Origin of the sequence: Pseudomonas sp. NFPP12 (assembly GCF_900103205.1) — a bacterium.
Classification (GTDB): Bacteria; Pseudomonadota; Gammaproteobacteria; order Pseudomonadales; family Pseudomonadaceae; genus Aquipseudomonas; species Aquipseudomonas protegens.
On sequence record NZ_FMWW01000004.1, the window covers coordinates 735,063 to 849,849 of the forward strand.

A 114,787-nucleotide genomic window follows, 5' to 3' on the forward strand; every position below is an offset into this window, starting at 1 on the left:
ACCAGCAATCAACCCCTGCCCCAGGGCACCAGCCTGGCGGTCACCCAGCCCTCGGCGGGCAACCTGGCGATCACCGTGCAACAGGCCATCGCCTCCAGTGTCGCCGCCCTGACCCGCCTGGACACCAGCCAACTGCCCCCCGGCACCCTGATCCAGGCCAAGGTGCTGACCAGCCAGATGTTGCCCCAGGGCACCAGCCAGCCGGCGATCTATCGCTCCCTGGTGAGCCTGCTCAACACCGCACAGAGCGGCGCCACCCTGAGCATCGAAAGCCCGCAGCCGCTGCGCATCGGCAGCCTGCTCAGCGCCCTGGTCTCGGATGCCCAGACCCTGAGTTTCGTCCCCCTGAGCAGCCGTCAGGAGCAATTGGCCATCGCCGCCCAACTGGCCAGCCAGCAAAGCCGCCAGGGCTCCCTCAGCGGCTTGATCAACGCCCTGCAGAACCTGCCCGCCGACAGTGCCCCCTCGACCACCTCCACCGACCTGCGCGCCGCCGTCGAGCGCCTGCTGGCCGGCCTGCCCGACGTGCAGCAACTGAGCAACCCGCGCGGCGTGGCCCAGGCCTTGCTGGGCAGCGGCCTGTTCCTGGAAGCCCGGCTGCTGGCCGGAGCCAACCCAGGGCAGGTGCCGGACATGAAGGCCGACCTGTTGCGCCTGATCGCCCAGCTGACCCCAGGCCTGCCCGCCTCCACCAGCTTCAACGCCATCCTGGCCGCCAACACCCTGGCCCAGTCGCTTCCCAGCTTCGTGCGCAGCGCCCTGGGTACCCTCGGCCAGGTCAGCGCCAAGGCTTCGCCCACCGGCTTTCCATTGCCGGAACGGTTGCTGCAGAGCCTGGAAGGCGAAGGTGACCTGGAACAACTGCTGCGCCTGGCCGCCGCGGCCGTATCGCGCTTGCAGAGCCATCAACTGTCGAGCCTGGAGCAAAGCGGCCTGACCGACGATGGCCGGCTGTTGAGCACCTGGCAGTTGGAAATCCCCATGCGCAACCTGCAGGACATCGTGCCCTTGCAGGTCAAGCTGCAGCGCGAAGAGGCGCCGGAACCGGAGCCGGAACACAAACGCGAGGAACGTGAGCCCAAGCAGGCCCTGTGGCGGGTCGACCTGGCCTTCGACCTGGAGCCTCTGGGCCCGCTGCAAGTCCAGGCACAGCTGATCCAGGGCCGGCTGTCCAGCCAGCTCTGGGCCGAGCGCCCCTACACGGCGAGCCTGATTGAAAGCCACCTGGGCAACCTGCGCGAACGCCTGCTGGCCTCGGGACTGAATGTCGGCGACCTGGATTGCCACCTCGGCACTCCGCCCCAGGGCCCGCAAACCCGATTGGAACAACGCTGGGTGGACGAAACCGCATGAAGCACTCTCCGCCACCACGCCAGGCCATCGCCCTCAAATACGATGGCCAGCAAGCTCCGACCCTCACCGCCAAGGGCGATGACGAACTGGCCGAAGCCATCCTGAAGATTGCCCGGGACTATGAAGTCCCGATCTACGAGAACGCCGAGCTGGTGAAGCTGCTGGCGCGACTGGAACTGGGCGAGAGCATTCCGCCGGAGCTGTACCGGACCATCGCCGAGATCATCGCCTTCGCCTGGAACCTCAAGGGCAAGTTCCCGGCGGGGCATGATCCGCAACGGGCGGAACTGGAGAAGGACGTCACCGAACGCGGCGACGATTACTGATACAACCCGTCCGCATAAAGGCCCCAGGGGCCTTTTGCGGCGGGCGTTCGCGGCTACATCAGCCTTTGTGCAGCTTACTGACCAGCTCCGCTTCGGCCTGGGTGAGGCCGCAGGACTGGGTCAGCTCGTCGACGCTGGCGCCCATACCCACCAGGCGCGCGGCCTGGGCGAACGACAGGCTGGAAGGGTCACGCTGCTCCAGCTGGGCCAGCTTGTCCGGCAAAGGCGCTACCACAGCGCGCAACTCGTGCAGGTCCTCGCCCATGCGCACCGTACCGCTCTGGTAATGGTCGACGCGCTTGGCCAGCTCCTTGATCCGCTGGTCGCGCACGGCGTCACCCTCAGCCTGCTGGGCAGCAATCTGCCGCTGGTTGCGGGTGTAGGACAGGAACAGAGCCAGAGTGGCGACCCAGAGGATCGCCAGGACAATTACCGCTACCTCGAGGATCAATCAGATACTCTCCAGTTCCGACCATTCCTCTTCGCTCATCATCTTATCCAGCTCAACCAGAATCAGCAGTTCGCCGTTCTTGTTGCACACGCCCTGGATGAACTTGGCCGACTCTTCGTTGCCGACGTTCGGCGCGGTCTCGACTTCCGACTGGCGCAGGTAAACCACTTCGGCGACGCTGTCCACCATGATCCCGACCACTTGCTTGTCGGCCTCGATGATGACGATCCGGGTGTTGTCGTTGACTTCGGTCGGCACCAGGCCGAAGCGCTGGCGGGTATCGATCACGGTCACCACGTTGCCGCGCAGGTTGATGATCCCCAGCACGTAGCTGGGTGCGCCCGGCACCGGAGCGATCTCGGTGTAGCGCAGCACTTCCTGGACCCGCATCACGTTGATGCCGTAGGACTCGTTATCCAGCTTGAAGGTGACCCATTGCAGGATCGGATCTTCGGAACCCTGTGCAGACGACGACTTATTCATACCCTGACCCCTCAAATAACCGTTGAAAACGGCGTGTGTTCTGTGTGGCCACGCCCGACGGACGCGGCCTGTTGTTGGTTTACTTCGGCTTGTGGGCCGCTTGACTGATCGCCATCTGCTTGGCGCCACCGGTGGCGATCAATTCCGCCAGTTCGGCAACATCGAGCAAGGCGCACATATGTTCAATCACCGTGCCGGCCAGCCACGGACGTTGGCCACGGTGACTGCGCCACTTGATTTCATTGGGGTCCAGGCGCAGCGAGCGGCTGACCTGGTGCACCGCCAGCCCCCACTCATAGCCTTGGACCGAGATCACGTACTGCAGGCCCTGGCGGAAATCGTCGCGGTAGCGATCCGGCATGACCCAGCGTGCGGTATCCAGCACCTTCAGGTTGCCAGCCTGGCTCGGCAGGATACCGAGGAACCATTCCGGCTGGCCGAACAGCGGCGTCAGCTCCTGCCCGGCCAGGGAATAGATCGAGCCCAGGCATACCAGGGGCACCGCCAGGGTCAGGCCCGCGACATCGAACAACAGGCACTCGAACGGCTCTGCCGCCCAGGCGGGACGATCGCTGCCGGTGACCGGAGGCGGCGTATTGCTCGGCGGCAAGTGCACTTCCACCACGGGCGGCACCAGGGCCTGGAGCATCGGCACCACGGGCGAGAGGGTGCTTGGCATGGGCTCCGGCGCTTCCAGCACCGGGGTGGCAACGGGCTCTGGCGCGGCAACCGCAGGCGCCGAGTGCTGCTGGAGCTCGGCGTCACGGGCCTGCTCCTCCAGTACCGCGGCCTGGAATTCATCCAGCACTTCACTGGAGGCTTCGACCACTACCGGGGCGGGCACCGGGATCGGCGGCTCTGGCAGCAACTCCTCGTCGGTGGCGTCCTGCAGCAAAGCGTCCAGGTACGACTGCAGCGCCAACTGCGGCCGGCTCTTTATATCCAGAGGACGGTTCATGAGGATGCCCACGCTAAAACCCCGATACAGTGACCTGTAGGGGTTATCGGCCGGGCGGCGTGGCGACTTGAATAACGCTTCACGTCAAGCCACCTGCGCCACGAGCTGCTGGGCCAGCAAGTGCTTGAGCAAGGCCTTGTAGGCCAGTACGCCGCGGCTCTTGCCATCGAATTGCGAAGGGGTGACCCCGGCCCGGCTGGCGTCGCGCAGGCGGGTATCCACCGGAATGTAGCCTTGCCAGATCTCCTCGGGGAACTTGTCCCGCAGTACCCGCAGGGTGCCCAGGGAGGCCTGGGTACGGCGGTCGAACAGGGTCGGCACGATAGTGAACGGCAAGGGTTGCTTGCGCGAGCGATTGACCATGGCCAGGGTATTGACCATGCGCTCCAGGCCCTTGACCGCCAGGTGCTCGGTCTGCACCGGGATCACCAACTGCTGGCTGGCCGCCAGTGCGTTGACCATCAGCACCCCGAGCAACGGGGGGCTGTCGATCACCGCATAGTCGAAATCCTGCCACAGCTGCGCCAGGCTCTTGGCGATCACCAGGCCCAGGCCGCTCTGCCCCGGCGACTGGCGCTCCAGGGTGGCCAGCGCGGTGCTGGACGGCAACAGCGAAATACGCTCGTGGCTGGTGCCCAGCAACAACTGGCCCGGCAGGTCCTGGGGCACATTGCCCTTGTGCAGGAACAGGTCGTAGCTGCTGTGCTCCAGGCTGTCCGGGTCATAGCCGAAGTAGCTGGTCATGGAGCCGTGGGGGTCGAGATCGACCACGACCACACGCTTGCCCGCCTCGGCCAGCAAGCCGGCTAAAGCGATGGAACTGGTGGTTTTACCGACACCACCCTTTTGATTGGCAACTGCCCAGACTCTCATTCGGTTGGTTCCTCCCGCCCGGCCACAGCGGGGCGAGACATAGCGCTAAGTTATAAAGCAGGTGACGGAGAATTGACGGCGCTTCCCTGTACCGGCGTTTTGACCGGGGTTGGTGCAGTTTGTGTGCCAGCACGCTTGAGTGCCGCATCCGGTGTTGCATGGGCGGTGCCGGTACCGGTCAGGCTGCGGCGCACATCCAGGTTGCGCGACACCACCAGCACCACCCGGCGATTGCGCGCCCGGCCTTCGGCGGTGGCGTTGTTGGCCACTGGCTGGAACTCACCGTAGCCCACCGAGGCCATGCGCGCCGGGTTCACCCCCTGCATCGCCAGCATGCGCACGATGCTCGCAGAACGGGCCGAGGACAGTTCCCAGTTGGTCGGGTACTGCGCGGTCTGGATCGGCAGGTTGTCGGTGAAGCCCTCGACATGGATCGGGTTGTCGAAGGGTTTGAGGATCTTCGCCACCTTGTCGATGATGGTGAACGCCTGGTCGCTGGGCATGGCATCGCCACTGCCGAACAGCAGGCTGGAGTTGAGTTCGATCTCCACCCACAGTTCATTGCCGCGCACGGTCATCTGGTTGGAGCTGATCAGGTCGCCAAAGGCTGCGCTGATGTCATCGGCGATGCTTTTCAGCGGGTCGCTGGCCCCGGCGATGCCAGCGTCAGTCTGGTCGCTGTCCTTGACCAGGGGCTTGGCCGGGGTCACGGTCTTGGGACGCTCGTCGCCGATGGGAATCGGCTTGAGGCTACGATCGGAGTCGGTGAAGACCCCGATCAAGGCTTCGGAAATGACCTTGTACTTGCCCTCGTTGATCGAGGAAATCGAGTACATGACCACAAAAAACGCGAACAGCAAGGTAATGAAGTCGGCGTAGGAAACCAACCAGCGCTCATGGTTGACGTGTTCTTCATGCTGGCGACGACGGGCCATAATCAGTCCATGAAGCCTTGCAGCTTCAGCTCGATGGAGCGGGGGTTTTCGCCTTCGGCGATCGACAGGATGCCTTCGAGGAGCATTTCCCGGTAACGCGACTGGCGCAAGGCGACGGATTTCAGCTTGGCGGCGATCGGCAGCAGCACCAGGTTGGCACTGGCCACCCCATAGATAGTGGCGACGAAGGCCACGGCGATGCCGCTACCCAGCTGGGATGGATCGGCCAGGTTGCCCATCACGTGGATCAGGCCCATTACCGCGCCGATGATGCCGATGGTCGGCGCATAGCCGCCCATGCTCTCGAACACCTTGGCGGCCTCGATATCACGACTTTCCTGGGTATAGAAATCCACTTCGAGAATGCTGCGGATGGCTTCGGGTTCGGCACCGTCCACCAGCAACTGCAAGCCCTTGCGCGCATAACTGTCAGGCTCGGCATCCGCCACGCCTTCCAGGCCCAGCAGGCCCTCCTTGCGCGCGGTGAGGCTCCAGTTGACCACCCGGTCGATGCCGCCCGGCAGATCGACCCGGGGCGGGAACAGGATCCAGGCAAGGATCTGCATGGCCCGTTTGAAGGCGCTCAGCGGCGACTGCAGCAGTGCCGCACCGATGGTCCCGCCGAGCACGATCAGTGCCGCCGGACCATTGGCCAGGGCCGACAGGTGCCCCCCCTCCAGGTAGTTGCCACCGATAATGGCGACAAACGCCATGATGATCCCGATAAGGCTGAGCACATCCATCAGAGACAGGCCTCGACCAGGTGCCGGCCGATGTCGTCCAGGCTGTACACCGCATCCGCCAGGTTGGCCTTGACGATGGCCATGGGCATGCCATAGATCACACAGCTGGCCTCGTCCTGGGCCCATACCGCACTGCCGCCCTGCTTGAGCAGACGCGCGCCTTCGCGACCGTCGGCGCCCATGCCGGTGAGCACCACCGCCAGAACTTTGTCGCTGTAGGACTTGGCCGCAGAGCCGAAGGTGATATCCACGCACGGCTTGTAGTTCAAGCGCTCGTCGCCCGGGAGAATCTTCACCGCACCGCGACCGTCGACCATCATCTGCTTGCCGCCAGGCGCCAGCAGCGCCAGGCCCGGACGCAGGATGTCGCCATCCTCGGCTTCCTTGACACTGATGCGGCAGAGCTTGTCCAGACGCTCGGCAAAGGCTTTGGTGAAGGCCGCCGGCATATGCTGGATCAAGACGATGGGGGCCGGGAAGTTGGCCGGCAGCTGGGTCAGGACCCGCTGCAGCGCCACCGGGCCGCCTGTGGACGTACCAATGGCCACCAGCTTGTAGGCCTTGCGCTTGGGTGCCGGCGAATTCGCACTGGCCGCCGGCGCCGCTGCGCGGGCCGGAGCCGGTGCGGGAGCTGGCGAGCGCGAACTGGCGAAGCTCGAAGGAGCAGGTGCCGGAGCACTCGCCGGCTGCGGCGCCGGAGCACTGTAGCTGCTGAAGCGCCGATTGCTGCGCGAGATACTGTGGACCTTCTCGCACAGCAACTGCTTGACCTTCTCGGGATTGCGCGAGATGTCCTCGAAGTTCTTCGGCAGAAAGTCCACCGCCCCGGCATCCAGCGCATCGAGGGTCACTCGGGCGCCTTCGTGGGTCAGGGAGGAGAACATCAGGACCGGCGTCGGGCAGCGCTGCATGATGTGCCGCACTGCGGTGATGCCATCCATCATCGGCATCTCGTAGTCCATGGTGATCACGTCCGGCTTGAGCGCCAGGGCCTGATCGATCGCCTCTTTACCATTGGTCGCCGTGCCGACGACCTGGATATTCGAATCCGCTGAAAGAATTTCCGAGACGCGGCGGCGGAAAAAACCCGAATCGTCCACCACCAGGACTTTGACTGCCATAAACACTCCGTTAGGTGGGGCGAGGCCAACCGCCCCTCCCCGCCGAATCAAATACGCCGTGCGGCGTAACGCTTGAGCATGCTCGGAACATCGAGGATCAGAGCAATGCGGCCGTCACCGGTAATGGTGGCGCCGGACATGCCCGGGGTTCCCTGAAGCATTTTGCCCAAGGGCTTGATGACCACTTCTTCCTGGCCTACCAGTTGGTCGACGACAAAGCCGATCCGCTGGGTACCCACCGAAAGGATCACTACGTGGCCCTCGCGCTGCTCTTCATGAGCGGCGGAACTGACCAGCCAGCGTTTGAGGTAGAACAGGGGCAACGCCTTGTCGCGCACGATCACCACTTCCTGGCCGTCCACCACGTTGGTGCGCGACAGGTCGAGGTGGAAGATCTCGTTGACGTTGACCAGCGGGAAAGCGAATGCCTGGTTGCCGAGCATGACCATCAGGGTCGGCATGATCGCCAGGGTCAATGGCACCTTGATGACGATCTTCGAGCCCTGGCCCTTGGTCGAATAGATGTTGATCGAACCATTGAGCTGGGAAATCTTGGTCTTCACCACGTCCATGCCCACACCGCGACCGGACACATCGGAAATCTCGGTCTTGGTGGAGAAGCCCGGGGCAAAGATCAGGTTGTAGCACTCGGTATCGCTCAGGCGGTCGGCGGCATCCTTGTCCATCACGCCGCGCTTGACGGCGATGGCGCGCAACACGTTCGGGTCCATGCCCTTGCCGTCATCGGAGATCGACAGCAGGATGTGGTCGCCTTCCTGTTCCGCCGCCAGTACCACCTTGCCGCCACGGGACTTGCCCGAGGCTTCGCGCTCTTCCGGCGATTCGATGCCGTGGTCCACCGCGTTGCGCACCAAGTGCACCAGCGGGTCGGCCAGGGCCTCTACCAGGTTCTTGTCGAGGTCGGTTTCTTCCCCCACCAGTTCCAGGTTGATCTCTTTCTTGAGCTGTCGGGCCAGGTCGCGAACCAGGCGCGGGAAGCGCCCGAAGACCTTCTTGATCGGCTGCATGCGGGTCTTCATCACCGCGGTCTGCAGGTCGGCAGTCACCACGTCGAGGTTCGACACGGCCTTGGACATGGCTTCGTCGCCGCTGTTGAGGCCCAGGCGCACCAGGCGGTTACGCACCAGCACCAGCTCGCCCACCATGTTCATGATTTCGTCCAGGCGCGCGGTATCGACACGCACCGTGGTTTCCGCTTCGCTGGCAGGCTTTTCCGCCGGCGGGGCCGCAGCGGCGGCGCGAGCCGGGGCCGGGGCCGCAGCAGGAGCAGCGGCAGCTTTCGGCGCCTCGGCCTTGGGCTCGGGCTTCTTCGCCGCCGGCTTGACGACGGCAGCGGTGGCCGCCGCAGCCGGAGCCGCAGTAGCCGCGGCTGGCTTGGCCGCACCCGGGGTTTCGGAGAATTTGCCCTTGCCGTGCAACTCATCCAGCAGGGATTCGAATTCGTGATCGGTGATCAGGTCGCTGCCGGCTGCGGCTGCGCTTGGTGCGGCTGCGGCAGGAGCGGCAGGCGCCGCCGCCACGGCCGAATCCAGGGCCTCCACGGCGAAGTTGCCCTTGCCATGCAACTGGTCCAGCAATGCTTCGAATTCATCGTCGGTGATCTCATCACCTGCGCCAGCCGCACCACTGGTGGCACTGGCCGCGGCCGGTGCCACGGCATCCGGGGCGAACTGGCCCTTGCCGTGCAACTGATCGAGCAGGGATTCGAACTCGGCGTCGGTGATTTCATCGCTGGCCGGCTCGCCCTGGGCCGCAGGTGCGGCGGCAGGCGCTGCTTCGGCTTCGGCCTTGGCGGCATTCAGCGAGTCGAGCAACAGCTCGAATTCGTTATCGGTGATATCCCCTGCCGGGCTTTCTTCAGCCACAGGCTCGGCAACCGGCTCAACCACCTCTTCCACAGCAGGTGCTGCAGGCTCGGCACCGGCAGGTTCGGCCAGGCGCGCCAGGGCCGCCAGCAACTCCGGTGTGGCAGCGGTGATTTCGGTGCGCTCACGGACCTGGCTGAACATGCCGTTCACCGCGTCCAGAGCTTCAAGCACCACGTCCATCAGTTCCGAGTCGACTCGCCGCTCACCCTTGCGCAGGATGTCGAAGACGTTCTCGGCGATGTGGCAGCACTCCACCAGCTCATTGAGCTGGAGGAAGCCGGCGCCCCCTTTAACAGTGTGAAAACCGCGAAAAATTGCATTGAGCAAATCCGCATCATCCGGCCGGCTTTCCAGCTCGACCAGTTGTTCGGACAGTTGCTCTAGAATCTCGCCGGCCTCAACCAGGAAATCCTGAAGGATCTCTTCATCGGCGCCGAAGCTCATTAATGGGTGCTCCTAGAATCCAAGGCTGGAAAGCAAATCGTCTACATCGTCCTGACCGGACATAACGTCTTCCCGTTTATCGGCATGAATCTGCGGACCTTCACCCTTGGCGAGATGTTTTTGCGGATCTTTTTCAGCGAGGATCGATTCACGGTCATGTTCGATACCGGCGAAACGATCGACCTGGCTGGCCATCAAGACGAGTTTGAGCAGATTGCTTTCGACTTCCGTGACCAACTGGGTCACACGCTTGATCACCTGACCGGTCAGGTCCTGGTAATCCTGCGCCAGCAGAATGTCGTTGAGGTGGCCGGAAACGGTACGGGTTTCCTGTTCGCTGCGCGTCAGGAAACTGTCGACCCGGCGCGCCAGCTCGCGAAACTCTTCAGCGCCGACCTCGCGCCGCATGAAGCGCCCCCAGTCTGCGCTCAAGGCCTGGGCTTCAGTGCTCAGGCCGTTGACCAACGGGGTGCTGCTCTCCACCAGGTCCATGGTGCGGTTGGCTGCGGCTTCCGTCAGCCGGACCACATAGGACAGGCGCTCAGTGGCATCCGTGATCTGTGAAACTTCCTCGGCTTGCGGCATGTGCGGGTCAATCTGGAAATTGACGATCGCGCTATGCAGCTCGCGGGTGAGCTTGCCCACTTCCTGGTACAGGCCGCGGTCACGGGTCTGATTGAGCTCATGGATCAATTGCACCGCTTCGCCGAACCGGCCCTTTTCAAGGCTCTCGACCAGTTCCAGCGCATGTTTTTTCAGGGTCGACTCAAAGTCGCCCAGTGAAGATTCGTTATGCTCCATAGCTCCCCCGTGGCGGAATGGCTACGCGTCTCAACCGATGCGTTCGAAGATTTTTTCGATCTTCTCTTTCAACGCCTGAGCCGTGAATGGTTTGACGACATAGCCGTTTACGCCGGCCTGGGCAGCTTCGATGATCTGCTCGCGCTTGGCTTCAGCAGTCACCATCAATACCGGCAGGTGCTTGAGTTTTTCATCGGCGCGCACGTGGCGCAGCAGGTCGATACCGGTCATGCCCGGCATGTTCCAGTCCGTTACCAGAAAGTCGATGCTCCCGCTGTTGAGTACCGGAATGGCGGTAGTGCCATCGTCGGCCTCGACCGTGTTGGTGAATCCCAGATCACGCAACAGGTTCTTAATGATCCGCCGCATCGTTGAAAAGTCATCAACGATGAGGATTTTCATGTTCTTGTCCAATTCGACCTCCAAGCAGTCTTAAACGCATCCAGCACCTGAACGCGCCATTCAATCAATCCGGCATAACACACAACGACTGCATGGAGCACATACTGCAAGACCGGTGCAGCGCTTGCTTCACCGGTCCTGAACGCAGTGTCCCCACACTGCCTGTCAGCGCGCTCGCCACTCCCCCAAACGCCCCCGCAAACGGGCTGCGCACTGGCTGTGTAACTGGCTGACCCGCGATTCGCTGACCCCCAGGACCTCACCGATTTCCTTGAGGTTCAGCTCTTCGTCGTAGTACAGCGCCAACACCAGTCGCTCGCGCTCCGGCAAATTGGCAATCGCATCCGCCAACGCGGCCTGGAAGCGTTCATCCTCCAGGTCCCGTGACGGCTCGAGATGAGCACTGGCGCCATCCTCATGCAGCCCTTCATGCTCGCCGTCCTGCAACAGGTCGTCGAAACTGAACAGGCGGCTGCCCAAGGTGTCGTTCAAAATCCCGTAATAATCGTCGAGACTCAATTGAAGTTCGGCCGCAACTTCATGATCTTTAGCGTCACGACCGGTTTTAGCTTCAATTGCGCGAATCGCATCACTGACCATGCGCGTATTACGGTGCACCGAACGCGGTGCCCAGTCGCCTTTACGAACCTCGTCGAGCATCGCCCCACGGATACGGATACCCGCGTAGGTTTCGAAACTCGCCCCCTTGCTCGCGTCGTATTTGGTCGACACTTCGAGCAAACCGATCATCCCGGCCTGAATCAGGTCTTCTACCTGAACACTGGCCGGCAACCGCGCCAGCAGGTGATAGGCAATACGCTTGACCAGAGGCGCGTAGCGCTCGATCAATTCGTACTGGCTGTCACGCGCCGACTTCTTGTAGAGGTTGTAGCCACTGGCAGTCATAGCACCGGTCCCGCTGTTTGATGCACTAGCCGCTCGACAAAAAACTCCAGATGCCCGCGTGGGTTCGCCGGCAACGGCCAGGTATCGACTTTTTGCGCGATGGCCTTGAACGCCAATGCACACTTCGAACGAGGAAAGGCTTCATAGACCGCACGCTGCTTTTGCACGGCCTTGCGTACGCTTTCGTCGTAGGGAACTGCGCCGACGTATTGTAAGGCCACGTCCAAGAAGCGATCCGTGACCTTGGTCAATTTTGCAAACAGGTTGCGACCCTCCTGAGGGCTCTGAGCCATGTTGGCCAGGACCCGGAAACGGTTCATGCCGTAGTCGCGGTTGAGCAGCTTGATCAGCGCGTAGGCGTCCGTGATCGAGGTCGGCTCGTCGCATACCACCAGCAGTACTTCCTGGGCCGCGCGGACAAAGCTGACTACCGAGTCACCAATACCCGCAGCGGTGTCGATCACCAGCACATCGAGATTGTCGCCGATATCGCTGAAGGCCTGGATCAGGCCAGCGTGCTGCGCGGGGCTCAGGTGCACCATGCTCTGGGTACCCGAGGCGGCCGGTACGATGCGGATGCCTCCAGGGCCCTGGAGCAGCACATCGCGCAGCTCGCAACGGCCCTCGATGACGTCGGCCAGGGTATGTTTGGGAGTCAGGCCCAGCAGGACATCGACATTGGCCAGTCCCAGGTCGGCATCCAGCAGCAAGACCCGCCGGCCGAGCTCAGCCAGAGCCAGGGACAAGTTCACTGACACATTAGTCTTGCCGACGCCACCTTTGCCGCCGGTCACCGCAATCACCTGTACGGGATGCATGCTGCCCATGTTCTTTCTTTACCTTGTCTTACTTAGACGGGGCCACATAACTGGCTGCGCGTTCACCATTGGAACAATGCATGGCAGACCATCGATGTAGATACACTGCAATCTATTCATGATTACCTCAGCCAACCCGTTTGGACGGGCTGTGGTAAAGGTCAGCGAACATGTCGGCCATGGCTTCCTCGCTGGGTTCTTCCTGCATCTGTACGCTTACCGCGCGACTCACCAGCTGATGCCGGCGAGGCAGGTGCAGATCGTCAGGAATCCGCGGACCATCTGTGAGATAGGCAACCGGCAGTTCATGACTGATGGCCAGGCTCAGCACTTCGCCAAGACTGGCTGTTTCATCAAGTTTAGTCAGGATGCAACCAGCCAGGCCGCAGCGTTTGTAGCTGTGGTAGGCGGCGGTCAGCACCTGTTTCTGGCTGGTGGTAGCCAGTACCAGATAGTTCTTCGCACGAATGCCACGACCGGCCAGGCTCTCCAGTTGCATGCGCAACGCCGGATCGCTGGCCTGCAGGCCGGCGGTATCGATCAGCACCACGCGCTTGCGCAGCAGCGGATCCAGTGCCTGGGCCAGGGACTGGCCCGGGTCCACATGGGTCACCGACACATTGAGGATGCGCCCCAGGGTCTTGAGCTGCTCCTGGGCGCCGATGCGGTAGCTGTCCATGCTCACCAGGGCAATGTTCTGCGCCCCGTACTTGAGCACGTAGCGCGCCGCCAGCTTGGCCAGGGTGGTGGTCTTGCCCATGCCGGCCGGGCCGACCATGGCGATCACGCCGCCCTCTTCCAGAGGCTCGACTTCCGGGGTCTGGATCATTCGCGCCAGGTGCGCCAGCAACATGCGCCAGGCCTGACGGGGTTCGTTGATTTCGGTAATCAGTGCCAGCAGGTCGCGGGCGAGCGGGCCCGACAGGCCGATGCGCTGCAGGCGACGCCAGAGGTTGGCCTGCTCCGGACGGCTGCCCTGCAACTGGCTCCAGGCCAGGGAGCCGAGCTGCACTTCCAGCAGTTCGCGCAGACCGTTGAGCTCGAAACGCATCGAGTCCAGTGCCCGCGTATCGGCAGGTGGCGCTGCAGGAGCCGGCGCCGGGCGCGGACGCTCGGTCAGGGTCGGCTCGATCAGGGGCTCGGCCGCGGTCAACGGCAGGCCGGCGAACAGCTGGCGATTGGTGATCGAGGCACTGTCGCCCTCGCCCCGCAGGCTCAGTTCGGCCTGGGCGGTGACAATCCGCGACTGGGTCTTGCGCAGCTCGTCCTCGAGTTCCATGTTCGGAACCCGTGGCGACAAGGCCGACAACTTGTAATCCAGCGCAGCCGTCAGCTCGACACCGCCGGCGATCCGCCGGTTGCCGATGATGGCGGCTTCAGCGCCCAACTCATCACGAACCAGTTTCATGGCCTGACGCATATCGGCGGCGAAAAAACGCTTAACTTGCATAACCCACTACCTCAGCCGTTGGGCCCTACTGTCGCAACGATGGTCACTTGCTTGTTGTCCGGAATTTCCTGGTACGCCAGCACATGCAAACCCGGGACGGCGAGACGGCCGAACCGCGAGAGCATGGCGCGGACCGGCCCCGCTACCAACAGAATCACCGGTTGACCTTGCATCTCTTGACGCTGCGCCGCGTCGATCAGCGAACGCTGCAGCTTCTCTGCCATGCTTGGCTCCAGCAGAACGCCTTCTTCCTGGCCTTGTCCTGCCTTCTGCAGACTGCTGAGCAAAATTTGTTCCAACCTTGGCTCCAAGGTGATCACAGGCAGCTCAGACTCAGTGCCTACAATGCTTTGGACGATGGCACGAGACAATCCGACGCGTACCGCGGCAACCAAAGCGGCAGTATCTTGACTCTTGGCGGCATTGTTGGCGATGGCTTCGGCAATGCTGCGGATGTCGCGTACCGGCACCTGCTCGGCCAGCAGCGCTTGCAGGACCTTGAGCAACTGCGACAGCGACAGCACGCCCGGCACCAACTCCTCGGCCAGCTTCGGCGAACTCTTGGACAACACTTGCAGCAACTGCTGGACCTCTTCGTGGCCGATCAGTTCGCTGGAGTGCTTGTACAGAATCTGGTTCAAGTGGGTGGCGACCACGGTACTGGCGTCCACCACGGTGTAGCCCAGGGACTGCGCCTGCGGCCGCTGGCTGATTTCGATCCACACCGCTTCCAGACCAAAGGCCGGGTCCCGAGCGGAGATGCCGTTGAGCGTGCCATAGACCTGCCCCGGGTTGATCGCCAGCTCGCGATCCGGATAGATCTCCGCTTCGGCCAGGATCACCCCCATCAGGGTCAGGCGGTAGGCGCTCGGCGCCAGGTCCAGGTTGTCGCGGATATGCACCGTGGGCATGAGAAAGCCCAGGTCCTGGGAGAGCTTCTTGCGCACCCCCTTGATCCGCGCCAGCAATTGCCCGCCCTGGTTGCGATCCACCAGGGGAATCAGGCGGTAACCGACTTCCAGGCCGATCATGTCGATCGGCGTCACGTCGTCCCAACCCAACTCCTTGGTTTCCAGGGCACGAGCCGGGGAAGGCAGCAGGTCCTGTTGACGCTGGACCTCTTCCAGAGCCTTGACCTTGACCTGGTTCTGCTTTTTCCAGACCAGGTAAGCGGCGCCACCGGCCACGGCCGCCAGGCTGAGAAAGGAGAAGTGCGGCATGCCCGGCACCAGCCCCATCACGGCCATCAGGCCGGCTGCCACCGCCAGCGCCTTGGGCGAAGCGAACATCTGCCGGTTGATCTGCTTGCCCATGTCTTCGGATCCCGAAGCCCGGGTCACCATGATCGCCGCCGCAGTGGACAGCAACAGTGATGGCAATTGCGCCACCAAACCGTCACCGATGGTCAGCAAGGCGTATACCCGGCCCGCATCGCCAAAGCTCATGTTGTGCTGGAAGATACCGACGGCCATGCCGCCGATCAGGTTGATGAACAGGATCAGCAAACCGGCGATGGCGTCACCGCGCACGAATTTGCTGGCACCGTCCATGGAACCGTAGAACTCGGCCTCCTGGGCCACTTCGAGACGGCGCAGCTTGGCCTGGTTCTGGTCGATCAGGCCGGCGTTCAAGTCAGCATCGATGGCCATCTGCTTGCCGGGCATGGCGTCCAGGGTGAAGCGCGCGCTCACCTCGGAAATACGGCCGGCACCCTTGGTCACCACCACGAAGTTGATGATCATGAGGATCGCAAAGACCACGATACCGACCACGTAGTTGCCGCCGATCACCACCTCACCGAAGGCCTGGATCACCTTACCGGCAGCGGCGTGGCCCTCCTGGCCATGGAGCATCACCACCCGGGTCGAAGCCACGTTGAGCGCCAGGCGCAGCAGCGTGGCCACCAGCAGAATGGTGGGGAACACGGCAAAGTCCAGCGGCCGCAGGGCGTACACGCACACCAGCAGAACCACGATCGACAAAGCGATGTTGAACGTGAAGAACACGTCCAGCAGGAACGCCGGGACCGGCAACATCATCATGGCCAGCATGACCAACAGCAGCACCGGCACACCCAGATTGCCTCGACCGAGGTCAGCCAGGTTGCTGCGAGCCGTGTTGATTAACTGAGAGCGATCCACCGATTTACCCCGTTCCGTAAAGCAAACTTTTGACGCCTGAAGCGGCACGGGGCTGCTACTGCAAGAAACCTTCCAACTTTTACCGAAAGGAAATATGGCGCCGGCATTGAGCTGAAAATGCCGGAAACCTCAGAGTGGCCGTGATTAATCCGGCAGCCAGGCAGCACGCCACGCCATCAATGCGCTAGCGTCCAGCATCCAGTCGCGCCGGACGACTTCACGCAGGGCATCCCCGGCCCGGGCATTGGCCTGTGGATCATCCAGATGCATGCGGATGGCCGCCCTCCAGTCCTGGAAGTGATTGGCAACCCGAGTTACCGGCAAATCACCGCGGAAACACGTCAGATCACTGCAGATGACCGGATAACCACAGGCGCCATACTCCAGGAGACGCAGGTTGCTCTTGCACTCGTTGAGCAGACTCTGCTGCATGGGCGCTACTGCCAGATCCAGATTCAGCCTGGCCAGCGCCGCCGGATACAGGCTGATCTCCACACCACGATGCACTTCCTTGACATAGGGCAGCAGTTCCTCGGGACAAGCCCCCATGAACACCCAGTCGACTTCCGTCGCCAGGGCTTTCACCACCTCGCCGATCACTTGAAGATTGGCCAGCTGCCAGTCCGCGCCCGCCCACCCTACCCGGGGCTTGTCGCCGGCACACCGCTGGCTGCCTGGCAACGCCCCCCAGCCCTGCTGGTCCAGGCGACTGTGGATGACCCGGGTATCCGGATGCAGGCCATGCAGAGCGTCGGCCAGGGCTTCGGTGGACACCACCAGGCGATCGACGCAGGCCACGGCTTCGCGCAAATAGTAGGAAATATCCCCAGGCGTCATGCCCTGGGCAGCCTCCCCGACAGCCAGGCTTGGCAGGTGATCGTTCAGCTCAAAGACCTTGAAACTGCGCGAGAAGGCTTGCGCACGACGCATGGCGCTGAGCGACTCCTCGCCGATGTGGCGCTGGAAAACCATCGAATCCGGGGCCACTCGCGCCAGTTCGGCCGGCGATAACAGCGCCATCGACAGCACCCCGTCGATCAGGCCCGCCGAACTCTGCTCCTCCATCGGTCGAATGGCCCGATAGTGACCACTGCCATAACGATCCGAAGGGTGCACCAGCACCACTGGCAACGGGCGCCAGATCAGCGGACGCCAACTTAACGACGGCTCGGCCAGTTGGAAGCCCTTTGGCTGCCCCAGGGAAAAATTCAGGTTGTAGGCCGGGTCCCGCGCCAGCACCGAAAGCCAGCGCTGGGACAAGGCATCTTCATCCCGCGGCGCAAACGCGGCCGGCGGCATACCGTGCATGACCCGCGCACGCGGCGTCCACACGGTCAGATAACCATGGCCCGCCAGGCGCAGGCACAGGTCAATATCCGCTCCCGCCTCAGGGAACAGCTCGGCATCCCAGCCACCCACCCCATCAAACAGGGCTTTACGTACCATCAGGCAGATGTCGGCGACCGCACTGCAATTGCGATCCACCTGCAAGCCATTCATGTACCCGGCAGCGTCGGCCTGCTGCCCGGCAAATGCTGCCGCCCCGCCGGCCGCCAGCCCCAGGATCAATCCGCCATGGCTCACTTCGCCATCACTGGAGAGCGCTTTGGCCCCCACTACCGCCACCTCCTGGCGCAGCGCGTGATTCAACAGCGCATCAATCCAGCCACCGTCGAAGATCGCCGTCAGCGCACGCAGGAATACCAGATATTCACCAGAAGCCTGCTGCGCCCCCAGGTTGTTGGCGGTGGAACGATCCACGGCATAAGGCAGGCTGACTACCCGGATACGCTCAGCCGACAGCTCCGCGACAGCCTGCAACCACTGCCTTGCCTCTGCGGCCTGACAGGCGTTATCGACGATCAGCAACTCGTAGAAAGGGTAACGGGTGTGCTCCAGGACACTGAAAATACAGCGCTGCGCCGCCGCCAGGTCGTCACTCACCACCACCACGATCGATACCAGGGGGCGGGCCTGGTGCCCGTAGTCGATCAGATAGTGTCCCGCAAGCGAGCTGTCGACCTGCGCGCTGGCATAGCCACGCTGCGACAGGTGCTCGACCAGCGCGCGGCGCTCATCTTCATTTTCATCCAGGGCCACGGGCGGACAACTCAGCAGCAATTCCGGGATATGCCCGAAACCGTCAATGCCACCTTGATTGATCAGGCGCAGGATCAGCTCGAACTCCAGGGCCCGCGCGTAGGCACCATCAAAACCACCCGCCTCGATCAGCACCCGACGCCTGAAGATCCAGTGACGCGCCAGCACCCCCGGGAAACTCAGCAGGTAATCCAGGTTGAAGTCCGGGCGCAGCATGACCCCCGTGTCGCCATTGGCTTCTCGCAGCACGCCATCACAGAACACTGCACGGCAGTCGGGATCCGGCAGCAACTCCAGGCTGGCGACCAACAGGCCGCTTGGCGTGAACTCATCACCGGCGCGGACCAGCACACACCATTCGCATGCATCTTCTTGCAGCAAACGATTGACCTGCTCTGCGTAGTTCGCCTGAACCGGTGCGAAGTGCAACTCGGCGCCGCCGGCAACCAAGCCCGGCGCCTCATGCCCCAGTACCGTCACTTTCAGTTGCACAAGCCCCTGCGGCTGCGCCGCCAGGCTATGCAGGGTGCGCGCCAGCGCCTGGGCATCCGCGGCCAGATCAAGGACGATGATGCCGATTGAAGGAGCACCGCCGCCGGCCTGCAGATAGCCCTCCATCAAATGCAACTGGATCGGGCTTGGCACCCGTTGCTCGATCCAACTGTTGATCTGCCGGTCGGCCACGCCCTTGGCGTAACTCTGTCGCAGAGCGGCCAGGATATCCACCGGCTCGAACCTGTCGCCGCCATACAGGGAACGCACCGAAACCAGATGGTTATCCAGCCCCCCTCGATGCCAGCCCAGTTCGCGCAATGTCCGTTTGAAATCAGCGTGCCCCTGGTTACCGATACCCGGCTTGTCGCGCCCCTGCTGGCTGCCCTGCTGCAGGGACACTCGGAAATCGGTCAGCGGCTGCTTCAGCAACGCCAGGTTGCCCTTTTGCAGCAGCTTCACATACATCGCCAGGTCGCCCACCCAATAGATCAGGCAACCATTGAGCGACATCAGGCCATCCCCCAGCGCCAGCAGATCCTCTCGGCGACAAAGCACGCAACTCGGCTCGCCGATGAAGTTGAGGCTATGGTCGGCCAGCAGGCTGGTCAGCTCCTTGCCATCGATAACCACATCGGTAGCGAAAGGCAGGGATGTGGCCAGGGCATCCGGTTGCGGGACCCCATCGGAATCGATCAGGCGGCGACGCGAAGACGCCATGGCCACAGAGGGATCTGACTCCATAGCAGCCACCAGTTGCGCGACACATTCAGGGTGCAATACATCGTCGTCATGGAGGAACTTGATGTACTTTCCACTGGCGACTTTTATGCACTCAATGGCATTGAAGAGCTCGCCGCGCAGAGACTCATTGAACTCATAGCGAACCGGAAAAGAGCAGGACTCCTGGTAACGAGCCGTGCACTCACGGATGGTCCCGGTACGCGAGTCATCGCATACCACCACCTCCAGATGCTCGTAGCTCTGCGCACAGACACTGGCCAGCGCCGCTTCAAAGTAAGTTGCCTTGTAAGCAGGAATGACCACACTGACCAGTGGCTTTGCGCTCATATAAACCTTCTTGCTAGTTAATACCGATAGCCCGCCACCTTCGCTTGAGTGGCACAGGCCCAATCAAATGGCGCGCCAATGCAGCGCGCCAGAACGCAGATCAATAGAAGTACAGGCAGGTATCCCAGCGCTCTTCGGTGTGGTGGCGCAGGCCAATCTTGTAGTCGCCACGCACACTTTCGACAAAACGGGTGATATCCAGCAAATCGCCAGACCGGTGATAAGCCGAAATGGCCATTTTCGGGCGCCCACGACTGATGTGCTCACGGGCCCCCTGCAAGGCCTGCAATTCCGCCCCTTCGATGTCCATCTTGATTAGCGTCGGGCTGTCATCAAGCAATGAATCCAGACGGCGCACATCGACATCCCGGCAGATGGCCTGGGCAGTAGCGGCAGATAACAGGTGACCGCCGTGCCCGCCCTCATGCAAGAACGGCATCTGCCCGTCTTCGTTGCTCAACGCACAACCCAGCAACTCGATGGCACCTGACTGGGCAGGCGCGAGAGTACCGTTGTAACCGCTGATGAAGGATTGAATGGTGGCCCGATTGACTTCATCCGGCTCGATCATCCAGATCTTCTGGAAGCGGCCGTCGGTCGCATCGAGAAAGGCCTTGGCGGACTCGGCAATCGAGGCGCCACAGTCAGCGAAGCGCTCATTCTGATCAGGCAACCACAAGCCGGAACGGAAATACAGGGTCAAGTAGGGCTTGGCAGCGTTGAGTATCCACTCGGGGTCGCACGTCAAATGGCCGAGCAAAACGCTGAACAGGGTGAAGCGTGAATAGTCATCGTCCAGACGCCGCCCGAGGGCGATCAACTCCTGGGCGTGAGCAACAATGTAGCTGCCCCAGTCATCAATCCGATGGTCGCTCGCCGGGTTGATGGAAAGCAGCCGCAAGCCCTGCTCAAAGTTGAGCATGGGGATGTTGTTGCGCAGCGCCAGGCTTTTGAAATAACGCCGGGAGTGATCATACCGACAGCCATTGACACTGATCAGCGCAGTATCCCGGGCCAACTTCAGGAAGGCATCCGAACTGATCACCGGAACGCCATGAAAGCTTTCCATCTTGCCGGCCTTGAAGTCGTCGACCACGGCAACAATCCGCACTCTGCCGGCAGCTTCATTGATAAAGAGTTGAGAGAACTGGGTCGTTCCCAACAGCACGACTTTTGTTTCACGCCCATTTGCGTCGTAGACATGACAGGCCTCAGGCGCAATACAGAAGCGCGGATCATGTTGATACGCAGAGACCGCCCGCTGAAAGATGGTGACCAGGTTTTCGTAGTTACCAGCCACTTCCAGCCCTTTAACACCAGCATAATTACTCGGCATACCCACTCCAGAAACGGCCCGCCCAATTGCCTGAGCGAATCGGCAAGATAATTAACATTCAGTTTTTCAGGATTCTGGCGCCATCTGGCATCAGGGCATCATAAAAGGACTTGTCAGCAAGGACTTCCGGCAACTTCCCGCCCAACAACCACTCGCAATGGCGACCGACTTTCGTGCCCGCCAGCGCAAAGCTGCCAGCGGAGAGCGTGGTGCCCCTGCCGATTTCCACGCCGCGCCCCAGGGTCACACCCGCCTGCAAGGTCACACAGGCCCCTAACTGCACGGAGCAGTCCAGAGTTACCTGGCGATCAAGCCAGGAGCCCAGCCCCACTACCGCACCGGAGGCCAGGTTGCAGCCCGCCCCCACATAGGCATTGCCTTGCAGAACGGCGCTTTCTTCAACAATGGATCGAGGCGAAACCAGATTGAACAGGCGATACCCCGCCAACCGAACCTGGGCAATCAACTTGTATCGCGAATAGTTGACCGCACGCTCATCCAGCGCCACAAACACTTCGAAGTCTTGCGCCGGATACCGATCGATGAATTCATCCAGCTGAAAGTTGTAACGATCAGCCGAAAGCAAGCGGTGCTGCACATGGGGCAAGCCCAGTTCAGTAGCCATCTGGCAGGCATGCTCGAAGGCCCAGCCCTCTCCCAGGACTATATGGGAAGTCATGGGCGCTCTCCCAAAACATGAGTTCTATACCAGAGATGCTGTTGAACGATATGCGCCTCGTACTCGCCGTGCATGAAGCGCCGAGAGTGCTCACCGAACCCATCCTGCAAACGCTCGAGCACAACCGTGTCCTCGGCTATGACCTTGCGCTCGCCACGAATCAAAGTTGCCAGCAACGCAGTAAAGTCGGTGCGGACATCCTTGCGTGTGGCGGTCATCATCCACAGGTGATAATCGGTAACCCCAGGGGATACGGGATCGTACTGCTGAAGTAGAAAGTGATCACCCTTGACACTACAGAAGTTGACATTGGGATAAATGAACCAGTTGTAGTAGGCATGTTCACTGCCATATTTTTCGCACAACGGCGCAAACCAGTTCTCGTAGGGCTTGATCAGAGCCTTAGTGCTGTAACTCAGCGAGTCAAGTTCAGGAGATTCGGCAGTAGAAATCAGCCTGATGACTTCCGATCCTCCGTCATCGCCAACTACAGGGATCTCCTTGACCATTTGATTCATGGCCGGCATGAAGGTTTGCGGATGAATAAAAGGAACGTGGTTATAGTCTTTCACGTTCTCCATATTCAACTTCCAGTTATACCGGACCTGATGGCAACTGTAGATAATCTGCGAATCCAGATGAGAGGACACATCCTGCAACTGCCCGATGAACTCATCCGTAAATTGCTCATTCAGTGCAATGGGACTCTGCGCAAAATTCACAAACAACAACTGGCCGACTTCCTCCAGATGAAGTTTCTTCAGGCAGATCTTTTCTCGCTCCGCGGCACTGAACTGGTAAAGCCCATGATTGGGTATGCCACGCAACTCGCCCTCGGCACCAAATGACCAGGCATGGTAAGGGCAGACCATAGGGCGCTTGCCGGCACTCTCGGTCTGAATAGGCGACAGCCGATGGGGGCACTCATTGATAAAGGCCCGGATACCGGCTTCGGTTCTCTGAACCAGGATCGGCACACCCGCCACCTTGCGAGTGAAGAACTGATTTCGCTCGCGCACCATCGACGTGAACCCGACGAAGGTCCACAACGCGCCAAACAAGTGGGCACGCTCGCGAGAAAGAGTTTCCTGGGAGGTGTAATGGCTTGCATCCAACGCATGACGCGACATAAAACGTATCCACAAAAAAGACCGAGCAGCGAGATGAATACCCAGCCTTCAATCCTGCTTGGTGAAAATGACTCGAGCAGGGTTGCCCACCACCGTCGCACCGGCAGGAACATCCTTGAAGACCACGGCTCCCATGCCGATCACCGCTCCATCACCCACAGTGACCCCGCGGGATAGCATGGCCCCGGAGTTGATCACCACACCGTTGCCCACCTTGACGTAGCCGGCCAACAAACAACGGGGCGCGATATGTACATAGTCGCCAATCACCACGTCGTGACCGATCATGCTGTCTTGATCGATAAAGCAGTAATTACCGATCTGACTATCAACGCCGCAACTTACGTCATAGCCGAAAAACGTTGGCCCCCAAGCGGTTCTAACACCAAGGAAACCAGGTCTTCCATAGTCAATGAACTTCGCGCCTTTGCCGAGCAGCAGTTTCACCTGTTTTTCTCTACTCGCAGGATCTCCGATCGCAACGATAAACAAGTCGTCGGACTGTGGTTGAAAATGCTCCGGATACCCTAACCAGGGACAATTAAGAATCTCCGCTACAACCTCAGGCCCACGCTCATCCAGAAAACCGGCGATGATCCAATCAACTCCACAGGCTACATCAGCCTCCATTCGAGCCAATACCTGACGCCCAAGTCCGCCAGCCCCCAATATGATCACTCGCCGCATATTGCCCCCATGGCTCGTTAAATGGTTAACCCACCGTCCATGATAAGCGTCGAGCCAGTTATCCATCGGCTTGCATCGGAGAGCATGAAAATGCATGCATTGGCTACATCATCCGGCATACCAAAGCCCAGAAGTTGCCCTTGGCCCAGCGTATCCATGGAGACCATCTTTTCAGCATCGTCCACCAAGGGTGTATGTACCAATGCTGGCGAGAGACAATTAACCCGGATTCTATGTTTAGCCACTTCCGTTGCAAGGCATCGCGCCATGGCAATCAATGCTGCCTTGGTACCGGAATAGCCGCCAACCCCTGCCACTCCTTTATGTGCAGCAATGGATGCAATAAATAAAATAGCCCCATCAGCCGCAACAAGATTGCGTCTCAAAACACCTTGAGTCAGCAGAAAAGGGGCTTCGACATTGGTTCGGTGAAGCACTTGAAGATGGGACTCAGTCATCATCCGAGTTGGAGACAGCCTGGAGATCCCTGCTGAATGTACCAAACCGTGTATCTTCGAATCGAGTGCAGCGATTACAGCATCTCGCTCAGCCGCAACGGTAAGATCCGCTACAACCATTTTATGATCCAGACTCGAAATGCTCTGCAACTCTTCAAACGTCTTGGTCAGGCGCTCCTTATCACGCCCAGTGGCAATAATCTCGGCGCCCATGCGAGCACAATTCAAAGCCGTTGTGAGTCCAATCCCCGAACTGGCCCCGGTCACCAAGACCCGCTTGCCCTTGAGACTGAATGGATTAAAGCTGTTATCAGCCACTATGCTGCCCTCCGAAGAAATTTGCGGTCAGTGGGAGGAGTGACCTCCCGGCCCTATCAGGACTCAATCAAATCAGGAAACTTCGCCCCTTGGATATCCACCAAGCAGGTTCCCCATGACAAGCCAATACCAAACCCTGACAGCACTAAACGCTTAGTTCCTTCTTCAAGCTGTTTATTGATTCGTGCAGTCATGGTGACTGGCAGCGAAGCACCGCTGGTGTTGCCAAAATCCCGCAAGGTCGAAGGAACTTTCTCGACTGGAAGTTCCAACTTTCTACGAATGGTCTCGTTGATCATTCGATTGGCCTGGTGAAAGATGAAGTAATCGACTTCGTCTTTTGAAACATTGGCATATTCAAGCAATTTTTCTACCGCCGGTGGAACCCGCTGAGTGGAAAAGCTCAGCACCGCAGTACCGTCGAGTTGCAAGTCGACAGCTCGATGCCAGTGATCATTTTCATTCTCACGGAATGGCACCAGATGCTGTATGCCTACCGGCTCACGATGCCCACCAACCGGAAGGATGATCGCTTTGTGGCCGCTACCATCGCTATTCAGGTCGAAGTACATGGGCGGGGCATCCGCACAGAACTCCATCGCCGTAGCGGTGCCGGCATCCGAAAAGATCGGGTCATTGAGCTGGGCACCGCTGTCCCCAACCAGCACCAAGCCTTTCTTGATACCTCCGGCACTGATCAGCGATCCGAGCAGATGCAGGCCGAACGGATAGCCGGAACACCCGAGGTTGACGTCGAACGCCAGGGTGGTATGGGGCAACCCCAGACGATCCTGAAGAATGATCGCAGTGGCAGGCGCCAGGTAGTCCGGGGACTGGGTAACCACGATCAGCGCGTCGATTTCCTCGAGCTTCCACTCCAGGCTTTCAATGAGCTTGGAGGCTGCATCGAAGGCCAGGTCGGAAAAACACTGCCACTCTTGCGTCAGCCTTCGCAGCTCGATACCGATATTGCGCACCAGCCTTTCGCGTTCTGGGCGAATCTGCGGCTTGCAATCAGTCAGATTGGAAACAACTCGTTTAGGAACGCAAGTTGCCATACCGGCAAAGCGCACGGAATTCAACGTAACGAGTGGCATGAGGCTTATCCTACCAAGTTGTAAAGATCACCAACGGTAACAGCCTTTTCAAGGTCGTCGCCCGAGATCACTTTCTTGTACTCAATATCAAACATGACAATCACACCCAATGCCGCGAGCGAATCCCACTCTGGCAAATTGCGCAACTCCGTCTCCATGGTGACTTCAACTGGCTCCTGAAAATCGGTGGCAGACAGAAAGTTTTCGATAAATGCTTCTTTGCTCATAACAGCCTCTTAATAATCAGAATCTGCGGTTTAAAATTCCGCAAAACACTCGCCTTCTTGGCGAAAGCCCCTCTCCAGTACGTTATATATTCGCCGAGTTTCCTGAGCGAATGACAGCAACGATCCGTTGCAGGTCCTCTGGCTCCAACCCTGGATAAATGGGCAGACAGATAACCTTTTCAGCCAACGCTTCGGCCACTGGCAAAGCATGGCGATGGAGTCCTTCCATACCTTCATACACCGACATCTGGGTAATCAGGGGATAGAAATAACGGCGCGCGAATATATTGTGCTCCTGCAACAACCCATAGAGTTGATCGCGGCTCAGCGCATATTCGGGCTCAATGGCAATCGGAAAGTAGGCATAGTTCGAGACAAGAGCGGCCGGTACCGGGTCCAGGTTAATACCTTTGATGGTTCGCAATTCAGAGCGATAGAAACAATCGATAGCTCTACGCTGTTCCAGGGCCGCGTCGATATGCTGCAGCTGCAAGAGCCCGAACGCAGCATTTACTTCACTCATCTTGCCGTTGATGCCACAGGTCACCACCGTGACCTCATCCACAAAACCAAAATTCCTCAATTGATCGATATGCAACTTTGTCTGTTCATCCGGGCTGATGATCGCACCGCCCTCGAAGGTATTGAAAACCTTGGTTGCATGCAGACTCAGGACACTGAGGTCGCCATGGCGCAGTACACTGCCACCGGCATCTTCCACGCCAAACGCGTGGGCGCCGTCAAAAATTACTTTCAATCCATGTTTATCGGCGATGGCCTGAATCGCCTCTACATCACAGGGATTGCCATAGCAGTGCACCGGCATGATGGCGGTCGTCTGTGGCGTAATGGCCTGTTCTATCTTTTTAGGGTCGATGTTGAAGGTCTGTGGATCGATATCGACAAACACCGGGGTCAAGCGATTCCACACCAAGGCATGGGCCGTAGCGACAAAAGAATAAGGCGTGGTAATCACTTCACCCTTCACATGCAGCGCTTGTAAAGCGGTAATCAGGGCCAATGTTCCATTGGCAAACAACGACAAATGCCCGACCCCCAAGTAACGAGCCAGTGCTTGCTCAAGTTCTTGATGGAAGGGACCGCAATTGGTCAGGCGCTTGTTTTTCCAGATCTGCTCCAGATAAGGAACAAATTCCTCTAACGGCGGCAGTAGCGGACTGGTAACTGTAATTATTTTTTCCATGACTTATCAGTTCTGAGCAGTTCGAACATCCCAAAGAACAAAGTCAATCCACCCGCTTTTTTCAGATTGATTCTGCCTAGTCAAAAAAGTAACCATTTCCATACACTGGCTACCCACAAGCAATAATCCAGCCAACAATCTGGCGGCGCTCGCCTCAGGAGTCGCGCCGCAGATCCGGCGGAATCGGCAGGTCCTTGAGCGGATCCGGGCGCTTGCCCTTGCCCGCGCGGTGCTGGCGGATCTGATAGACGTAGGCCAGTACCTGGGCCACCGCCAGGTAAAGCCCGGCAGGAATCTCTTCCTCAAGCTCGGTGGAATAGAAGATCGAACGCGCCAGGGCCGGCGACTCCAGCAGCATGACTTCGTGGGCCACGGCGATCTCGCGAATCTGCAAGGCCAGGAAGTCGCTGCCCTTGGCCAGCAGCACCGGCGCCCCGCCCTTCTCGGCATCGTATTTGAGCGCCACGGCGTAGTGGGTCGGGTTGGTGATGACCACATCGGCCTCCGGGATCGCCGCCATCATCCGCCGCTGGGACATCTCGCGCTGCAACTGGCGAATCCGCTGCTTGACCTCGGGCCGCCCCTCCTGGTCCTTGTGCTCGTCGCGCACTTCCTGCTTGGTCATCAACAACTTCTTGTGGGCCTGGTACAGCTGCACCGGCACATCCACTGCGGCAATCAGGATCAGCCCGCAGGCCATCCACAAGGTGCTCCAGCCCACCACCTGGATGCTGTGGATGATCGCCTTCTCCAGGGGCTCATGGGCGATACGCAAGAGGTCGTCGATATCTGCCGAGAGCACCGAGAGCGCCACGAACAGCACCAAGGCAAACTTGGCCAGGGCCTTGAGCAGCTCGATCAACGCCGTGGGGGAAAACATCCGTTTGAGGCCATTGGCCGGGTTCATCCGGCTGAACTTGGGCGCCAGGCTCTTTCCGGCGAACAACCAGCCGCCCAGGGAAATGGGGCCGATGACCGCCGCCAGCAGCAGGGTCAGCAATACCGGCTGCACCGCCAGGATGGCGATCTTGCCCGAATGCAGCAGGTACAGGCCCATGGCCCCGGGGCTGAGCAGCACTTCACGGGGCAGGGAGAAGTTCAGGCGCATGATTTCCAGCAGGTCCAGGGCCAGGCCACCACCATAGACCAGCAGACCGCCCGCCCCCGCCAGCATGATGGCCAGGGTATTGAGCTCCTTGGAGCGGGCAATCTCGCCCTTTTCCCGGGAGTCCTTTTTGCGTTTCTCCGTGGGCTCTTCTGTCTTGTCCTGACCGCTCTCGCTCTCTGCCATGGCTCAGCGCGCCTTTGCCAGTTCGCGTAAGAACTGCAAGGCCTCGGAGGCCAGCGGTTGATACTGATTGAGAATGTCAGCCAGGCTGACCCAGACGATGCCCATGCCCAGCACCAGGGTCAGGGGAAAGCCGATGGAGAAGATGTTCAATTGCGGCGCCGCGCGAGTCATGACGCCAAAGGCGATGTTCACCACCAGCAGCGCGGTGATCGCCGGCAATACCAGCAGCAGCGCCGCCCCCAGCACCCAACCGAGCTTGCCTGCCAGCTCCCAGTAATGGTTGACCATCAGGCCGCCACCCACCGGCAGGGTGGTAAAGCTCTCGGTAAGCACCTCGAACACCACCAGGTGGCCGTTCATGGCCAGGAACAACAGGGTCACCAGCATGGTGAAGAACTGCCCGATCACCGCCACCGACACACCGTTGGTGGGGTCGACCATGGAAGCGAACCCCATGCCCATCTGGATCGCCACGATCTGTCCGGCAACCACGAAAGCCTGGAAGAACAGCTGCAGGGAAAACCCCAGTACCGCACCGATCAGGATCTGTTCGGCGACCAGCAACAGGCCACTGAGATCCAGGGCGTGTACTTCGGGCATGGGCGGCAGCCCCGGCGCTATCACCACGGTGATCGCCAGGGCAAAGTACAAGCGTACCCGCCGCGGCACCAGGGTGGTCCCGAAGACCGGCATCACCATCAGCAGCGAGGTGACCCGGAACAGCGGCAACATGAAGCTCGCCACCCAGGTACTGATCTGGGTGTCGGTCAACGCCAGCAGGGACATGGGCTCAGCCGATCAACTGCGGAATACTGCCGTACAACTGACGGATGTATTCCATGAAGGTTTGCACCAGCCAGGGCCCGGCGACAATCAGGGTCACCAGCATCACCAGCAGGCGCGGCAGGAAGCTCAGGGTCTGTTCGTTGATCTGGGTGGCAGCCTGGAACATGGCCACCATCAGGCCCACCAACAAGCTGGGCACCACCAGCACCGCCACCATCATGGTGGTCAGCCAGAGCGCTTCGCGAAACAGGTCTACCGCGACTTCCGGAGTCATTGTCGATCACCCGCAAACAAGGTTTTAAACACCACCGAAACTGCCCGCCAGGGTGCCGATGATCAACGCCCAACCGTCCACGAGGACGAACAGCATGATCTTGAACGGCAGGGAAATGATCAGGGGCGAGAGCATCATCATGCCCATGGCCATCAGCACACTGGCCACCACCAGGTCGATGATCAGGAACGGAATGAAGATCATGAAGCCGATCTGGAACGCAGTCTTGAGCTCGGAGGTGACGAAGGCCGGGACCAGGATGGTCAGCGGCGCCTGGTCGGGGCTGGCGATGTCGGTGCGCTTGGACAGGCGCATGAACAGCTCCAGGTCGCTGCTGCGGGTCTGCGCCAGCATGAAGTCCTTGATCGGCACCTGAGCCTTGGCCACGGCGTCCTGGGCGGTGAGTTTTTCCGCCAGGTAAGGCTGCAAGGCGTCCTGGTTCACCCGGTCGAACACCGGCGCCATGATGAACAGGGTGAGAAACAGCGCCATGCCGGTGAGGATCTGGTTCGACGGGGTCTGTTGCAGGCCCAGGGCCTGACGCAGGATCGAGAAGACGATGATGATCCGGGTAAAGCTGGTCATCAGCATGACGAACGCTGGAATGAAGCTCAGCGCCGTCATGATCAGCAGGATCTGCAGGCTGACCGAATACTCCTGCTGGCCGCTGGCATTGGTGCCAAGGGTGATCGCCGGGATCGACAACGGGTCCGCCGCCAACGCCAGCGGCGCCGCCAGCATCAGTGCCAACGTCAAGATGATGCGCAACGGCATTACTTCTTATCCTTCTGATCCTTGCCCAACAGCTCCATCAGGCGCTGGGCGAACTCGGGCGTCGCCTGCTCGGCATTGGGCACCTGCACCGGCTCCTTGAGCACATGCAACGGGGTGATGGTGCCCGGGGTCAGGCCCAGCAGGATCTGTTCGTTGCCAACCTGCACCAGCACCAGGCGATCGCGCGGGCCCAGAGCCCGGGAGCCGATCAGTTCGATCACCTGCCCCTTGCCGGCAGGACCGGCCTGCTGCACCCGGCGCAACAGCCAGGCCAGGAAGAAGATCACGCCGATCACCAGCAGCAGGCCCAGTACCAGCTGGGTCAACTGGCCGCTGACACTGCCGGTCACGGGCGCAGCCGCAGCCACCGCGGCGGTGGCCGCCGGTTCCGCGGCCAGGGCGCTCAGGGGCAGCGCGAATGCAATGCCAAGCAGCTTGTTCACTTAGCGCAGCTTCTTGATGCGTTCGCTGGGGCTGATCACGTCAGTCAGGCGAATGCCGAACTTTTCGTTGACCACGACCACCTCGCCATGGGCGATCAGGGTGCCGTTGACCAGCACGTCCAGCGGCTCGCCGGCCAGGCGATCGAGCTCGATCACCGAGCCCTGGTTGAGCTGCAGCAGGTTGCGAATGTTGATATCGGTGCTGCCCACTTCCATGGAGATCGATACCGGGATATCCAGAATCACGTCCAGGTTAGGACCGTCCAATGTGACCGGCTCATGGTTCTTCGGCACGCTGCCGAACTCTTCCATCTGCAAGCGCCCGGAACTTGACGCGGCGCCGGCGTCCGCCGCCAGCAGGGCATCGATATCCGCCTGACCGGCATCACCGGTTTCTTCCAGCGCAGCAGCCCACTCGTCGGCCAGCGCCTGGTCGTCCTGGGAGTTAATTTCGTCAGCCATCATGGGTCCTCGACGGGCAAAAATTCATTGAACAGCAAACAGGTTGGAGCGCCGCTCAACGGCGCTCGATCGGCTCGATCACTTGCAGCGCCAGGTTGCCCTTGTGGGAACCCAGCTTGACCTTGAACGACGGCACGCCATTGGCGCGCATGATCATGTCTTCGGGCAGCTCCACCGGGATCACATCGCCAGGCTGCATGTGCAGGATGTCCCGCAGGCGCAACTGACGACGGGCGACAGTGGCACTCAGCGGCACGGCCACATCCAGCACGTCCTCGCGCAGAGCCTTGCTCCAGCGTTCGTCCTGGTCGTCCAGGTCGGACTGGAAGCCGGCGTCGAGCATTTCGCGGATCGGCTCGATCATCGAATACGGCATGGTCACGTGCAGGTCGCCGCCACCGCCATCGAGCTCGATGTGGAAGGTCGATACCACGATGGCTTCGCTGGGACCGACGATGTTGGCCATGGCCGGGTTCACTTCCGAGTTTATGTACTCGAAGTTGACCGGCATGATCGCCTGCCACGCCTCCTTGAGATCGACGAAGGCCTGCTCCAACACCATGCGCACCACCCGCAGTTCGGTCGGGGTGAATTCACGCCCTTCGATCTTCGCGTGGCGGCCATCGCCGCCGAAGAAGTTGTCCACCAGCTTGAATACCAGCTTGGCGTCAAGAATGAACAGCGCGGTGCCGCGCAGCGGCTTGATCTTCACCAGGTTCAGACTGGTAGGCACGTACAGCGAGTGCACATACTCGCCGAACTTCATTACCTGCACGCCACCCACTGCCACGTCAGCCGAACGGCGCAGCATGTTGAACATGCTGATACGGGTATAGCGAGCGAAACGCTCGTTGATCATTTCCAGGGTCGGCATGCGTCCACGGACGATGCGATCCTGGCTGGTCAGGTCATAGCTTTTGACACTGCCGGGCTCGGCAGCGTGTTCGGTCTGTACCAGACCGTCGTCGACGCCATGCAACAGCGCATCGATCTCATCCTGGGACAGCAGGTCCTGCACGGCCATGTCGTGTTCCTACTGCAGTACGAAGTTAGTAAAGAGCAACTGCTCGACCACCACTTTGCCCACCTCTTTCTGCGCCACTTCCTGAACGCTGGCGGTGGCCTTCTGGCGGAGCATTTCCTGGCCGACCGGAGTGGCCAGGGTGTCGAAACTCTGCCCGGAGAAGAGCATGACCAGGTTGTTGCGGATCACCGGCATGTGCACTTTCAGCGCATCCAGGTCGGCCTGATTGCGCGCCAGCAGGGTAATGCTCACCTGCATGTAGCGCTGCCGGCCGTTCTGCGTGAAGTTGGCAACAAAGGCTGGGGCCATGGGCTCGTAGATCGCCGCAGGCTTGACGTTGCTGGCGGTCTCCGCAGCCGGGGCCGGCTTGCTCTGAGCACTGTGCATGAAGTACCAGGTGGCGCCGACCGACAGGCCGATGGCCAGCAACAATGCCAGGACAATCAAGAGGATAAGCTTGAGTTTGCTTTTCCCTGCGGTGGGTTTTTCTGCTGCTTCGCTCTTCGCCATGCCAATAATCCGTCACTAATCGGGGGTTCACAGTCGCACGGCAAGGCAAGAGCAAGTGTTATGCCAGATTTGTCAGAAAGGCGGGGATCAACAGCGAAGGGCAATGCTGCGAAGGGAAACCTGGGGTGCAAGCTGTTGCAGTTACACCACGAGGATCAGTGCAGGGGCCGGTAGCGGCCCCCGCCACAGGTCAGGCGTAGTAGTCGACGGTGCTGCTGCCGATCACGGTCTGTACCGGAGCCTGCACTTCCGCCACGGCCGGGGACGACTCATCATCGCCACTGTCCAGGCGCCCGCCGCTGGTGCTGGAACCGCTGCGGCGATTCTGCTCCTGCTGGGCCTGCTCCTGGCCCTGCCAGCCACGGGACTGATCGGAGACGTTGACGTCCACCTGCCCCAGGCCCTGCTGGTTGAACATGTCGCGCATGCGGTGCATCTGCCCTTCCAGGGCTTCGCGAACGCCAGCATGGGCACTCATGAAGGTGACCTGGGTCTGCTGGTCCGGAATCATGTGCACGCGAATGTCCAGGCGCCCCAGCTCGGCCGGCTGCAACTGGATGTCTGCCGACTTGAGGCTGGTGCTGGACAGGTACATCACCCGGTTGACCACCTCTTCGGTCCAGCCATTCTGGTGCATGGCCAGCGGCTGGTTGACCGGCACCGCGTTGGCCGTCTTGGGCGTCGCGGCCTGGGTCAAGGCCGCCAGGCGATTGGCGAAATCATCCACCCGGGTATCACTGGAAGCCCCCTTGAGGTCCTTCAAGCCATCGGCGATCAACCCGCTAAAGGCCTTTTCGCCGCCCTGCTCGGTGCCGCTCTTGCCCGCCTGCTGCTCGAGCATGCCGGCCATGCCATTGGCGAAGTTCTGCACCGAGGCCAGCTGCCCTTCATTGCCGGCATTGCCTGGCGCGGCCTTCGGCTGGCTCTGGCTGGACGCCGACACATGGCCGCCCTGCTCCATGGCCAGGCGCACCGCAGGCAAGGCATCCAGAGGATCAGCCTCGGGGTCGAATTCAGGCTTGGCCGGCTCGACGGGTGGCGCCACCACTGCGGCAACGATGGCCGGCGCAGGGGCGACGGGAGCCGCCTCGACCGGAGGCGGCGCAGGTGTCGCCGGGGCCGGTTCAGCCGGCACCACAGGCTGTGGCGGCGCGACCTGTACCAGGCTTGGATCCAGCATCGGATCGCTGGGGGGCGGAGCGTCGGTTTGTGCGGTATCAGCCGGCTTGGCAGCATCTGTGGGCGCTGTTTTGCTGTCGCTGCCGGCCGGCTTGTCGGCAGGCAAGGATTTGCCGCTATCGGCAACGGCTGGCTGCGGCGCGGCAGAAGAGTCCTTGCTGACATCCTTCTTCGGGCTACTGTCAGCCCCCTTGTCGCGCACCGGTTTGGGCGAGTTGTCGGCAAAGCTTGGAGGCTTGGCCTGCGGCTGGTTCTGGGATTCCTTGGCGTAGAGCTGCGCGAAGCTGGAAGCCTTGTCCCCAGGCTCGGCAATGCTCGCCAGGGGGCTGACAGGCGCCGCTTGAGTCTTGGACTTAGCGCTGGCCTGGGCAGTGGCCTGAAGAAGCGAATTAGGGGTAACAGCCATGGGACAGTCTCCGCTGCACGGGGATCATAGGTACAGTTGGAAGACTTGACTGCAAAGGCCGGGCCAGCTTTATCAATCCGCAGATAAAAAGCTGTTTCTCAACAATGAAAGCGCTGCAGCTCCTGCTCGCACAAGCGTCGAACGATAGCGAACTCGCCGTCGATCTCCCCCACCAATTGTCGAATGCCATCCGCGGCCGACTGCCCGGCCCGCAGTTCCAGCTGATGACAGAGTTCGGCCAGGCGGGTGGCGCCCATGTTGCTGCTGCTGCCCTTGAGGCTGTGGGCGGTGGCTACCAGCAAAATCGTATCCTCGGACTTATGCAGCAGCCGCACACGCTCCTCGGAATCACAGACGAAGGTATCCAGCAGGACGGGATATTCATCCTCCATCACCTCTTGCAAAGCATTGAGCACCGTGTGGTCCAGATGAATCTCAGCCACTTGTTCACTCCTTGATCAAGAACCCGGGAATTATGCCAGAGCCTCCCAAGAAAACTCCACGCAGACACTGCGCCCATCATCCGCCCACACGGCCTGCCGGCTCATCTGCCGGATCAGACTGACGCCACGCCCCGACAGACGCTCCATATCATTGGGCCGCGCCAGGACCGCAGCCACATCGAAACCCTCGCCACTGTCCTCGACACGCACCACCAGGCGCCCTCCCGCTTCCAGGGGCTGCACTTGCAGATGCACCCGGACAAAACCCTCCTGCAACTGCGCAAGCCGGGTCGAGCGTTCGCGGTAATAGCGGGTAAACCCCTCGGCATCGCGCTTGAGCCGCGAGTCGAGCTTGAGCACGCCATGCTCCAGGGCATTGGAGTAGAGCTCCGCCAAAACGCTGTACAGCGCCCCGCTCTGGGAACGCAGGCCATGCACCTCAAGCAACAGTTGCAGCAGATAGGGCAAGGGATTGAAACGCTTGAGGGTGGCAGCCCGAAACTCGAAACTCACCGACCAGTCCAGCGGGCAGGACTGGCCACTGTCGGAGTACACCAGAGCCGGCGGCGCCAATCGGGGAAACTCCGGCAACCCCACCTCGACCATGCTCACATCATCCCGGGCACTACCGCCAAAGCGCTCCAGGGCCTGCCGAATCTCTTCGAACAGCTGATCTTCCTGGCGATTGGCGGCAAACACCTGGTGCAATCGCTCGACGCCAAACAGTTGCTCCTCGGTGTTACAGGTATCGATCACCCCATCCGACAACAGGAAGACGCGGTCTCCCGGCGCCATGGAAAACACCTCGGTGCTGTCCTCGAAGGCCTCGGCGCTCAACACACCCAGGGGCAAGTGGCGAGCCACCAGCGGCGTGCGTGCGCCGCTGGCGTGCCGATACAGATACCCTTCGGGCATGCCGCCGTTCCACACCTCCACCGCCCGCCGCTGGGAACTCAGGCACAGCAGGGTGGCACAGCAGAACATGTCCACGGGCAGGATGCGCTTGAGCTTGGCATTCATCTCCCGCAGGGTTTCCGGCAGGCCGTAGCCCTTGGCGGTCATGCCGTAGAACACCTCCGCCAGCGGCATGGCGCCTACCGCCGCAGGCAGCCCATGGCCGGTGAAATCCCCCAGCAGTACGTGCATGTCTCCGGCCGGGGTGTAGGCCGCCAACAACAGGTCGCCATTGAACAGGGCATAGGGCGATTGCAGGAAACGGATATTCGGCGCATCCAGGCAGCCGGCATGGGCGACCTTGTCGAACACCGCCTTGGCCACCCGCTGCTCGTTGAGCAGGTAGTCGTGGTGGCGAGTGATCTGGTCACGCTGGTGCAGCACGGTCTCTTGCAGACGGCGCAGGCGGTCCATGGCGTTGATCTTGGCACCCAGCACCACCGGGTTGTAAGGCTTGGCCAGAAAGTCGTCGCCACCCGCTTCCAGGCAGCGGGCCAGGGCCTCGCCGCCGCTCAAGGAGGTAAGAAAGATGATCGGCACCAGGGTCTCGCCAGCCAGGGCCTTGATCTGCCGGGCAGCCTCGAAACCGTCCATCACCGGCATCAATGCATCCATCAGCACGATATGCGGGCGCTGTTGCTGAAACAGCTGCACCGCCTCGGCACCGTTGCTTGCCACCAGCACCTGATGCCCCTGGCGCCGGATGATGCTGGACAGCAGCATGCGGTCCGCTGCGCCATCTTCGGCGATCAGCACACACAGGGGCTCGAGCATCGACCGCATACCGGTCAACTGATGTCGAAAAGCTTGTCGAAGTTGGAGATGGCGAGGATCTTGCGCACATCCGAGTTGCTGTTGATTACCCGGACATCGGCGTTGTCGCCGCCGGCGTGGTCACGCAGCAACAGCAGCATGCCCAGGGCCGAACTGTCGAGATAGGTGGCTTCCTTGAGGTCCACCACGATGGACTCCGGTGTCCGGTTGAGTCGCTCGTAGGATTCGCGAAACTCCTGGTGGCGTCCGAAATCGAAACGGCCTCTGATGGAGATCGTGAGTTTTTGCCCGTCCGGGGATATTTCTGTAACGACCGACATGTGACTGCTTCCTTGTCATTGACGACGTCTAAAAGGTTTAGCACCCACTCGCCGGGGGGACAACCTGCGTGAGGCAAATGAGCACTATCAGTATGGGCTCTGACGAGGCAAGCGCTGGGAAAGTTCATCCAGCAACTTCTGCTCACGCTTGTCCTCAAGCGCCCGCGCCTCGTCGATATAGCGCTGCACCAGCTTGCGCAGCCCCTCGACCCGGGCATAGGCCTGCTGCCAGGCTTCCCGGGCGCGATCGAGGTTGTTCTGGTGCCAGGCCAGGCTCTGTCGCTGCTGACCGACGGCGGTATCCAGCTGGCTGAGAAAGTACTGGTAGTTCATCAGCCAGTGGCCACTGACCCCCAATTTGCCGCGCTCGACCCACTGTTCCTGGTAGTCGCCACGAAAACGCTCCAGGTCCCCCAGCTTGCTCTCGGCCACACGCACCTGGCCGTGAAAGTACTCCAGGCGCTGGGCGGCCGTGCGCTCGGCACTCTCTGCCATGTCCACCACCGGCGCCAGGCGCGCGGCACGGCTATCAGCCATGGCCGGTTACCCGCCCGCTGCCGGAGCGAATAGCATTTCCAGGTGGGTCTGGCTATGGCCCAGGCTGATGTTGTCATTGAGCCCCTGGCGCAGGTACGCAACCATGGCCGGATGCAGGGAAATGGCCGTATCGGTATCCCGGTCGCCGCCGGCCACATAGGCACCGACGCTGATCAGGTCCCGGGCCTGCTGGTAACGCGACCACAGCTGTTTGAAGTACTGCGCCCGCGCCATGTTGTCAGGGCTGATCACCGCCGGCATGACCCGACTGATGGAGGCCTCGATGTCGATGGCCGGGTAGTGCCCCTCTTCCGCCAGGCGCCTGGACAGCACGATATGCCCGTCGAGCACGCCCCGCGCCGAGTCGGCGATCGGGTCCTGCTGGTCATCGCCTTCGGACAATACCGTGTAGAAGGCGGTGATCGAACCGCCGCCGGCCTCGGCATTGCCGGCACGCTCCACCAGTTTGGGCAGCTTGGCGAACACCGAAGGCGGATAACCCTTGGTGGCCGGCGGCTCGCCGATGGCCAGGGCAATTTCCCGCTGGGCCTGGGCGAAACGTGTCAGGGAATCCATCAGCAACAGGACGTTCTTGCCCTTGTCGCGAAAATATTCGGCGATCCGCGTGCAGTACATCGCAGCCCGCAGACGCATCAGCGGAGCGTCATCCGCTGGCGAGGCCACCACCACCGAACGCTTGAGGCCTTCCTCACCCAGGATGTGCTCGATGAACTCCTTGACCTCACGTCCCCGCTCGCCGATCAGCCCGACCACAATGATGTCGGCCTCGGTAAAGCGGGTCATCATGCCCAGCAGCACGCTCTTGCCCACGCCGGTACCGGCGAACAGGCCGAGACGCTGACCACGACCTACCGTCAATAAACCGTTGATGCTGCGAATACCCACATCCAGCGGCTGGCTGATGGGGTCGCGCTTGAGCGGGTTGATGGTGGGACCGTCCATCGGCACCCAGTCTTCGGCACGCATCGCGCCCTTGCCATCCAGCGCCCTGCCGGCGCCGTCCAGCACACGCCCGAGCATGCTCATGCCCATGGGCAAACGGCCGGTGTCGGCCAGGGGCACCACGCGCGCGCCCGGAGCGATCCCGGCCACGCTGCCCACCGGCATCAGGAATACCTTGCTGCCGGAGAAACCCATGACCTCGGCTTCGACCTTGACCGGGTGGTAGCTGTCATCGTTGATCACCATGCACCGGGTGCCCATGGCCGCGCGCAAGCCTTCGGCTTCCAGTGTCAGGCCGACCATGCGCAACAAGCGGCCCTCAAGGATCGGCTGGCCCGGCAGGCTGATGGCCTGGGCGTAGCCCCCCAGGCGCTTGCCGAAGCTGGTGCGTTCAAGGCGCATTGCTAGGGTCCGCTGGCTCGTGCGCGGCGTCAGGGTCAATAGCGGGGTCGGCGATGTCGCTCTGCGGCGCCGAGGGCGTCAACGGCCCCAGGTCCAGGCCAAGGTCCGCCTCCGCCGGATGCAGCGATTGTTCGTGCAACTGGTCGGACAGCTGGTCCATCGCCTGGGCGATCCGGGTTTCCATGCTGGCGTCGATACGGCTGTGCTCGGTCTCGACCCGGCAACCGCCGGGCAGCAGCGCTTCGTCCTCGACGATGCGCCAGCTTTCCTCATGGCGCTCGCGCAGGCTTTTGACCTGCTCGAAATCCTGCGGATTGACGTACAGGCGTACATTACCGACGCCCAGGGGCAGCAGCTTGAGCGCCTCGCGCATGACATGTTCGATCTGCGTGGAGTCCATCGCCAGCTCGCGCTGGATCACCTGGCGGGTGATATGCCGCACCAGCTCCACCAGGGTCTTTTCAATCTGGGTGTCCTGCTCGGCAATGGGCTCGAACAGGTTGGCCATCAGCTGCTCGAGCGCCTGCAACTTGGCGCTCAGTGCCACTTCGGCTTCCTGACGCACTTTGAGGGTGGTGCTGTGAAAGCCCTCTTTCTCGCCGGTGGCGAACCCTTCGTTATAGGCTTCCTGGCGGATGCTCTCGAGCTCTTCAAGGGTCAGCGGCTGGACTTCCTCCAGCGGCACTTCCTCGATCTCCTCCTGCACCTCTTCCGGCTCGGGCTCAGGCTCGGGCGGCTCGGGATCGAAACTGGGCAGCGCCCAGACGTCAAAACCCTCGACGTCCCGGGCGCGAATCAGCTCGCTTTGGGACTCATCACTGCTGGACGACATAAAGCGACCTTAGATCATTTCTTCGCCGCCCTTCCCGCCGAGAACGATTTCTCCGGCTTCGGCCATACGGCGGGCAATGGTGAGGATTTCCTTCTGCGCGGTTTCCACATCGCTGACGCGAACCGGGCCCTTGGCTTCCAGGTCGTCGCGCAGCAGTTCCGCCGCACGCTTGGACATGTTCTTGAAGATCTTTTCCTTGACCCCTTCGTCCGAGCCCTTGAGGGCCAGCACCAGCACGTCGGAAGAGACTTCGCGCAGCAGCGCCTGGATACCGCGATCGTCGACATCGGCGAGGTTGTTGAAGACGAACATCAGGTCTTCGATCTGGCCCGACAGGTCTTCGTCCACTTCGCGGATCGAATCCATCAGTTGGCCTTCGATCGAGCTGTCGAGGAAGTTCATGATGTCGGCTGCACGCTTGATACCACCCAGGGTGGTCCGCGATGCGTTGGAGTTGCCGGAGAACTGCTTCTCGAGAATCTGGTTGAGTTCCTTGAGCGCCGCGGGTTGCACGGTGTTGAGCGAGGAAACCCGCAGGATGATGTCCAGGCGCGCCTTGTGGTCGAAGTTGCCGAGCACTTCGCCGGCCTGGTCAGGATCGAGGTAGGCCACCACGATGGCCTGGATCTGCGGGTGCTCGTAGCGGATCACGTCGGCAACGGCCCGCGGCTCCATCCACTTCAGGCTGTCCAGGCCGCTGGTGTTGCCACCCAGCAGAATGCGGTCGATCAGGCCGTTGGCCTTGTCTTCGCCCAGGGCCTGGGTGAGCATCTTGCGCACGTAGTCATCGGAACCGACGCCGAGGCTGGTCTGGTCGCCGACAATGTCGACGAACTCGCTCATCACCTGTTCGACCTGCTCACGGTGCACGTTACCCATCTGCGCCATGGCCACGCCCACCCGCTGAACCTCTTTGGGGCCCATGTGGCGCAACACTTGCGCAGCATCGGTAGAACCCAGGGACAGCAGCAGGATCGCGGCTTTGTCGACCCGGGTCAGTTTGGCGGTAGCGGCTCGGTTATCACTCATCTGCGTTAATCCACTCTTTCACGACCTGAGCCACTCGACCCGGGTCTTCAGCCACCAGACTCTTGATTGCGTTCAACTGAGCGTCATAACCCTCGCTCGGGCTCGGCAGCAGAATGCTCTGCGGACCGCCAAGGCTCACGCGGTCGTTGCCCAACTCACCGTCCAGGCCGCCCATGCCGCCCAGTTCGACGTCACTGCCCAGGCCTGCCAGTTCTTTGTTCTTGCCGCCGCCAGTGATGTTGTTGAGCACCGGACGCAACACGCCGAACACCAGCACCAGGATGAACAGCACGCCGAGCACTTGCTTGACGATGTCCCAGAACCAGGGCTGCGAGTAGAACGGAATATCGGCGATCACTTCCCCGCGTTCGGCGGAGAACGGCACGTTGATCACGCTGACGCTGTCGCCACGGCTGGCATCGAAGCCCACGGCGTCCTGCACCAGACGGGTGAAACGCGCCAATTCGTCGGCACTCCACGGCGCTCGGCTGGTTTCGCCATTGGCCGGGTTGACCTTGACCTGGTCGTCCACCACTACCGCTACCGACAGACGATTCAGGCGACCCTGCTGCTGCTTGGTATGGCTGATGGAGCGATCGAGCTCGAAGTTCTTGGTGGATTGTTGACGCTTGTCCGACGGGTACGGCGCCAGCATCGGCTGGCCGGTGGCCGGGTCCATGATCTGTTGGCCGTTGGCGTCCAGCAGTGGCTGGCCCGGTTGCACCATGCCGGCGGCGGCAGTGGCGCCACCGGTGGTTTGTGGCGCAGAGGCCGGCGCTGGCGGCTGGTTGCTCAGAGCACCCGGCACGCCTTGCGGGCCGTTGCTGCTGGAGCGCTGCTCATTCACCGACTGCTCGCTGCGCAGGGCCGGCTGGTCGGGGTTGAACTGTTCGGAGGTGGATTCCACGGCACTGAAGTCGACGTCCGCCGAGACTTCAGCCTTGTAGCGATCGTTGCCCAGCACCGGTTGCAGGATGTTGTGCACCCGCTGGGTCAGCATGCCTTCCAGGCGGCGGCTGTAGTCGAACTGCTTGCCAGCCATGGTCAGTGCGGAGTTTTCCGCCTGATCGGACAACAGGTTGCCCTTCTGATCGACCACGGTGACCTGGGACTTGTTCAGCTCGGGAACACTGGTCGCCACCAGGTTGACGATGGCCATGACCTGGCCGGGCTCCAGGGAACGGCCGGAGTAGAGCTCTACCAGGACCGAGGCGCTGGGCTTGCGTTCATCACGCACGAACACCGAGCTTTTGGGAATCGCCAGGTGTACCCGGGCGCCCTTGACGTTGTTCAGGCTGGAGATGGTGCGAGCCAGCTCACCCTCCAGGCCGCGACGGTAACGGGTCGCCTCCATGAACTGACTGGTACCCAGGCCCTGCTCTTTATCGAGGATCTCGAAACCGACGTTGCCGTCACCCGGCGCTACGCCAGCAGCGGCCAGCTTCAGGCGAGCTCGGGACAGGTCATCGGCCTTGACCAGCAAGGCGCCGGAATTGGGCTCTACGGTGTAAGGAATGTCGGCAGAGGCCAGGGTATCCATGACCTGCTTGGCGTCCATGCCCGCCAGGCTGCCGTACAGCGGCCGGTAATCGGGTTGCTGGGACCACAGCACCACGGCAAAACCAATCGCCACGCTGGCGGCCAGGCCCACCAACAGGCCGACCTGACGCAGCATGGTCATCTGGGACAGGTTTTCCAGGAAGGACAAACCGAACAGCGGCGGTTTACCGTCGATCGGGGCGGCCTTGGCCGGTACGTTATCGGCGACTGCTTCTGCCATGACTCAATCTCGTCCTTAAACCGGCATCTGCATGATGTCTTGATACGCTTGAACCAGCTTGTTGCGAACCTGGGTCAAGGCTTGAAAAGACACGCTGGCCTTTTGCGAGGAAATCATCACGTCCGTCAGGTCGACACCGCTCTTGCCAATTTCAAAGGCACTGGACAGCTGATTGGACGCCTGCTGAGTGTCATTGACCTTGTTCACGGCCTGGCCAAGCATGTCAGCAAAGCTGCTGCCGCTGACTTCTGCCACCGCGGCGGATTTAGGCTGCGACATTGCGTCCATCTGCATGGCACGCATATCCAGCATCAACCGATTAAATTCAACACCTTGGCTCATGGTCTACTCTCTCTGACGACCCGCAATTTTTTGACGCTCACTCAGCGGTTAGTGAGGTGTTAGCAACAAGGGTGCCAGCTCCATGGCCCTTATCGACAAAAGCCCATCCCGGGCTTGCCTCTCACAGATCAGGTCGCGAACAGATAGGCCTCGACGTCCATTCCAGCATCGCGCATCTGCGCCAACTTGTAGCGCAAGGTCCGCGGGCTGATACCCAGGCGTTCCGCGGCCTCCTTGCGTCGCCCGCGCTCGGAGCGCAGGGTATCGATGATCATCTGAAACTCCCGGCGCCGCAGGTCATCGCCCAGGCCGCCGGATTCTTGAGCCGGCACCTCCACCTCGGCAGCCGTGCCCCGCGCCGCCATCTGCACCACGGGCGCCAGCGCCGGCAGCGGAGCACAAGCCACAGGGCCGGCAAGACAGAAATCTTCCGGCTGGATCAAGCCCCCCTGCTGCAGGATCAATGCGCGCTGCAATGCGTTGTCCAGCTCTCTAACGTTGCCTGGCCATGGATAGGCCAGCAGGCAGTCCTGGGCCTTGGCCGACAGCCTGGCCGCCGCGTGCTTCATTTTATTGACGTGCTTGGCCAGCAGGCGCTCGGCCAGAGGCAGGATATCGGCGGTACGCTCGCGCAACGGCTTCCAGGCCAGAGGAAATACCGACAAACGGTAATACAAGTCCTCACGGAAACGGCCGGCCGCTACCTCCCCCGCCAGATCGCGGTTGGTGGTGGCGACCACGCGGATATCCAGGGTGATCGGCTTGCGCGCACCAACCCGCTCCACTTCGCGCTCCTGCAAGACCCGCAGCAGCTTGGCCTGCAAGCCCAGAGGCATTTCGGAAATCTCGTCCAGCAGGATGGTGCCGCCATCGGCCTGCTCGAACTTGCCGGGCTGGGCAGCGATGGCCCCAGTGAAAGAACCCTTTTCGTGCCCGAACAAAGTGGCTTCGAGCATGTTGTCCGGGATGGCCGCGCAGTTGATGGCGATAAACGGCTGATTGACCCGATGGGAATGCTGATGGATATAGCGCGCCAGCACCTCCTTGCCAGTGCCGGATTCACCGGAAATCAGCACCGTGGAATCGCTGCGGGCCACCCGCGCCGCCAGCTCCAGCAACTGAGCGCTGGCTGGTTCGAAGGCCACAGGCCCCTCATCCTCGCCAACACCCAGGCTGCCCAAGGCATGGCGCGCCACCAGGTCCAGCAGGGCCCACGGCTCGAAAGGCTTGACCAGATAATCGGCCGCCCCCTGGCGCATGGCTTCCACGGCACGCTCGACGGCGCCATGGGCAGTCATCAGCAACACCGGCAGTTGTGGCTGGCGGGCTCGCAGCAGGCCAAGCAATTGATGACCATCCATGCCCGGCATGTTGACGTCGCTGACCACCAGGCTGAAGGGCTCGGAGGCCACAGCTCCCAATGCTTCCTCAGCACTGCCGACAGCCTTGTAGTCATGACCGGCCAGCAGCAGGGTATCCGCCAGGGCCTCGCGCAATGCGCGGTCGTCTTCAACCAGTAGAACCTTGATTGCCATTACCTTCACTCCACTCCATGCACGCTGGAGAACAGAGGTAGTGTCACCAGCGCACAAGTACCGCGCCCAGGACGCGAGCGCAGCGACAATTCTCCCTGATGAGCACGGGCTACCGCCTTGACCACCGTCAGGCCCAGCCCGGTTCCATTGGCCTTGGTGGTGAAGAACGGCTCTCCCAAGCGCTCCAGGACCGCGGCGTCGATACCACTGCCACTGTCACTGATGCACAGCCGCAAGGTGTCGCCGCGGCTGTACAGGTGCACCTTGAGTCGCGCCGCGCCGGCACTGGCCTGCACCGCGTTCTCGATCAGATTGAGCAGGGCGCCCACCAGAGTGTCGCGATTGCACAGCAACTCACCGTGGTGGCTATCGCACTGCCAGCGCACGGCAACGTCCTGCACATGGGTCAAGGCCGCGGCCTGCAACGACTGCAACAGCGACTTGGGCGTGAGGCGATCGGTCAGGGGCAATTCGCCACGGGCGAACACCAGCATGTCGCGCACTTGATGTTCCAGCTCGTGCAAACGCTCCTTGAGCCGCCCGGCAAAGCGCTGATGGGTAGCTACCGGCAGTTCCTGCTCAGTGAGATGGCTGGCGTACAGCAGGGCCGCCGACAACGGCGTGCGGATCTGGTGAGCCAGGGAGGCAACCATCTTGCCCAGGGAGGACAGACGCTCATGACGGGCCAACTGGTCTTGCAGATGACGGGTTTCAGTCAAGTCATTGAGCAGCACCAACTGCCCGGGCTCGGCATCCAGCGAGCGCGTGGCAATCGACAGGCGTCGACCGTCGCGCAGGGAAATTTCATGGCCATCGTCTTCGCGAGGGGCAAAGCTGCGGGCGATGATGTTGCGCCACAACTGCCTTTCCAGCGGCAGCCCCAGCAGCTCGCAGGCTGCCGGGTTGGCCTCGGTGACGATGCCATGACCATCAATCACGATGACCCCGCCCGGCAACAGGTCCAGCAGGTTCTGCAGACGATTGGCCAGACGCTCCTTTTCCGCCAGCTCCTGCATGCGCTGGGCGCTGACCACCGCCAACTCGCCCTTGAGCTCGGTCACCCGAGCCTCAAGCATGCTGTAGGAGTCAGTAAGTTGGCTCGACATCTGGTTGAACAAGGCGAAGGCCTGCTCAAGACCTAGCCGGCTTGCCTGCTCTACGGACGACGATTGCCCCTGTGCATCAGGGGCAGGAGACATCTGGGCGGCTTGGGGCATCGTGCACTCTCGCGTGGCTGACCGTCAGTTAAACGGAACGTTGCAAGAGACTTAGCAATACCCGTGCCTAAAAAAAACCACCCAGTTTTCAAAGACTTGAAAAACCGGCGTCAATCATCCGCCTGTTCATCACCTTCACGACGGCTCATACCGTACTTGCGCATCTTCTCCACCAGGGTGGTGCGACGGATACGCAAACGCTCTGCGGCCCGCGCCACGATGCCATTGGCGTCGTCCAGCGCCTGCTGGATCAGCCCTTGCTCCAGGCTGCCGAGGTAGTCCTTCAGGTCCAGGCCTTCCGGCGGCAGCATGGCCGTGGCGGCAAAGTCTGGCGCGTGACCGTTGATCGCTACGCGCTCTTCCAGATCGCTGCGCAGGCTGTCCACCAACTGCTCGTCTTCGTCATCCACATAGCGGAACTTCTTCGGCAACTCGACGACGCCAATCACGCCATAGGGATGCATGATCGCCATGCGCTCCACCAGGTTGGCCAGCTCACGAACGTTACCCGGCCAGCCATGCCGGCACAGCGACATGATGGCGGCAGAGTTGAAGCGGATCGAGCCGCGCTTCTCGTGCTCCATTCGCGAAATCAGCTCATTCATCAGCAGCGGAATGTCTTCCACTCGCTCACGCAGCGGCGCCATTTCAATGGGGAACACGTTGAGGCGGTAGTACAGATCCTCACGGAAGCTGCCTACCTCGATCATGCTTTCCAGATTCTTATGGGTGGCAGCGATGATTCGCACATCAACACCCTGGGTCTTGTTGCTGCCCACGCGCTCGAACGTGCGCTCCTGCAGCACCCGCAACAACTTGACCTGCATCGGCAGTGGCATATCGCCAATTTCGTCGAGGAACAGGGTGCCGCCATTAGCCAGCTCGAAACGTCCGGCACGACTGGTGATAGCACCGGTGAACGCGCCCTTTTCATGGCCAAACAGCTCACTTTCCAGCAGCTCTGCCGGAATGGCGCCGCAATTGACCGGCACGAAAGGCGCGTCGCGCCGCTTGGAGTGATAGTGCAGATTGCGCGCTACCACTTCCTTGCCTGTTCCCGACTCGCCAAGGATCAACACGCTGGCGTCGGTATCCGCCACCTGCTGCATCATCTGCCGCACATGCTGGATGGCGCGACTGGTGCCTACCAGGCTGCGGAAAAGATTGGGTTCACGGTGACGACCACGCTCACGGGCCTGATCGTACATTTCACGATAGACCTGGGCCCGGTGCAGGGAGTCCAGCAATTTGCTGTAGCTGGGAGGCATTTCCAGGGTGGAAAGCACACGACGACGCTGGTCTTCAGGCAGATCAATGGAAGAATTTTCGCCCATCAACAGCACTGGAAGGAACTCATCCCAGGTTGAGAGTGTCTTTAACAGGCCCAGAAGTGCACCAGGAGCATTTACAGTCCCGATGAGGACGCAAATTACTTCGCGACTTGACGACAAAGAGCCGACAGCCTGCTGCCAGTCATGGCTACCGCAGGGTAAATTTTCTTCGCCAAGAAAATTTAAAATCACCGCCAGGTCGCGGCGGCGCACGCTATCGTCATCGATCAGCAGAATTTTGGTTTCACGCCACATGCAATAGCAACTTCCCTAGTCAACTCAATGCCCAGATAAGGGGCAAGCTAGACGCGCTTGTAGGCATTTTCTGCCTTATAGACGCCTGAAATCTGAAAACAGCCACTAGTTAAGTCAAAAAAGCGTGCACAGTCAAATTTATGGCGCGCAGTGTTCGGGATTAACTCAACATCAACCGAACAAATGGTAAACCTTTGCCGCGTTCTGTGCTTGCTGGATCTGCGACATCTCGTCGACTATCGCCTGGCGCTCCCCTGTTGCCACCTCAAGCAGCTGCCGGTACACCCCCAACAACTCCTCCAGATTGTCGCGCAGTGCCGCCTCGTCGACCTCAGCCTCGCTGAGCACGTCCTCCATGCATGAACGGCACGCCAAGTCCAGCTCGCCAATGGCTTGCCAGTTGCGCTCGGCCAGGGCGCCGACCAGCGCCTCACGGGTTTCTTCAATGCGTTGCAGGACAGCACTCATGGTGTTCCTCCTTAAAACTGCGGACCCGGTGCGGCAATGGCATCCCAGCCATCCTTGACCGTACGCAGCAGATCGGCGACCTCATCGAGAATCTTCGGATCGGTCTTGATATTGGCTTCAGCCAGGCGCTTCATCATGTAGGTATACAGACTGTCCAGATCCCCCAGGGTATCCAGGGAGTTTTCCAGGTCCAGACCTTCGCGCAGACCACCAATAATGCCAATGGCCTTGCTGATGAATATGCCTTTGTTGGCGATATCCTTGCGCTCGATCGCCCCCTTGGCCTGAGCGATACGATCCAGGCCGCCTTCCATCAGCATCTGCACCAGACGGTGGGGACTGGCTTCGGAGGTCTGCGCCTGCGCACCGATCTTCTGGTACTGCCGAAGGGCTAACATCGGATTCATGTAATACCTCTTCAAAACTCAAGGGTTCGTATAAGCAATATATCGACGCAACGTCAAAAAACTTTAGGCCAAATACAAAAGCCCGGAGCGCTGAAAAACGCTGCCGGGCTTTTGGCGCTGAGTGAATATCAGCCTTTTTGCTGTGCGGTCAAGGCTTCAAACATCGACGTGATGTTGCTGGCGGTGGCCTTCAGCTTGCCCACCAGGGTGTCCATGTCGTTGTACTTCTTGGTCAATACCGCGGTCAGGGTAGCCACCCGCCGATCCAGGGCATCCTGTTGATCACTGAGCTTTTTCTTGGTGATATCCAGGGTCTTGGTACGAGTGGTCAGGATCCCCTCGGTCATGCTACCTACACCCTGGGTAAACGGCTTGATCGCGTTAGTCATGCGCTCCAGCAGACCCGGGTTGGTACCATCACCGGTAAACAGCTTCTGCACTTCACCACCGAGCTTCTTGTCGGTCATAGCAGCCGTGAATTTCTTGTCGTCGAAATCCAGTGCACCGGTCTTCTGGTTGGTGGTGATCCCCAACTGCGCCAGCACTGTCAACTTGTCGCCGGCACCCGTTTCGGACAGCGGTGCACGAATAGCCGCCAGAATCGAACGAGGCAGCGAGTCACCAGTGAGCTGTGCCGGGATGGTCGGGTTGCCACTATCATCCAGGGAAGGCTTGGTCAGCGTAGTAATGCCATTGGCCACGGCGTTATAGGCGTCGACAAACTTCTGGATCGAGGTCTTAAGACCCTCAGTGTTTGTGGCAACTGTCACGGTGATCGGCGTGGTGGTTGGCGCAACCAGATTGAGTTTAAGACCGGAAATGGCCTGCGTGACTGTATTGGTCTTGCTGGTCAGTTGCATGCCGTCGACACTGAAAACCGCGTCTTTGGCCAGCCCACCGATATTACCGGATGAGGCAGCGGAAGCCGGATTGGTATCACTCGACATCGGCTGAGTGCCATCGATCTCCAAACCGGCAATACCGCTGACAGAAATGTCGGTGCCCGCACCGGTCTTTTCGGAGCCGATCACTAGTCGCGAACCGAACGAGTCGGTCACGATGTTCGCGCTGAGCCCGGCCATGTTCATCTTCGAATCGGCGTTGATCGAGTCACGCACCGATTGCAGCGTCGCATTGGCGCCGACGGTCAACGGGTAGTTAATGCCATTTTGAGTGATGTTTAACGTACCACTCGGAATGGCACTGGTATTTCCTCCGCTAAAAGCCGCACTAGCCACTTTTGACGAAGTTGCAAGATTTTTGACGGTAACCGAGTATTTGCCGGCAACCGCATAGTTGTCTGCGGTGGCGTCTACGGTCTTGCTGTCGCTGGAGGTCGCAGCGAAACCGGCAAAGGCGGGATTCACAGAGCTTCCCAGCCCAGCAACCGACAGCGTGCTCTGGAAGGTCGACAACAACGACTGCAATGTCCCGATACCAGAAATACTGGCGCTATTGGTGGTGGTCGCGCGATCGATCTGACCTTGCTTGGCCGCCTTGTCAGCAGCTACCAACGCCTTGACGATAGCACCGGTGTCGAGGCCGGAACCCAAGCCGGTACCCGGTAGAATTGGACTTGCCATGTGTCTCTCCCTTCAGTGTGCCGCCAGTCTTTTGACCACAACAGCGCTCAAACGTAACCAGCAACAATTTTCATGCCAGCTGTCAGGCCTTGGCACTGAACAACAGACTACTCGCATCATTCAAGCTATTGGCCAGTTTCAACACTTCTTCATTGGGGATCTGGCGAACCACTTCACCCGAATCACTGGCAATGACTTTGACCACGACCTTTCCGGAAGGCTCGTCGATCGAGAATTCTAGATTGCGCTTGACCGACTGGACGAACTTTTCAATTTCCTGAACGGCCATTTTCAACTTTTCCTGCTCGGTCCGAGCTTCTTTCTTACTGTCCTGAGCCGCGGTTTTGGCAACTGCAGGAACGACCTCTCGAGGCTTCTCCACGGGCTTGTCAGCGACAGGTGTCACCGGCTTGGCCGCTGGATAAGACAAGTTCAGCTTCACGCTCATATCCATGTCCATCACCTCTTAAAGTAAAAAAGCGAGAGAGCACGACCAGCGCACTCCCCCGCCAAAGCTTAGCCAGCTATTACTGAAGCAGTTTCAGTACAGCGGATGGCAGTTGGTTGGCCTGGGCCAGAACTGCGGTCGAAGCTTGTTGCAGAGTCTGCTGCTTGGTCAGTTGGGCAGTTTCAGCAGCGAAGTCGGTATCTTGTACGCGACCCAGTGCAGCACTGGCGTTTTCGTTGATGTTCTGCAGGTTGGAGATGGTGCTGGTCAGACGGTTCTGGGCAGCACCGAGGTCCGCACGGCTGGAGTTGATGGTAGCCAGAGCCTTGTCGATGGCGTCCATCGCGGCCTTGGTGTTGGTCTCGGCAGTGGTGCTGTCGTTACCGGTGATGTTGATGGTGCCGGAGTCAACGCCCAGGGTGGCAGCGTCGAAGCCGCTGTCCAGGGTGATGGTGATCTGGTTGGTGGAACCGGTGTTGGAACCAACCTGGAAGGTCATGGTGCCAGCGGAACCGTCGATCAGGTTCTTGCCGTTCAGGTTGGTCGACTTGGCGATACGAGTCAGCTCGTCCGACATCTGAGCAAATTCTTTGTTCAGAGCAACGCGGTCTTGAGTACCGTTGGAGTCGTTTCGCGACTGAACAGCCAGTTCACGCATACGCTGCAGGATGTTGGTGGATTCTTGCATCGCGCCTTCAGCGGTCTGGGCGATGGAGATACCGTCGTTGGCGTTTTTGATCGCCATGGTCTGACCACGGATCTGCGAAGTCATGCGGGTAGCGATCTGCAGGCCGGCGGCGTCGTCTTTTGCACTGTTGATCTTCAGGCCGGAAGACAGGCGAGTCATCGAAGTCGACAGAGCGTCGGAAGCGCGGTTCAGGTTTTTCTGAACGTTCAACGACGTGACGTTAGTGTTTACTGTTAAAGCCATGACGAATTCCTCGTTGGTTGGGTACTGCGGCTTCCGGCCCTGGCAACCGCCGGGTAATGGCCTAGAGAACCTTCGTAATAGTTATCGTCGGTAATGCAAGTTGCTTTAGGGCTTTTTCAAAAATATTTGCCATCACCCGGCCATCCCTCGGAAAACAAGGGGTTAAGCCAACACCGAACGAAAAACTGACGCCAGAAAATCCCCACCAAAAACACTCGCCCAGCCTGCCCCCCCCCCTCATCCACCAAACTCGGCCTGCAACCAGTCCAGCAGCTCGTACTCCAGATAGTCGGCCAATCCCAACCAGTCCTGCCCTTCCTGGCATGCCAGCATCAGGGTCAGCAATTGCGCCCAATCCTGCTGGACAGGCAGCACAGCTCCATCCACCAACGACTGGATGGGATCGAACAGCTCAACCATGACACCCACCGCCTCGACATCACGTCCCAGACGAAACAGATCGGCGACTTCTCTGGCTCGGGAAAACACAGGCTCTAGCTGATTCATTGAGCAAAATCCGGGTGAAAGGTGGTACCGAGGATCATCGCGCCATCACGGCTGGTATTGAAAAACGCCACCTCAGGCTGACTGCTGATATAGCGCTCCAGTTCACACAGGTAGCTGCGGAAATTAAGCTGGGTCTTGACTCGCTGCCCATGCCCATCCAGCACCCAGTGTCGGGCCGCGCCGAGTTGCGGCCCAAGATCGCCGTCATGCCAACCGGCATGGGTACGGTTCATGGGGAACGCGAAGTCCGCACCAAACAGGGTGATCCGTCGCCCTCCCATCTTCACCGCCAGATCCACGGCCGGATGAATCACGCTGCCACCGGCATGCAGCTGTGCCCGGGGTATGCGCTGGCGCAATGCCTGGAACACCGGGCTGGCGGAATACGCCACATACCGCGGCCCGAGCCAGCCCTCGAGTACCTGCGGGTCCGCCAGCGGCATATACACCAGAGCGGTGCCGTCACTGCCTTGAGCAGGCAGGTGCCGGGTGGAAATTCGCTGGTCGACACTCACCACCAGGTCCACCCGGATGCCCTCTTTGAGCAGCGGCTGGTATGCCGTGTCGACACAGATCAGCAGCGGCCGCTGCGCCTGGCCGGACACCGCGCGCAATGCCGCGTAGTGATGCTCCAGGCTCGGCCCCGTAGCGATAACAAAGACTTCACTCCCGGGATTGCGATCAAACAGCTCGGCAATATCGCGATCCATCCCAACCCAAGGCTCAATGGCAGCCAGGCGCTCGGCGATATCCGCTGTATCTGCGGCAAACAAACGATTATTGAAGGACAGATGAGTCTCGCTGATCAACCGATCGCGGATCTTCGCGTTGTAGTCATCGGCCAGCACCAGCTCGGCCGGCAGGGCGAAAAACGGCAATGCAATCTCCGGCAGGTCGCCGGCATACAACAACTCGACCCGCGGATCAGCCAGCCAGGCCTGCTGCTCCAGCAGTTGCAGCACCAGCTTGAACAGTGCGCCATTGAGAATGTGCACATACAGACGCTCCAGCCCCGGCCGCTGCAGCAACGCCATTTGCAGGTCACCCAAGCCACAGCCGTAAAGATGCAATACCGCCGCCTCAGGCAGGCTGGCGGCCTGGACCTGAGCCTCGCGACTGCGATCATGGCGACTGGTCAGCTGGACCCCGCCAATGCTCAGGGTCGAGCCAAGGCCTTCCACCAGATCCGCCTGCAGCACAGCAGCATCCTCAGCCTGCACCCGTGCCAGCAGCGCCGGCCAGCGCTCGCCAATCACCCGGGCGTTGTGTTCAAAGCTGTCGCTCATGCCGCCTCGCTTATCACTCGTGCAAAAAAATAGCGCTCAAGATTACACCTTGAGCGCTATCTGTGCCGCTGCGAGCTGAAACTCAGGAGCGGTAGATGATGGCCGATCCCCAGGACAGACCAACGCCGAAGCCACTGAGGGCAACGCGCTTCCAACTGGAATCGAACATGTGCTTTTCCAGCAGTAGCGGAATGCTGGAGGACACGGTATTGCCGGTCTCCACCATGTCCTTGATGAACTTGTCGGGGTTGCCTTCGAAACGCCGGGCCACCGCATCGACGATCGCCGCGCTGCCCTGGTGAATGCAGAAGGCATCGATATCGTCAGACTTCAGCCCCGACTCATCCAGCAACTCGTGCAGGTGCGCGGGCACTTTCAACAGAGCGAAGTTGAACACCTGGCGGCCGTTCATGAAGAACACACCATCGGTGACCTTCAGGTGCGGAGCCCCCGAGCCGTCGGTACCGAACTTGGCCTTGCCCAGCTGCCAGGTGGCGTCTTCGCCCAGCCAAGTGGCCGTGGCGGCGTCACCGAACAGCATGGTGGTATTGCGATCTTCGGGATCGACAATCTTCGAGTAAGGGTCAGCGGTGACCAGCAGGCCATTCTTCAGGCCAGCAGCTTCCATGAACCCCTTGATGGCATAGATGCCGTAGACGTATCCGGAGCAACCCAGGGAAATATCAAAGGCCGCGACGGTGGTGGGCAGGCCCAGCTTGTCCTGTACGATCGCTGCGGTGTGAGGCAAACCTTCTTCGTCACCGTTCTGGGTAACCACGATCAACACATCGATGGCTTCGCGCTTGAGTTCCGGGTTAGCGGCAAACAATGCATTGACTGCTTCGACACACAGATCGGAGGTTTCTTGCCCGGCGTCTTTGCGCGGCAGGAAGGCCGAACCGATCTTGCCCAGGATGAACTCTTCATCCTTGGCGAATTTTGCACCTTGTGCGTAATTGTCCACGCCGGCTACAGGCACGTAGCTCGCAATGCTTTTTATGCCAATCATTACGGCTTCCCAATAATAAACAGCTCAATACCCCCGCGCGATGACCGAGCAGGGGCTGCCGAAAAAACACAGATACTTGCGCCGAAACACGGCGGTATCGGGAAGAACCAAGGGCTATCACTGGACCTGTCACACAGGGCTGGCGCCATCTTCCCGGGCGATACAATACAGTGAAGATGCACGTTATGACTCACAGGTCACGCTATTTTGCCGAAACTGCCATACAAAGGACTACTCGACGAATGCCCAGTCCAGCGCGGTGCCGCGCTTGAGGGCCTGGCGCGCGCGACGGCCAAGCAGGGCGTCATAGTGCTTGGGAGCGAGCCCCAGCCCGGGACGGATGGCCCGCACGTTTTCGGCGCTGAACAGCTCTCCGGCCTGCATGTCTTGGGTGACATACAGCGACCGGCGGTAAACCAGCGATTTGCTCTCGGCCTGGGTGGCGCCATAGCTGACCTGCCCCATGGCCTGCCAGGCCCGCTCGGTTTCCAGCACCAGGCTGGCCATCTCTGCAGGCTCCAGGGAGAAGCTGGCGTCGACCCCACCGGCAGCTCGATCCAGGGTGAAATGTTTCTCGATCACTGTGGCACCTAACGCCACCGCCGCCACGGACACACCGACACCCATGCTGTGATCGGACAAGCCCACCTCACAGCCGAACAGCTCCCGCAGATGAGGAATGGTCAGCAGATTGCTGTTGGTCGGTGATGCAGGATAGGTGCTGGTGCACTTGAGCAGCACCAGATCGCGGCAACCCGCCTGTCGTGCAGCCCGGACACTTTCGTCCAGCTCGGCAATGCTGGCCATGCCAGTGGAGATGATCAGGGGCTTGCCGGTAGCGGCCACCCGACGAATCAACGGCAGGTCGGTGTTTTCAAAACTGGCGATCTTGTAGGCCGGAACGTCGAGGCTTTCCAGGAAATCCACGGCGCTCTCATCGAATGGCGTGGAGAAGGCCAGCATGCCCAGGGCCTTGGCCCGGGCAAAGATCGGCTGATGCCATTCCCAGGGTGTGTGGGCCTGTTGGTACAGCTGGTAGAGCGATGATCCGGCCCAGAGGCTGTCCGGGTCCTTGATGAAGAACTCGCCCTGAGCGAGGTCCAGCGTCATGGTGTCGGCGGTATAGGTCTGCAACTTCAGTGCATGGGCACCGGCCTTGGCCGCTGCCTCGACAATCTGCAAGGCCACATCCAGCGACTGGTTATGGTTGCCGCTCATCTCCGCAATGATCAACGGCCCATGGCCGGCGCCCACGAAGCGCGAGCCAATCTTGAAACTAGTCATCCAGATGTTCCTTCAACATACGGGTGAATTCGCAGGCGCCTTGGCGATAGCCAGCCCGGCGAAACAAACTCAGCGACACTTGGTTATCCGACAGGACCTGTGCCCGCAGGCGCTGCACATCGGGCCAATGGCGCAGCAGGCAGGCCTCCCCCCGCTCCAGTAGAACCTGCCCCCAGCCTAGCCCGAAGCGTCCGGCGAACAGGTAGATCGACACCTCGGCCTGCCCTCCCTCCCGGTCATAACGCAGCATTCCCAGAGGGCCATCTGGCAACTCGGCGATCAGCAGCAAACACTGTGGGTCGCTCAGACAGGCCTCCAGCCACTGCACATGGCTCGACCAGTCGATGGCCTCGGGCTGCTGCGACCAGCGCCTGACCAGATCACTATTGCGCCCGTCAAATAGCAGCTGGGCATCGTCAAGGGTCGCCGGTCGCAGACGCACTGCCGCCGCGAACAGCGCCGCGGCCACCCGCTGCGAGCCCAGGCCATCGACCAGCTTCCGGGCACGAGCAGCCAGGCTGTGGCGCAATCCAGGGTTGCCCAGCATGAGCTTCACGGCATCGCGCAGTTGTTCGACTTCCACCTGCTCACAAGGCCCCAGGTACAAGTGGGCACCCGCTTCAGCCAACAGCCGGGCATTGGCCTGCTGATTGCCGGCCACGGTGATGCACAACGTAGGCACGCCCAGCACTGCACGCTCCCAACTGGTACCGCCCCCGGCCCCCAGGCACAGGTCTGCTTCGGCCAGCAACCCGGCGAAGTCGTTCACATAACTGTGCAAGTGCCAGTTCGGCCGGTCTGCTGCCAGCACCTGCATGGCCTGCCAATCCGGGTTGCCACTGCCAGCAACAAAATCCACCTGCAGCTCATGCAGGTCCGCCAGCGCCAGCATGGCCTTGAGGGTCTGGCCGGCAGCATCGAAACCTCCAAAGTTCACCAGCAGCCGCTGGGCCTGCGGCCGAATCAGGATCGGAGGACGCCGGAACTCCTCACGCAGCAAGGCAAAGTGCGGCCCGAACAAGGTCCGGCACTGTGTGCCGTACAACCCGGCATACGCTTCGGCCGAGCCACTGAAGTTCTGGTCCAGCAACAGATCTGCGGCATGCCGGCGGTTGGCCAGATCATCGATCGCGGCGATCCGCGGCGCCCACTGGCGAGCGGCGCTTTGCCACTGATGATCAAGGCCGTAGTGATCCACCAGCACCCAGTCGAAGGCCGGCTGATCTACCAGGGCTTCCTGCAGTGCCACGATATCGGCCTGCCAGGGCAAGGGCGCTTCGATACCCAACCGAGGATTCTCATCGGTATAGAACTCAGGCAGTGCAAAGGTCGGAAAGCCTTCAGCTTGCAAGGCCGCCAGGCGATTGCCGGGCAGGCGACGGCAGGCGAATGCAACTTCGGCACCCTGCTGGCGCAGCACCTGAGCCAGGGTCAAGCAGCGGGCCACGTGGCCGCTGCCGATCGCCGGCGAGGCGTCAGCCCGGATCAGCACCCTCACTCCAGCTCTCCTGCGGCCTTGAGCGCCGCGTACAGGTATTGCGCCCGCCGCCAATCCTCTTCGGTGTCTATATCCTGCACCAGGTGACGCGGCAGGATCACCGGCAAGCTGCGAGAAGAGAACAACGCCTCCCCCTCCAGCCAGGCCTGGCTTCTACCCCAGTAGAACTGCGCCGCATCCTGATAAGCCACGGGCAAATCCTGGGAGCGGGCCTGACTGAACTCCGGATACAGCGCGCCCAGAGCGCCCTGCTCGTCGAGCGTCAGCGCCCGTTGCACCGGAAAACCAAAACTACACACCGAAAAGGCAAACGACCTGTCCTGATGCTGCTCCAGCAACGCCAGCCCCTGGCGCAAAAAACGCAGTTGCAACAGGGGGGCGGTGGCATAGATGCAACAGGCATATTCGAATTGCTGCCCCAGCTCCCGCAAGGTTTGCAAGGCATGCACGATCACCGCCGCAGTGCCGGTGAAGTCATCCGCCAGAGCCTGCGGTCGGACAAAAGGCACCTCTGCGCCACAGGCAATGGCCAGCTCGGCGATCTCGGGATCGTCAGTGCTGACCACCACGCACTGGAACAACCCCGAACCCAGCGCCTTATCGATGGAACGGGCGAGCATCGGCACGCCATCGAAGGGCTTGAGGTTCTTCCTCGCAATTCGCTTGCTGCCACCTCGGGCAGGGATCAAGGCCACACAACTCACACATCGCGCTCCACGCAATAGGCCCCCGCCTCGTTCAAACAACCAGGACCTGACGATGCAGCCTGAGGGAAGCAAGATCCAGCCATGGCAAAAACCGTCAAAGCAGAATCCGCCGCATATGTGCCACCACTTCATCTTGCAGCGCGTCGGTCAGCTCCGGGAAAAGAGGCAGACTGAGAGCCTCAAGGAAGTAGCGCTCGGCTTGGGGGAAGTCTCCCTCGGCGAACCCCTGCTCCTGATAGTAAGGCTGTAGATGCACGGGAATGTAGTGCAGGTTTACCCCAAGGCCCGCGGCGCGCAGCGCATCAAAGACCTGCTTCTGACTCAGGCTGATACGGCTCAGATCCAGCCGCACCACATACAGATGCCACGCCGAATCGGCGCCCTCCTGCAGAGTCGGCAGGGTCAAAGGCAGATCCGCCAGCAGCTCCTGGTAACGCGTAGCGAGCTCGCGGCGTCGGGCCACAAACTCATCGAGCCGTGCCATCTGCGACAAGCCCAGTGCAGCATGCAGATCGGTCATTCGATAATTGAAACCCAGCTCCAATTGCTGGTAGTACCAGAGCCCGTTATCCGGAACCTGCATCAACCCCGGATCACTGGTAATGCCATGGCTGCGCAAACGCCGCATCCGCTCGGCGTACTCCGGATTATTGGTGAGCACCATTCCGCCTTCGGCGCTGGTAATGATCTTCACCGGATGAAAACTGAAGATGGTCATCGCCGCATGGGCCCCACACCCCACCGGACGTCCCAGATAGGAAGCCCCCACCGCATGGGCTGCATCTTCGATCAGGACAAAACCGTAGCGCCGGGAAAGCTCGGCGATAGCCTGCATATCGGCACTCTGGCCGGCAAAAGCCACCACCACCACAACCTTCGGCAAGGTGCCGCTGCGCTCTGCCACTTCAAGCTTCTGCGCCAGCAGGTTCGCATCCATGTTCCAGGTATGCGGATCGATGTCGACGAAGTCTACCCGGGCGCCACAGTAACGCGCGCAATTGGCCGAGGCGACGAAGGTATTGGGGCTGGTCCACAGCAGGTCCCCCTGCCCCAGGCCGGCAGCCAGGCAGGCAATATGCAATGCCGCCGTGGCATTACACACAGCCACTGCATGTTCGGCCTGGCAATACTCGGCCAACCCACGCTCAAAGCGCTCAATGGTCGGCCCCTGGGTCAGCCAGGGAGACTCAAGCACTTGCACCACAGCATCAATGTCGGCCTGACTGATGCTTTGACGCCCATAGGGAATCCGATAGGGAGTCATGATGGCAGTCCATTGCAGGACGGCCTGCTCAGGCACTCAGACACCCGGTGAAGCATCAATAGGCTGTTGTGCATGTGGATCTCCTTGGGGCAGTGATCAATTGGACAGCAACTGCTGCCAGTCCACCCGGCTCGCGGTCCCCAGGGCAAAGCCCTTGCCAGTCAACGCCAGGTTCTGGTTGTAGGCCGCATCCTGCGCAAAGCGCGCCGCCCATTTGTCTTTCAGGGCTGCCAAGGCCTGTGGATCTTGCGCCAGGGTGCCGGGATGCATGACCTGCGCTTGCGGAGTCAGGACGGTGAGATAACCGGCATCGGCCACCTTCAGGCACAGGTCGACATCGGCGAAGGCCTGGTCGAAATGCTCCTCGTCCAAACCACCTACGGCCTCGAACAACGCCTTGGCGATCATCAGGCAGACGCCGGATACCGCCGAGTAGTTCTTCTCCACCCAGAGGCTGTTCATGTAGCCCGGAGCATCCTTGGCCTCTCCGGCGAAGGCTGCGCCCAACTGGCCATTGAGGCCGAGGATCAGGCCCGCCTGGGTGGTCATGCCGCGCTCATTCACCAGCCTGGCGCCGACAATCCCGATCTCCGGACGCTGTACCTGGTTGAGCAGGCTGTCGATCCAGTTGGCATTGACCACTTCGGCATCGGCCGAAAGCAGCAGCAGGTACTCCCCCTTGGCTTCAGCGCAGGCTGCATTGTGCAGTGCCGAAGTGCTCACCCGCTGGCCGCTGCGCAACACCCGGATCCGCTCCCCCTGGCGTTCCAGGCTGGCCAGCCAGCTATCGAGTTCGGCGTTCTGGCTGTGGTTCTCGGCAATCAGCACCTCGTAACGCTGGTAGCGGGTACGTTGCAGCACACTCACCAGACAGCGTTGCAGCTCGGCGAAGTTGTCCTGGCTCGGCAGAATGATCGAAACCAGCGGCCGCTCGGCATGTTGATAGTCGATCTGGTAGGTCCCTGGCTGGGCAGAACTGACCTGGGCCCGATACCCACGATTGGCCAGGTGACGGCTCAGTACCTGGCGCTCCTCGGCATTTTCCCCGGCTGGCGCAGCCTGGCAGATCAGCAGCGGCTCGGCGAGATGAGCCAGGCCGGCCAGACCGCCGTCTTCGATCAGGCGCAGAACCAGATCCAGCTCGACGGCCCGAGCAAACTCGCGGTTGAACCCACCCGCCTGCACCAGCACTTCACGATGCAGCAGCCAATGGCGCGCCATCAGATTGGGGGCGCTTTGCAGCAGGTCCAGATTGACTCCGGGACGGAACACGTGACGCAAGGTGCCATCGGCTTGCCGCTGCACCTCGTCCATCGCCACGGCCCTGATGCCTTCGGCGCCCAGCAACTCCAGGCTTGCCCGCAGCAGCCCGCTTGCGGTGAGCTGGTCACCCGCCTCCATCAGGAGTACCCAGTGCGCTGCGGACTGCGCCACCAGCTGATTCAGGCGCTCGATATAGTTGCCCTGGCTGACCTTGACGAAGTGCACAGTGTCCTGTGCCGTGGTCATCGCCGGCAGGTCGCCGGTGGTCAGCACCACCAGCTTGAATGCCTTGCAGTGGTTGGCCATCAGGGAATCGAAAGTGGCTTGCAACTTGATCATGTCGGCGTCGAGGTCGAGCAGCAGAATCTGAAACTGCGGCCCGCCGGCGCGCCTTCCCAACAGATGGGCGATCGACTTGAACTGACCCGGTTTCGGGCCACGGCCTTCCAGCCAGCTGAACAACTGCCCGGATTGGGTATTGGCAAACAACGCGCTGCTATCGGTGGCCGGCAGCGCCTTGAGGCGGGCTGCCCACTCCTGCAGTTCGCGGAACACCTCCACTTCGTCGGTATCGCGCATCGACTCGGCAAGGCGCTTGACCACGGTGAAGTTGAACAGGTTCAGCGCCATGGCTTCCCACAGCCGGCTGCGAAGGGTTCGCGCCGTATCATTCGAGTGCACCCGCAGCAATTCCTCCTGCTTGAGCAGCACCCCCTCCAGCTCATTGAGCTGCAGGCGCCCCGCAGGCATCGCATGCACAAGAAACTCGATCTGCGTCAACAGATCGAACATCGGCTGGTTGTAGAACGGCATTTCGACAAACTGCTCCGAGCCGAAAGCACGCACCGGGTCCTTGCCGACCTCGCTCCAGGTGGAGCGAAAGATCATCACACCCTTGAGCGAACGGCCACTTTCAAGGCACTCGGCCAAGGCGGCAAAGCTGTCCAGCGCCAGCTGCTTCATCTGCTGCGCATCCGGGCCTTCGCAGTTGTGCGGCAGGGTCGCAAGAAACTCGGCAAATTGCTGATGCTGGGCCAACGAGCCGGCATCCTTGCTGCTCAGCAACGCCTGAATGCGGGCCGTGCGCTCCAGGGCCTCCCTATTGGCCTCACGAACAATGAACGGAACCGGCAGGATCCGCGCCTTGGCAGTGGCCAGCAGGAAGAAGGCGTAACCGATATCCAGCCACTCGGCGCTCACCGCAGGTGGCAACTGGCTGTACCACTGGCGCAGCACATCGGTGCGGGTCACGGCATTGAAGGGGCTCAGGTAATGCCCCATGAAACTCATGATCCGCTCACGCCCGTTCGCGGCGGCGAAGTCTTCGGGCCCCTTGCGATCGCGCAGGTAATAACTGGTTTCCAGGACCCGCGCCGAATACATCAGGCCATAGCCATGGCAGACCGCGTAATCGGGGTGGGCATCAAGGAAAGCAAGCGCGGCGCTAATCCCATCGGCGATCAAAAAGTCGGTGTCGCTGGCAATCGCCAGGTAGGGCGTGTCGACCAGGCCCACACCGTAAGTCAGCTTGCCCTGCTGGTCCTGCCGGGAAAACTGTGGCACGTGGCGGTAATCAACCTTCGGAAATTGGCGAGCCAGAGACTCGTCCGCCTTTTCCGAGGAATCCAGAACCAGGATTGAACAGGCAAAGCTGCTGTAGTAGCGCAGCGCTCGCTGTGCCAGCGCCTTGGCCTCGTGGGTCAATAGCACCAGAGTGAAACGCTCACTCATCGGGGCTGCATCCTCGTTTGCTTTTGTTTGAACCCACATCTGTCCATTCCCTCATCCGGCTGATCGCCTGGAACCTCAAATCATTAATGTTGTACGAACCCGATCCCGGCATGTCCCTCTCGGCTCATCCATCCCGCGAGCGCAACTGCGCCCCTGGATGCGCCAAAGAATTGGCTTGAGAACTGCTCAACACCTGGCCAACGCTACGCCTGACTCCAGGCACCGGCCACAACAGGCGAGCCAGGAGCTACCCGCACGCGTGCGCTACACCCATGAGCGCCGGCAGACACACCCGATCATCGACAGCGTTCGTTTTATGACAATTGCCAGCAAGGCTGCAGGAAACGCGCCAGTTCCATCGGTGCGTAGCGCGCAGCCCCCGCCACTGCGAGAGGCCACGCAAGAAACAAAAAAGCCACGCTTGGCAGGCGTGGCTTTTTTTGCAGCGGCTTCTTCAGTCTGCCAACCAGCCCCACATCCAGTGCTGCAGGTTGTCGGGGCCCAGCATGAAGTCGCGCCGCACCGCCTCGCGCAATTCATCTCCCATGCGGTAGCTGGCAACAGGGTCGCTGAGGTGCATGCGGATCGCCTGCAGCCACTCTTCGGTCGTGTTGCTGCGAACCCTGGTGCACGGCAGGAAGCCACGATAGGCCTCAGTGTCGGTGCAAATAACCGGGTAGCCGCAGGCTCCGTACTCCAGCAACCGCAGGTTGCTCTTGCAGTCATTGAAAATATGGAACTCCAGAGGTGCCAGAGCCAGGTCGAGGTTCAGGCTGGCGAGTTTGAGGGGGTAAGCCTGCAAGCCGATCGCCGGATGGAACTCGTGCACATAAGGGCGCAAGGCGTCGGGGCACATGCCGAAGAACACCCATTCCACCTCAGAGGCCAGTTCACGCACGACATCGGCAATGACCTCCAGGTCCCCGGTGTGACTGGTGCCCCCACCCCAGCCAACCCGCGGCTTGCTGGAAGTACCGCGACGGCTGCTCAGCCCCGCCCAGGGCTCAGGGGCGAGCATATTGGGTACTACCCTGATATCGCTGTGCATGTCCGACAGGACATCCGCCAGCGGCTGAGTGGTGACCACCAGCCGATCGCACAGGGCAATGCCGTCGCGCAGCATCTGCTCGATGTTCGCCGGCTTGTTGCGAGCATGGCTGTTTTTCTTTGGCGCGCTGACCACGTAATCATCGAGTTCGAAGACCCGCAACGCACTGGAGTACTTCTTCATTCGCAGAATGTCGCTGGCCGCACCGTCGCTGTAGCGCCCCTGGAGCACGATGGTATCGGGCGACAAACGCTCGATTTCCACGGTGGTCGGAGATTCGTATGCCACCCGGGCGATGACCCTGCCTGCAGCTTCCAGCTCGCGCAGTGGCCCGGTGACCCGGTAATGCCCGACCGCGCTGCTGTTGACCGGCAAGCCGAGCACCAGCGGCAAGGCTCGTGAGCAGAACGGGTTCCAGTTATTGCGCAGGCTGGGTTCCAGGCTGAAGCTGGAGAACCCCAGGCTCAGGGCCGGATTGTAGGCTGGATCGCGAGCGATCTTCGGCAGCCACTGACGGTAGAAGCGCTCCTGTTCAGCCTCCCGCACCTGCTGCTCAGGCGCCTGCGGTGGCGCCAACGCCGGGGCCAGCATCAGGGTGGCGTGGGGGGTCCAGACAACCAGGTAGCCATCGCGATCGACGCGCAGGCACAGGTCGGCTTCCCCCAGGTCAGCGCCGAAACTCTGTTCATCCAGCCCGCCCAGACTGTCGAACACGTCCTTGCGGATCATCAGGCAGTCGCGGCTGACCGCACTCCAGTTCTGCACCACCTGCAGACGCTGCATATAACCACGGGCACCCAGTGCCTCGCCGATGAACGGCGAGCCCACGGGTCCAGACATGCCCAGTACCTGCCCGGCATGCAGGATGGAGCCATCGGTAGCAAGGATGCGCGCCCCCACGACAGCCACCTCCGGACGCTGGGCCTGGTTGAGCAACTCGTCCAGCCAGTCGCTGGTGCAGATCCGTGTGTCGTGGCTGAGCAACAGCAGGTAGTCGCCGCGAGCCTGGGCCGCAATGCTGTTGGTCAAGGCCGCCTGGTTGGCGGGGCCGACATAAGGCAAGACCCGCAGCATGTTGCCCCCCAACTGCCCCATGGCCGCCAGCCAGTCGGCCATGTCCGGGTCGCGACTGCCGGCAGCCACCAGCAGGATCTCGTAATGGTTGTAGGCGGTCTGCTCGATCAGGCCTTCGACGCAACGCTGCAAGGCCGGCAGCGAATCCCCGCAGGTGATGATGATCGACACCAGCGGCCGCGCACCGTGCTGATAGTCGATGCGATTGAGCAAGGGCAAATCATCATGGCGGATCCGGTACTGCACGCCGATGCGCTGCAAGTGCGCAGCGACCAGCCCCTCACTGGCTTCGATGACCTGGGGCCGGGACAGCCACTTTGCGAACGAGAACTCGGACTCGATCTGGATATCGGCAATATGCTCGATGGTTTGCGGGCCCACATTTTCCACCAGCCGCCACAACAGATCCTGGGGCGCCAGCTCGCCACGTGCGCAATCGAAGCCTCCCTCACTCAGGAAACGCTCACGGGAAAAGGCCAGCGAGCGCCCGACATAAGGGTAGGCACGCATCAAATCGAGGTTGAAGTCGGGCTTGAACACCGGTTCGGTTGACTGACCATCAAGCAATGCGCCTTCGTCACTGTAGGCGCAGAGCATGGCCGGGGTGTTGGCGATCCGCTCGGCCAGCACCAACAGTGCCGTGTCACGCAGTTGGTCACCCGACTGCAACAGATAGAACCAGTCACAGGTATCCAGGCGAGGGATCAGTTCGTTGAGTTGCCCGGCCCAGTCGGCCCGCAAGGGTTGACGCAGCACAGCCTCCCCGGCTGTACCGGTAGCGGTGGACAACACCACGATCGTTTCGGCTGGGTACAACTGGCCGGCCAGGCTGCCCAGGGTCCGCTCGAGAGCGGCGCCATCACCTGCCAGGTCCATGACGATCGGCACGATCCGCACCCGCCGCGGCCAGCTTTCGATGCGCTGCGGCAGCAACCGCTGTTCCGCCGCCGACAGGCAACGTGCCGCCAGCCATTGCTGGTAGAACTCCTCGTAGCTTTGACTCTCGCCCCCTACCCGACCGTTGACCACGGCGCTGCGATTGCCCAGCACATGGAGCACCCCCAGCTCACGCCATGGCCGTGGCTGCTCGGCAGCTCGCGCCAGGTCAACGTAACGCACCCAGCCCGCCGCGGGCGCCGACTCGCCAGAGCGCTCGGAGAGCATCCGCAATAGCCATTCCCATTCGGTGGCAACGGCCTTGAGCACTTGCGGCGTGCGGCTGAAACGCCCCTGATACAGGCGCTCGCAACTCAACACGGTGGACAGGGCCGCCAGATTGCCGCGGCGCATCAGGCAGATGAACAGCGCCAGGTCCAGCAAGGCGACAAAACCGGCGCCCTTGTGGATCAGGGCTGGCAGTACCTCCAGCACGTCGGCTCGACGCATCAGTGCCGCACTGAAGTTGCCGAGGAAATTTTTCCGCGTGCCCTCGAAGATCGCCAGCATGTCATCGCCTTTGAGCAGCACGTCGAGCGGCGCAAAGCGGCAGTTTTCAATCCGCGGCGGAAGAATGGAGTTGCCTTCGTCGTTGAACAGCCGTAGTGCGAACACCAGATTGACCTCAGGGTGCTCGATCAGCACTTGCGCCTGCAGGGCGATGCTCGGCGCAAACAGCCGGTCATCGTCGCAAAGCACCTTGATCAGCTCGCCCCGGGCCTCTTTCACGCAGCGCAACAGGTTTTTCTGCAACCCCAAAGGTTGCGGGTTGCGCAAGTAACGCACCGGGTGCGCGGGTTCGCTCAGCCCTTGTACAACCTGCTGGATTTCATCGCCGGGACTGTCGTCGCAAACAACGATCTCCAGTGGCTGATAGGTCTGCGCCAAGGCACTTTCCAGAGCCTGGCTGAAGAAGCGTGGGTTGAAGGCGGGAATGACGATGCTGACTAGAGGGGCTTGGCTCACGGCGGGAAACTCTCGAGCGGCGAGCCCTGGCCAGTGATGCCAGGGCTGCAAGACCGCTTAAAAAAGACGGCTGGCTGCTCGAAGATCGCGGCGTCCGGGCGCCAGCCCGAACGCCACGCACTCAGACCTTGTTGAACAGACCCAGTTGGGCAATCTTGCTGAAGGCCAGCTGCGAGGCTTGCAGCATGGTCTGTTGCAGGGTCAGGCGGGTCATCACTTCGGCCGGATCGGAGTCGCTGATGGCCGAGCGGGTCTTGGTGTTGGCAGCTGCCAGGCTTTCGTTGATTTCGGTCTGGGTGTCCAGGGCCGAACCACGACCACCCACCGAACTGATACCGATGGACAGCTGGTCGATGCCACTGGCCAGGTTGGCCATCCCCGAAGCGAGGTCGGCCAGTTGCTTCTGGGTTGCCAGGGTGTTGCCGGCGGTTGGCGTGTTCAAGGCGTTTTTCAGCTGGCTCACGGTATCCAGTATGTTCTGGGTCTCGTGGGTGTTGACCGACACACTGAACTGATCGTTGGCCGCCGGAGAAGGCGCGCCGGTCAGGGTGAAGCTAACGCCTGCCGCGGTGGCGACGTTGCCCGGCCCGACCACGCCCGAGGACACCGGCTTGCTATCAGCGGTCAGTGGCGCAGCGTACAGATCGAAATTGGTAGCGCTGGTGAACTTGAGGATTGCCGAACCACTGGGGAAGGTGGAGTTGTAGGCCACCGGATCGGTAATGCTGGTGTTCGAGACCTGAGTCATGCTCGGGTTGCCCGGAGAGCGCGCCACGTTGAAGGTGTCCGGCTTGGAGCCCAGGGTGAAGGTATGCCCCGGCAGCACGGCGTTGGCGTCGTCACCGGACTTGAGGTTGACGTTCAGGCTCAGGTCGACCCCACGGAAGCTCACGGTCTGGTTCGGCGCAGTGCCGAAAACACCGCCTTTGCTGGCCTCGGCCGTCACATCGTTGCCACTGCCGTCGACGATCTTCAGCTGGGTGCCCGACACGAAGGACACGGTGTAAGGCTCGCCGCTGCGGAATTGGCTGTTGTAGGCACCGTTGTTGGCCACCTGGCCGTTGGACAGGGAAATCCGCCCGTCATCCACGGCTGGCGCGGTCATGGTGACCTGGCTGCGGCTGGTGTTCAGTGCCTGCTGGAACACGTCCCAACCGGTGCTGTTGGCGGCCATCATCATGGTGTCGCCGACCGGCAGTTGCAGGCTGCTCTGGTCACCGTTGTAGCTGTAGGTGCCATCGGAGTTGCGGCTGAACGGCGGAACATCATCCTTGGAGCCACCGAAGATGTACTTGCCGTTTTCGTCCTGGGAGTTCATCAGGCTCAGCAACTGCTCTTCGATCTGCCCCAGTTCCGAAGCATTGGCCTGGCGGTCGGCGTCGGTGTAACCGGCGTTGCCGGCACCGGAGGCCAGTTCCTTGGCGCGGGCCAGCACGTTGTTGATGCTGGTCATCACCGATTCGGTCTGGCCCAGGGAGGCCTTGATCGAGTTGGTGTTGGTCTTGTACTGGTCCAGCAACGAAGCCTGTTGGCCCAGTTGCAGCAGGCGCGCGGCACCTACCGGATCGTCGGCAGCGGTCTTGACGCGAACCAGGCTGCTGGCCTCTTCGCTGCTCTGGACCACTTTGGAAAAGTTCTTCTGGTAGTTGGTAGCCGAGGACTCGTAAAACTGGGAGGTGGAAATGCGCATGGGCTACGACTCCTTAAAGGCTGTTGATCAGCGTGCTGAAGGTTTCCTGCGCAGCCTTGATGATCTGCGACGACGCTGTGTAGTACTGCTGGAACTTGACCAGGTTGCCGGTCTCATCATCCAGGTTGACCCCGGACAGCGAGTCCCGGGCGCCCTTGGCGTTAGCCAGGATGGTGCCGGTAGCAGCGCTGTCGAGGCTGCCCTGACTGGCCTTGGCGCCGACGTTCTCGATCAGCTTGCCGTAGGCATCCACCAGGGTGATGCCTTTGCTGGCAGAACCTGTATCGACTGTCTGCTTGCTCTGCAAACCGGCCAGCGCCAGGCCGTTGCGGTTGTCCGAAGAACCGGCGCCGTTCACCGAGATGTTCATGCTGTCGCCGGCGGCGGGAGCGCCGGCCACGGTCATCTGCACGCCGAACGTCTTGGTCACCGGTGGCGTGCCGCCGTCGGTGATCGGCGCACCGCTGGCATCCAGCATGTTGATCTGCAGGTTGAGGGTGTTGGTCTGCCCGGGAACGATGGAGCCGCTGCCCATCTTGTTGCCCTTGGCATCGAAATAGTCGTAGCTCTGGCTGCCGCCTGCCGGCGCATTGAACACCACTTTGACCGGGCCCGAATTCTTGATTGCGGTCTGCATCTCAAGCTTGGCTGCGGCGTCGTAGTTGTCGATCGGCACGCTCAAGGAAGGCTGCGCGGAAATGCTCAGGGAGCTCTTGAGCCCGGCAGCCAGCTCGGCCTTCAGCGGAGCCGCGAGGGCCAGGCGCTTGGGGTCGGTCATTTCGGTCTGGATGGTGGTGGCGGCATTGCGGGTCGGGGTGATCTTGAAGCTGTCACCGGCACCGACCGTCCCATTGAGTTTCAGCGAGAAGCCATCGATCACCGGTGCCGGGCTGGTGGTGGTGCTGAAGCTGCCCATGTCGGTGCCATCGGAGCGCTTGACGCTGTAGTCGGTGGCACTGCTGAAGGTCACGGTGTAGTCGCTGGTACTCAGCTTGCCAGTGTCCTTGATGGTGACATCGAAGTTGCCCGAGCCTGCGCTGTTGGTGGCACTGCCAATGCTGCGCTGGCTGATCATCCGGGCGCTGTTGATGTCGTTGAACAGGTTGCCGCCGAAATCACCGTTCTTGTCGATGCCCTGAGCCATCAGGCTGTTCATCTGGTCGGCGACCACGAGGGCTACGCGGCCCAGCTCGTTCATCGCCGGATCCAGCACTTCGCTGCGGTAGCGCAGCAGGCCGCCGATCTCGCCACCGGTGGTGAGGTTGGTGATGTCGATGCTGCTCGAGCCCCGGTTCAACTGCAGCGCGGAGCGGCTCGGGTCGTTCTTGCCCTGCACCACTTCCAGGGTATTGGCCGAGTTACCCATGACCAGCGGCTGGCCGCTGCCCAGGTACAGGTCGACGCTGGAGCCACGCTCCGAGACCTGCACGCCGATGAAGGTCGAAAGCTGGCGCACGGTTTCATTACGCGCATCGAGCAGATCGTTGGGCATGCCGTTGCCGTTGGTCGACAGCTCGGAAATCTTCTGGTTGAGCTGGGCCACGGTGTTGGCCAGCTTGTTGACCTGGTCCGCCATGTTCGCCAGGTTGCCGTTGATATTGGTGTTCTGCTGGTTGAGCTGGCTGGATACCGAGTTGAAACGGTTGCTCAGGGCCTGGGTGTCGCTGAGCAGCAACTGCCGGGAAGCCTCGTCGGTAGGCTTGGCGTTGAGGTTCTGCACCGAGGCGAAGAACTTGGTCAGGGCGCCGGTCATGCCGGTGCCGCTGTCCGAGAGCAATTGGTCGATCGGGCTGATCTGCCCCTGGAACGCCGCGGCATCGCTGTTGAGCGAGGTGGCGGTGCGCAACTGGGCATCGAGGAAGCTGTTATAGACCCGGCGCACGTCCGCCAGGGTGGTGCCGGTGCCGATGAAGACGTTGCCATTCTGGCTGGAGGCCTTGGTGCCCTGCACGGTCTGCTGACGCGAGTACCCGGCGGTGTCGGCGTTGGCAATGTTGTTACCCGTGGTCATCAACGACGTTTGGCTGGCGGCCAGCCCCGACATCCCGATATTGAGCAAACTCATGATTCAGACCTTATAAATTCGTGGAAACGCCAGCCGCAGCGTAGTTCTGGTAATTCTTCATCTGCTTGGCTATCTGCGAAATTTTGCTTGCGTAATCCGGGTCCGTTGCATACCCGGCTTTTTGCAACTCGCGAACAAACTGTTCTGGTTTATCGGCCACCTTCAGCACTTCTTGATAGCGATTGTTGCTCTGCAACAAGGTCACCAGATCGTGGAAGCTGTCCTGATAGGAATCGTAGGAACGGAACGCCGCCGTCTCCTTGACCATCTGCCCGTTGCGAAACTCGCTGGTGATCGCCCGGGCCTGTGCACCCTGCCAACTGCTGCCGGCCTTGATGCCGAACAGGTTGTGGCTGCTGCTGCCATCCTGCTGGCGCATCACCGATTTGCCCCAGCCGGTTTCCAGGGCGGCCTGGGCCACCAGGTAGCGTGGATCGATCCCGATACGCTGGGCCGCCTGCTGCGCCATCGGTAGCATGGTGGCGACGAAGTCGTCGGCGGAACTGAAGGCACGCTTGGCCGGTGCCAGCGGCGGCTGGGCCATGGCCCGGCCATAGACCCGCATCTTGCCCTGGGACGCGGCGTAGCCCTGATTGACCCGCCACTCGCCCCGCAGCACGGCATCGGCGGCCGGGCTGTTGCGGGTCGGCGCGGCGTTCTGTGCGCCGCCCTCGGCGGCACCGGCCGACGGCACGATGCCGGTCAACAGGCGATCGGTGAGCTTGCTGGGCAGGGACAGACGCCGCTGGTTGAGCAGCACCATGTCGTTATGCGCCACGCTCGTGCGCAAAGGATCGTGGGCCCGCGAAGCCCACATCGGGCGCTGGCCGTTGACCCGGCTCAACGGACCATCCTGGGCCGTGGTACCGGCAGCGATCGGCGTCGGAGTCGCCACCGGCGCCGCGGCCGGCAAAGTCGTGGTGGCCGCATTCGGATGAGCCGGCTTGTTCTTCATCATCTGGCGCATCAGCACATTGGCCAGGCCGATACCGCCACCCTCGCGAGACAGGGACACCGCCAACTGCTGGTCATACATGTCCTGGTACTGCTTGGCGGCCGGGGTATTGAGCGGGTTGTCCTGGCCTATGACGTCAGTGGCCTTGCGCATGGACTTGAGCATTTCATTGAGAAACAGCGACTCGAACTCCTGCGCCACTTTGCGCACGTTGGCTTCGCCGTCCTTGTCGCCGACCTTCAGTTGCTGCAGGCGGTTGAGGTCGGAGTAAGACCCGGAATCGCCGCTGCCAATCAGTCCGCTCTTACGAATATCCATGGCGCTCACCTCAAATCACGATCAGGTCGGCCTGCAAGGCGCCGGCCTGTTTCAAGGCTTCAAGGATGGCCATCAAGTCGCCTGGCGCCGCGCCCACCTGGTTCACCGCCCGGACGATCTCATCCAGAGTGGTGCCCGGGCCGAACTTGAACATCGGCTTGGCTTCCTGCTGAGCATTGACCCGCGAGCGGGGCACCACCGCGGTCTGGCCATTGGACAGAGGGCCGGGCTGGCTGACGATCGGGTCTTCGGTAATGGTCACGGTCAGGCTGCCGTGGGTCACCGCCGCCGGCGAGACCTTGACGTTCTGGCCGATGACGATGGTGCCGGTACGGGAGTTGATGATGACCTTGGCCACCGCCTGCCCCGGATCGATCTCCAGATTCTCCAGGATCGACAGGTAGTCCACACGCTGGCTTGGGTCCAGGGGCGCGGTCACCCGGATCGAGCCACCGTCGATGGCTTGGGCCACGCCTGGGCCGAGCATGTCGTTGATCTTGTCGACGATGCGCTTGGCGGTGGTGAAATCCGAACGGTTGAGGTTCAGGGTCAGGCTATTGCCCTGGTTGAAACCACTGGGCACGGCACGCTCGACCGAGGCGCCACCAGGAATCCGCCCGGCCGACGGTACGTTGACGGTGATCTTCGAACCGTCGCGTCCTTCGGCATCGAAACCACCCACCACCAGGTTGCCCTGGGCGATGGCGTAGACGTTGCCATCGATACCCTTGAGCGGCGTCAGCAGCAAGGTGCCGCCGCGCAGGCTCTTGGAGTTACCAATGGAGGACACGGTGATATCCACCTGCTGGCCCGGTTTGGCGAACGCCGGCAGATCGGCACTCACCGACACCGCCGCGACGTTCTTCAACTGCACGTTGCCGGAGCCGGCCGGCACCTTGATGCCGAACTGCGACAGCATGTTGTTGAAGGTCTGCAGGGTGAACGGCGTCTGGGTAGTCTGGTCGCCGGTACCGTTAAGCCCGACCACCAGGCCATAGCCGATCAACTGGTTGGAACGCACGCCGGAAATGCTGGCGATGTCCTTCAACCGCTCGGCCTGGACGCCAAGGGAAGTGGACAGCAACAACGCCGCCGCCATCAGGTGCTTGAAATTGAGCATGAGTCTTTTCATCACCTAGAAAGGGAACAGCGGGCTGAGGAAGAAACGGTCGAACCAGCCAGGCTGGTTGGCATCGGCAAACGAGCCGGTGCCCGAATAGGTGATGCGAGCATCCGCGACCCGGGTCGAGGACACGGTGTTGTCGGTGGCGATGTCGTCCGCCCGTACCAGGCCTGCAATCCGCACCAGCTCATCGCCGGTGTTGAGGGTCATCCACTTCTCGCCGCGCACCGCGATGATGCCGTTGGGCAGTACGTCGGCCACGGTCACGGTGATCGAACCGGTCAGGCTATTGCTCTGGGCCGCCTTGCTGTCGCCCTTGGTGGCGCGGTTGCCGCTGTAGCCGGCATTCAAGGTCAGGTCGCCGTCGCCCAGCGGATTGTTGGTGTTGGGCACGGCACCGAACAGCGAGGTCAGGCCAATGCTGTTGGAACTGGTCTTGGTCAGCGCCGAGTTGGCACCCTTGCTGGCGTTGGTCCGCTCGTTCAGGGTGATGGTGATGATGTCACCGACCCGGAACGCCTTGCGGTCGCTGTACAGGTTCTGCTCGAAGCCGGCCTGGTAGATCGAACCGTTGTTGGACGCGGAAGGCAGCGGCGTACGCGGCAGCACCGGCGCGTAGTAAGGGTCATTGGGCTTGGGCGGCGGGGCGACACAGCCCGCGAGCACGGCACTCCCACTCAGCGCTAGAACACAAATAAACCGATTCATGACCCTTCCTCACGATGTTGCCGGTGCGCCACTTCAGACCCGTGGCGACCTCAAGACTTGATTACAGCTTCTGCGTAATGAACGAGAGCATCTGGTCCGCGGTGGAGATCACCTTGGAGTTCATCTCGTAAGCGCGCTGAGTGGTGATCATGTTGACCATCTCCTCAACGGTGCTGACGTTGGAGGCTTCCAGAGTGTTCTGCAGTGTGGTGCCGAAACCGTTGAGGCCCGGGGTACCGATCTGCGGCGCGCCACTGGCGGCGGTTTCCAGGAACAGGTTGTTGCCCTGGGCCTGCAGGCCTGCCGGGTTGATGAAGTCGGCGGTTTGCAGGTTGCCGATCACCTGGGACGCCGGGTTGCCGGCAATGGTGATGGACACGGTGCCGTCCTGGCCTACGGTGAAGGTCTGCGCATCGTTGGGCACGACAACCGCAGGCTCCAGGGCAAAACCGCTGGCGGTGACGATCTGGCCGTCGGAGTTCAGGTGGAAAGTACCGTCACGGGTGTAGGCCGTGGTGCCATCGGGCTGCAGGATCTGGAAGAAACCGCGGCCGTTGATGGCCAGGTCCAGAGGCTGCTCGGTGGTCTGCAGGCTGCCGGCGGTGAAGTTCTTCTGGGTGCCGACAATGCGCACACCGGTACCGACCTGCAGGCCGGTTGGCAGCTCGCTGTCCTGGGTGGACTGGGCCCCCGGCTGACGCTTGATCTGGTACAGCAGGTCCTGGAACTCGGCGCGATCACGTTTGAAGCCCGTGGTCGAGACGTTCGCCAAGTTGTTGGAAATGACAGTCAGGTTGGTGTCCTGGGCGGACAGACCGGTTTTGGCAACCCATAGAGCCGGAAGCATTGATTTCTCCTCTCGCGCCTGTTTTACGGCGCTAGATACTGGTAATTAGCTGATCTGCAAGACCCGAGCCATGGCCTGGTCGTCTTCTTTGGCGCTGTTCATCATCTTCACGTGCAATTCGAACTGCCGGGACAAGGCCAGCACCGCGGTCATCTCTTCAACGGCGTTGACGTTGCTCGACTCCAGGAAGCCCGAGACCACCTGGACATTGGCATCGGCGGGTGCCGGCTGGCCGTCCTTGGTCTTGATCGAGCCGTCCAGGCCTTTGGTGAGGTTCTTGATGTCCGGATTGACCAGCTTGATGCGGTCGACCTCGGCCATGACTCGCGGGCCCTCGCCCATGGCGCGAATGCTGATGGTGCCGTCCTGGCCGACTTCAATCTTCTGCTCCGGCGGCACGGCGATCGGACCGCCATTGCCCATCACCGGCATGCCGTTGCCGGCGCGCAGCACACCCAGGGCGTCGACATTCAAACTGCCGGTGCGCACATAGCTTTCGCTGCCGTCGGGGCTCTGCACGGCGATCCAGCCGTTGCCGCTGACGGCCACGTCCAGGTCACGACCGGTCTCCACCATCGAGCCGGCACTGAAATCCGTTGCCGGGCGCTCGCTCATGGCAAAGGCGCGCGCCGGAAAGCTGTCACCAAATACCGGCATCGCACGGGCCTGCTCCAGGTCGCGCTGAAAACCATTGGTAGAGATGTTCGCCAGATTGTTGGCATGAGCCTTTTGCGCCAGTGCATTCTGGCTGGCGCCGGTCATTGCCACATAAAGGTACTTGTCCACAGTCTTTCCTCTGTCTGCCGGACGTTTGCCGCCCACCGCTGTACTGCGAAGCCATAAGCAATAAGCGCACCAACTTTTTCACGCAGTGGTGATCCCCAGGCGGGGCAAGGCTTTGCCTGATTACAGAGGAAAAAACAGCGCTGACAGAAGACGGAAAAACGGCGGTCTTATGCCGCTACCGGCAAGTAACGGCCCGGATACAAGCCTAGGGATTGTCGCCGGCATTCTTGCCGACCTCGTATTCGCGCAGTTTGTTGGCGATGGTGGTGTGGGAAACCCCCAGCCGCTTGCCCAGCTGACGGCTACTGGGATGTTCGGCGTACAGACTCTCGAGCACGGCCTTTTCAAAGCGCCCGACAATCTGTTCCAGGCCACCCTCCAGGGAGAAATCGCCAAGCGGCTGGCGCGCACCATAGTCCGGCAGCCGGATGTGCTCGGTCTTGACCGTACCGCCATCGCACAGGGAAACCGCCTGAAACAGCACGTTCTCCAGTTGCCGCACATTGCCCGGCCAGTGGTAGTGACTGAGGCGTTCCATGGCCGCCGGCGCCAGACGCGGCAACGGGCAACCGATCTGCCGGCTGGCCTGGTCGAGAAAGTGCTCCACCAGGGGGGGCAGGCCGTCGAGGCATTCGCGCAATGGCGGAATGTGCAGGGACAGCACATTCAACCGGTGATAGAGGTCCTGGCGGAACTCGCCCCTGGCGCACAGCTCGGAAAGATCCACCTGGGTCGCGCAGATCACCCGCACATCCAGGTACACCTCTTCATCGCTGCCGACCCGGCGGAAGCAGCCATCCTGCAGGAAGCGCAGCAGCTTGACCTGCAAGCGCGGGCTCATCTCCCCTACCCCGTCGAGAAACAGGGTGCCACCGGCGGTCAGCTCCAGCAGCCCCAGCTTGCCCTCTGCCCGAGCCCCCTCGAAGGCGCCGGGGCCGTAGCCGAACAGTTCGGTCTCGGCCATGGACTCCGGCAACCCGGCGCAGTTCAGGGCCATCAGCGGCGACTGCCCGCGCGGGCTGGCCAGGTGACAGGCACGGGCCAGCAGCTCCTTGCCGGTCCCGGTCTCGCCCTCGATCAGCAACGGCGCATCCAGCGGCGCCATGCGCCGAGCCTCACGCACCACCGCCGCCATGACTTTCGAACTCTGGAAGATGCTGTCGAAGCCCCGCAGCTCCTGCTTGCGCACGTTGTAGATGCGCTCGCCAACGCGATCCGCCCGGTGCAAGGTCAATACCGCGCCGGCCATGGCTTCGCTGTCGTCATGTTCCGATTGCAGCGGCGCGATGTCCGCCAGGAACACATCGCCCCTGACCTTGACCCGCAACCCGTTGATCCGCGACTGGTTGGCCCGCACCAGTTCCGGCAGGTCGAAGTCTTCGGCGTAGCGCGACAGGGGAATGCCCGGCACCTCGTCCACCCGCACCCCCAGCAACTGCGCTGCAGCCCGGTTGGCCGCCACGATGGAGCCGCCCATGTCGATGGACAGCACCGGGAATTCCAGGGCCCCCAACAGCGCATTGAGCTCCATGTGCCGGCGCTCGCTGGGCATCAACCCGACTCGCTTGACGCCAAACACCCCGGCGATGGACTCGAACTTGGGGCGCAGTGCCTGGAATTGCAGGTTGATCAGGTTCGGGCAGTGCAAATAGATGGCATTTCCATGCTCGCCCCCCACCTCGCCACGGGCCACGTTGATCCCGTATTCCACCAGCAGGTTGAGAATGTCGCGCAGGATGCCGATGCGATTCTGGCAGTGAACTTTGATACGCATAGAAGGAAGGCCCTGGGACTGGCAGTGAAAGGCATAAGCGCCGAAAACCGACGCTTATGGCATCGGGTTTTACAAACTTTCTGCAGGATGGCGCAGATAGTCGTCAAGATTATGTGACAGCAAACGGCTTTTTCAAACCTGAAAACCCACCACAGGGTGGAGACCCCGCCAGATTCGTAACGTTTACTTTACAAATTGATGCGCGACAGCCCTCTACCCGCACCGGCCACCTGCTGCAAAGCGTCGCACCCTCGGGTATCACTGGGGTCACACATAACAAGAACGCATCCCCTGGCAGGAGAGCAGCATGAAGCAGACGCAGTACGTGGCCCGCGAGCCCGACGCGCAAGGTTTTATCGACTATCCACCCGAAGAGCACGCGGTGTGGAACACCCTGATCACACGCCAGTTGAAAGTGATCGAGGGCCGTGCGTGCCAGGAATACCTGGACGGCATCGACAAGCTCGGATTGCCCCACGACCGTATTCCGCAACTGGGCGAAATCAACAAGGTCCTGGGTGAAACCACCGGCTGGCAAGTGGCCCGGGTACCGGCGCTGATCCCCTTCCAGACTTTCTTCGAACTGCTGGCCAGCAAGCGCTTTCCCGTGGCGACCTTCATTCGCACCCGCGAAGAACTCGACTACCTGCAAGAGCCGGACATCTTCCACGAGATCTTTGGCCACTGCCCGCTGCTGACCAACCCCTGGTTCGCCGAATTCACCCACACCTACGGCAAGCTCGGCCTGCAAGCCACCAAGGAAGAGCGGGTGTACCTGGCGCGCCTGTACTGGATGACCATCGAGTTCGGCCTGGTGGACACCCCGGCCGGGCGGCGCATCTATGGCGGCGGCATCCTGTCCTCGCCCAAGGAGACCGTGTACAGCCTGTCCGAAGAGCCGGAACACCAGGCCTTCGACCCGCTGGAAGCCATGCGCACGCCGTATCGCATCGACATCCTGCAGCCGATCTATTTCACCCTGCCCAACCTCAAGCGCCTGTTCGACCTGGCCCACGAAGACATCATGGCCCTGGTCCACCAAGGCATGCAGCTGGGCCTGCACGCCCCCAAGTTTCCGCCAAAACCCAAGGCGGCCTGAGCGGCCCGCACTCGCGAGCCGCTGCGAAAGATAGTAACTTCCAACAAGAATTGAATCCTGGGAACCCACCATGACCGCTCTGAACCAAGCCCATTGCGAAGCCTGCCGTGCCGATGCTCCTCAAGTCAGCGACGAAGAACTGCCGGTACTGATCAAGCAGATCCCTGACTGGAACATCGAAGTTCGCGATGGCGTAATGCAGCTGGAAAAAGTCTTCCTGTTCAAGAACTTCAAATTTGCCCTGGCCTTCACCAACGCCATGGGCGAGATCTCCGAGGCCGAAGGCCACCACCCGGGCCTGCTCACCGAGTGGGGTAAGGTCACCGTGACCTGGTGGAGCCACTCGATCAAGGGCCTGCACCGCAACGACTTCATCATGGCAGCCCGCACCGATGAAGTGGCCAAGACCGCAGAAGGACGCAAGTAATGCACTTCGACGCCATCGGCCGGGTTCCCGGCGACCCGATTCTCGGCCTGATGGGGGCCTACGCCAACGATCCCAACCCGCGCAAGTTCGACCTCGGCGTGGGGGTCTACAAGGACTCCCAGGGCCTGACGCCGATCCCGCGCTCGGTGAAGCTGGCCGAACAGCGCCTGGTGGACAGCCAGGACACCAAGATCTACATCGGCGGCCATGGCGACGCGGCCTTCGGCAAGGTGATCAATGAACTGGTACTGGGCAGCGATTCGAAACTGATCGCCACCCAGCGTGCCGGCGCCACGCAAACCCCGGGCGGCACTGGCGCCCTGCGCCTGAGTGCCGACTTCATCGCCCACTGCCTGCCGGGCCGTGGCGTGTGGTTGAGCAACCCGACCTGGCCGATCCACGAGACCATCTTTGCCGCGGCCGGGGTCAAGGTCAGTCACTACCCCTATGTGGGCAGCGACAACCGCCTGGACGTCGAGGCCATGCTGGCGACCCTGAACCAGGTGCCCGAGGGCGACGTGGTGCTGCTGCACGCCTGCTGCCACAACCCCACCGGCTTCGACCTCGGCCACGCCGACTGGCAACGCGTGCTGGACGTGGTACGCAGCCGCAAGCTGCTGCCGCTGATCGACTTCGCCTACCAGGGCTTCGGCGACGGCCTGGAGCAGGATGCCTGGGCAGTGCGGCTGTTCGCCGCCGAACTGCCGGAAGTGCTGATCACCAGCTCCTGCTCGAAGAACTTCGGCCTGTACCGCGACCGGACCGGCGCGTTGATCGTCTGCACCCAGGACGCCGAGAAATTGCTCGATGTGCGCAGCCAACTGGCCCATATCGCCCGTAACCTGTGGTCCACGCCACCGGATCACGGCGCGGCGGTGGTCGCCACCATCCTCGGCGACCCGGAGCTGAAAAGCCTCTGGGCGGACGAAGTGGAAGCCATGCGCCTGCGAATCGCGCAACTGCGCGCCGGCCTGCTGGAGGCCTTGCAGCCTTACGGCCTGGCCGAACGTTTCGCGCATATCGGCGTGCAACGGGGAATGTTCTCCTACACCGGCCTGAGCCCTGCCCAGGTCCAGGAACTGCGCGACCACCACAGCGTGTACATGGTCAGCTCCGGCCGCGCCAACGTGGCCGGGATCGACGCCAGCCGCCTGGACTTGCTGGCTGAAGCCATCGCCCGGGTCGTATAGCAACTTGCGCACCGTCACAGGCAGCCCTCTGGCTGCCTGTGACGGCAAGCCGCACCACTCGATGAAATCCCTTTCATCCCAAAAAGCGCGATAAAAATCTTTTTGTCATTTCCAGTGCTGTATCCTGCCCAAGCTTTTTAAAAGCGCGGATCTACCCAGCGATTTAAAAAACAGACTTTGCGAGGAGCAACGACATGCATGAGATCCCGAATCTCCCCTTCCCAAGCCTGCACGAAACTGAGCAGACAACTCCGCCACAAGCCAGTGCCGACAAGCCTGTAGTGCAAGAAGCCGCCGACAGCCGCAAGGCCGACAGCGAAGACTGAAAGCTGTAACCAGACCGTGTGGAAAGCGCTACTCAAGCGCTTTCCACACCGCCTGAAACCCTCCTACCGAGCCCCGCCGCACCATGACCGAATCCTTCAGCGAAACCCAAGCCAGCGTGCTGATCGGCACTGCCGAACAGATGATCGACGTGTGGAATCGCCTCAGCGAAGAAAAACAGGCCGCCCTGCTGGCCCGCTTCGGCACCCAGGAAAACGCCCTGGCCGCCCTGGTCACCACCCGGTTGCTGGGCAACAATGACGCCTGAACCGACTCCGGCCAGGTAAAAATCTGAACAACACATCGATTTCCCCCACAACCCCTCCCTGCACATCGGTATCATAAGCAGCCTATCTATTGAGCTGTCGCAGTGGTCCCCTTCCCATGCCAGATACCCAGCGCCCCTTGACGGTCACGCTGCACGTCGTCTCCATCGTCCTGTTCACCTTTATCGGCTACCTGAATATCGGCATTCCGCTGGCGGTGCTGCCGGGCTACGTGCACAGCGAGCTGGGCTTTGGCGCCGTGATCGCCGGCCTGGTGATCAGCGTGCAATACCTGGCCACCCTGCTCAGCCGGCCCTATGCCGGGCGCATCATCGACAATCTGGGCAGCAAGCGCGCGGTGATGTACGGCCTGGCCGGCTGTGGCTTGAGCGGGGTGTTCATGCTGCTTTCGGCCTGGCTGCACAACCTGCCGACCCTGAGCCTGATCAGCTTGCTGGTCGGCCGCCTGGTCCTGGGCAGCGCGGAAAGCCTGGTGGGCTCGGGCTCCATCGGCTGGGGCATCGGCCGGGTCGGGGCGCAGAATACCGCCAAGGTGATTTCCTGGAACGGCATCGCCAGCTACGGCGCCCTGGCCATCGGCGCGCCGCTGGGGGTGTGGCTGGTAAGCCGGCTGGGGCTGTGGAGCATGGGAGCGAGCATCATCCTGCTGGCGCTGCTCGGCCTGCTGCTGGCCTGGCCGAAACTCGCCGCGCCGATCGTTGCCGGCGAGCGCTTGCCGTTCATCCACGTGCTGGGCAAGGTATTTCCCCATGGCTGCGGCCTGGCCCTGGGCTCCATCGGCTTTGGCACCATCGCCACCTTCATCACCCTGTACTACGCCACCCGGCACTGGGACAACGCCGTACTGTGCCTGAGCCTGTTCGGTGCCAGCTTCATCGGCGCGCGACTGCTGTTCGGCAACCTGATCAACCGCCTCGGCGGCTTTCGCGTGGCGATTGCCTGCCTGTCGGTGGAAACCCTCGGCCTGTTGCTGCTGTGGCTGGCCCCGGATGCCAATTGGGCCCTGGCCGGCGCAGCCCTGAGCGGCTTCGGCTTCTCCCTGGTATTCCCGGCCCTGGGGGTGGAAGCGGTGAACCTGGTGCCAGCCTCCAGCCGCGGCGCGGCAGTGGGGGCCTACTCGCTGTTCATCGACCTGTCGCTGGGCATCACCGGCCCGCTGGCGGGGGCGATTGCTGCTGGTTTCGGCTTTGCCTCGATCTTCCTGTTCGCCGCCATCGCTGCCTGCACCGGCCTGGTGCTGAGCCTGTACCTGTACCACCAGGCGCCCAAGCTGCGCCAGGAACGCGAGGCGCGCTAGAAGTCCACTTTGCCGCGCCCGGCCTTGATGCTGCCGCGCTTGGCCTTGGTCTCCAGGCGGCGCTTCTTCGAACCCAGGGTCGGCTTGGTCGGGCGGCGCTTCTTCTCCACCTTGATGGCGCTGAGAATCAGCTCGGTTAGGCGCTCCAGGGCATCGGCGCGGTTCTGCTCCTGGGTTCGGTACTGCTGGGCCTTGAGGATGATCACGCCGTCACTGGTGATGCGGCTGTCGCGCAACGCCAGCAGGCGCTCCTTGTAGAACGGAGGCAGGGACGAAGCCGGAATGTCGAAGCGCAGGTGCACCGCGCTGGACACCTTGTTGACGTTCTGCCCACCGGCGCCCTGGGCACGGATGGCGGTCAGCTCGATCTCGGCATCCGGCAGATGCACGTTGTTGGAAATCACCAGCATGGAACAGGAATCCGTCTTCAGGGCGCATAGGATACCCCCATTCCCCACGCTCTTGCGGGCCTCTTCGCTGGCAAGCCAGCCCCCTACAGCGGTCAGGCACACCGTAGGAGCCGGCTTGCCGGCGAAAGCGATCTCAGCCCCCGACAAAAATCACGGCCATGAAAAACCCGGCCGGAGCCGGGTTAGTCGTTGCCAGGGCCGCGCTTACTTCAGCGAAGCACTGGCTGCCTGCAGCGCGTGCTGGGCACTGCGCTTGTTCTTGATGCAGTAGCAGACCCACATGAACACCACCCACACCGGGATCGCGTACACCGAGATCTGGATGCCCGGAATCATCAGCATGATGCCCAGGATGAACACCACGAACGCCAGGCAGACATAGTTGCCGTAGGGGTACCACAGCGCCTTGAACAGCGAGGTCTGGCCGGTACGCTCCATGTGCTGGCGGAACTTGAAGTGCGAGTAGCTGATCATCGCCCAGTTGATCACCAGGGTCGCCACTACCAGGGACATCAGCAGCTCCAGGGCATGCTGCGGAATCAGGTAGTTGAGCACCACGGCGACGAAGGTCACCAGCGCCGAAGCGAGGATCGACATCACCGGCACGCCGCGCTTGTCGATCTTGGCCAGGGCCTTGGGCGCATCGCCCTGCTCGGCCATGCCCAGGAGCATGCGGCTGTTGCAATAGGTGCCGCTGTTGTACACCGACAGCGCCGCGGTCAGGACCACGAAGTTGAGGATGTGCGCCGCGGTGTTGCTGCCCAGCATCGAGAACACCTGGACGAAGGGGCTGCCGCTGTAGGCATCGCCGGAAGCGTTCAGGGTCACCAGCAGGGTGTCCCACGGCGTCAGCGACAGCAGCACCACCAGGGCGCCGATGTAGAAAATCAGGATGCGATAGATCACCTGGTTGATCGCCTTGGGGATCACGGTCTTCGGCTTGTCGGCTTCCGCTGCAGTGAAACCGAGCATTTCCAGGCCACCGAAGGAGAACATGATGATTGCCATGGCCATCACCAGGCCGCTGACCCCATTGGGGAAGAAGCCGCCGTGGGACCACAGGTTGCTCACCGAGGCCTGCGGGCCGCCGTGGCCACTGACCAGCAGGTAGCTGCCCAGGGCGATCATGCCGACGATGGCGACCACCTTGATGATGGCGAACCAGAACTCGGCCTCGCCGAAGACCTTGACGTTGGCCAGGTTGATGGCGTTGATCATGACGAAGAACACGGCTGCCGAGGCCCAGGTCGGGACGTCCGGCCACCAGTAGTGCACATACTTGCCGACCGCTGTCAGCTCCGACATGCCCACCAGGATATAGAGGATCCAGCAGTTCCAGCCCGAGAGGAAACCGGCAAAGCCGCCCCAGTATTTATGGGCAAAGTGGCTGAAGGAGCCGGCCACCGGCTCCTCGACGATCATCTCGCCGAGCTGGCGCATGATCATGAAAGCGATGAAACCGCAGATGGCATAACCGAGGATCATCGACGGGCCGGCGGACTTGAGCACCCCGGCCGACCCCAGGAACAAACCGGTACCAATCGCGCCGCCCAGGGCGATCAGTTGAATATGGCGATTCTTCAGGCCGCGTTTCAGCTCGCCCGAATGCGAGTTTTGTCCACTCATGAAAAGGCTCTCACGCAAGGTAATGTGTGTCAGACGTTGCCGCCCGGTAAAGGCTTAAGCGGCGCGGATCAAACCCCAGCGCAGGCACCAGAAGTTCAGCGTTCTTTTAACGGTCATGCGTCACCTGTTTGTTTTTATCTGTGACGAAATCGAACCCACCACGCTCGTGACGCGGCGGAGTGAACAAGGTGGATAACCTTGAGTTTATTGGCCTTGCAGCGAGCTCTTCAGCGCCTCGCAAGCGGTCTGGAAAGCACGTTTCAGGCGCAAAATGCGCGGGTACGCAGTTGGGTCACAGTTAAAACGCCGCGCATTGTACACCCCTGACTCCCTGCCGCCAGACACCGCTTTATCAGCGTGCCGGTAACCGGAATCCTGCGGGGCCAGCCCGATGCTCGGCATCGGCGGCGCGAAAGTGGACGGACCGAGTGGGGTCGTCGATGAATGAGCGAAGGCCATCGCCCATCGAAGGGTGTGAGTGAAAGTCGGTTACGGCGTTCATTGCGCCTCCTTCTTGTTATGCACCTGTACGCAGGCAGATGTGCATCTCACCTGCCTTGGCGCCCCGGAACAAGCGGGCTAGAGCCTCGGCGGTGGCTTTCCCGAACAACTGCCGGCAGCTTTTCCTTACAGTGCATCCATCGCCGCGGATTACAGGCGGATCACGGCGCATTTCGTAATTTTTTCTTTACGAGGCGTAACGATAAATTGCCAAACCAGATCAACTGGCGAACCGACTGCAAATTGACACCCACACCGCCCGACAAGCGGAAAAGCCTTAGCTTTTTGTTTTCAAGGGATAAATATTTCACCTCAAAATAGAAAATAAAGTTCAGCAGAAAATAATCTAATTATTTTTTTGCACTTCAAAATGCCCTGGACTAGGTTTCCAGCCACTTGCCGGCTCAGCCAGCCGACAAGTTCCGGGAGTGGATGAGCGGCCCAGCAACCTTCCCGTTCTCCGCTGTTCAACTGCTCCGCCAATGGACTGCTTACACGCACTGTATCTAGGAGAGACACCATGCAAGCACTGGAACAAGACCTGGAAACCGAACTGCAACTGGACGATTGGTTCGAAGCCGCCACCCATGAAGCAGCAGTGGAAATGATGCAGGCTGACGCGGTGGTGCCATTCGGCACCGCCATGTGGCCGATGTAAGGCGCCCGGACCGGTGCAGGCCTGGTGCCTGCGCCGGTCACCTTTGTCCTCCAGGGAGGTTTTATGGACCAGACCCGCGCCATCCGCCATTTCCTGTACTACCTCGAGCGGCATCCGGCCTTGAGCGGCGCCCAGCCCTCCAGGGTGGTGATCGGCCACACCGCCGAGTACCAGGCCATGGTCAGCGCCATCCTCGAACAGTCGCGCCAGGCCACCCCACTGACGGTCAGCGCCCTGCGCCTGGACCAGGAGCCGGCGGCGACCCTTGCCCAGGCCATCATCGACTGTGACCTGTACATTTTCTTCTACGACTCCTCGACCCTGCCCCAGCCACGCCCCGACGGCCCGGAGTTCCTGCGGCCACTACATGGGCTGATGGCCGAGCACTGGAAGAAGTCCCTGCTGTTCAAGGATTACGGCGAGTACTTCTACGACACCTTCAGCGTCGAGCCGCAACGCATTGCCGACCTCAACGCCACTCTGATCCGCCGCCTGTCCCAGGCCACCACCCTGAGCTTCAGCGACCTTCAGGGCTCATATTTCGAAGCGCCCTTGAACAGCGTGAAGAAATGGACTGACATCAACGGCGTCGGCAACTACGACCTGGCACCGGGGGAAATCGCCACCCACAGCGATGCCATCAACGGCCATGTGAAGTTTCTCGGCACCTTCCTCAGCACCATCCCTTTCGCCCGCAAGTACGGGGTGCTGAAAGCACCGCTGGAACTGTGGATCGAGAACTCCAGCATCAGCCGGGTGGCCACCGAGGTGCCGGGGCTGGCCAATGACTTCAACAAGTACCTGGATGCCAACCCGTCCAACCGGCGCATAGAGGAACTGGGAATCGGCACCAACGAGGGCATCAGGTCCCTCTACGGGCGCAACTCCGGCTTCGAAGAGCGCCATTGCGGCCTGCACCTGGGCCTGGGGGGCGGCGCCAAAGGCAGCCATCACCTGGACCTGATCTTCAGCTCCGGAGTGCTGGCGGTGGATAACAAGCCTGTGTTCGACGGCCAGTTCGCCTTCTAGCGTAGGAGCTGGCAAGCGAAGGCCGCTTTCAGCCTGCGCAAGCCGGGTGGCCCGGTTCGCCGGCAAGCCGGCTCCTGCGCAGTTGCAGGCAAAAAAAAACGCCAACCCGGAGGTTGGCGTTTTTGTCGGCAGGCCGGGAATCACTCCGGCTTGCGGCGACCAAAACCGGGACGCTGGCCGGAACCGGCCGGGGCGCCACGGCGCTTGCCGGACGGTGCGTCCTTGTCCAGCACCAGGCTTGGGCGCTTGGACTTGGGCGCCGGCTTGGCCGGACGCTTGGTGTCCGCCGGGCGTTCGGCCACCGGAGTGCCGCGGCCAGTAGCCGGACGCGGAGCACGGGAGCCACGCTCGCCATCCGGACGGGCAGCCGGCTTGCGGCCAGGACGCTCGCCTTCGATCTGCGGCTCGCGGGAAACACGCGGCGTGGCCGCGCTGCCATTGGCCGGACGCAGGGTGCGCACGCGCTCGCTCTTGCCCACCGGACGCGAGGATTTGCGCTGCATGCGCTCCAGCTTGTCCTTGGACTTGGCATTGAGCTGCGGCATGGCCACCGGCGTCAGGCCGACTTCGGCGCTGAGCACATCGACTTCGTACTGGCTCATTTCGCGCCAGCGGCCCATGGGCAGGTCGGAGTTGAGGAACACCGGACCGAAGCGCACGCGCTTCAGGCGGCTGACCACCAGGCCCTGGGATTCCCACAAGCGGCGCACTTCACGGTTGCGACCTTCCATCACCACGCAGTGGTACCAGTGGTTGAAACCTTCGCCACCGGGCGCCTGCTGAATGTCGGTGAACTTGGCCGGGCCGTCTTCGAGCATGACGCCGGCCTTGAGGCGCTCGATCATCTCGTCGTCGACCTCGCCACGCACACGCACCGCGTACTCACGGTCCATCTCGTAGGAAGGGTGCATCAGGCGGTTGGCCAGCTCACCGTCGGTGGTGAACATCAAAAGACCGGTGGTGTTGATGTCCAGGCGGCCAATGTTGATCCAGCGGCCTTCGCGCGGACGCGGCAGCTTGTCGAATACGGTCGGGCGGCCTTCCGGGTCGTCGCGGGTGCAGATCTCGCCGTCGGGCTTGTTGTACATGATCACGCGGCGCACCGATTCGGCGGCCTCTTCGCGCTTGATCACCTTGCCATCGATGGAAATGGCGTCATGCAGGTCGACGCGCAGGCCCAGGGTGGCCTCTTTGCCGTTGACCTTGATCCGGCCCTGGCTGATCCAGGACTCGACATCGCGGCGCGAGCCGACGCCGATGCGGGCGAGGACTTTCTGCAGTTTTTCGCCGGCTGGACGGATTTCCTGGTCGTTCTGATCGGTATCGCTCATCTGGGCACCTCCCGGTGTGTCGCTTCAGGCTTGAGCGGCCTGAAGGGTGGAAAACAGGGTCTGTGGCGAAGGGATCGCCAAAGGGTCGCGAATCATACGCTCATGGCGGCGGTTGCGCATCACAGACTAGTTGATAAGTCGCCCCTCAGGACTTTTTCCGCCGGCCGGTGGCGCGCAATTGCAGCAGGCGCATGGCGGCTTCAGCCAGCACTTGACGGCGCTCGGCCTTGTCGAGCTTCTTCCAGGCCTTGATCTCACGCTTGCTGCGCCCGCAGCCGATGCAGATGTCATCGCTGAACTTGCACACGCTGATGCAGGGATCCTTGGCAGAACTCATCCATCACCTCTGTAGGAGCCGGCTTGCCGGCGAAAAAAACCGCCAGCCATGCGCCGAGCCGGCCAGCGACTACAAGGTCAATCGTCCAGCAGGCGGCGTTCGTTTTCGATGGCTTCGGCCAGGGCCAGGGCTTCGGCCTCTTCCTCGCTCAACTGCGGCGTAGCAGGCTCCAGTGCAGCTACTGCGGCGAGCAACTTGGCCCGGGCCTCAGCCACGCCCAGCACATCATCCTCTGCTTCGACCGGCGGCCGGTCCTCGGGTTCGACCGGGAATTCATCGGGTTCATCGGCGAGGAACTCAGATTCGGTCCGGGCCTCCTCCTGCGGGAGATCCGGCACCGGCTCTTGCACTCCTCCCTGCTCCGGTTCCACCACACCATCACGGTGCAAGTCTTCGAAGTCGGTCTTGATCCCCTCCTCCATGGAATCCAGCTCCAGCAGCAGGGTATGGAAACTGGTTTCTTCCTTGGGCTCCTCCGGCTCGGCGCTGGCATCGGCCAGTTGTTGCAGGTGCTCGGGCACCGGCGCGTCGTCGAATTCCAGTACCGGCTCGGCCTCGATTTCCCGCAGTTCCGCCAAGGGCGGCAGGTCGTCGAGGTTCTTCAGGTTGAAGTGATCGAGAAATGCCTTGGTGGTGGCGAACATCGCCGGCTTGCCCGGTACGTCGCGATACCCCACCACGCGGATCCACTCACGTTCCAGCAGGGTCTTGACGATATGGCTGTTGACCGCCACGCCACGCACGTCCTCGATCTCGCCCCGGGTGATGGGTTGGCGATAGGCGATCAGGGCCATCGTTTCCAGCATGGCGCGCGAGTAACGCTGCGGGCGCTCTTCCCACAGGCGGCCGACCCAGGGCGCGAACTTCTCGCGGATCTGCAGGCGATAGCCCGAGGCCACTTCCTTGAGCTCGAAGGCCCGCCCTTCGCAGGACTTGCCGAGCAGGGCCAGGGCTTTCTTGAAGACCGCCGGGTCCGGCCGCTCGGCTTCTTCGAAGAGCTCGAACAGGCGTTCCAGGGACTGGGGTTTTCCCGAGGCCAACAGAAAGGCTTCGAGCAGGGGCGCCAGCTCGCGGGGTTCATTCAGGTTCATGATTTAAGCTCGTTATTCGGCTCGCGCCCGTACGTGGATGGCCGCAAAGGGCTCATTCTGCACCAGCTCGACCAGGGATTCCTTGACCAGTTCGAGGATCGCCATGAAGGTCACCACCACCCCCAGGCGCCCTTCCTCGGCGGTGAACAACTCGACAAAGGGCACGAAACCGCCGCCCTTGAGCCGTTCCAGCACATCGCTCATGCGCTCGCGGGTGGACAGCGCCTCGCGGCTCACCTGATGGCTTTCGAACATGTCGCCACGGCGCAGCACCTCGGCCATGGACATCAGCAACTCTTCCAGGGCCACATCCGGCAGCAGCTTGCGCGCCCGGGCCTCCGGGGCGTCGAGCTTGGGCACCAGCACATCGCGACCGACCCGGCTCAGGCCGTCGATGCCCTCGGCGGCCGCCTTGAAGCGCTCGTATTCCTGCAGGCGGCGGATCAGTTCGGCCCGCGGATCGTCCTCTTCTTCCTCGACCTCGGCTGAGCGCGGCAGGAGCATGCGCGACTTGATCTCGGCAAGCATTGCCGCCATCACCAGATACTCGGCGGCCAGTTCCAGGCGCACCGACTGCATCAGCTCCACATAACCCATGTACTGGCGGGTGATCTCCGCCACCGGGATGTCGAGGATGTTGATGTTCTGCTTGCGGATCAGGTACAGCAGCAGGTCCAGCGGGCCCTCGAAGGCTTCGAGAAAGACTTCCAGGGCATCCGGGGGGATGTACAGGTCCAGGGGCATTTCCATGACCGCCTGGCCGTAGACCATGGCGAAGGGCAGCTCCTGCTGGGCGCCGGCCTGGTCGTCGACGGTTTCCACTGCGGACATCTAGGCCTCGGCCATGAACGGCGCAGGGTCACCGCAACCGACGCGGATCACTTCCGGCTCGCCGTCGGCGAGGTTGATCACCGTGGACGACTCGGTGCTGCCGAAACCGCCATCGATGATCAGGTCCACCTGGTGCTCCAGCAACTGGCGCATCTCGTAGGGATCGCTCAGGGCCTCGGTATCACCGGGCATGATCAGGCTGACGCTCATCAGCGGCTCTCCCAGCTCGGCCAGCAGCGCCAGGGCGATCGGGTTGCTCGGCACCCGCAGGCCTATGGTCCGGCGCTTGGGATGCAGCAGCAGGCGCGGCACTTCCCGGGTGGCGTTGAGAATGAAGGTGTAGGGCCCCGGCACATGGGCCTTGAGCAGACGGAAAGTGCCCGTGTCGATCTTGGCGAACAGGCCCAACTGCGAAAGGTCGCTGCAGATCAGCGCGAAGTTGTGCTTGTCGTCCAACTGGCGCAGGCGTCGAACCCGTTCGATTGCGCCCTTGTCACCCATCTGGCAGGCGACGGCGTAGGACGAATCCGTGGGATAGATCACCACACCGCCGCTGCGAATGATCTCGACGGCCTGTTTGATCAGGCGTGGCTGGGGGTTTTCCGGGTGGATCTGGAAAAATTGACTCACTGTCTCTACCTGTTCAGGCGGCAATAATTGGCTCATGTTTGAACCGACACCAAAGGGGCGGCAGGTCTTCCGGGACCGGGCGATATTCACCAATCTCGGACCAGCCTCCAGGGCCATGAAAGTCACTGCCAGCGCTGACCAGCAGTCCGAATTCACGAGCAAGGATAGCCAAACTGCCCACTTGCTCTGCAGGTTGGTGGCCATTGACCACTTCGATGGCATGACCACCGGCTTGAATATAGTCGGCAACCAAGCGGCGACGCTTGCTGCGGGTGAAATCGTAATGCCAGGGATGGGCCAGGCTGACCCAGGCCCCCGCGGCCCGCAGTGTGCCAACGGTTTCTTCTAGGGTCGGCCAGTGCTGCTTGACGTCCCCCAGCTTGCCGGCCCCCAGCCATTTGCGAAACGCCTCGGCGCGATCCTTCACGAAGCCGGCACGCACCAGGTAGTCGGCAAAGTGCGGCCGCGCCGGTGCATTGCCACTGTCCCCCAGTTCCTGCTGGATCGCCCGGGCGCCTTCCAGCGCTCCCGGCATGCCCTTGAGGGCCAGCTTGCGGCTGATCTCCTCCGAACGCAGCCAGCGGCCTTCGTGGAGCTTTTCGATGGCTTGCACCAAAGCCGGGGCCTGGGTATCGAAGCCGTAGCCCAGCACATGGATAGTGGCGCCGCCCCAGGTGCAGGACAGCTCGACGCCATTGACCAGCTGCATGCCCAGTTGCTGCGCCGCCTGGCGCGCTTCATCCAGCCCCTCGAGGGTGTCGTGGTCGGTCAGGGACAGGATTCGCACGCCTCTCTCGTACGCACGCGCAACCAGAACCGCGGGCGCCAGGGCGCCGTCGGAGGCCGTGCTATGGCAGTGCAAATCAACATTCACAGGACGATAAAACCTCAAGTCAGCTGGCGCTTTCGCTACCAAGGATGTTTGTTATTATGCCGGGACATCCTGCTTCTGGCTGCCACTGTGAAACAATTCATCGACTTCATCCCGCTGTTCCTGTTTTTCATCGTCTATAAAATTGATCCCCGCGTCGTCGACCTTGCCGGTCACGAAGTCACCCTGGGCGGCATCTACAGCGCCACAGCGGTGCTGATCATCAGTTCCCTGGTGGTGTATGGCGCCCTGTTCATCTCCCAGCGCAAGCTGGAAAAAAGCCAGTGGCTGACCCTGATCGCCTGCCTGGTCTTCGGTAGCCTGACCCTGGCCTTCCACAGCGAAACCTTCCTTAAATGGAAAGCTCCGGTGGTCAACTGGCTGTTCGCCCTGGCCTTCATCGGCAGCCACTTCGTCGGCGACCGCCTGCTGATCAAGCGCATCATGGGCCACGCCCTGACGTTGCCAGACCCGGTATGGACCCGCTTGAACATCGCCTGGATCGCCTTCTTCCTGTTCTGCGGCGCCGCCAACCTGTTTGTCGCCTTCACCTTCCAGAGCATCTGGGTCGACTTCAAGGTCTTCGGCAGCCTGGGCATGACCGTATTGTTCCTGGTGGGCCAGGGTATCTACCTCTCGCGCCACCTGCATGACGCCGATCCCACCACCCCGAAAACCGAGGACTGACATGCTTTACGCAATCATTGCCACAGACGTCGCCAACTCCCTGGAAAAACGCCTGGCCAACCGGCCGGCGCACCTGGAGCGGCTGCAAGTGCTCAAGGACCAGGGGCGCGTGGTACTCGCCGGCCCGCACCCGGCGATCGACAGCAATGACCCGGGCGCGGCCGGTTTCAGCGGCAGCCTGATCGTCGCCGAGTTCGACTCCCTGAGCGCCGCCCAGGCCTGGGCCGACGCCGACCCGTTCGTGACCTGCGGCGTCTACGCCCATGTACTGGTCAAGCCGTTCAAGCAATCGATGCCGTAAATCCTCCCGGGTGCGATGAACCTTCGCGGTTCATCGCGCTCTCAATCGCTCATTATTCTCGTTTGACTGCCGACAACCTGCCCAACACTCGATTGGAATCAGGAGTTTCGATGCGCCAAGGTCCGCTGTGCCTGCTGTTGGTCATGTTGTCGATCGGGGCTCCAGCCCTTGCCGAGGAAACCCAGGACACCGGCCATTCCACGCCGTTGTCCCTGAGCGCCGGCAGTCAGATCACCGAGTTGCAGCAACGCTTGAAAGAAAGCGAGCGCCTGCGCGATGAACTGAGCAAACAATTGCAAAATACCGATGCCGAACGGGAAAGCCCCCAACTGACCCGCTTGCGCCAGGAGAACCAGCGCCTCAAGCTGCAGCTCAAAGAGGCCCAGGCCAACCCGGCACCCCGCCTGTTGACCGATCAACAGCAGTGGTTCGTCACCGGCGGCGGCGTGGCCCTTCTGGCCCTGCTCTGCGGGATCTTCGCCAGTGGCGGGCATCGCAAGCGTCGACAATGGCTAAATTGAGAGATTCATGAGCGACCTGTTACTGATTGATGATGACCAGGAGCTGTGCGAGCTCCTGAGCAGTTGGCTGAGCCAGGAAGGTTTTCTGGTGCGGGCCTGCCACGATGGCCTGAGCGCCCGTCGCGCCCTGGCCGAAACGGCGCCGTCAGCGGTGGTACTGGACGTGATGCTGCCCGACGGCAGCGGCCTGGAGCTGCTCAAGCAACTGCGCAATGAGCACCCCGACCTGCCGGTGCTGATGCTCTCGGCCCGTGGCGAACCCCTGGACCGCATCCTCGGCCTGGAACTGGGTGCCGACGATTACCTGGCCAAGCCCTGCGACCCCCGTGAACTCACCGCCCGCCTGCGTGCCGTACTGCGCCGCAGCCATCCGGTGGCGGCCTCCAGCCAGATGGAACTGGGCGACCTGTGCTTCAGCCCGCTGCGCGGTGTGGTCAACATCGACGAGCAGGACATTACCCTGACCGTTTCCGAAAGCCGCCTGCTCGAAGCCCTGCTCAAGCAACCGGGCGAGCCCCTGGACAAGCAGGAACTGGCGCAGATCGCCCTGGGCCGCAAGCTGACCCTGTATGACCGCAGCCTGGACATGCATGTCAGCAACCTGCGCAAGAAGATCGGCCCGCACCCCGACGGCCGTCCACGGATCGTCGCCCTGCGCAGCCGCGGCTACTACTACAGCCTCTGATCCCGATGTGCCCTGGCAGATATGTCAGGGCCGTGAAATACCTTCTTTACCCAAGCTTTACCCTCCGCTGACTGCCGCTGACCTTGATCTGGGTAACCTGAACTCATCCGGAACTTACCGGGAATGAGACAAGGAGATACACCATGCGCAAGACCCTGATCGCTCTGATGTTCGCCGCCGCCCTGCCAACCGTGGCCATGGCCATGCCGGAAGGTCACGGCCCGATGGGCCCCATGGACGGCCCTCGGCACAGTGAGCACATGCGTGGCAAAGGCCCTTTCAGCCAACTGGACCTGAGCCGCGAACAGCGCCAGCAGATCGGCAAGCTGATGGGCGAGCAAATGCACGACCGCAAGGCCGTGGTGGAAAAGTACCTGGAGAAACTCTCGCCGGCCGATCAGAAAGCCATGAAGGATGAGCTGACCGCCAAGCACCAGAAGACCCAGGCCGATATCCGCGCCCTGCTCAAGCCAGAGCAGCAGAAAGAGTTTGACGCCATCGTCAAGAAACAAGAGGAGCGTCGCGCCGAATGGGCCGAGTTCAAGGCCTGGAAAGCGCAGCAACCGCAAAAAGCGCAATAATGCGCTAGCGTCCACCCCCAGCCCAGTGGCCTCCCCCCACTGGGCTTTCGCGTTCGAGGAGTTCCTGTGCGTTCATTGTTCTGGCGCATCCTGGCCAGCTTCTGGCTGGCCATCACCCTGGTTGCAGGGCTGTCGATCCTGCTCGGGCACATGCTCAACCAGGATGCCTGGATCCTCAGCCGTCACCCTGGCCTCAACAGCCTGACCGAGGAATGGACACAGACCTACGAGAACCAGGGCGAGGACGCCGCCCAGGACATCCTCCAGCAGCGCAAGCGCCAGTACCACATCGATGTCCAGGTGCTCAACGAGAGCGGCGACCCGGTGGTTCGCGGCACCTTCCCGCGCCGCGCCGCGGCCTTCGAAGCCCGGCAGAACAATGACGACCGGCACCTGCCCTGGCGCCGCCTGACAGCGGAGTACACCAGCCCGAAAACCGGCGACACCTACCTGTTCATCTATCGCATCCCCCATCCGGAACTGGACGCCTGGCACCGCGACAGCCTGACCTGGCCCCTCAGCGCCCTGGCCATCGCCCTGGTGGTGCTGACCCTGTTCAGCCTCCTGGTCACCCTGTCCATCACTCGTCCCCTGAGCCGCCTGCGCGGCGCGGTACACGACCTGGGCCAGGCCACCTACCAGCAGAACAGCCTGGCGCGCCTGTCCAACCGCCGCGACGAATTCGGTGTACTGGCCCGGGACTTCAACCGCATGGGCTCGCGCCTGCAGAGCCTGATCGGCAGCCAGCGCCAACTGCTGCGGGACGTGTCCCACGAACTGCGCTCGCCCCTGGCCCGCCTGCGCATCGCCCTGGCATTGGCGGAACGGGCCGCCCCCGAAGAACGGGAAAAGCTCTGGCCGCGGCTGACCCGCGAATGTGACCGCCTGGAAGCGCTGATCAGCGAGATTCTGGTGTTGGCCCGGGTCGATGCGGACAACGCCAGCGCCGAAGAAGTGGACCTCAACGCCTTGCTGGTCGCCGTGCAGAAAGACGCGCAACTGGCCTGCCCGGAACAGCCGGTGCTGATAACCGCCCCGCCACAGCTGCACCTGCGCGGTTGGCCGACCATGCTGGAGCGGGCAGTGGACAACCTGCTGCGCAACGCTCAGCGCTTCAACCCCGCCGGGCAAGCGATCGAAGTCACGGCCCAACGCCAGGGCGAGAAGATCCAGATCAGCGTGCGCGATCATGGACCCGGCGTAGAAGCCGAGCACTTGAGCCAGCTGGGAGAGCCCTTCTTCCGCGCCCCGGGGCAAAGCGCTCCGGGCCATGGCCTGGGGCTGGCCATCGCCCGCCGCGCCGCAGAGCGTCACGGTGGCAGCCTGCTGCTGGCCAACCACCCTCAGGGCGGATTCATCGCCACCCTGGAACTGCCCCTGGTCCCCGGCGCCGTGGTGCAGGCCTGAACGCAACGCGGGCAAGCCGCTGCCGCCGGGTCCGGCAACAGCGGCTTGCCCGCGAGGTACACAGCATTAGAAGAGGAAAATCAGGCCTTGGCAGTCCAGGCGCTGACGAACTCGGCGGTATCGACCTTGGGGGCGATCCGCGGCTCATTCAGCGGCGTGCCAAGATACAGGAAGGCAATGATCTCTTCGCCGTCCTCCAGGCCCAGGCCCTTGGCTACATGGGGCGAGTAGGACAACTCGCCAGTACGCCACACCGCGCCGATCCCCTGGGCGTAGGCCGCCAGCAGGATACCGTGGGCCGCGCAGCCCGCTGCCAGCAACTGCTCGCTCCTGGGCACCTTGAAGTGCTCCTGCAAACGGGCGACCACCACAACCACCAGTGGTGCGCGCAGGGGCATGGCCCGGGCCTTGTCCAGGGCCGCCTGGGTCACTTCGCCGCCCTGCAGCTGTACCGCCTCCACCAGCAACTCGCCCAACTGCTCGCGTGCCGCACCTTCGACGGTAAGGAACCGCCAGGGGCGCAACTGGCCATGATCCGGCGCGCGCAGGGCGGCGGCGAACAAGGCTTCGCGCTGCGCGGCGCTAGGCGCGGGCTCCACCAGGCGCGGCACGGAAACACGGTTGAGCAAAGCGTCGAGAGCCTCCATCGGCCACCTCCTGAAAAAAATGTCCGGCCATTCTAGCGGGATCTGCCGACCGGGTGCCGGTTTACATGCCCTGCCCCGCAGGTAGAATGGGCGCCCTTCATCTACCAGCCCGAGCGGAATACATGGCGTTGCCGACCTTAAGGATCATTGGTTTCATCATCGGCATCTTCCTCATCACCCTGGCGATCGCCATGGTGGTGCCGATGGCGACCCTGGTGGTCTTCGAACGTACCGGCGACCTGCCGTCCTTCCTCTGGGCCAGCATGATCACCTTTATCGCCGGCCTGGCCCTGGTGATCCCCGGGCGCCCCGAGCACGTTCATCTGCGCCCCCGCGACATGTACCTGCTGACCGTCTCCAGTTGGCTGGTGGTGTGCATCTTTGCCGCCCTGCCATTCCTGCTGACCCAGCACATCAGCTACACCGACTCGTTCTTTGAAAGCATGTCCGGCATCACCGCCACCGGCGCCACCGTGCTCAGCGGCCTGGACAGCATGTCGCCTGGGATCCTGATCTGGCGTTCGATGCTGCACTGGCTGGGGGGCATCGGCTTCATTGGCATGGCGGTGGCGATCCTGCCGTTGCTGCGTATCGGTGGTATGCGCCTGTTCCAGACCGAATCCTCGGACCGCTCGGAAAAGGTCATGCCGCGCTCGCACATGGTTGCCCGGCTGATCGTCGCCACCTACGTGGGCATTACCATCTTTGGCAGCCTGGCGTTCTGGTGGGCCGGGATGAACGTGTTCGATGCCATCAACCACGCCATGTCGGCGATCTCCACCGGCGGTTTCTCCACCTCGGACGATTCCCTGGCCCACTGGAAGCAACCGGCGGTGCACTGGGTGGCGGTGGTGGTGATGATCCTCGGCAGCCTGCCCTTCACCCTCTATGTGGCCACTTTGCGTGGCAACCGCCGGGCGCTGATCAAGGATCAGCAGGTCCAGGGCCTGCTCGGGCTGCTGCTGGTGACCTGGCTGGTACTCGGCACCTGGTACTGGTGGACCACCAACCTGCACTGGCTCGAGGCCCTGCGCCACGTGGCGCTGAACGTGACGTCGGTGGTTACCACCACCGGCTTCGCCCTGGGCGACTACAGCCTGTGGGGCAATTTCTCACTGATGCTGTTCTTTTACCTGGGGTTTGTCGGCGGCTGTTCCGGCTCCACTGCCGGCGGGATCAAGATCTTCCGCTTCCAGGTCGCCTACATCCTGCTCAAGGCCAACCTCAATCAGCTGATCCACCCGCGGGCGGTGATCAAGCAGAAGTACAACGGCCATCGCCTGGACGAAGAAATCGTCCGCTCGATCCTGACCTTCTCGTTCTTCTTCGCCATCACCATCTGCATGATCGCCCTGGCCCTGTCGCTGCTGGGCCTGGACTGGATGACCGCCCTCACCGGTGCCGCCAGCACCGTGTCGGGCGTGGGCCCGGGCCTGGGCGAAACCATCGGCCCGGCCGGCAACTTCTCGACCCTGCCGGACGCCGCCAAGTGGATCCTGTCCCTGGGCATGCTCCTGGGCCGGCTGGAAATCATCACGGTGTTCGTGTTGTGTATTCCGGCATTCTGGCGTCATTGACCGGGGCCGGCGCGGCCTGTAAGCGCGCCCGATACTCACCGGGCGTGGCATCGAACCAGCGGCGGAATGCACGGAAGAAGTTGCTCGGGTCGGCAAACCCCAGCAAGTAGGCAATTTCCAGCAGGGTCATGCGCGGCTGCGCCAGGTACTGCTCTGCCAGTTCCCGGCGGGTGTCATCCAGCAGCGCCTGGAAGCTGGTGCCCTCTTCCTGCAGGCGGCGCTGCAAGGTGCGCTGGGACAGGTGCAGTGTCTGCGCCACCATCTCGCGCTTGGGCTCCCCTTGGGGCAGCAGGCGACACAAGACCTGCCGCGCCTTGTGGGTCACCCGGCTTTCGGAGAAGCGCGCCAGGTATTCGCCGGCGAAACGATCGTGCAGCAGGGCCATGGCCTCATTGGCGGTGGGCAGCGTGGCCTCCATGTCGGCACGCTCGAAGATCAGCGCATCAAAGGGCGCGGCAAACACCAGGGGCGCGTGGAACATGTCCTTGTAGGGTTGCAGGTCCCCGGGCTGCTCGCCCTGCAGCAACACCTTGCGCGGCTGCAACGCGCGCCCCGTCAGCCAGCCGCACAAGGCCAGGGCACAGGCCAGCGAAGCCTCGGCACTTTGCCGGGTGGGCGGTAGATGGTCGCCATGCACCGTCAGGATCAGTGCATAGCCCTCGGGAAGAAGGCGGAAACTCAAGTCAGCGCTTTCGGCAATGATCCGCTGATAACGCACCAGCCGCTGAAACCCCTCCGCCAGGGTACGACTCGACATCAATGCATACCCGGCCACGTGAAAAGACGCCGGACGCACCACCTTGCCCATGTTCAGGCCGATCGCCGGGTTGCCGGAAAGCTCGACGGCGCGCTGCCAGAGCCGGGTCATGGAGTCCTGGGTGAAGCGCGCGTCGGGATCTTCCAGGGCACCGTAGTCGAGCCCCAGCTGCTTGAACAAGGCCCGGCAATCCAGGCCGTCCATCTCCAGGGCCTTGACGATGCCCAGGGTCCAGCTTGCAGAAGTCGTTCGTTCGCTCATGAGGGGTTCTTACATGATGAGCCGCATGCTACGGCCAATTTCCCAAGGATACTAAAGTGGCGCCTATTGTCACTGGCCTGCGCCGCCAAGGACTCTAGACTCAAATAAGCTCCCCGCCGAACATCCGCCGACAGAACAACAGACACAGAGATCGCGGCCATGGAAAACATCCGACAGTTCAACAGCTTCGCCGAGTTCTACCCCTACTACCTGAGCGAGCACAGCGACAGCACCTGCCGACGCCTGCACTTCATCGGCACCAGCCTGGTGATCTTCATCCTCGCCCTGGCCATCGGCAAAGGCGCCTGGTGGCTGCTGCTGGTGTTGCCGATAGCCGGCTATGGCTTCGCCTGGGTCGGGCATTTCTTCTTCGAGAAAAACCGCCCGGCCACCTTCCAGCATCCGCTGTACAGCTTGCTGGGGGACTTCGTCATGTACCGCGACATGATCCTCGGTAAGGTGCCCTTCTAGACCCCAGGGCCGCCAGCGGCTCCCCACAGGGCCAGGCCTTGCAGACCCGCCCCATGACAACAAGAGGATGGCCGATGAACACCCATGCGCGCTTTACCCATATGCAGGACGGCACCCAGGAGGACTGGGCGATTATCGCCGCGGATTTCAGTGCCTACGCCAAGCAGTTGCCGACACGCATCCTGGCCCACCTGCAATTGCTGGAAGGCGACTTCGGCGGCTTCCCGGTGGACCGCCTGACCCATTCGCTGCAGACCGCCAGCCGCGCCTGGCATGACGGGCGCGACGAGGAATACGTGGTCTGCGCCCTGCTCCACGACATTGGCGATACCCTGGGTTCCTATAACCATCCGGATATCGCCGCCGCCATTCTCAAGCCCTTTGTCAGCCCGGAAAACCTGTGGATGGTGGAGAAGCACGGGATCTTCCAGGGTTACTACTTCTTCCATCACCTGGGCATGGATCGCCACCTGCGCGAGCAGTTCAGTGACCACCCGCTGTACCAGTACACCGCCGAGTTCTGCGCCAAGTACGACGCCGCCGCCTTCGATCCGGCCTACGAGAGCCTGCCCCTGAGCTTCTTCGAGCCCATGCTGCAACGGCTGTTCGCCCAGCCCCGGCAGTCGCTGTACAAGGCGGCCATGGAGCAGGCCAGCCCGGCCTGAAAAACCGTGTTCGGCCCCGGGCTCAGGCCGGCTCCGCGACTTTCATCCGCTCAGCCTTGAGCTGGGCCTCACGGGCCTGGGCTTCGGCCAGGCGATAGAGCTCGATGCTGCCGTCCCAGTGCTCGATCAGGGCCGTGCAGGACTCCACCCAGTCACCGCAATTGAGGTAATCCACCTCGCCCACCTTGCGGATCTCGGCATGGTGAATATGGCCACAGACCACCCCGTGCAACTCGCGCTTGACGCATTCGTGGGCAATGGCTTCCTCGAAATCGCTGATGAAGCTCACCGCCGTCTTGACCTTGTGCTTGAGGTAGGCCGAAAGCGACCAGTACCCATAGCCATAACGCGCCCGCCAGTGGTTGAGCCAGCGGTTGAGGGTCAGGGTGAATTCGTAGGCCGAGTCGCCGAGAAAGGCCAGCCAGCGGTGATAGCGAGTAATCACATCGAACTGATCGCCGTGGATCACCAGCAGATGACGCCCGTCCGCAGTGACATGTACCGCCTCGTCCACCAGTTGGATATTGCCGAGAATCAGCCTGGAGTAGCGTCGCAGGAATTCGTCGTGGTTGCCGGTGACGTAGATCACCTCGGTACCACGCTTGCTCATGGTCAGCAGGCGCCGGATCACGTTGGTATGGGCCTGGGGCCAGTACATGCCGCCGCGCAGCTTCCAACCATCGATGATGTCGCCCACCAGATAGATGCGATCGGCGTGATAGGCCTTGAGAAAGCGTGCCAGGTGTTCGGCCTGGCAATCCCGGGTGCCCAGGTGCACATCTGAAATCCACAGGGTCCGCACCCGTTGCTTGCGGCTGGGCTTGGCGAGTTCGGCATGGGTCATGGACGCTCTCCTGGATTTTTTGCGAGCTTGCGCCCCAGCGATTAATAGCCTGTGACACAAATGCGGCAGCGCGATGACAGCGCGAAACGCCCGACCGCCGGTGTAGACTGGCCGCCTGCCAAGGAGACCGTGATGGGATCTATCCTCACCCTGCGCCACTACACCCATGACCTGATCGCCCACAGCCACGAACATGCGCAACTGGTGTTCGGCCTGCGTGGCCAGCTCGATTTCGAAGTCGAAGGCCAGGGCAGCCAGGTGCAGCAGCAGAGCTTCGTGGTGGTGCCGGCCGGCGCCCGGCATGTCTGCGGCAGCCCCAGCGGCAGCCATTGCCTGGTGCTGGACATACCCGGCGAACACTGGGTGCAGCAATCGTTGGGGGAACATGCCGAGGCCAGCCGGCGTTTGCTCGATGCGCCCCGACACCAGGTCCTGGGGCCGAGCCAGAGCCGCCTGGTCAACTGGCTGGCGGACAGCCCGGTGGACGACCCCTTGATTGCCCAGCAAGGCGCGGTCTTGCTGCTGGCCAGTCTCAATCATCGAGCCGACAGCCAGCCCGGCGAGCGCCGCCTGCCCTATGCCGCCCTGAATGCCCATATCGATCGTCACGCCGCCCACCCCTTGCAGGTGGCCGACCTGGCCCGTATCGCCGGGCTGTCCGCTGCTCGCCTGCATGCACGGTTCATCGCCGAGTGCGGGGCCAGCCCCATGGAATACGTGCGACGCCGGCGCTTGCACATGGCCCTGGAACTGTTGCGCGGATCGACCTTGCCCATGGGCGAAATCGCCAGCCGCGTGGGTTACAGCTCCCAGAGTGCCTTTGCCGCGGCGATACTGCGGCAGTACGGCCACTCGCCGCGCCAACTGCGTCAAGGGGCAGACGCTAGTCCTTCGACAAAAAACGCCAGGATCGCGACAGACCAACAGGCCGCCCCGCCCGTAGACTGAGCCCATTGCCGCCTAAGGCCATTACTGCCCGTCTTGTGGTTAAGGATAAAAATGACTCCGCGTACCGCCCTTGGCGCCTTGCATATCGGTGCCCTGATGTTCGGCCTGACCGGTGTATTCGGTAAGCTCGCCGCCGCTTCGCCCGCGGTCATCGTCTTCGGTCGTGCAGCCTTTGCCGTGCTCGCCCTGGGCGTCTTCGCCCGCCTGGCGAGCAACACCCCCTGGCAGAAACTGGCCGCCACCGATTGGCGGCGCCTGCTGCTCAGCGGCCTGCTGCTGGCCGGGCACTGGGTGAGTTTCTTCGTGGCGGTGAAGGTCGCGGGGGTGGCTATCGCGACCCTGGGCTTTGCCAGCTTTCCGGCGTTCACGGTGATTCTCGAAGGCCTGATCTTCCGCGAGCGGATCCGCTTCAACGAAATGCTGCTGGTGCTACTGGTCAGCATCGGCCTGGTGCTGGTGACCCCGGACTTCGACCTGGCCAGCCAGGCCACCACCGGCCTGCTCTGGGCCGTGGGCTCGGGCCTGCTGTTTGCGCTGCTGTCACTGAACAACCGCGCCAGCTCCGGGCGGATCCCCGCGGTGCAGGCGGCGCTCTGTCAAAACGTGGTGGTCGCCCTGTGCCTGTTGCCGGTGGCGGCTCCCGAGCTTGGCCAGGTGCGGGCCATGGACTGGCTGTGGATCAGCCTGCTGGGAATTTTCTGCACCGGTCTGGCCCACAGCCTGTTTGTCGCCAGCCTGGCAGTGATCAAGGCGCGCACCGCAGCGGTGGTGTTTGCCCTGGAACCGGTCTACGGAATTACCGTTGCCTGGTTGCTGTTCGGCGAAAACCCGACCCTGCGCATGTTGTTCGGTGGGGCCTTGATCATCGTTGCCATCGTGGTTTCAAGCCGCCTGTCGGCGGGTTCGGGCAGCAAGGCAGCCACGGCTGAAGCCGGCTCTCACTGAGTACGGTCGTTGTGGCCCAGGTCGCGCTCGGGGTCGATCTGGTCGCGAACCCGCTGCTTCAGCACCTTGGCCTCGGGAAAGCCACCATCGGCCTTGCGCTCCCAGATCTGCACGCCATCGCAGGTGATGCGAAAAGCCCCGCCGGTTGCCGGCTCCAGGGACACCTTGCCCAGGTCGTCGCTGAAGGTGCTCAACAACTCCTGGGCCAGCCACGCCGCCCGCAGTAGCCACTGGCATTGGGTGCAATAGGTGATGATCACTTCGGGTTTACGTTCAGTCATAGTACAGCCGACTCCTGGATTCAAGGGCGTCGTTATAATAGCCGGCTTTATCGCCCGCCCCGAGAACCGTAATGCGCCGCCTGCTGTCCTGCCTGTTCCTCTGCCTGCTGCCCTTGCTCGCTCAATCTGCCGAAGCGCCACGACCGAAAATCGGCCTGGTGCTGTCTGGGGGCGCCGCCCGCGGCCTGGCCCACATCGGGGTGCTCAAGGCCCTGGAGGAACAGGGCATCCGCATCGACGCCATCGCCGGCACCAGCATGGGCGCGGTGATCGGAGGGCTGTATGCCTCGGGCTACAAGATCGACGAGCTGGAAAAGCTCGCGCTGGACATCGACTGGCGACAGGCCTTGTCCGATGCCCCGCCCCGGGAAGACGTGCCGTTCCGGCGCAAGCAGGACGACCGGGATTTTCTGGTCAAGCAGAAGCTCAGCTTCCGCGACGATGGCAGCCTGGGCCTGCCGCTGGGGGTGATCCAGGGACAGAACCTGGCACTGCTGCTGGAAAGCAAGCTGGCCCACGCCAGCGATACCCGTGACTTCGACAAGCTGCCTATCCCCTTCCGGGCCGTGGCCACCGATATCGCCAGCGGCGAGAAAGTGGTGTTTCGCAAGGGCCACCTGCCCCAGGTGATCCGCGCCAGCATGTCGATCCCCGCGGTCTTCGCACCGGTGGAACTGGATGGCCGCCTGCTGGTGGACGGCGGCATGACCGATAACATTCCCCTGGACGTGGCACGGGACATGGGAGTCGACATCGCCATCGTGGTGGACATTGGCACACCGCTGCGTTCGCGCAAGCAACTCAATACCGTGGTCGACGTGCTCAACCAGTCCATCACCCTGATGACCCGGCGCAACTCGGAGGTGCAACTGGCGGCACTGCACAAGGACGACGTACTGATCCAGCCAGCGCTGTCGAGCTTTGGCGTTACCGACTTTGGCCGGGCCCAGGAAATGATCGACGCCGGCTACCGCGCCACCCGCATCCTCGACACGCGCCTGGCCCGTCTGCGTCCGGCCCATGCGCTGGATGCCGAACTGACCGCTGCGCGCCAGCCCAGCCAGCGCACGCCGATCATCAGCGCGATCAAGGTGGAAAACGACTCCAAGGTCAGCGACGAAGTGATCCGCTACTACATCCGCCAGCGCATCGGCGAGCCGCTGGACCTGGGCCGCCTGGAAACCGACATGGGCACCCTGTACGGCCTGGATTTCTTCGAACAGGTGCAGTATCGCGTAGCCCACAAGGGGCAGGACAACACCCTGGTGATCAGCGCCCGGGGCAAGCGCAGTGGTACCGACTACCTGCGCCTGGGGCTGAACCTGTCCGATGACATGCGTGGCGACAGCGCGTTCAATATCGGCGCCAGCTACCGCATGAACGGCATCAACAGCCTGGGTGCAGAATGGCTGACCCGGGTGCAGATCGGTGATCAGCAGGAACTCTACAGCGAGTTCTATCAGCCACTGGATGCCGGTTCACGCTACTTCATTGCGCCCTTCATCGCCGCCGAAGCGCAGAACGTCGAGGCGGTGCTGGACAACGACCCGATCGCCGAATATCGCGTGGAACGCTACGGTTTCGGGCTCAACCTCGGGCGCCAGATCGGCAACAGCGGCGAAGTGCGTTTCGGCGTCGGCGAGGCCTGGGGCAAGGCCGATGTGCGCATCGGCGACCATAACCTGCCCAGCGAAAACTTCAACGAAGGCTACTACCAGTTGCAGTACTCCTTCGACTCGCTGGACAACGTCTACTTTCCTCACTCCGGCGAAGACATCAAGCTGAGCCTGCGCCAGTTCGAACCGAGCCTGGGTTCGGACAATCGCTACCGGCAGTGGGAGTTCAAGCTGGACAAGGCGCTGAGCAGCGGCCCCAATACCTTTGTCCTGGGCGGTCGCTATGGCCGGACCCTGGACAACGCCGACGTGGTGACGTCCAGCTTCCTGCTCGGTGGAGCTCGACAACTGTCCGGTTTCCGTCAGGACGCCCTCTCCGGGCAGAACATCAGCCTGGCTCGCGCCGTGTACTTCCGTCGCCTGACACCGCGCTCCTACCTGCCCCTGGACTTTCCACTGTACCTGGGAGGCTCGCTGGAGCGGGGCCGGGTGTGGAACAACGACAATGCCTTCGACAGCGGCTACATCAACGCGGCGAGCATCTTTCTCGGCTTCGACACGCCGCTGGGGCCGCTGAACTTCAGCTACGGCTTCAACGACGACAATCAGAAAGCCCTGTCACTGAATCTGGGCCAGACCTTTTGACAGGCACGCAAAAAACGCCCCTGGGCGCAGCAGGCTTGAATTCAGAATGGCAGAGGAACAAGACAAACCGGGGTCAGGCAACCCCGGTTGAAGGCGTCAGGATTTTTCCAGATTGGCCAGGATGCGCTCATGAACGCGAATGCAGACCCGCAGGTCTTCTTCGTCAACACCAACGAACAGCTCATGACGCAGGGCGGTGGCGATGGTTTCGATCTGTTCGATCAAGGGCCGGGCGGACGGACAGAGAACGATTTTCTTCGCCCGGCGATCTTCCACCACCGACTGGCGCTGAACCAGGCCCTGGGTTTCCAGGCTGTCCAGCAGCCGGGCCAGGGTCGGCCCTTCTACGCCGACGCTTTGCGCCAGCTCGCGCTGAGTGGGCGCCTCTTCGAAGCGGGCCAAATGCAACAGCACCAGCCAGCGGGCCTGGGACAGGCCGAGCCCCGCCAGGCGGCGGTCCAGTTCGGCACGCCAGCCGCGAGACATATGCGCCAGCTGCATACCAAAACGGTGTTCATCGGTTAACGGCATAAAACACTCATGATCAGACTGAAAATAAAGAAAAACTAATTATTAGTCAGCTAAGCATGCCCCTTGCCCGGAGGCAAGGCCTGTAAGGGACTGAATCGTTACAACATTGACGCACCCCTTCACATTTCAAACTCCGACTCCAAGGCCGCACGCACGCAATACAGCACCCCTTCCGGCACCCTTCCGGCAAACACCGGGATAACCTCGGCCACTGGCGGTAACTCGCCCTCGCCGTCGAGGAACGCATCCTGGATCTCTCCCAGCAGGTCTTCCGGCAAGTCCAGGGCCTGCTCCAGCGACAGCTGCTGCTTGCCGATGGCTTCGGCGAGCAGGGTGTAGACGTTCTTTTCCGTGCACTGCAACTGGCCGGCGATCTGCACCGGAGTCATCCCCGCGCGAGCCAGGGTGATCAGTTCATGGCGCAGGTCGGCAACCACTTTCGGCGCCTCGACACCGCCGCCGAGGACTTCGAGGAAGGCTGCGCCATAACGCTCCAGCTTGCGCGCACCCACGCCGCTGACCTCGGCCATTTCGGCCATGGAGCCGGGCTGGCTGCGGAGCATTTCGAGCAAGGTGGAATCGGGGAAAATGACATAAGGCGGCACCCCATGTTCTTCCGCCAGCTTGCGTCGCAGGGCCCGCAGCGCCTCCCACTGCTCGCGCTCCTCGCCCCGTACCAGTTGGCTGGCCTGGCTGGTGCTGCTCTTGGGGGTGGTTTGCGGCTTGAGATCACGACGCAACTCCAGGGTCACTTCGCCCTTGAGCAGCGGGCGGCAGCTGTCGCTCAGGCGCAGGCCGCCATAACCTTCCAGATCGATGTCGGCCAGGCCGCGGGCCACCAGCTGGCGGAACAGCGAGCGCCATTCGCCTTCGCTGCGGGCCTTGCCGACACCAAATACCGACAGGTGCTGATGGCCGAAACTGCGGACCTTTTCCGTATCCTTGCCCAGCAGCACATCCACCAGGTGACCGACACCGTAGCGCTGGCCAGTGCGATAGATCGCCGACAGCGCCTGGCGTGCCGGCTCGGTGGCGTCCCAGGTCTGTACCCCATCGACGCAGTTGTCGCAGTGACCGCAGGGTTGCGGCATGTCTTCATCGAAATAGGCCAGCAGGGTCTGGCGCCGGCAACGAGTTTCCTCGCACAGGGCCAGCATCGCATCGAGCTTGTGCTGCTCAAGACGCTTGTGGCGCTCGTCGCCCTCGGAGTTCTGCAGCATCTGCTTGAGCATCAGCACGTCCTGCAGCCCGTAAGCCATCCAGGCGTCTGCCGGCAGGCCGTCACGGCCGGCGCGACCGGTCTCCTGGTAGTAGGCTTCCAGCGACTTGGGCAAGTCCATGTGGGCCACGAAGCGCACGTTGGGCTTGTCGATGCCCATGCCGAAGGCAATGGTGGCCACCATGATCAGGCCTTCTTCGTTGAGGAAGCGCTTCTGGTGATAGGCCCGCAGCTCATTGGGCAACCCGGCATGGTAGGGCAGCGCGGTGAAACCCTGTTCGCAGAGAAATGCAGCCACTTCGTCGACCTTTTTGCGCGACAGGCAATAGACGATCCCGGCATCGCTGCGCCGCTCGTTGAGGAAGGCCTGCAACTGCTTGCGTGGCTGCTCCTTGGGCACGATGCGATAGAAGATGTTCGGCCGGTCGAAGCTGGAGAGAAAACGCTCGGCATCCTGCAGGTGCAGGCGATTGACGATCTCTTCCCGGGTGCGCTTGTCAGCCGTGGCGGTCAGGGCAATGCGCGGCACCTGGGGGAACATTTCCGCCAGCTGCCCCAATTGCAGGTATTCGGGGCGGAAGTCGTGGCCCCACTGGGACACACAGTGGGCTTCATCAATCGCGAACAAGGCGATTTCCAAGCTCTGCAGAAACGCCAGCATGCGCGGCTGGACCAGGCGCTCGGGGGCCAGGTAGAGCATCTTCACTTCGCCGCGCCGGATGCGCGCGGCCAGGTCACGCTGCTGCTCGGGGCTGAGGGTGGAGTTCAGGGCTGCCGCTGCGACACCGAGTTCCTCCAGGGTCGCAACCTGGTCGTCCATCAGCGCGATCAGCGGCGAAACCACCACCGCCAGCCCTTCGCGAAGTAGCGCCGGGACCTGGAAACACAGCGACTTGCCACCACCGGTGGGCATCAGTACCAAGGCATCGCCGCCGCTGGCCACGCGCTCAATGATCGCACCTTGGCGACCACGGAAACTGTCGTAGCCGAAGATGTCCTTGAGGACGCGTTGAGCCTGTTCGAGCATGAAAAACTCCAAAAATCGCTGAAATCCCTGGGGGCAGACTGGACGAAAAGCCGGCACGCTTCACCGACATTTGCGTTAGCGGACTTGTCCGGAGCGGACGACCAGCCTGCAGGGCATCACAAAACGCGCGAGTATACCCGACCCCTTCCCGGCAGAGGGCACCGACAATGGACCGCTGGTAACCTTTAGAACCGCTCAAATCGGCACCGCGGCTGGCTTGAGCGCGCAAGAAAGCCTAGAATTCAGCATCGTTTATTCCCCAAGGTAGCCGTCAATGTCCTTCGCTGAGCAACTAACCCGCCTGCAAGTCTTCCTCGATGCAGATGATCTGCACGACGAGGCGCTGGACTACGTGGCCGCTCACGGCTACCTGACCGCGCTGTCCATCTGCTCCGAAAGCGTTCCGGACCGTGAATGGATCGACGCCCTGTTCGCCGAAGAGCCGCACTACCGTGACGACGCCGAACGCGAAGCCATCGAGTCGACCCTGCTGGCCCTCAAGGCACACATCGCCCGCCAACTGGCTTCCGACGAAGAATTCGAGCTGCCCTGCGAACTCGACCTGGGCGAGGACCCGGACGACTCCGACCTGCGCGGCTGGTGCATCGGCTTCATGGAAGGCGTGTTCCTGCGTGAAGCGGCCTGGTTCGAAACCGCCGAGGAAGAAGTCAGCGAGATGCTGCTGCCGATCATGGTGGGTTCCGGCCTGTTCGATGAACAGCCGGAGTTCTCCGACATCGCCAGCGATGCCAACCTGATGGACGACATGATCGTGCAGATCCCGGAAGCGCTGACCGCGCTGTACCTGCTGTGCAACGCCCCCGACGAAAAACCTGCGCTGCTCAAGCCGCGCCACCACTGAGTCGTTGCCTATGGCCAAGCCCATAGGCCAACGCCCCCTGCTATGGCGTTACGTTCTGCTGGCCATCGGCTGGTCGAGCGTAGCGCTGGGGGTAGTGGGCATCTTCCTTCCTGTATTGCCTACCACGCCTTTCCTGCTGCTGGCAGCCGCCTGCTTTGCCCGTAGCTCGCCACGCTTCTACCAATGGCTGGTGCAACACCCACGCCTGGGTCCGTGGATCCGCGACTATCTCGACGGCAACGGCATTCCGCTCAAGGGCAAGGTCTACGCCATCGGCCTGATGTGGTTGAGCATCGGTTTCTCCTGCTACCTGGTGCCATCGCCCTGGGCCCGGGGTTTCATGCTGACCAGCGCAGTGCTGGTGAGTCTCTATATCCTGCGGCAGAAGACTCTGCGGCGCTCCTGAAGGTTTATGGGGTGGCCGGCAAGAACGGGGCCACCGCGCGCCATCGCCGCCTGCGGCAGCGGCTCCAGATTCGGGAGCGGTCAGGACTTGGCGTGGTTGCGCTGGTAGGTGTCTTCGCCCATCGCGGCAATCTGCCCTTCGATCAGGGCCTCGAAAGGCCGCAACAGCGGCTCGAACGAAGCAGGAGCTTCAAGTACCTGCAATGCCTGAACGATCGCTTCCACAGTGGACAAGGCTCCCGGCCCCGGGGCCTTGCGCAGGCGATAGCGAGACTCCACCCCAGTCGCCAGGGTCACCCTTGGCAGCGCCGCCAGCAACGGATTGAGGTGCAGCAACTTGCGCGCCTTGCGCCAGGTGCCGTCGGGCACCACCAGCAGCAGCGGTGCATCCGTCTCGGCATAGGCCTGCAATGGCCGGGCATCATCCGCCGGGAACAGCAGGCATGCTCGATATCCGGGCTGGTCGAGCAACGCCGGCAGCTCCTCGAACACCTCCCCCACCACCAGTTCGGCGTTGTTCAGCCCCAGCGCCGCCAGACGTGCGGTGTTCAAGGCATGATTGACCTCACTGGGATGCTGCAACAACAGTACTCGGGTGCGGCTGGGTAGCTGGGGAATCAGCGGGCACAGACAATGGCCCGCAGGGCGCAGGCAACGCTCGCAGCGTGCTCGAGACATGGGACCTCCTTATGACTGGTTGAGCTGCGCCTTGAGCAGGTCGCGAAAGGTCTGGATCAGCGGCTCTCGACCGCGTCCGCGACGCATGATCATGGAGAACGGCGCCTGGTAGCCAAAGGTTGCCGGCAGCAGCACCCGCAAGTCGCCCTTGTCCGCCCAGGCCTGGGCGTAATGCTCCGGCAGGTAGCCGATGTAGGCGCCGGACAGCACCAGGATCAACTGCGCCTCCATGCTCTCCACCGTCGCCGCACTGTGCTTGAAGCCGTGCCGGGCCAGTTCGGCCTGGCTCCAGTAGCCGCGACCGACCATGCGTTGCTGGGTGATCACCTGCTCGGGAATGCGCCGCTCGCTGTACAGCGGGTGACGGTTGCTGCAATACAGCCAATGCTGCTCGCGGTACAGCGGCATGTACACCAGGCCGCTCATGCGCGTGGAAAAGGCACCGATGGCCAGGTCCAGGCGATTGTCCTGCACCCCCAGCTGCAACTCGTGGGGGCTCATCACCGACAGGTGCAGGTGCACCGCCGGATGCTCCTGGCTGTAGGCGCCGATGGCCTCGGCGAACGGCAGGGCCTTATCGCTCACCGTGGAGTCGATCACCCCCAGGTTCAGGGTCCCGCGAAGCTCGCCCTTGAGGGCTGCGGCGTACTGTTCGAAACCTTCCAGCTCGCCCAGCAGGCGCAGGGTTTCCTGGTGGAACAGCTCGCCCTTGCTGGTCAGGCTGAAACCGCCCCGGCCACGGTGGCAGAGCACCAGGCCCAGGGATGCCTCCAGCTGGCTCATGTAGGTGCTGATGGCCGAGGTGGAAAGATTGAGTTCGTGCTGGGCGTTGGCGAACCCCTGATGCCGCACCACGCTGACGAAGATGCGTAATAGTTTCAGATCAGGTAAAGCGTTGGCCATGACAGGCTCCGATAACAGGCAAAACGACAACGTCCCTGCGGCGAGGGTGCGGGTTCTCGCCGAGCGGCAAAGCAACCCCGATGGCCTCCATGCCCGCTTTCAATCCAACCCTGCAACCCGGATAACGGTGGCTGCACCACCGGACGGGAGCAAGCTCCCTCGCCACCAAGGGCCCGGGGAGCAGCGCGGGAGTCTAGCGCGCCATCGGCCATTAGTTTAGAAAAATCTGAACTAAGTATTTGTTCGTAGCGATTCTTTCCCCGCACTACATTTCGCAGAATCGGCCCCACTCGGTTGCTCGGGCAGGATTCGCTGCGCCGTCGACCCCATAAATATAAAACAACGATGAGGCCTATCCCGTGGACAAGATTCTCCACCAACCACTGGGCGGCAACGAAATGCCGCGCTTCGGCGGCATCGCCACCATGATGCGTCTTCCCCATCTGCAATCCGCTGCCGGCCTGGACGCTGCGTTCGTCGGCGTGCCCCTGGACATCGGCACCTCGCTGCGTGCCGGCACCCGTTTCGGCCCGCGGGAAATCCGTGCCGAATCAGTCATGATCCGCCCTTACAACATGGCCACCGGTGCTGCCCCGTTCGACTCGCTGTCGGTGGCCGACATCGGCGACGTAGCGATCAACACCTTCAACCTGCTGGACGCGGTGCGCATCATCGAAGAAGCCTATGACGGCATCCTCGAACACAACGTGATTCCCCTGACCCTGGGCGGCGACCACACCATCACCCTGCCGATCCTGCGGGCCATCCACAAGAAACACGGCAAGGTCGGGCTGGTGCACATCGATGCCCACGCCGATGTCAACGACCACATGTTCGGTGAGAAAATCGCCCACGGCACCACCTTCCGCCGCGCCGTGGAAGAAGGCCTGCTGGACTGCGACCGCGTGGTGCAGATCGGCCTGCGCGCCCAGGGCTACACCGCCGAAGACTTCAACTGGAGCCGCAAGCAGGGCTTTCGCGTGGTCCAGGCTGAAGAATGCTGGCACAAATCCCTGGAGCCCTTGATGGCCGAAGTCCGCGAGAAAGTCGGCAACGGCCCGGTGTACCTGAGCTTCGACATCGACGGCATCGACCCGGCCTGGGCCCCAGGCACCGGCACCCCGGAAATCGGTGGTCTGACCACCATCCAGGCCATCGAGATTGTCCGTGGCTGCCAGGGCCTGGACCTGGTGGGCTGCGACCTGGTGGAGGTTTCGCCGCCTTATGACACCACCGGCAATACCTCGCTGCTGGGCGCCAACCTGCTGTACGAAATGCTCTGCGTACTGCCTGGCGTCGCCCATCGCTGAGACTCAGCACATGCTGCGCGCCGCCAGACCGTTTGCGGCGCAAAGCGGTACTACCCGCTTCATCTTTACCCCGTCCTCGGCTGCTGTTGCGCAATGCCTGCCAGGCATTAGCCGGGCCGATAAGGGGCCAAGGATGGTTCCGAGGTGCGGTGACGCATCCCGGACAACGCCGTCGTCCGCCCACAAGGGGACGGCGCCGGATTGACTCATGACGTAGCCACGAAGCTGCGCATGCAAGGGGAGCAAGACTTCAGCCAGGAACGCGAAACCATTGGGTCTCGCACAAAACAACAAGGCCTCTGGCTGGCCTGTCACAACCATTTGTCCGCTGTGCCGGAAGGGCTGCCACCCCCTTAGCCAATGTGATCGGAGCAGATCATGAATAACAACAAAGAAAAAACCCCTAGCAACATCGCAACCAACAGGATCGGACAGATCCTCGAGCACCAGCGCGACACCAGGCCTTGCGACCTGTTTCGCCTACCCTCCGGCCTGGCCAGCACCGCCATCGCCACTCTCGAAACTGCGCACTCCAGCATGGCCAGCCGCTGTACCAGCGGGCTGCTGGCAAGTCGCGCGCTACTGCCCGGATAACCTCCTGGAGCGGCCCGTCTCGCGATAGAGCCCCTGGGTCTTGCACAAGACTTGACCCCGCCTTCGCTGAGCAGCCAGCACCTGCATGAACCGTTTGTTTCACATAAAAAAGATAATCGGAGACACGCCACCATGGCTTTAGATCTATTTGTCGTACTCATCTATGCCGCCGGCATGCTCGTACTCGGCTACTACGGCATGCGCAAGGCCAAGACCCACGAGGACTACCTGGTGGCCGGCCGCAACCTGGGCCCCACCCTGTACATGGGCACCATGGCCGCCACGGTCCTTGGCGGTGCCTCCACCGTCGGCACCGTGCGCCTGGGCTATGTCCACGGCATTTCCGGTTTCTGGCTGTGCGCCGCCCTGGGGGCGGGGATCATTGCCCTGAACCTGCTGCTGGCCAAGCCGCTGCTCAAGCTGCGCATCTTCACCGTCACCCAGGTGCTGGAGAAGCGCTACAACCCCATGGCCCGCCAGGCCAGCGCAGTGATCATGCTGGCCTACGCGCTGATGATCGGGGTGACTTCGATCCTCGCCATCGGCACCGTTCTGCAAGTGCTGTTCGGCCTGCCGTTCTGGGTTTCGGTTTTGCTGGGCGGCGGCGTGGTGGTGGTGTACTCGGCGATCGGCGGCATGTGGTCGCTGACCCTGACCGACATCGTCCAGTTCGTGATCAAGACCGTGGGCCTGATGTTCATCCTGTTGCCGATCTGCCTGTACCGCGTAGGCGGCTGGGATGAATTGGTGGCCAAGCTGCCAGCGTCCAGTTTCAGCTTCACCGCCATCGGCTGGGACACCATCATCACCTACTTCATGATCTACTTCTTCGGCATCCTGATCGGCCAGGACATCTGGCAACGGGTGTTCACCGCCAAGACCGAGAAAGTCGCGCAATACGCCGGCACCCTGGCGGGCTTCTACTGCATCCTCTACGGCCTGGCCTGCGCCCTGATCGGCATGGCCGCGCATGTTCTGCTGCCGGACCTGGACAACGTCAACAACGCCTTTGCCGCCATCGTCAAAGCCTCGCTGCCGGACGGCATCCGTGGCCTGGTGATCGCTGCGGCGCTGGCCGCCATGATGTCCACTGCCAGCGCCGGCCTGCTGGCCGCCTCCACCACCCTGACCGAAGACCTGCTGCCAAGGCTGCGCGGCGGCAAGCAATCGAGCCTGGGGATCAACCGCCTGTTCACCTTCCTCACCGGCATCGTGGTGCTGGGCATTGCCCTGGTGGTCAACGACGTGATCAGCGCCCTGACCCTGGCCTACAACCTGTTGGTGGGCGGCATGCTGATCCCGCTGATCGGCGCCATTTTCTGGAAACGCGCCACCACTGCCGGCGCTATCGCCAGCATGGGCCTGGGCTTCGTCACGGCTCTGGCCTTCATGTTCAAGGACGGCCTGGATGCCAACACACCGATCTACTACAGCCTGGCCGTGGGCCTGGTGAGTTTCGTGGTGGTGAGCCTGGCCTCCCGGCGCCCTGCGCCCCTGGCCAACGCAATCTGACGTGAAGCCGGAGGTCTGAAGCTTTTCTTCGACGGGTGCGGCGTCGGTGGCCGCACCCGTTTTTTTTCGCCTGGCAAAAGCCTCGCGGCACCGACGGGCAAAGCCCTCAGCCATTTTCGTCAGGACCATGAATGGACGAATGGTTACCCCGCCGGAAAAAAACCTGTGCTGTACTCAGATCCAGCGACGACTGTTCCCGCAGGAAAACAGTACAAGGATCGCTGGCCGCCTCAGTGCACGCTATCGCTTCACCCTTGGATGGGGTCATAAAACAATAAGAGCCTCTCCCTGCCCCGAGGTGTTTATGGACCTTTTCTCCATCCAGCAAAGCATCCGTCATGCCATCGATGCACAAATGGCCCAGAAGTGGCCAATCCCGCCCAGCCAGGCCCGCGAACACGACACCTACTCCCTGGACCTCAAGGTCCTGCTGCACAGCCTGGAGCGAGAGTTCAACATTCGCCTGGATCCCGACCGCGACCTGTATCGAATCAGCAGCATCAGCGAGCTGAGCCTGTTCATCCTGGAAAAGACCCGCGCCGACGCCGCCCGTCCCGCCTGACCTGCTGTCGTATTGGGAGCAACGCAGATGAATCGGGCCCAAGCGCGCGCGGCAGTGCACCTGCTCATTCGCCACTGGCTGGATAAGCCTGTGGATTTCGATGACCAGTGCGGTCTCTCTGAACTGGGGCTGGACAGGGATGATATCGAGGCGCTGCTGTGGCGCCTGGAGGACAGGTTCGACCTGGGTGTCTTGCCCCGTGAAGAGCAGCGAGCGCTAGGGCAGTTGGAAAGGGTGGATGACCTAGTGCAATGGTTATTGGAAAAGGCCCGGCAAAACCAGGATTGACCCGATTGCCCCAGGCCTGTGGCCCAGCGACTGCCGGCTAGAAGACATCCGCGAGAGCCGGAGCCTGCACTCCGCTCTCGCCTCTGCTTCAGCGACGACGTTGTTGACGGCGCCGCAGCTCTTCGTCGGTAGGAATCGGCACCGGTTGCAGCGGTGGCTCGATCAGGCCCAGTGCGACGCCAAGGTCGTGCAGCCAGCTTTGCAGTTTGTCTTTCATAGTGCCCCCTCAGGGTCGTGCCGAGCGGCGATACTGCGCCGCCTCAAGCAGATAATAGCCCTATCTTTTCCAGCGCGCTGCTGCGCAATGGCAATGAACTGTTACTGGATTAAAGCCAATGGCCATCGGGTGCTCAAGCATGGGCCCGCGCCTGCTGCGCAAGCTGCACGCCAGCGCCCTGTTGCAGCTCGATCCAGGCATTGAGGTTGGCCCCGACCATGCCCTTGCGCCACATCAGCCAGGTAGTGGCACGGGCAAAAGGCTCGGCCAAGGCATGCACCGCCACACTTTCGCGCCCCGGCAGGCTGTCGAGCATCGACTGAGCCATCAGCGCCACCCCGGAACCGGCGATCACACAGGCCAGCATGCCCTGATAGGACTCGATCTCCATGGCCCGCCCCATCGCGGCGTGGTAGTGGGCAAACCAGGATTCCAGACGCATGCGATAGGAGCAGCCCTGGCGAAAGGTGAACACCGCACGGCCCTCTACGTCCCGGGCCGTACGCACCGGCGGATGGTCGGCTTCGCTGATCAGTACCAGGGTCTCGTCGCACAGGGGCACGCCATCCAGGCCTGCCAGCTCCAGCGGCCCGTCCACCAGGGCTGCATCCAGGCGCCCGGTGAGCAAGCCTTCGAGCAACTCGCCGCTGGGCCCGGACTGCACCTGCAGGTTCACCGCCGGATAAGCCCGGTGATAACGCTCCAGCAACGCAGGCAAGTGAATCGCCGCGGTGCTGTACATGGTGCCCAGGACAAACTCCCCGGCCGGCTGACCGCCCTGCACCGCGGCATGGGCCTCGTCGTGCAAGGCGAACAGGCGCGCGGCGTAATCCAGCAGCACCTTGCCCGCCGGCGACAACTGCAGGCGCTGACGCTCGCGCAGGAACAGTTCGACCCCCAGTTGCTCCTCCAGTTGCTTGAGCCGGGTCGAGAGGTTCGACGGCACTCGGTGCAGGCGCTCGGCGGCGCGAGTGATGGAGCCTTCCTCGGCCACGGCCTGGAAGATGCGCAATTGGCTGAACTCCATGACTTTCTCCAAAACTGAACAAGTTACTCAATATTATTCATTTTTAAAGAAAGTCAATCAGACCTAGCCTGACGGTCATTGTCCCCATCGATGGAAAGCCGACCATGTCTCCCCTGCTCCGCCTGCTCGCCAGCTTCATTGCCCTGATGATGGCCATGGGCATTGGCCGCTTCGCCCTGACCCCGCAACTGCCGCACCTGATCAGCGAAGGCCAGGTCGACCTGACCGCCGCCGGGCTGATTGCCGCCGCCAATTACCTGGGCTATTTCCTCGGAGCCCTGGACGCCATGTTCGCCCGGCGTCCGGCCCAGGTGCGCCTGCGCCTGCTGGGCGGCTTGTGGCTGTGCGTGCTGCTGACCCTGGCCTCGTTCTGGGCCCAGGGCTTCTGGCCGCACCTGCTGCTGCGCTTCGGCACCGGGGTGGCCAGCGCCTGGGTGCTGGT

General features: G+C 61.9%; 114 protein-coding genes and 1 pseudogene (2 of these 115 only partly in view). 31 read left to right on the forward strand and 84 right to left on the reverse strand.

The window, feature by feature from the left end:
* Positions 1-1,353 carry the 3' portion of a flagellar hook-length control protein FliK gene (locus BLS75_RS20510; protein WP_072451668.1) on the forward strand. Its footprint begins 231 nt before the window's first position, so the window shows 1,353 of its 1,584 coding nt (coding positions 232-1,584); the start codon falls outside the window, past its left edge; it ends in the stop codon at positions 1,351-1,353.
* Positions 1,350-1,679: an EscU/YscU/HrcU family type III secretion system export apparatus switch protein gene (locus tag BLS75_RS20515; protein WP_011060013.1), complete on the forward strand. Its 330-nt coding sequence runs from the start codon at positions 1,350-1,352 to the stop codon at positions 1,677-1,679. The genes BLS75_RS20510 and BLS75_RS20515 overlap by 4 nt, the downstream gene beginning before the upstream one ends.
* A 58-nt stretch (positions 1,680-1,737) precedes the next feature.
* Here the strand turns inward: BLS75_RS20515 and BLS75_RS20520 are convergent, their stop codons facing one another.
* The 66 genes from BLS75_RS20520 to BLS75_RS20845 form a co-directional block, all read right to left on the reverse strand.
* Entirely contained in the window at positions 1,738-2,130 is a 393-nt protein-coding gene (locus BLS75_RS20520; protein ID WP_011060012.1) for a DUF2802 domain-containing protein, read from the reverse strand.
* Positions 2,131-2,613, reverse strand: coding sequence for a chemotaxis protein CheW (locus BLS75_RS20525; protein ID WP_011060011.1), 483 nt, complete (start codon positions 2,611-2,613; stop codon positions 2,131-2,133).
* A gap of 79 nt (positions 2,614-2,692) precedes the next feature.
* Positions 2,693-3,571 carry a chemotaxis protein CheW gene (locus BLS75_RS20530; RefSeq protein WP_072451669.1) on the reverse strand — a complete coding sequence of 293 codons (879 nt, stop codon included), beginning with the start codon at positions 3,569-3,571 and terminating at the stop codon, positions 2,693-2,695.
* 84 nt (positions 3,572-3,655) lie between these two features.
* Positions 3,656-4,444, reverse strand: a complete 789-nt coding sequence (locus BLS75_RS20535) for a ParA family protein (RefSeq protein WP_011060009.1) — start codon at positions 4,442-4,444, stop codon at positions 3,656-3,658.
* Positions 4,445-4,494: 50 nt separating this feature from the next.
* Entirely contained in the window at positions 4,495-5,379 is an 885-nt protein-coding gene (gene motD / locus BLS75_RS20540; RefSeq protein ID WP_072451670.1) for a flagellar motor protein MotD, read from the reverse strand.
* 2 nt (positions 5,380-5,381) lie between these two features.
* Positions 5,382-6,122, reverse strand: a complete 741-nt coding sequence (locus BLS75_RS20545; protein WP_011060007.1) for a flagellar motor protein — start codon at positions 6,120-6,122, stop codon at positions 5,382-5,384.
* Positions 6,122-7,243, reverse strand: coding sequence for a protein-glutamate methylesterase/protein-glutamine glutaminase (locus BLS75_RS20550; RefSeq protein ID WP_011060006.1), 1,122 nt, complete (start codon positions 7,241-7,243; stop codon positions 6,122-6,124). The genes BLS75_RS20545 and BLS75_RS20550 overlap by 1 nt, the downstream gene beginning before the upstream one ends.
* A gap of 47 nt (positions 7,244-7,290) precedes the next feature.
* The gene (locus BLS75_RS20555; RefSeq protein ID WP_072451671.1) at positions 7,291-9,576 is read right to left on the reverse strand and encodes a chemotaxis protein CheA; all 2,286 of its coding nucleotides are present in this window, start codon (positions 9,574-9,576) and stop codon (positions 7,291-7,293) included.
* Positions 9,577-9,588: 12 nt separating this feature from the next.
* Positions 9,589-10,377, reverse strand: a complete 789-nt coding sequence (locus BLS75_RS20560; RefSeq protein ID WP_011060004.1) for a protein phosphatase CheZ — start codon at positions 10,375-10,377, stop codon at positions 9,589-9,591.
* Positions 10,378-10,407: 30 nt separating this feature from the next.
* Positions 10,408-10,779, reverse strand: a complete 372-nt coding sequence (locus BLS75_RS20565; RefSeq protein WP_003183998.1) for a chemotaxis response regulator CheY — start codon at positions 10,777-10,779, stop codon at positions 10,408-10,410.
* A gap of 165 nt (positions 10,780-10,944) precedes the next feature.
* Positions 10,945-11,685, reverse strand: coding sequence for an RNA polymerase sigma factor FliA (fliA, locus tag BLS75_RS20570; RefSeq protein WP_011060003.1), 741 nt, complete (start codon positions 11,683-11,685; stop codon positions 10,945-10,947).
* On the reverse strand, positions 11,682-12,512 hold the full coding sequence (gene fleN, locus BLS75_RS20575) for a flagellar synthesis regulator FleN (protein WP_011060002.1): 831 nt from the start codon (positions 12,510-12,512) through the stop codon (positions 11,682-11,684). The genes fliA and fleN overlap by 4 nt, the downstream gene beginning before the upstream one ends.
* 118 nt (positions 12,513-12,630) lie before the next feature.
* Positions 12,631-13,953, reverse strand: a complete 1,323-nt coding sequence (flhF, locus tag BLS75_RS20580) for a flagellar biosynthesis GTPase FlhF (protein WP_011060001.1) — start codon at positions 13,951-13,953, stop codon at positions 12,631-12,633.
* 11 nt (positions 13,954-13,964) lie between these two features.
* Positions 13,965-16,094 carry a flagellar biosynthesis protein FlhA gene (gene flhA / locus BLS75_RS20585; RefSeq protein ID WP_011060000.1) on the reverse strand — a complete coding sequence of 710 codons (2,130 nt, stop codon included), beginning with the start codon at positions 16,092-16,094 and terminating at the stop codon, positions 13,965-13,967.
* A gap of 144 nt (positions 16,095-16,238) precedes the next feature.
* On the reverse strand, positions 16,239-19,757 hold the full coding sequence (locus BLS75_RS20590; RefSeq protein WP_072451672.1) for a glycosyltransferase: 3,519 nt from the start codon (positions 19,755-19,757) through the stop codon (positions 16,239-16,241).
* Positions 19,758-19,857: 100 nt separating this feature from the next.
* Positions 19,858-21,093: an FkbM family methyltransferase gene (locus tag BLS75_RS20595; RefSeq protein WP_011059998.1), complete on the reverse strand. Its 1,236-nt coding sequence runs from the start codon at positions 21,091-21,093 to the stop codon at positions 19,858-19,860.
* A 58-nt stretch (positions 21,094-21,151) separates the two neighbouring features.
* A complete protein-coding gene (locus BLS75_RS20600; protein ID WP_072451673.1) occupies positions 21,152-21,772 on the reverse strand; it encodes an LbetaH domain-containing protein in 621 nt (206 codons plus the stop codon).
* Positions 21,769-22,902, reverse strand: a complete 1,134-nt coding sequence (locus BLS75_RS20605; protein WP_176876763.1) for an aromatic ring-hydroxylating oxygenase subunit alpha — start codon at positions 22,900-22,902, stop codon at positions 21,769-21,771. Before BLS75_RS20605 ends, BLS75_RS20600 begins: the two co-directional genes overlap by 4 nt.
* Before the next feature lie 48 nt (positions 22,903-22,950).
* The gene (locus BLS75_RS20610) at positions 22,951-23,589 is read right to left on the reverse strand and encodes an acetyltransferase (RefSeq protein ID WP_072451675.1); all 639 of its coding nucleotides are present in this window, start codon (positions 23,587-23,589) and stop codon (positions 22,951-22,953) included.
* 17 nt (positions 23,590-23,606) lie between these two features.
* Positions 23,607-24,365, reverse strand: coding sequence for an SDR family NAD(P)-dependent oxidoreductase (locus BLS75_RS20615; protein ID WP_072451676.1), 759 nt, complete (start codon positions 24,363-24,365; stop codon positions 23,607-23,609).
* Positions 24,366-24,421: 56 nt separating this feature from the next.
* Positions 24,422-25,462, reverse strand: coding sequence for a ketoacyl-ACP synthase III (locus BLS75_RS20620; protein WP_072451677.1), 1,041 nt, complete (start codon positions 25,460-25,462; stop codon positions 24,422-24,424).
* Positions 25,463-25,467: 5 nt separating this feature from the next.
* Entirely contained in the window at positions 25,468-25,689 is a 222-nt protein-coding gene (locus BLS75_RS20625) for an acyl carrier protein (RefSeq protein WP_072451678.1), read from the reverse strand.
* Between the two features lie 82 nt (positions 25,690-25,771).
* A complete protein-coding gene (locus BLS75_RS20630; protein ID WP_072451679.1) occupies positions 25,772-26,893 on the reverse strand; it encodes a DegT/DnrJ/EryC1/StrS family aminotransferase in 1,122 nt (373 codons plus the stop codon).
* Positions 26,894-27,047: 154 nt separating this feature from the next.
* Positions 27,048-28,184, reverse strand: a complete 1,137-nt coding sequence (flhB, locus tag BLS75_RS20635; RefSeq protein WP_011059990.1) for a flagellar biosynthesis protein FlhB — start codon at positions 28,182-28,184, stop codon at positions 27,048-27,050.
* Between the two features lie 3 nt (positions 28,185-28,187).
* Complete coding sequence (fliR, locus tag BLS75_RS20640) at positions 28,188-28,970, reverse strand: flagellar biosynthetic protein FliR (protein ID WP_072451680.1); 783 nt, start codon at positions 28,968-28,970, stop codon at positions 28,188-28,190.
* 4 nt (positions 28,971-28,974) lie between these two features.
* Positions 28,975-29,244, reverse strand: a complete 270-nt coding sequence (fliQ, locus tag BLS75_RS20645) for a flagellar biosynthesis protein FliQ (protein WP_011059988.1) — start codon at positions 29,242-29,244, stop codon at positions 28,975-28,977.
* Between the two features lie 24 nt (positions 29,245-29,268).
* Positions 29,269-30,018, reverse strand: a complete 750-nt coding sequence (gene fliP / locus BLS75_RS20650) for a flagellar type III secretion system pore protein FliP (RefSeq protein ID WP_072451681.1) — start codon at positions 30,016-30,018, stop codon at positions 29,269-29,271.
* Positions 30,018-30,461 (reverse strand): flagellar biosynthetic protein FliO, encoded by a 444-nt coding sequence (gene fliO, locus BLS75_RS20655; RefSeq protein WP_072451682.1) that lies wholly within the window; start codon positions 30,459-30,461, stop codon positions 30,018-30,020. The genes fliP and fliO overlap by 1 nt, the downstream gene beginning before the upstream one ends.
* A complete protein-coding gene (fliN, locus tag BLS75_RS20660) occupies positions 30,462-30,923 on the reverse strand; it encodes a flagellar motor switch protein FliN (RefSeq protein WP_011059985.1) in 462 nt (153 codons plus the stop codon).
* A 55-nt stretch (positions 30,924-30,978) separates the two neighbouring features.
* Positions 30,979-31,947 carry a flagellar motor switch protein FliM gene (gene fliM, locus BLS75_RS20665; RefSeq protein ID WP_011059984.1) on the reverse strand — a complete coding sequence of 323 codons (969 nt, stop codon included), beginning with the start codon at positions 31,945-31,947 and terminating at the stop codon, positions 30,979-30,981.
* A gap of 9 nt (positions 31,948-31,956) precedes the next feature.
* Positions 31,957-32,457 (reverse strand): flagellar basal body-associated protein FliL, encoded by a 501-nt coding sequence (gene fliL / locus BLS75_RS20670; RefSeq protein WP_011059983.1) that lies wholly within the window; start codon positions 32,455-32,457, stop codon positions 31,957-31,959.
* 190 nt (positions 32,458-32,647) lie between these two features.
* Positions 32,648-34,042: a flagellar hook-length control protein FliK gene (locus BLS75_RS20675; protein WP_072451683.1), complete on the reverse strand. Its 1,395-nt coding sequence runs from the start codon at positions 34,040-34,042 to the stop codon at positions 32,648-32,650.
* Positions 34,043-34,140: 98 nt separating this feature from the next.
* Positions 34,141-34,485 carry an Hpt domain-containing protein gene (locus tag BLS75_RS20680; protein ID WP_011059981.1) on the reverse strand — a complete coding sequence of 115 codons (345 nt, stop codon included), beginning with the start codon at positions 34,483-34,485 and terminating at the stop codon, positions 34,141-34,143.
* A 30-nt stretch (positions 34,486-34,515) separates the two neighbouring features.
* Positions 34,516-36,222 (reverse strand): fused response regulator/phosphatase, encoded by a 1,707-nt coding sequence (locus tag BLS75_RS20685; protein ID WP_072451684.1) that lies wholly within the window; start codon positions 36,220-36,222, stop codon positions 34,516-34,518.
* A 5-nt stretch (positions 36,223-36,227) separates the two neighbouring features.
* On the reverse strand, positions 36,228-36,533 hold the full coding sequence (locus BLS75_RS20690) for an STAS domain-containing protein (RefSeq protein WP_011059979.1): 306 nt from the start codon (positions 36,531-36,533) through the stop codon (positions 36,228-36,230).
* An 87-nt stretch (positions 36,534-36,620) separates the two neighbouring features.
* Positions 36,621-37,070 carry a flagellar export protein FliJ gene (gene fliJ, locus BLS75_RS20695; RefSeq protein ID WP_011059978.1) on the reverse strand — a complete coding sequence of 150 codons (450 nt, stop codon included), beginning with the start codon at positions 37,068-37,070 and terminating at the stop codon, positions 36,621-36,623.
* Positions 37,071-37,076: 6 nt separating this feature from the next.
* Positions 37,077-38,435, reverse strand: coding sequence for a flagellar protein export ATPase FliI (fliI, locus tag BLS75_RS20700; protein ID WP_015634633.1), 1,359 nt, complete (start codon positions 38,433-38,435; stop codon positions 37,077-37,079).
* Positions 38,425-39,267 (reverse strand): flagellar assembly protein FliH, encoded by an 843-nt coding sequence (gene fliH, locus BLS75_RS20705; RefSeq protein ID WP_019095440.1) that lies wholly within the window; start codon positions 39,265-39,267, stop codon positions 38,425-38,427. Before fliH ends, fliI begins: the two co-directional genes overlap by 11 nt.
* A 9-nt stretch (positions 39,268-39,276) precedes the next feature.
* On the reverse strand, positions 39,277-40,296 hold the full coding sequence (gene fliG, locus BLS75_RS20710; protein WP_011059975.1) for a flagellar motor switch protein FliG: 1,020 nt from the start codon (positions 40,294-40,296) through the stop codon (positions 39,277-39,279).
* Positions 40,289-42,076, reverse strand: coding sequence for a flagellar basal-body MS-ring/collar protein FliF (fliF, locus tag BLS75_RS20715; protein ID WP_011059974.1), 1,788 nt, complete (start codon positions 42,074-42,076; stop codon positions 40,289-40,291). Before fliF ends, fliG begins: the two co-directional genes overlap by 8 nt.
* Before the next feature lie 15 nt (positions 42,077-42,091).
* A complete protein-coding gene (fliE, locus tag BLS75_RS20720; RefSeq protein ID WP_011059973.1) occupies positions 42,092-42,418 on the reverse strand; it encodes a flagellar hook-basal body complex protein FliE in 327 nt (108 codons plus the stop codon).
* Positions 42,419-42,546: 128 nt separating this feature from the next.
* Positions 42,547-43,953: a sigma-54-dependent transcriptional regulator gene (locus BLS75_RS20725; protein ID WP_072451685.1), complete on the reverse strand. Its 1,407-nt coding sequence runs from the start codon at positions 43,951-43,953 to the stop codon at positions 42,547-42,549.
* Between the two features lie 5 nt (positions 43,954-43,958).
* Positions 43,959-45,152, reverse strand: coding sequence for a sensor histidine kinase (locus BLS75_RS20730; protein ID WP_176876766.1), 1,194 nt, complete (start codon positions 45,150-45,152; stop codon positions 43,959-43,961).
* A 128-nt stretch (positions 45,153-45,280) separates the two neighbouring features.
* Positions 45,281-46,756: a sigma-54 dependent transcriptional regulator gene (locus tag BLS75_RS20735; RefSeq protein ID WP_011059970.1), complete on the reverse strand. Its 1,476-nt coding sequence runs from the start codon at positions 46,754-46,756 to the stop codon at positions 45,281-45,283.
* Between the two features lie 171 nt (positions 46,757-46,927).
* Complete coding sequence (locus BLS75_RS20740; protein ID WP_011059969.1) at positions 46,928-47,224, reverse strand: flagellar protein FliT; 297 nt, start codon at positions 47,222-47,224, stop codon at positions 46,928-46,930.
* A gap of 11 nt (positions 47,225-47,235) precedes the next feature.
* Positions 47,236-47,631 (reverse strand): flagellar export chaperone FliS, encoded by a 396-nt coding sequence (fliS, locus tag BLS75_RS20745; RefSeq protein WP_011059968.1) that lies wholly within the window; start codon positions 47,629-47,631, stop codon positions 47,236-47,238.
* 128 nt (positions 47,632-47,759) lie between these two features.
* The gene (fliD, locus tag BLS75_RS20750; protein WP_011059967.1) at positions 47,760-49,214 is read right to left on the reverse strand and encodes a flagellar filament capping protein FliD; all 1,455 of its coding nucleotides are present in this window, start codon (positions 49,212-49,214) and stop codon (positions 47,760-47,762) included.
* A gap of 82 nt (positions 49,215-49,296) precedes the next feature.
* A complete protein-coding gene (locus BLS75_RS20755; protein WP_015634628.1) occupies positions 49,297-49,668 on the reverse strand; it encodes a flagellar protein FlaG in 372 nt (123 codons plus the stop codon).
* A 73-nt stretch (positions 49,669-49,741) separates the two neighbouring features.
* Positions 49,742-50,593 carry a flagellin domain-containing protein gene (locus BLS75_RS20760; protein WP_011059965.1) on the reverse strand — a complete coding sequence of 284 codons (852 nt, stop codon included), beginning with the start codon at positions 50,591-50,593 and terminating at the stop codon, positions 49,742-49,744.
* A gap of 237 nt (positions 50,594-50,830) precedes the next feature.
* Entirely contained in the window at positions 50,831-51,100 is a 270-nt protein-coding gene (locus tag BLS75_RS20765; protein ID WP_072451687.1) for a hypothetical protein, read from the reverse strand.
* On the reverse strand, positions 51,097-52,386 hold the full coding sequence (locus BLS75_RS20770) for a motility associated factor glycosyltransferase family protein (RefSeq protein ID WP_072451688.1): 1,290 nt from the start codon (positions 52,384-52,386) through the stop codon (positions 51,097-51,099). Before BLS75_RS20770 ends, BLS75_RS20765 begins: the two co-directional genes overlap by 4 nt.
* A gap of 82 nt (positions 52,387-52,468) precedes the next feature.
* The gene (locus BLS75_RS20775) at positions 52,469-53,395 is read right to left on the reverse strand and encodes a ketoacyl-ACP synthase III (RefSeq protein ID WP_011059962.1); all 927 of its coding nucleotides are present in this window, start codon (positions 53,393-53,395) and stop codon (positions 52,469-52,471) included.
* 231 nt (positions 53,396-53,626) lie between these two features.
* On the reverse strand, positions 53,627-54,679 hold the full coding sequence (gene pseI / locus BLS75_RS20780) for a pseudaminic acid synthase (protein ID WP_072451689.1): 1,053 nt from the start codon (positions 54,677-54,679) through the stop codon (positions 53,627-53,629).
* Entirely contained in the window at positions 54,672-56,177 is a 1,506-nt protein-coding gene (pseG, locus tag BLS75_RS20785) for a UDP-2,4-diacetamido-2,4,6-trideoxy-beta-L-altropyranose hydrolase (protein WP_072451690.1), read from the reverse strand. The genes pseI and pseG overlap by 8 nt, the downstream gene beginning before the upstream one ends.
* Positions 56,174-56,881, reverse strand: coding sequence for a pseudaminic acid cytidylyltransferase (gene pseF, locus BLS75_RS20790; RefSeq protein WP_072451691.1), 708 nt, complete (start codon positions 56,879-56,881; stop codon positions 56,174-56,176). The genes pseG and pseF overlap by 4 nt, the downstream gene beginning before the upstream one ends.
* A gap of 97 nt (positions 56,882-56,978) precedes the next feature.
* Positions 56,979-58,148, reverse strand: a complete 1,170-nt coding sequence (gene pseC, locus BLS75_RS20795) for a UDP-4-amino-4,6-dideoxy-N-acetyl-beta-L-altrosamine transaminase (protein WP_072451692.1) — start codon at positions 58,146-58,148, stop codon at positions 56,979-56,981.
* 96 nt (positions 58,149-58,244) lie between these two features.
* Positions 58,245-61,181 (reverse strand): TIGR00180 family glycosyltransferase, encoded by a 2,937-nt coding sequence (locus tag BLS75_RS20800; protein ID WP_072451693.1) that lies wholly within the window; start codon positions 61,179-61,181, stop codon positions 58,245-58,247.
* Between the two features lie 415 nt (positions 61,182-61,596).
* A complete protein-coding gene (locus BLS75_RS20805) occupies positions 61,597-65,166 on the reverse strand; it encodes a glycosyltransferase (protein WP_072451694.1) in 3,570 nt (1,189 codons plus the stop codon).
* 121 nt (positions 65,167-65,287) lie between these two features.
* Positions 65,288-66,856, reverse strand: a complete 1,569-nt coding sequence (locus BLS75_RS20810; RefSeq protein WP_011059955.1) for a flagellar hook-associated protein 3 — start codon at positions 66,854-66,856, stop codon at positions 65,288-65,290.
* A 13-nt stretch (positions 66,857-66,869) separates the two neighbouring features.
* Positions 66,870-68,921: a flagellar hook-associated protein FlgK gene (gene flgK, locus BLS75_RS20815; RefSeq protein ID WP_011059954.1), complete on the reverse strand. Its 2,052-nt coding sequence runs from the start codon at positions 68,919-68,921 to the stop codon at positions 66,870-66,872.
* A gap of 10 nt (positions 68,922-68,931) precedes the next feature.
* The gene (gene flgJ / locus BLS75_RS20820) at positions 68,932-70,194 is read right to left on the reverse strand and encodes a flagellar assembly peptidoglycan hydrolase FlgJ (RefSeq protein ID WP_072451695.1); all 1,263 of its coding nucleotides are present in this window, start codon (positions 70,192-70,194) and stop codon (positions 68,932-68,934) included.
* 10 nt (positions 70,195-70,204) lie between these two features.
* On the reverse strand, positions 70,205-71,314 hold the full coding sequence (locus tag BLS75_RS20825) for a flagellar basal body P-ring protein FlgI (protein ID WP_011059952.1): 1,110 nt from the start codon (positions 71,312-71,314) through the stop codon (positions 70,205-70,207).
* A 15-nt stretch (positions 71,315-71,329) separates the two neighbouring features.
* Positions 71,330-72,025, reverse strand: coding sequence for a flagellar basal body L-ring protein FlgH (gene flgH, locus BLS75_RS20830; protein ID WP_011059951.1), 696 nt, complete (start codon positions 72,023-72,025; stop codon positions 71,330-71,332).
* A gap of 61 nt (positions 72,026-72,086) precedes the next feature.
* Positions 72,087-72,872 carry a flagellar basal-body rod protein FlgG gene (gene flgG, locus BLS75_RS20835; RefSeq protein WP_011059950.1) on the reverse strand — a complete coding sequence of 262 codons (786 nt, stop codon included), beginning with the start codon at positions 72,870-72,872 and terminating at the stop codon, positions 72,087-72,089.
* 45 nt (positions 72,873-72,917) lie between these two features.
* Positions 72,918-73,658, reverse strand: coding sequence for a flagellar basal-body rod protein FlgF (flgF, locus tag BLS75_RS20840; protein ID WP_015634616.1), 741 nt, complete (start codon positions 73,656-73,658; stop codon positions 72,918-72,920).
* A 205-nt stretch (positions 73,659-73,863) separates the two neighbouring features.
* On the reverse strand, positions 73,864-75,432 hold the full coding sequence (locus BLS75_RS20845) for a sigma-54-dependent phenylalanine hydroxylase transcriptional regulator PhhR (protein WP_019092865.1): 1,569 nt from the start codon (positions 75,430-75,432) through the stop codon (positions 73,864-73,866).
* 307 nt (positions 75,433-75,739) lie between these two features.
* Here BLS75_RS20845 and phhA point away from each other — a divergent pair, with 307 nt between their 5' ends.
* The 6 genes from phhA (at position 75,740) to BLS75_RS20870 (ending at position 80,056) form a co-directional block, all read left to right on the forward strand.
* Positions 75,740-76,531 carry a phenylalanine 4-monooxygenase gene (phhA, locus tag BLS75_RS20850; protein WP_011059947.1) on the forward strand — a complete coding sequence of 264 codons (792 nt, stop codon included), beginning with the start codon at positions 75,740-75,742 and terminating at the stop codon, positions 76,529-76,531.
* Between the two features lie 70 nt (positions 76,532-76,601).
* Positions 76,602-76,958, forward strand: coding sequence for a 4a-hydroxytetrahydrobiopterin dehydratase (locus BLS75_RS20855; protein WP_007930096.1), 357 nt, complete (start codon positions 76,602-76,604; stop codon positions 76,956-76,958).
* A complete protein-coding gene (locus BLS75_RS20860) occupies positions 76,958-78,148 on the forward strand; it encodes an amino acid aminotransferase (RefSeq protein ID WP_072451696.1) in 1,191 nt (396 codons plus the stop codon). The genes BLS75_RS20855 and BLS75_RS20860 overlap by 1 nt, the downstream gene beginning before the upstream one ends.
* A 194-nt stretch (positions 78,149-78,342) precedes the next feature.
* The gene (locus tag BLS75_RS32755; RefSeq protein ID WP_015634613.1) at positions 78,343-78,474 is read left to right on the forward strand and encodes a hypothetical protein; all 132 of its coding nucleotides are present in this window, start codon (positions 78,343-78,345) and stop codon (positions 78,472-78,474) included.
* An 83-nt stretch (positions 78,475-78,557) separates the two neighbouring features.
* Positions 78,558-78,740, forward strand: coding sequence for a hypothetical protein (locus BLS75_RS20865; RefSeq protein ID WP_011059945.1), 183 nt, complete (start codon positions 78,558-78,560; stop codon positions 78,738-78,740).
* 116 nt (positions 78,741-78,856) lie between these two features.
* Positions 78,857-80,056: an MFS transporter gene (locus BLS75_RS20870; RefSeq protein ID WP_072451697.1), complete on the forward strand. Its 1,200-nt coding sequence runs from the start codon at positions 78,857-78,859 to the stop codon at positions 80,054-80,056.
* Here the strand turns inward: BLS75_RS20870 and arfB are convergent.
* Both arfB and BLS75_RS20880 read right to left on the reverse strand, forming a co-directional pair.
* Positions 80,053-80,466 (reverse strand): alternative ribosome rescue aminoacyl-tRNA hydrolase ArfB, encoded by a 414-nt coding sequence (gene arfB / locus BLS75_RS20875; protein ID WP_011059943.1) that lies wholly within the window; start codon positions 80,464-80,466, stop codon positions 80,053-80,055. The genes BLS75_RS20870 and arfB overlap by 4 nt on opposite strands.
* 204 nt (positions 80,467-80,670) lie before the next feature.
* Positions 80,671-82,092, reverse strand: a complete 1,422-nt coding sequence (locus tag BLS75_RS20880; RefSeq protein WP_011059942.1) for an amino acid permease — start codon at positions 82,090-82,092, stop codon at positions 80,671-80,673.
* Positions 82,093-83,113: 1,021 nt separating this feature from the next.
* On the opposite strand from BLS75_RS20880, the gene BLS75_RS32420 reads away from it, so the two are divergent.
* Both BLS75_RS32420 and BLS75_RS20885 read left to right on the forward strand, forming a co-directional pair.
* On the forward strand, positions 83,114-83,251 hold the full coding sequence (locus BLS75_RS32420) for a hypothetical protein (RefSeq protein ID WP_011059941.1): 138 nt from the start codon (positions 83,114-83,116) through the stop codon (positions 83,249-83,251).
* 63 nt (positions 83,252-83,314) lie between these two features.
* On the forward strand, positions 83,315-84,280 hold the full coding sequence (locus tag BLS75_RS20885) for a CgnE/CgnB domain-containing protein (protein ID WP_015634612.1): 966 nt from the start codon (positions 83,315-83,317) through the stop codon (positions 84,278-84,280).
* A 140-nt stretch (positions 84,281-84,420) separates the two neighbouring features.
* On the opposite strand, the gene rluB is transcribed toward BLS75_RS20885, so the two are convergent.
* The 6 genes from rluB to BLS75_RS20915 form a co-directional block, all read right to left on the reverse strand.
* Positions 84,421-85,611, reverse strand: a complete 1,191-nt coding sequence (rluB, locus tag BLS75_RS20890) for a 23S rRNA pseudouridine(2605) synthase RluB (protein ID WP_041116636.1) — start codon at positions 85,609-85,611, stop codon at positions 84,421-84,423.
* 145 nt (positions 85,612-85,756) lie between these two features.
* Complete coding sequence (locus BLS75_RS20895) at positions 85,757-85,948, reverse strand: DUF1289 domain-containing protein (protein WP_011059938.1); 192 nt, start codon at positions 85,946-85,948, stop codon at positions 85,757-85,759.
* A 77-nt stretch (positions 85,949-86,025) separates the two neighbouring features.
* Complete coding sequence (scpB, locus tag BLS75_RS20900) at positions 86,026-87,039, reverse strand: SMC-Scp complex subunit ScpB (RefSeq protein ID WP_019093745.1); 1,014 nt, start codon at positions 87,037-87,039, stop codon at positions 86,026-86,028.
* 12 nt (positions 87,040-87,051) lie between these two features.
* On the reverse strand, positions 87,052-87,750 hold the full coding sequence (locus tag BLS75_RS20905; RefSeq protein ID WP_169893818.1) for a segregation and condensation protein A: 699 nt from the start codon (positions 87,748-87,750) through the stop codon (positions 87,052-87,054).
* Between the two features lie 120 nt (positions 87,751-87,870).
* Positions 87,871-88,500, reverse strand: a complete 630-nt coding sequence (locus tag BLS75_RS20910) for an L-threonylcarbamoyladenylate synthase (RefSeq protein ID WP_041120586.1) — start codon at positions 88,498-88,500, stop codon at positions 87,871-87,873.
* Positions 88,501-88,513: 13 nt separating this feature from the next.
* Entirely contained in the window at positions 88,514-89,374 is an 861-nt protein-coding gene (locus BLS75_RS20915) for a PHP domain-containing protein (protein ID WP_072451698.1), read from the reverse strand.
* Positions 89,375-89,461: 87 nt separating this feature from the next.
* On the opposite strand from BLS75_RS20915, the gene BLS75_RS20920 reads away from it, so the two are divergent.
* The 6 genes from BLS75_RS20920 (at position 89,462) to BLS75_RS20945 (ending at position 93,553) form a co-directional block, all read left to right on the forward strand.
* On the forward strand, positions 89,462-90,058 hold the full coding sequence (locus tag BLS75_RS20920) for a septation protein A (RefSeq protein WP_011059933.1): 597 nt from the start codon (positions 89,462-89,464) through the stop codon (positions 90,056-90,058).
* Between the two features lies 1 nt (position 90,059).
* Positions 90,060-90,359, forward strand: a complete 300-nt coding sequence (locus BLS75_RS20925; RefSeq protein ID WP_011059932.1) for a YciI family protein — start codon at positions 90,060-90,062, stop codon at positions 90,357-90,359.
* A 110-nt stretch (positions 90,360-90,469) separates the two neighbouring features.
* A complete protein-coding gene (locus BLS75_RS20930; protein WP_019093743.1) occupies positions 90,470-90,880 on the forward strand; it encodes an SH3 domain-containing protein in 411 nt (136 codons plus the stop codon).
* Between the two features lie 7 nt (positions 90,881-90,887).
* Positions 90,888-91,565 (forward strand): response regulator transcription factor, encoded by a 678-nt coding sequence (locus BLS75_RS20935; protein ID WP_011059931.1) that lies wholly within the window; start codon positions 90,888-90,890, stop codon positions 91,563-91,565.
* A 143-nt stretch (positions 91,566-91,708) separates the two neighbouring features.
* Positions 91,709-92,146, forward strand: a complete 438-nt coding sequence (locus BLS75_RS20940) for a Spy/CpxP family protein refolding chaperone (protein ID WP_015634603.1) — start codon at positions 91,709-91,711, stop codon at positions 92,144-92,146.
* Positions 92,147-92,212: 66 nt separating this feature from the next.
* Positions 92,213-93,553, forward strand: a complete 1,341-nt coding sequence (locus BLS75_RS20945; RefSeq protein ID WP_011059929.1) for a sensor histidine kinase — start codon at positions 92,213-92,215, stop codon at positions 93,551-93,553.
* Positions 93,554-93,633: 80 nt separating this feature from the next.
* On the opposite strand, the gene BLS75_RS20950 is transcribed toward BLS75_RS20945, so the two are convergent.
* Positions 93,634-94,200, reverse strand: a complete 567-nt coding sequence (locus BLS75_RS20950) for a nitroreductase family protein (RefSeq protein WP_011059928.1) — start codon at positions 94,198-94,200, stop codon at positions 93,634-93,636.
* Between the two features lie 122 nt (positions 94,201-94,322).
* Between BLS75_RS20950 and BLS75_RS20955 the strand changes: the two genes are divergently transcribed.
* Positions 94,323-95,777 carry a TrkH family potassium uptake protein gene (locus BLS75_RS20955; protein WP_011059927.1) on the forward strand — a complete coding sequence of 485 codons (1,455 nt, stop codon included), beginning with the start codon at positions 94,323-94,325 and terminating at the stop codon, positions 95,775-95,777.
* Here the strand turns inward: BLS75_RS20955 and BLS75_RS20960 are convergent.
* On the reverse strand, positions 95,734-96,795 hold the full coding sequence (locus tag BLS75_RS20960) for an AraC family transcriptional regulator (protein ID WP_011059926.1): 1,062 nt from the start codon (positions 96,793-96,795) through the stop codon (positions 95,734-95,736). The two genes, BLS75_RS20955 and BLS75_RS20960, sit on opposite strands and share 44 nt — an antisense overlap.
* 159 nt (positions 96,796-96,954) lie before the next feature.
* On the opposite strand from BLS75_RS20960, the gene BLS75_RS20965 reads away from it, so the two are divergent.
* Both BLS75_RS20965 and BLS75_RS20970 read left to right on the forward strand, forming a co-directional pair.
* Complete coding sequence (locus tag BLS75_RS20965) at positions 96,955-97,266, forward strand: Mpo1-like protein (RefSeq protein WP_011059925.1); 312 nt, start codon at positions 96,955-96,957, stop codon at positions 97,264-97,266.
* Between the two features lie 74 nt (positions 97,267-97,340).
* The gene (locus BLS75_RS20970) at positions 97,341-97,931 is read left to right on the forward strand and encodes an HD domain-containing protein (protein WP_015634600.1); all 591 of its coding nucleotides are present in this window, start codon (positions 97,341-97,343) and stop codon (positions 97,929-97,931) included.
* A 22-nt stretch (positions 97,932-97,953) separates the two neighbouring features.
* Here the strand turns inward: BLS75_RS20970 and BLS75_RS20975 are convergent, their stop codons facing one another.
* A complete protein-coding gene (locus tag BLS75_RS20975) occupies positions 97,954-98,775 on the reverse strand; it encodes a UDP-2,3-diacylglucosamine diphosphatase (protein WP_011059923.1) in 822 nt (273 codons plus the stop codon).
* Positions 98,776-98,907: 132 nt separating this feature from the next.
* Between BLS75_RS20975 and BLS75_RS20980 the strand changes: the two genes are divergently transcribed.
* Entirely contained in the window at positions 98,908-99,723 is an 816-nt protein-coding gene (locus BLS75_RS20980; protein ID WP_072451699.1) for a helix-turn-helix transcriptional regulator, read from the forward strand.
* A 51-nt stretch (positions 99,724-99,774) separates the two neighbouring features.
* Positions 99,775-100,668: a DMT family transporter gene (locus BLS75_RS20985; RefSeq protein WP_015634597.1), complete on the forward strand. Its 894-nt coding sequence runs from the start codon at positions 99,775-99,777 to the stop codon at positions 100,666-100,668.
* On the opposite strand, the gene BLS75_RS20990 is transcribed toward BLS75_RS20985, so the two are convergent.
* Entirely contained in the window at positions 100,662-100,949 is a 288-nt protein-coding gene (locus tag BLS75_RS20990; RefSeq protein WP_011059920.1) for an Rdx family protein, read from the reverse strand. The two genes, BLS75_RS20985 and BLS75_RS20990, sit on opposite strands and share 7 nt — an antisense overlap.
* A gap of 71 nt (positions 100,950-101,020) precedes the next feature.
* Here BLS75_RS20990 and BLS75_RS20995 point away from each other — a divergent pair, with 71 nt between their 5' ends.
* A complete protein-coding gene (locus BLS75_RS20995) occupies positions 101,021-103,210 on the forward strand; it encodes a patatin-like phospholipase family protein (RefSeq protein WP_072451700.1) in 2,190 nt (729 codons plus the stop codon).
* 96 nt (positions 103,211-103,306) lie between these two features.
* On the opposite strand, the gene BLS75_RS21000 is transcribed toward BLS75_RS20995, so the two are convergent.
* Positions 103,307-103,741 carry a MarR family transcriptional regulator gene (locus BLS75_RS21000; protein WP_011059918.1) on the reverse strand — a complete coding sequence of 145 codons (435 nt, stop codon included), beginning with the start codon at positions 103,739-103,741 and terminating at the stop codon, positions 103,307-103,309.
* 119 nt (positions 103,742-103,860) lie between these two features.
* On the reverse strand, positions 103,861-105,987 hold the full coding sequence (gene recQ, locus BLS75_RS21005; protein ID WP_065363346.1) for a DNA helicase RecQ: 2,127 nt from the start codon (positions 105,985-105,987) through the stop codon (positions 103,861-103,863).
* Positions 105,988-106,261: 274 nt separating this feature from the next.
* Here recQ and BLS75_RS21010 point away from each other — a divergent pair, with 274 nt between their 5' ends.
* Positions 106,262-106,849 carry a UPF0149 family protein gene (locus BLS75_RS21010; protein WP_011059916.1) on the forward strand — a complete coding sequence of 196 codons (588 nt, stop codon included), beginning with the start codon at positions 106,262-106,264 and terminating at the stop codon, positions 106,847-106,849.
* A gap of 10 nt (positions 106,850-106,859) precedes the next feature.
* Entirely contained in the window at positions 106,860-107,255 is a 396-nt protein-coding gene (locus BLS75_RS21015) for a YbaN family protein (RefSeq protein ID WP_011059915.1), read from the forward strand.
* Positions 107,256-107,335: 80 nt separating this feature from the next.
* Here BLS75_RS21015 and BLS75_RS21020 read toward each other — a convergent pair whose 3' ends face one another.
* Together BLS75_RS21020 and BLS75_RS21025 are read right to left on the reverse strand one after the other, a co-directional pair.
* Complete coding sequence (locus BLS75_RS21020) at positions 107,336-107,932, reverse strand: tRNA-uridine aminocarboxypropyltransferase (RefSeq protein ID WP_015634594.1); 597 nt, start codon at positions 107,930-107,932, stop codon at positions 107,336-107,338.
* Between the two features lie 9 nt (positions 107,933-107,941).
* A complete protein-coding gene (locus BLS75_RS21025; RefSeq protein WP_011059913.1) occupies positions 107,942-108,835 on the reverse strand; it encodes a LysR family transcriptional regulator in 894 nt (297 codons plus the stop codon).
* A gap of 359 nt (positions 108,836-109,194) precedes the next feature.
* Between BLS75_RS21025 and speB the strand changes: the two genes are divergently transcribed.
* The 6 genes and pseudogenes from speB to BLS75_RS21055 all read left to right on the forward strand — a co-directional run bounded on the left by speB (position 109,195) and on the right by BLS75_RS21055 (position 113,101).
* On the forward strand, positions 109,195-110,145 hold the full coding sequence (speB, locus tag BLS75_RS21030) for an agmatinase (RefSeq protein ID WP_011059912.1): 951 nt from the start codon (positions 109,195-109,197) through the stop codon (positions 110,143-110,145).
* A gap of 62 nt (positions 110,146-110,207) precedes the next feature.
* Positions 110,208-110,502 (forward strand): annotated as a pseudogene (locus tag BLS75_RS32645) (DUF4440 domain-containing protein); the annotation flags it as partial.
* A gap of 21 nt (positions 110,503-110,523) precedes the next feature.
* Positions 110,524-110,739, forward strand: coding sequence for a hypothetical protein (locus tag BLS75_RS21040; protein WP_072451701.1), 216 nt, complete (start codon positions 110,524-110,526; stop codon positions 110,737-110,739).
* 132 nt (positions 110,740-110,871) lie between these two features.
* Entirely contained in the window at positions 110,872-112,251 is a 1,380-nt protein-coding gene (locus BLS75_RS21045) for a sodium:solute symporter family protein (protein WP_011059911.1), read from the forward strand.
* Between the two features lie 304 nt (positions 112,252-112,555).
* Positions 112,556-112,813: an acyl carrier protein gene (locus BLS75_RS21050; protein ID WP_072451702.1), complete on the forward strand. Its 258-nt coding sequence runs from the start codon at positions 112,556-112,558 to the stop codon at positions 112,811-112,813.
* Between the two features lie 27 nt (positions 112,814-112,840).
* The gene (locus tag BLS75_RS21055; protein WP_072451703.1) at positions 112,841-113,101 is read left to right on the forward strand and encodes a hypothetical protein; all 261 of its coding nucleotides are present in this window, start codon (positions 112,841-112,843) and stop codon (positions 113,099-113,101) included.
* A gap of 88 nt (positions 113,102-113,189) precedes the next feature.
* Here BLS75_RS21055 and BLS75_RS32760 read toward each other — a convergent pair whose 3' ends face one another.
* On the reverse strand, positions 113,190-113,318 hold the full coding sequence (locus BLS75_RS32760) for a PA1414 family protein (RefSeq protein ID WP_011059908.1): 129 nt from the start codon (positions 113,316-113,318) through the stop codon (positions 113,190-113,192).
* A 133-nt stretch (positions 113,319-113,451) separates the two neighbouring features.
* Entirely contained in the window at positions 113,452-114,345 is an 894-nt protein-coding gene (locus tag BLS75_RS21060; protein WP_072451704.1) for a putrescine utilization regulator PtrR, read from the reverse strand.
* A 104-nt stretch (positions 114,346-114,449) separates the two neighbouring features.
* Between BLS75_RS21060 and BLS75_RS21065 the strand changes: the two genes are divergently transcribed.
* Positions 114,450-114,787 carry the 5' portion of a YbfB/YjiJ family MFS transporter gene (locus BLS75_RS21065; RefSeq protein ID WP_011059906.1) on the forward strand. Its footprint extends 823 nt past the window's final position, so 338 of the gene's 1,161 nt are visible here — the first part of the coding sequence; it begins with the start codon at positions 114,450-114,452; its stop codon lies off the right edge, out of view.

Coding starts and splice junctions, on each gene's coding strand:
- BLS75_RS32420 (WP_011059941.1), top strand. CDS start 83,114: ATGCAAGCACTGGAACAAGACCTGGAAACCGAACTGCAACTGGACGAT.
- BLS75_RS20560 (WP_011060004.1), bottom strand. CDS start 10,377: ATGGAGCATAACGAATCTTCACTGGGCGACTTTGAGTCGACCCTGAAA.
- BLS75_RS20755 (WP_015634628.1), bottom strand. CDS start 49,668: ATGGATATGAGCGTGAAGCTGAACTTGTCTTATCCAGCGGCCAAGCCG.
- flgH (WP_011059951.1), bottom strand. CDS start 72,025: ATGAATCGGTTTATTTGTGTTCTAGCGCTGAGTGGGAGTGCCGTGCTC.
- BLS75_RS21060 (WP_072451704.1), bottom strand. CDS start 114,345: ATGGAGTTCAGCCAATTGCGCATCTTCCAGGCCGTGGCCGAGGAAGGC.
- pseC (WP_072451692.1), bottom strand. CDS start 58,148: ATGACTCCCTATCGGATTCCCTATGGGCGTCAAAGCATCAGTCAGGCC.
- pseI (WP_072451689.1), bottom strand. CDS start 54,679: ATGACTAGTTTCAAGATTGGCTCGCGCTTCGTGGGCGCCGGCCATGGG.
- BLS75_RS20610 (WP_072451675.1), bottom strand. CDS start 23,589: ATGCGGCGAGTGATCATATTGGGGGCTGGCGGACTTGGGCGTCAGGTA.
- BLS75_RS20925 (WP_011059932.1), top strand. CDS start 90,060: ATGCTTTACGCAATCATTGCCACAGACGTCGCCAACTCCCTGGAAAAA.
- BLS75_RS20940 (WP_015634603.1), top strand. CDS start 91,709: ATGCGCAAGACCCTGATCGCTCTGATGTTCGCCGCCGCCCTGCCAACC.
- BLS75_RS21010 (WP_011059916.1), top strand. CDS start 106,262: ATGTCCTTCGCTGAGCAACTAACCCGCCTGCAAGTCTTCCTCGATGCA.
- fliJ (WP_011059978.1), bottom strand. CDS start 37,070: ATGGCTGATAGCCGTGCCGCGCGCCTGGCGCCGGTGGTGGACATGGCA.
- BLS75_RS20985 (WP_015634597.1), top strand. CDS start 99,775: ATGACTCCGCGTACCGCCCTTGGCGCCTTGCATATCGGTGCCCTGATG.
- fliF (WP_011059974.1), bottom strand. CDS start 42,076: ATGGCAGAAGCAGTCGCCGATAACGTACCGGCCAAGGCCGCCCCGATC.
- BLS75_RS32760 (WP_011059908.1), bottom strand. CDS start 113,318: ATGAAAGACAAACTGCAAAGCTGGCTGCACGACCTTGGCGTCGCACTG.
- fliA (WP_011060003.1), bottom strand. CDS start 11,685: ATGACTGCCAGTGGCTACAACCTCTACAAGAAGTCGGCGCGTGACAGC.
- BLS75_RS20590 (WP_072451672.1), bottom strand. CDS start 19,757: ATGAGCGCAAAGCCACTGGTCAGTGTGGTCATTCCTGCTTACAAGGCA.
- arfB (WP_011059943.1), bottom strand. CDS start 80,466: ATGCTGGTGATTTCCAACAACGTGCATCTGCCGGATGCCGAGATCGAG.
- BLS75_RS20535 (WP_011060009.1), bottom strand. CDS start 4,444: ATGAGAGTCTGGGCAGTTGCCAATCAAAAGGGTGGTGTCGGTAAAACC.
- BLS75_RS20880 (WP_011059942.1), bottom strand. CDS start 82,092: ATGAGTGGACAAAACTCGCATTCGGGCGAGCTGAAACGCGGCCTGAAG.
- BLS75_RS20625 (WP_072451678.1), bottom strand. CDS start 25,689: ATGAGCAAAGAAGCATTTATCGAAAACTTTCTGTCTGCCACCGATTTT.
- BLS75_RS21015 (WP_011059915.1), top strand. CDS start 106,860: ATGGCCAAGCCCATAGGCCAACGCCCCCTGCTATGGCGTTACGTTCTG.
- BLS75_RS20960 (WP_011059926.1), bottom strand. CDS start 96,795: ATGAGCGAACGAACGACTTCTGCAAGCTGGACCCTGGGCATCGTCAAG.
- flgG (WP_011059950.1), bottom strand. CDS start 72,872: ATGCTTCCGGCTCTATGGGTTGCCAAAACCGGTCTGTCCGCCCAGGAC.
- fliR (WP_072451680.1), bottom strand. CDS start 28,970: ATGTCCCTGCTGGCGTTGACCGACACCCAGATCAGTACCTGGGTGGCG.
- fliE (WP_011059973.1), bottom strand. CDS start 42,418: ATGAGCCAAGGTGTTGAATTTAATCGGTTGATGCTGGATATGCGTGCC.
- BLS75_RS20605 (WP_176876763.1), bottom strand. CDS start 22,902: ATGTCGCGTCATGCGTTGGATGCAAGCCATTACACCTCCCAGGAAACT.
- BLS75_RS21055 (WP_072451703.1), top strand. CDS start 112,841: ATGAATCGGGCCCAAGCGCGCGCGGCAGTGCACCTGCTCATTCGCCAC.
- BLS75_RS20725 (WP_072451685.1), bottom strand. CDS start 43,953: ATGGCAATCAAGGTTCTACTGGTTGAAGACGACCGCGCATTGCGCGAG.
- BLS75_RS20885 (WP_015634612.1), top strand. CDS start 83,315: ATGGACCAGACCCGCGCCATCCGCCATTTCCTGTACTACCTCGAGCGG.
- phhA (WP_011059947.1), top strand. CDS start 75,740: ATGAAGCAGACGCAGTACGTGGCCCGCGAGCCCGACGCGCAAGGTTTT.
- flgJ (WP_072451695.1), bottom strand. CDS start 70,194: ATGGATATTCGTAAGAGCGGACTGATTGGCAGCGGCGATTCCGGGTCT.
- fleN (WP_011060002.1), bottom strand. CDS start 12,512: ATGGGCAGCATGCATCCCGTACAGGTGATTGCGGTGACCGGCGGCAAA.
- motD (WP_072451670.1), bottom strand. CDS start 5,379: ATGGCCCGTCGTCGCCAGCATGAAGAACACGTCAACCATGAGCGCTGG.
- BLS75_RS20860 (WP_072451696.1), top strand. CDS start 76,958: ATGCACTTCGACGCCATCGGCCGGGTTCCCGGCGACCCGATTCTCGGC.
- BLS75_RS20620 (WP_072451677.1), bottom strand. CDS start 25,462: ATGCCACTCGTTACGTTGAATTCCGTGCGCTTTGCCGGTATGGCAACT.
- BLS75_RS20870 (WP_072451697.1), top strand. CDS start 78,857: ATGCCAGATACCCAGCGCCCCTTGACGGTCACGCTGCACGTCGTCTCC.
- BLS75_RS20855 (WP_007930096.1), top strand. CDS start 76,602: ATGACCGCTCTGAACCAAGCCCATTGCGAAGCCTGCCGTGCCGATGCT.
- rluB (WP_041116636.1), bottom strand. CDS start 85,611: ATGAGCGATACCGATCAGAACGACCAGGAAATCCGTCCAGCCGGCGAA.
- BLS75_RS20545 (WP_011060007.1), bottom strand. CDS start 6,122: ATGGATGTGCTCAGCCTTATCGGGATCATCATGGCGTTTGTCGCCATT.
- BLS75_RS20685 (WP_072451684.1), bottom strand. CDS start 36,222: ATGCGGTCGATGCTCGAGCCCCTGTGTGTGCTGATCGCCGAAGATGGC.
- BLS75_RS20970 (WP_015634600.1), top strand. CDS start 97,341: ATGAACACCCATGCGCGCTTTACCCATATGCAGGACGGCACCCAGGAG.
- BLS75_RS20865 (WP_011059945.1), top strand. CDS start 78,558: ATGACCGAATCCTTCAGCGAAACCCAAGCCAGCGTGCTGATCGGCACT.
- fliM (WP_011059984.1), bottom strand. CDS start 31,947: ATGGCCGTGCAGGACCTGCTGTCCCAGGATGAGATCGATGCGCTGTTG.
- fliL (WP_011059983.1), bottom strand. CDS start 32,457: ATGGCGAAGAGCGAAGCAGCAGAAAAACCCACCGCAGGGAAAAGCAAA.
- BLS75_RS20760 (WP_011059965.1), bottom strand. CDS start 50,593: ATGGCTTTAACAGTAAACACTAACGTCACGTCGTTGAACGTTCAGAAA.
- BLS75_RS20935 (WP_011059931.1), top strand. CDS start 90,888: ATGAGCGACCTGTTACTGATTGATGATGACCAGGAGCTGTGCGAGCTC.
- BLS75_RS20555 (WP_072451671.1), bottom strand. CDS start 9,576: ATGAGCTTCGGCGCCGATGAAGAGATCCTTCAGGATTTCCTGGTTGAG.
- scpB (WP_019093745.1), bottom strand. CDS start 87,039: ATGAACCTGAATGAACCCCGCGAGCTGGCGCCCCTGCTCGAAGCCTTT.
- BLS75_RS20530 (WP_072451669.1), bottom strand. CDS start 3,571: ATGAACCGTCCTCTGGATATAAAGAGCCGGCCGCAGTTGGCGCTGCAG.
- BLS75_RS20950 (WP_011059928.1), bottom strand. CDS start 94,200: ATGGAGGCTCTCGACGCTTTGCTCAACCGTGTTTCCGTGCCGCGCCTG.
- BLS75_RS20740 (WP_011059969.1), bottom strand. CDS start 47,224: ATGAGTGCTGTCCTGCAACGCATTGAAGAAACCCGTGAGGCGCTGGTC.
- BLS75_RS20995 (WP_072451700.1), top strand. CDS start 101,021: ATGCGCCGCCTGCTGTCCTGCCTGTTCCTCTGCCTGCTGCCCTTGCTC.
- BLS75_RS20810 (WP_011059955.1), bottom strand. CDS start 66,856: ATGCGCATTTCCACCTCCCAGTTTTACGAGTCCTCGGCTACCAACTAC.
- fliP (WP_072451681.1), bottom strand. CDS start 30,018: ATGCCGTTGCGCATCATCTTGACGTTGGCACTGATGCTGGCGGCGCCG.
- fliN (WP_011059985.1), bottom strand. CDS start 30,923: ATGGCTGACGAAATTAACTCCCAGGACGACCAGGCGCTGGCCGACGAG.
- fliQ (WP_011059988.1), bottom strand. CDS start 29,244: ATGACTCCGGAAGTCGCGGTAGACCTGTTTCGCGAAGCGCTCTGGCTG.
- flgK (WP_011059954.1), bottom strand. CDS start 68,921: ATGAGTTTGCTCAATATCGGGATGTCGGGGCTGGCCGCCAGCCAAACG.
- fliI (WP_015634633.1), bottom strand. CDS start 38,435: ATGCGCCTTGAACGCACCAGCTTCGGCAAGCGCCTGGGGGGCTACGCC.
- BLS75_RS32755 (WP_015634613.1), top strand. CDS start 78,343: ATGCATGAGATCCCGAATCTCCCCTTCCCAAGCCTGCACGAAACTGAG.
- BLS75_RS20730 (WP_176876766.1), bottom strand. CDS start 45,152: ATGTCTCCTGCCCCTGATGCACAGGGGCAATCGTCGTCCGTAGAGCAG.
- BLS75_RS20930 (WP_019093743.1), top strand. CDS start 90,470: ATGCGCCAAGGTCCGCTGTGCCTGCTGTTGGTCATGTTGTCGATCGGG.
- BLS75_RS21040 (WP_072451701.1), top strand. CDS start 110,524: ATGAATAACAACAAAGAAAAAACCCCTAGCAACATCGCAACCAACAGG.
- BLS75_RS20735 (WP_011059970.1), bottom strand. CDS start 46,756: ATGTGGCGTGAAACCAAAATTCTGCTGATCGATGACGATAGCGTGCGC.
- recQ (WP_065363346.1), bottom strand. CDS start 105,987: ATGCTCGAACAGGCTCAACGCGTCCTCAAGGACATCTTCGGCTACGAC.
- BLS75_RS20775 (WP_011059962.1), bottom strand. CDS start 53,395: ATGATTGGCATAAAAAGCATTGCGAGCTACGTGCCTGTAGCCGGCGTG.
- BLS75_RS20975 (WP_011059923.1), bottom strand. CDS start 98,775: ATGACCCATGCCGAACTCGCCAAGCCCAGCCGCAAGCAACGGGTGCGG.
- BLS75_RS20765 (WP_072451687.1), bottom strand. CDS start 51,100: ATGAATCAGCTAGAGCCTGTGTTTTCCCGAGCCAGAGAAGTCGCCGAT.
- BLS75_RS20550 (WP_011060006.1), bottom strand. CDS start 7,243: ATGGCAGTCAAAGTCCTGGTGGTGGACGATTCGGGTTTTTTCCGCCGC.
- BLS75_RS20525 (WP_011060011.1), bottom strand. CDS start 2,613: ATGAATAAGTCGTCGTCTGCACAGGGTTCCGAAGATCCGATCCTGCAA.
- fliG (WP_011059975.1), bottom strand. CDS start 40,296: ATGAGTGATAACCGAGCCGCTACCGCCAAACTGACCCGGGTCGACAAA.
- BLS75_RS20980 (WP_072451699.1), top strand. CDS start 98,908: ATGGGATCTATCCTCACCCTGCGCCACTACACCCATGACCTGATCGCC.
- BLS75_RS20515 (WP_011060013.1), top strand. CDS start 1,350: ATGAAGCACTCTCCGCCACCACGCCAGGCCATCGCCCTCAAATACGAT.
- BLS75_RS21025 (WP_011059913.1), bottom strand. CDS start 108,835: ATGGCCAACGCTTTACCTGATCTGAAACTATTACGCATCTTCGTCAGC.
- flhB (WP_011059990.1), bottom strand. CDS start 28,184: ATGGCAGAGAGCGAGAGCGGTCAGGACAAGACAGAAGAGCCCACGGAG.
- flhF (WP_011060001.1), bottom strand. CDS start 13,953: ATGCAAGTTAAGCGTTTTTTCGCCGCCGATATGCGTCAGGCCATGAAA.
- fliH (WP_019095440.1), bottom strand. CDS start 39,267: ATGTCGTCCAGCAGTGATGAGTCCCAAAGCGAGCTGATTCGCGCCCGG.
- BLS75_RS20990 (WP_011059920.1), bottom strand. CDS start 100,949: ATGACTGAACGTAAACCCGAAGTGATCATCACCTATTGCACCCAATGC.
- BLS75_RS20825 (WP_011059952.1), bottom strand. CDS start 71,314: ATGCTCAATTTCAAGCACCTGATGGCGGCGGCGTTGTTGCTGTCCACT.
- BLS75_RS21050 (WP_072451702.1), top strand. CDS start 112,556: ATGGACCTTTTCTCCATCCAGCAAAGCATCCGTCATGCCATCGATGCA.
- BLS75_RS20595 (WP_011059998.1), bottom strand. CDS start 21,093: ATGCCGAGTAATTATGCTGGTGTTAAAGGGCTGGAAGTGGCTGGTAAC.
- BLS75_RS20845 (WP_019092865.1), bottom strand. CDS start 75,432: ATGCGTATCAAAGTTCACTGCCAGAATCGCATCGGCATCCTGCGCGAC.
- BLS75_RS20690 (WP_011059979.1), bottom strand. CDS start 36,533: ATGTCGGTCGTTACAGAAATATCCCCGGACGGGCAAAAACTCACGATC.
- fliS (WP_011059968.1), bottom strand. CDS start 47,631: ATGAATCCGATGTTAGCCCTTCGGCAGTACCAGAAGATCGGTGCGCAG.
- BLS75_RS20770 (WP_072451688.1), bottom strand. CDS start 52,386: ATGAGCGACAGCTTTGAACACAACGCCCGGGTGATTGGCGAGCGCTGG.
- BLS75_RS20675 (WP_072451683.1), bottom strand. CDS start 34,042: ATGGCTGTTACCCCTAATTCGCTTCTTCAGGCCACTGCCCAGGCCAGC.
- BLS75_RS21020 (WP_015634594.1), bottom strand. CDS start 107,932: ATGTCTCGAGCACGCTGCGAGCGTTGCCTGCGCCCTGCGGGCCATTGT.
- BLS75_RS20895 (WP_011059938.1), bottom strand. CDS start 85,948: ATGAGTTCTGCCAAGGATCCCTGCATCAGCGTGTGCAAGTTCAGCGAT.
- BLS75_RS20565 (WP_003183998.1), bottom strand. CDS start 10,779: ATGAAAATCCTCATCGTTGATGACTTTTCAACGATGCGGCGGATCATT.
- BLS75_RS21000 (WP_011059918.1), bottom strand. CDS start 103,741: ATGCCGTTAACCGATGAACACCGTTTTGGTATGCAGCTGGCGCATATG.
- BLS75_RS20600 (WP_072451673.1), bottom strand. CDS start 21,772: ATGACTTCCCATATAGTCCTGGGAGAGGGCTGGGCCTTCGAGCATGCC.
- fliD (WP_011059967.1), bottom strand. CDS start 49,214: ATGGCAAGTCCAATTCTACCGGGTACCGGCTTGGGTTCCGGCCTCGAC.
- BLS75_RS20965 (WP_011059925.1), top strand. CDS start 96,955: ATGGAAAACATCCGACAGTTCAACAGCTTCGCCGAGTTCTACCCCTAC.
- BLS75_RS21045 (WP_011059911.1), top strand. CDS start 110,872: ATGGCTTTAGATCTATTTGTCGTACTCATCTATGCCGCCGGCATGCTC.
- BLS75_RS20630 (WP_072451679.1), bottom strand. CDS start 26,893: ATGGAAAAAATAATTACAGTTACCAGTCCGCTACTGCCGCCGTTAGAG.
- BLS75_RS20800 (WP_072451693.1), bottom strand. CDS start 61,181: ATGTGGGTTCAAACAAAAGCAAACGAGGATGCAGCCCCGATGAGTGAG.
- BLS75_RS20955 (WP_011059927.1), top strand. CDS start 94,323: ATGGCGTTGCCGACCTTAAGGATCATTGGTTTCATCATCGGCATCTTC.